Annotated in this window: 116 protein-coding genes and 2 tRNA genes (1 of these 118 only partly in view); 73 read left to right on the top strand and 45 right to left on the bottom strand. The window is 47.8% G+C overall.

Annotation, left to right across the window (positions count from 1 at the left end; translation table 11 throughout):
- A protein-coding gene (locus CWE15_RS09640; protein ID WP_126757881.1) for a type III pantothenate kinase crosses the window boundary here: on the top strand, window positions 1-93 show its end. 651 nt of this gene lie to the left of the window's left edge; only the last 93 of its 744 coding nucleotides appear in the window; its start codon lies off the left edge, out of view; it ends in the stop codon at window positions 91-93.
- Between the two features lie 57 nt (window positions 94-150).
- Window positions 151-813, top strand: coding sequence for a tetratricopeptide repeat protein (locus tag CWE15_RS09635; protein WP_126757880.1), 663 nt, complete (start codon window positions 151-153; stop codon window positions 811-813).
- Here CWE15_RS09635 and nspC read toward each other — a convergent pair.
- The 5 genes from nspC to CWE15_RS09610 all read right to left on the bottom strand — a co-directional run bounded on the left by nspC (window position 810) and on the right by CWE15_RS09610 (window position 7,358).
- The gene (gene nspC, locus CWE15_RS09630; protein ID WP_126757879.1) at window positions 810-1,964 is read right to left on the bottom strand and encodes a carboxynorspermidine decarboxylase; all 1,155 of its coding nucleotides are present in this window, start codon (window positions 1,962-1,964) and stop codon (window positions 810-812) included. The two genes, CWE15_RS09635 and nspC, sit on opposite strands and share 4 nt — an antisense overlap.
- Before the next feature lie 35 nt (window positions 1,965-1,999).
- Window positions 2,000-3,202, bottom strand: a complete 1,203-nt coding sequence (locus tag CWE15_RS09625; RefSeq protein ID WP_126757878.1) for a saccharopine dehydrogenase family protein — start codon at window positions 3,200-3,202, stop codon at window positions 2,000-2,002.
- A 174-nt stretch (window positions 3,203-3,376) separates the two neighbouring features.
- Window positions 3,377-5,359, bottom strand: coding sequence for a GNAT family N-acetyltransferase (locus CWE15_RS09620; RefSeq protein ID WP_126757877.1), 1,983 nt, complete (start codon window positions 5,357-5,359; stop codon window positions 3,377-3,379).
- Window positions 5,360-5,368: 9 nt separating this feature from the next.
- Complete coding sequence (locus tag CWE15_RS09615; protein ID WP_126757876.1) at window positions 5,369-6,787, bottom strand: sodium-dependent transporter; 1,419 nt, start codon at window positions 6,785-6,787, stop codon at window positions 5,369-5,371.
- A gap of 91 nt (window positions 6,788-6,878) precedes the next feature.
- Window positions 6,879-7,358 (bottom strand): hotdog fold domain-containing protein, encoded by a 480-nt coding sequence (locus tag CWE15_RS09610; protein ID WP_126757875.1) that lies wholly within the window; start codon window positions 7,356-7,358, stop codon window positions 6,879-6,881.
- Window positions 7,359-7,488: 130 nt separating this feature from the next.
- On the opposite strand from CWE15_RS09610, the gene CWE15_RS09605 reads away from it, so the two are divergent.
- A complete protein-coding gene (locus CWE15_RS09605; protein ID WP_126757874.1) occupies window positions 7,489-7,833 on the top strand; it encodes a zinc ribbon domain-containing protein YjdM in 345 nt (114 codons plus the stop codon).
- Window positions 7,834-7,865: 32 nt separating this feature from the next.
- Here the strand turns inward: CWE15_RS09605 and CWE15_RS09600 are convergent, their stop codons facing one another.
- The 6 genes from CWE15_RS09600 to CWE15_RS09575 all read right to left on the bottom strand — a co-directional run bounded on the left by CWE15_RS09600 (window position 7,866) and on the right by CWE15_RS09575 (window position 13,838).
- Window positions 7,866-8,822, bottom strand: coding sequence for a YfgM family protein (locus CWE15_RS09600; RefSeq protein ID WP_126757873.1), 957 nt, complete (start codon window positions 8,820-8,822; stop codon window positions 7,866-7,868).
- Entirely contained in the window at window positions 8,815-9,828 is a 1,014-nt protein-coding gene (locus CWE15_RS09595) for an MlaD family protein (RefSeq protein ID WP_126757872.1), read from the bottom strand. Before CWE15_RS09595 ends, CWE15_RS09600 begins: the two co-directional genes overlap by 8 nt.
- Window positions 9,829-9,836: 8 nt before the next feature.
- Window positions 9,837-10,583 carry an ATP-binding cassette domain-containing protein gene (locus tag CWE15_RS09590; RefSeq protein ID WP_126757871.1) on the bottom strand — a complete coding sequence of 249 codons (747 nt, stop codon included), beginning with the start codon at window positions 10,581-10,583 and terminating at the stop codon, window positions 9,837-9,839.
- Window positions 10,580-11,389 (bottom strand): MlaE family ABC transporter permease, encoded by an 810-nt coding sequence (locus CWE15_RS09585; RefSeq protein ID WP_126757870.1) that lies wholly within the window; start codon window positions 11,387-11,389, stop codon window positions 10,580-10,582. Before CWE15_RS09585 ends, CWE15_RS09590 begins: the two co-directional genes overlap by 4 nt.
- 128 nt (window positions 11,390-11,517) lie before the next feature.
- Window positions 11,518-12,372, bottom strand: coding sequence for a thioredoxin (gene trxA / locus CWE15_RS09580; protein ID WP_126757869.1), 855 nt, complete (start codon window positions 12,370-12,372; stop codon window positions 11,518-11,520).
- A 68-nt stretch (window positions 12,373-12,440) separates the two neighbouring features.
- A complete protein-coding gene (locus CWE15_RS09575; protein ID WP_126757868.1) occupies window positions 12,441-13,838 on the bottom strand; it encodes an aldehyde dehydrogenase family protein in 1,398 nt (465 codons plus the stop codon).
- 138 nt (window positions 13,839-13,976) lie between these two features.
- On the opposite strand from CWE15_RS09575, the gene CWE15_RS09570 reads away from it, so the two are divergent.
- Window positions 13,977-16,013, top strand: coding sequence for an NADPH-dependent 2,4-dienoyl-CoA reductase (locus CWE15_RS09570; RefSeq protein WP_126757867.1), 2,037 nt, complete (start codon window positions 13,977-13,979; stop codon window positions 16,011-16,013).
- 22 nt (window positions 16,014-16,035) lie between these two features.
- On the opposite strand, the gene CWE15_RS09565 is transcribed toward CWE15_RS09570, so the two are convergent.
- Entirely contained in the window at window positions 16,036-16,566 is a 531-nt protein-coding gene (locus CWE15_RS09565) for a lipocalin family protein (protein WP_126757866.1), read from the bottom strand.
- Window positions 16,567-16,647: 81 nt separating this feature from the next.
- Here CWE15_RS09565 and CWE15_RS09560 point away from each other — a divergent pair, with 81 nt between their 5' ends.
- The gene (locus CWE15_RS09560; RefSeq protein ID WP_126757865.1) at window positions 16,648-17,337 is read left to right on the top strand and encodes a pseudouridine synthase; all 690 of its coding nucleotides are present in this window, start codon (window positions 16,648-16,650) and stop codon (window positions 17,335-17,337) included.
- Here CWE15_RS09560 and CWE15_RS09555 read toward each other — a convergent pair.
- Together CWE15_RS09555 and CWE15_RS09550 are read right to left on the bottom strand one after the other, a co-directional pair.
- Window positions 17,334-18,626 (bottom strand): anti-phage deoxyguanosine triphosphatase, encoded by a 1,293-nt coding sequence (locus CWE15_RS09555; protein ID WP_126757864.1) that lies wholly within the window; start codon window positions 18,624-18,626, stop codon window positions 17,334-17,336. The two genes, CWE15_RS09560 and CWE15_RS09555, sit on opposite strands and share 4 nt — an antisense overlap.
- A gap of 34 nt (window positions 18,627-18,660) precedes the next feature.
- Window positions 18,661-19,104 carry a GNAT family N-acetyltransferase gene (locus tag CWE15_RS09550; RefSeq protein ID WP_157980747.1) on the bottom strand — a complete coding sequence of 148 codons (444 nt, stop codon included), beginning with the start codon at window positions 19,102-19,104 and terminating at the stop codon, window positions 18,661-18,663.
- A 146-nt stretch (window positions 19,105-19,250) separates the two neighbouring features.
- On the opposite strand from CWE15_RS09550, the gene CWE15_RS09545 reads away from it, so the two are divergent.
- A complete protein-coding gene (locus CWE15_RS09545) occupies window positions 19,251-20,234 on the top strand; it encodes a calcium/sodium antiporter (RefSeq protein ID WP_126757862.1) in 984 nt (327 codons plus the stop codon).
- 13 nt (window positions 20,235-20,247) lie between these two features.
- Window positions 20,248-20,691: a DUF3429 domain-containing protein gene (locus CWE15_RS09540; protein WP_157980746.1), complete on the top strand. Its 444-nt coding sequence runs from the start codon at window positions 20,248-20,250 to the stop codon at window positions 20,689-20,691.
- On the opposite strand, the gene CWE15_RS09535 is transcribed toward CWE15_RS09540, so the two are convergent.
- The 7 genes from CWE15_RS09535 to CWE15_RS09505 all read right to left on the bottom strand — a co-directional run bounded on the left by CWE15_RS09535 (window position 20,692) and on the right by CWE15_RS09505 (window position 31,770).
- Window positions 20,692-22,908, bottom strand: a complete 2,217-nt coding sequence (locus tag CWE15_RS09535) for a CHASE2 domain-containing protein (protein ID WP_126757860.1) — start codon at window positions 22,906-22,908, stop codon at window positions 20,692-20,694.
- Between the two features lie 12 nt (window positions 22,909-22,920).
- Entirely contained in the window at window positions 22,921-23,667 is a 747-nt protein-coding gene (locus tag CWE15_RS09530) for a 3',5'-cyclic-nucleotide phosphodiesterase (protein ID WP_126757859.1), read from the bottom strand.
- Window positions 23,668-23,686: 19 nt separating this feature from the next.
- Window positions 23,687-25,336, bottom strand: a complete 1,650-nt coding sequence (locus CWE15_RS09525; RefSeq protein ID WP_198675008.1) for an HD-GYP domain-containing protein — start codon at window positions 25,334-25,336, stop codon at window positions 23,687-23,689.
- A gap of 101 nt (window positions 25,337-25,437) precedes the next feature.
- Window positions 25,438-26,487 carry an ABC transporter ATP-binding protein gene (locus CWE15_RS09520; protein ID WP_126757901.1) on the bottom strand — a complete coding sequence of 350 codons (1,050 nt, stop codon included), beginning with the start codon at window positions 26,485-26,487 and terminating at the stop codon, window positions 25,438-25,440.
- Window positions 26,474-28,216, bottom strand: a complete 1,743-nt coding sequence (locus CWE15_RS09515; RefSeq protein ID WP_241971883.1) for an ABC transporter permease — start codon at window positions 28,214-28,216, stop codon at window positions 26,474-26,476. The genes CWE15_RS09520 and CWE15_RS09515 overlap by 14 nt, the downstream gene beginning before the upstream one ends.
- Window positions 28,217-28,222: 6 nt before the next feature.
- On the bottom strand, window positions 28,223-29,254 hold the full coding sequence (locus CWE15_RS09510) for a Fe(3+) ABC transporter substrate-binding protein (protein ID WP_126757858.1): 1,032 nt from the start codon (window positions 29,252-29,254) through the stop codon (window positions 28,223-28,225).
- Window positions 29,255-29,319: 65 nt separating this feature from the next.
- The gene (locus CWE15_RS09505) at window positions 29,320-31,770 is read right to left on the bottom strand and encodes a heavy metal translocating P-type ATPase (RefSeq protein ID WP_126757857.1); all 2,451 of its coding nucleotides are present in this window, start codon (window positions 31,768-31,770) and stop codon (window positions 29,320-29,322) included.
- Window positions 31,771-32,157: 387 nt separating this feature from the next.
- Between CWE15_RS09505 and CWE15_RS09500 the strand changes: the two genes are divergently transcribed.
- The 6 genes from CWE15_RS09500 to CWE15_RS09480 all read left to right on the top strand — a co-directional run bounded on the left by CWE15_RS09500 (window position 32,158) and on the right by CWE15_RS09480 (window position 38,204).
- Window positions 32,158-33,804 carry a sodium:solute symporter family transporter gene (locus tag CWE15_RS09500; RefSeq protein ID WP_126757856.1) on the top strand — a complete coding sequence of 549 codons (1,647 nt, stop codon included), beginning with the start codon at window positions 32,158-32,160 and terminating at the stop codon, window positions 33,802-33,804.
- Window positions 33,804-33,935: a putative transporter small subunit gene (locus tag CWE15_RS12145; RefSeq protein ID WP_275065512.1), complete on the top strand. Its 132-nt coding sequence runs from the start codon at window positions 33,804-33,806 to the stop codon at window positions 33,933-33,935. Before CWE15_RS09500 ends, CWE15_RS12145 begins: the two co-directional genes overlap by 1 nt.
- A 151-nt stretch (window positions 33,936-34,086) precedes the next feature.
- Complete coding sequence (locus CWE15_RS09495) at window positions 34,087-35,460, top strand: NAD(P)-binding domain-containing protein (protein WP_126757855.1); 1,374 nt, start codon at window positions 34,087-34,089, stop codon at window positions 35,458-35,460.
- A gap of 107 nt (window positions 35,461-35,567) precedes the next feature.
- On the top strand, window positions 35,568-36,014 hold the full coding sequence (locus CWE15_RS09490) for a YtoQ family protein (protein ID WP_126757854.1): 447 nt from the start codon (window positions 35,568-35,570) through the stop codon (window positions 36,012-36,014).
- A gap of 11 nt (window positions 36,015-36,025) precedes the next feature.
- The gene (locus tag CWE15_RS09485) at window positions 36,026-36,613 is read left to right on the top strand and encodes a uracil-DNA glycosylase family protein (protein WP_126757853.1); all 588 of its coding nucleotides are present in this window, start codon (window positions 36,026-36,028) and stop codon (window positions 36,611-36,613) included.
- A 61-nt stretch (window positions 36,614-36,674) separates the two neighbouring features.
- Window positions 36,675-38,204, top strand: a complete 1,530-nt coding sequence (locus tag CWE15_RS09480) for a phospholipase D family protein (RefSeq protein WP_126757852.1) — start codon at window positions 36,675-36,677, stop codon at window positions 38,202-38,204.
- Between the two features lie 417 nt (window positions 38,205-38,621).
- On the opposite strand, the gene CWE15_RS09475 is transcribed toward CWE15_RS09480, so the two are convergent.
- The 5 genes from CWE15_RS09475 to mutY form a co-directional block, all read right to left on the bottom strand.
- Window positions 38,622-38,697, bottom strand: a tRNA-Phe gene (locus tag CWE15_RS09475).
- Between the two features lie 71 nt (window positions 38,698-38,768).
- A complete protein-coding gene (locus CWE15_RS09470; protein ID WP_241971882.1) occupies window positions 38,769-40,025 on the bottom strand; it encodes a glutamate-5-semialdehyde dehydrogenase in 1,257 nt (418 codons plus the stop codon).
- Window positions 40,022-41,140 (bottom strand): glutamate 5-kinase, encoded by a 1,119-nt coding sequence (gene proB, locus CWE15_RS09465; RefSeq protein ID WP_126757850.1) that lies wholly within the window; start codon window positions 41,138-41,140, stop codon window positions 40,022-40,024. Before proB ends, CWE15_RS09470 begins: the two co-directional genes overlap by 4 nt.
- Before the next feature lie 160 nt (window positions 41,141-41,300).
- Window positions 41,301-41,573 (bottom strand): oxidative damage protection protein, encoded by a 273-nt coding sequence (locus CWE15_RS09460; RefSeq protein WP_126757849.1) that lies wholly within the window; start codon window positions 41,571-41,573, stop codon window positions 41,301-41,303.
- A gap of 149 nt (window positions 41,574-41,722) precedes the next feature.
- Window positions 41,723-42,733 carry an A/G-specific adenine glycosylase gene (gene mutY, locus CWE15_RS09455; protein WP_126757848.1) on the bottom strand — a complete coding sequence of 337 codons (1,011 nt, stop codon included), beginning with the start codon at window positions 42,731-42,733 and terminating at the stop codon, window positions 41,723-41,725.
- 65 nt (window positions 42,734-42,798) lie between these two features.
- Here mutY and trmB point away from each other — a divergent pair, with 65 nt between their 5' ends.
- The gene (gene trmB / locus CWE15_RS09450) at window positions 42,799-43,509 is read left to right on the top strand and encodes a tRNA (guanosine(46)-N7)-methyltransferase TrmB (protein WP_126757847.1); all 711 of its coding nucleotides are present in this window, start codon (window positions 42,799-42,801) and stop codon (window positions 43,507-43,509) included.
- Here the strand turns inward: trmB and hemW are convergent.
- Both hemW and rdgB read right to left on the bottom strand, forming a co-directional pair.
- Window positions 43,506-44,642 carry a radical SAM family heme chaperone HemW gene (hemW, locus tag CWE15_RS09445; RefSeq protein ID WP_126757846.1) on the bottom strand — a complete coding sequence of 379 codons (1,137 nt, stop codon included), beginning with the start codon at window positions 44,640-44,642 and terminating at the stop codon, window positions 43,506-43,508. The genes trmB and hemW overlap by 4 nt on opposite strands.
- A complete protein-coding gene (gene rdgB, locus CWE15_RS09440) occupies window positions 44,642-45,259 on the bottom strand; it encodes an RdgB/HAM1 family non-canonical purine NTP pyrophosphatase (RefSeq protein WP_420807755.1) in 618 nt (205 codons plus the stop codon). The genes hemW and rdgB overlap by 1 nt, the downstream gene beginning before the upstream one ends.
- Before the next feature lie 121 nt (window positions 45,260-45,380).
- Here rdgB and CWE15_RS09435 point away from each other — a divergent pair, with 121 nt between their 5' ends.
- Window positions 45,381-47,114, top strand: a complete 1,734-nt coding sequence (locus tag CWE15_RS09435) for a potassium/proton antiporter (protein ID WP_126757845.1) — start codon at window positions 45,381-45,383, stop codon at window positions 47,112-47,114.
- Window positions 47,115-47,135: 21 nt separating this feature from the next.
- Here CWE15_RS09435 and CWE15_RS09430 read toward each other — a convergent pair whose 3' ends face one another.
- Genes CWE15_RS09430 through CWE15_RS09415 form a run of 4 tightly spaced genes read right to left on the bottom strand, consistent with a single transcriptional unit; the run spans window position 47,136 to window position 49,712 of the window.
- Entirely contained in the window at window positions 47,136-47,597 is a 462-nt protein-coding gene (locus CWE15_RS09430) for a DUF4426 domain-containing protein (RefSeq protein WP_126757844.1), read from the bottom strand.
- A 14-nt stretch (window positions 47,598-47,611) separates the two neighbouring features.
- Window positions 47,612-48,133 (bottom strand): YggT family protein, encoded by a 522-nt coding sequence (locus tag CWE15_RS09425; protein WP_126757843.1) that lies wholly within the window; start codon window positions 48,131-48,133, stop codon window positions 47,612-47,614.
- A gap of 11 nt (window positions 48,134-48,144) precedes the next feature.
- Window positions 48,145-48,978 (bottom strand): pyrroline-5-carboxylate reductase, encoded by an 834-nt coding sequence (gene proC / locus CWE15_RS09420; protein WP_126757842.1) that lies wholly within the window; start codon window positions 48,976-48,978, stop codon window positions 48,145-48,147.
- A gap of 41 nt (window positions 48,979-49,019) precedes the next feature.
- Entirely contained in the window at window positions 49,020-49,712 is a 693-nt protein-coding gene (locus CWE15_RS09415) for a YggS family pyridoxal phosphate-dependent enzyme (protein ID WP_126757841.1), read from the bottom strand.
- Window positions 49,713-49,777: 65 nt separating this feature from the next.
- Here CWE15_RS09415 and CWE15_RS09410 point away from each other — a divergent pair, with 65 nt between their 5' ends.
- On the top strand, window positions 49,778-50,806 hold the full coding sequence (locus tag CWE15_RS09410) for a type IV pilus twitching motility protein PilT (RefSeq protein WP_126757840.1): 1,029 nt from the start codon (window positions 49,778-49,780) through the stop codon (window positions 50,804-50,806).
- 70 nt (window positions 50,807-50,876) lie between these two features.
- On the top strand, window positions 50,877-51,923 hold the full coding sequence (gene tsaD / locus CWE15_RS09405) for a tRNA (adenosine(37)-N6)-threonylcarbamoyltransferase complex transferase subunit TsaD (protein WP_126757839.1): 1,047 nt from the start codon (window positions 50,877-50,879) through the stop codon (window positions 51,921-51,923).
- Here tsaD and plsY read toward each other — a convergent pair.
- Window positions 51,920-52,504 carry a glycerol-3-phosphate 1-O-acyltransferase PlsY gene (gene plsY / locus CWE15_RS09400; RefSeq protein ID WP_126757838.1) on the bottom strand — a complete coding sequence of 195 codons (585 nt, stop codon included), beginning with the start codon at window positions 52,502-52,504 and terminating at the stop codon, window positions 51,920-51,922. The two genes, tsaD and plsY, sit on opposite strands and share 4 nt — an antisense overlap.
- 82 nt (window positions 52,505-52,586) lie before the next feature.
- On the opposite strand from plsY, the gene folB reads away from it, so the two are divergent.
- Together folB and folK are read left to right on the top strand one after the other, a co-directional pair.
- Window positions 52,587-52,940: a dihydroneopterin aldolase gene (gene folB / locus CWE15_RS09395; protein WP_126757837.1), complete on the top strand. Its 354-nt coding sequence runs from the start codon at window positions 52,587-52,589 to the stop codon at window positions 52,938-52,940.
- A gap of 1 nt (window position 52,941) precedes the next feature.
- On the top strand, window positions 52,942-53,469 hold the full coding sequence (gene folK, locus CWE15_RS09390; RefSeq protein WP_157980745.1) for a 2-amino-4-hydroxy-6-hydroxymethyldihydropteridine diphosphokinase: 528 nt from the start codon (window positions 52,942-52,944) through the stop codon (window positions 53,467-53,469).
- Between the two features lie 20 nt (window positions 53,470-53,489).
- Here the strand turns inward: folK and CWE15_RS12140 are convergent, their stop codons facing one another.
- Entirely contained in the window at window positions 53,490-54,614 is a 1,125-nt protein-coding gene (locus CWE15_RS12140; protein ID WP_126757835.1) for a tRNA nucleotidyltransferase/poly(A) polymerase-related protein, read from the bottom strand.
- 146 nt (window positions 54,615-54,760) lie between these two features.
- On the opposite strand from CWE15_RS12140, the gene CWE15_RS09380 reads away from it, so the two are divergent.
- Window positions 54,761-56,857 carry an AAA family ATPase gene (locus CWE15_RS09380; RefSeq protein ID WP_126757834.1) on the top strand — a complete coding sequence of 699 codons (2,097 nt, stop codon included), beginning with the start codon at window positions 54,761-54,763 and terminating at the stop codon, window positions 56,855-56,857.
- 108 nt (window positions 56,858-56,965) lie between these two features.
- Complete coding sequence (locus tag CWE15_RS09375) at window positions 56,966-58,747, top strand: acyl-CoA dehydrogenase C-terminal domain-containing protein (protein WP_126757833.1); 1,782 nt, start codon at window positions 56,966-56,968, stop codon at window positions 58,745-58,747.
- A gap of 61 nt (window positions 58,748-58,808) precedes the next feature.
- Here CWE15_RS09375 and rlmD read toward each other — a convergent pair whose 3' ends face one another.
- Both rlmD and putA read right to left on the bottom strand, forming a co-directional pair.
- On the bottom strand, window positions 58,809-60,197 hold the full coding sequence (gene rlmD / locus CWE15_RS09370) for a 23S rRNA (uracil(1939)-C(5))-methyltransferase RlmD (RefSeq protein WP_157980744.1): 1,389 nt from the start codon (window positions 60,195-60,197) through the stop codon (window positions 58,809-58,811).
- 129 nt (window positions 60,198-60,326) lie between these two features.
- On the bottom strand, window positions 60,327-63,494 hold the full coding sequence (gene putA / locus CWE15_RS09365) for a bifunctional proline dehydrogenase/L-glutamate gamma-semialdehyde dehydrogenase PutA (protein ID WP_126757831.1): 3,168 nt from the start codon (window positions 63,492-63,494) through the stop codon (window positions 60,327-60,329).
- Between the two features lie 210 nt (window positions 63,495-63,704).
- On the opposite strand from putA, the gene CWE15_RS09360 reads away from it, so the two are divergent.
- Both CWE15_RS09360 and glnE read left to right on the top strand, forming a co-directional pair.
- Window positions 63,705-64,355 (top strand): CYTH domain-containing protein, encoded by a 651-nt coding sequence (locus CWE15_RS09360; RefSeq protein WP_126757830.1) that lies wholly within the window; start codon window positions 63,705-63,707, stop codon window positions 64,353-64,355.
- Window positions 64,324-67,209, top strand: coding sequence for a bifunctional [glutamate--ammonia ligase]-adenylyl-L-tyrosine phosphorylase/[glutamate--ammonia-ligase] adenylyltransferase (gene glnE / locus CWE15_RS09355; protein ID WP_157980743.1), 2,886 nt, complete (start codon window positions 64,324-64,326; stop codon window positions 67,207-67,209). The genes CWE15_RS09360 and glnE overlap by 32 nt, the downstream gene beginning before the upstream one ends.
- Here the strand turns inward: glnE and CWE15_RS09350 are convergent.
- The 3 genes from CWE15_RS09350 to tolC form a co-directional block, all read right to left on the bottom strand.
- Window positions 67,183-67,830 (bottom strand): TcpQ domain-containing protein, encoded by a 648-nt coding sequence (locus tag CWE15_RS09350; RefSeq protein ID WP_126757828.1) that lies wholly within the window; start codon window positions 67,828-67,830, stop codon window positions 67,183-67,185. The two genes, glnE and CWE15_RS09350, sit on opposite strands and share 27 nt — an antisense overlap.
- Window positions 67,827-68,795 (bottom strand): LpxL/LpxP family Kdo(2)-lipid IV(A) lauroyl/palmitoleoyl acyltransferase, encoded by a 969-nt coding sequence (lpxL, locus tag CWE15_RS09345; protein ID WP_126757827.1) that lies wholly within the window; start codon window positions 68,793-68,795, stop codon window positions 67,827-67,829. Before lpxL ends, CWE15_RS09350 begins: the two co-directional genes overlap by 4 nt.
- 127 nt (window positions 68,796-68,922) lie before the next feature.
- On the bottom strand, window positions 68,923-70,275 hold the full coding sequence (gene tolC / locus CWE15_RS09340; RefSeq protein ID WP_126757826.1) for an outer membrane channel protein TolC: 1,353 nt from the start codon (window positions 70,273-70,275) through the stop codon (window positions 68,923-68,925).
- 184 nt (window positions 70,276-70,459) lie between these two features.
- On the opposite strand from tolC, the gene CWE15_RS09335 reads away from it, so the two are divergent.
- The 6 genes from CWE15_RS09335 (at window position 70,460) to rraB (ending at window position 77,150) form a co-directional block, all read left to right on the top strand.
- On the top strand, window positions 70,460-71,125 hold the full coding sequence (locus tag CWE15_RS09335) for an NUDIX domain-containing protein (protein WP_126757825.1): 666 nt from the start codon (window positions 70,460-70,462) through the stop codon (window positions 71,123-71,125).
- Window positions 71,122-71,583, top strand: coding sequence for a DUF1249 domain-containing protein (locus tag CWE15_RS09330; RefSeq protein ID WP_157980742.1), 462 nt, complete (start codon window positions 71,122-71,124; stop codon window positions 71,581-71,583). Before CWE15_RS09335 ends, CWE15_RS09330 begins: the two co-directional genes overlap by 4 nt.
- A gap of 96 nt (window positions 71,584-71,679) precedes the next feature.
- Window positions 71,680-73,566, top strand: coding sequence for a DNA topoisomerase IV subunit B (gene parE / locus CWE15_RS09325; protein WP_126757823.1), 1,887 nt, complete (start codon window positions 71,680-71,682; stop codon window positions 73,564-73,566).
- A 37-nt stretch (window positions 73,567-73,603) separates the two neighbouring features.
- Complete coding sequence (parC, locus tag CWE15_RS09320) at window positions 73,604-75,874, top strand: DNA topoisomerase IV subunit A (protein ID WP_126757822.1); 2,271 nt, start codon at window positions 73,604-73,606, stop codon at window positions 75,872-75,874.
- A gap of 161 nt (window positions 75,875-76,035) precedes the next feature.
- Window positions 76,036-76,770, top strand: a complete 735-nt coding sequence (locus CWE15_RS09315; protein WP_126757821.1) for a 1-acylglycerol-3-phosphate O-acyltransferase — start codon at window positions 76,036-76,038, stop codon at window positions 76,768-76,770.
- Window positions 76,767-77,150: a ribonuclease E inhibitor RraB gene (gene rraB / locus CWE15_RS09310; protein WP_126757820.1), complete on the top strand. Its 384-nt coding sequence runs from the start codon at window positions 76,767-76,769 to the stop codon at window positions 77,148-77,150. Before CWE15_RS09315 ends, rraB begins: the two co-directional genes overlap by 4 nt.
- A gap of 20 nt (window positions 77,151-77,170) precedes the next feature.
- On the opposite strand, the gene CWE15_RS09305 is transcribed toward rraB, so the two are convergent.
- From CWE15_RS09305 to pepA, 3 genes are read right to left on the bottom strand one after another with little or no spacing between them, the layout of a single operon-like run.
- Complete coding sequence (locus CWE15_RS09305) at window positions 77,171-80,029, bottom strand: valine--tRNA ligase (RefSeq protein WP_126757819.1); 2,859 nt, start codon at window positions 80,027-80,029, stop codon at window positions 77,171-77,173.
- Entirely contained in the window at window positions 80,022-80,480 is a 459-nt protein-coding gene (locus tag CWE15_RS09300; protein WP_126757818.1) for a DNA polymerase III subunit chi, read from the bottom strand. Before CWE15_RS09300 ends, CWE15_RS09305 begins: the two co-directional genes overlap by 8 nt.
- A 3-nt stretch (window positions 80,481-80,483) precedes the next feature.
- Entirely contained in the window at window positions 80,484-81,986 is a 1,503-nt protein-coding gene (gene pepA, locus CWE15_RS09295; RefSeq protein ID WP_126757817.1) for a leucyl aminopeptidase, read from the bottom strand.
- Between the two features lie 221 nt (window positions 81,987-82,207).
- Here pepA and lptF point away from each other — a divergent pair, with 221 nt between their 5' ends.
- Both lptF and lptG read left to right on the top strand, forming a co-directional pair.
- Window positions 82,208-83,332 carry an LPS export ABC transporter permease LptF gene (gene lptF, locus CWE15_RS09290; protein WP_126757816.1) on the top strand — a complete coding sequence of 375 codons (1,125 nt, stop codon included), beginning with the start codon at window positions 82,208-82,210 and terminating at the stop codon, window positions 83,330-83,332.
- Entirely contained in the window at window positions 83,332-84,396 is a 1,065-nt protein-coding gene (lptG, locus tag CWE15_RS09285) for an LPS export ABC transporter permease LptG (RefSeq protein ID WP_198675010.1), read from the top strand. The genes lptF and lptG overlap by 1 nt, the downstream gene beginning before the upstream one ends.
- On the opposite strand, the gene CWE15_RS09280 is transcribed toward lptG, so the two are convergent.
- Window positions 84,397-84,897 (bottom strand): RDD family protein, encoded by a 501-nt coding sequence (locus CWE15_RS09280; RefSeq protein ID WP_126757814.1) that lies wholly within the window; start codon window positions 84,895-84,897, stop codon window positions 84,397-84,399.
- A 116-nt stretch (window positions 84,898-85,013) separates the two neighbouring features.
- Between CWE15_RS09280 and CWE15_RS09275 the strand changes: the two genes are divergently transcribed.
- The 9 genes from CWE15_RS09275 (at window position 85,014) to alr (ending at window position 92,547) form a co-directional block, all read left to right on the top strand.
- A tRNA-Leu gene (locus tag CWE15_RS09275) sits at window positions 85,014-85,100 on the top strand.
- Window positions 85,101-85,278: 178 nt separating this feature from the next.
- On the top strand, window positions 85,279-87,627 hold the full coding sequence (gene rnr / locus CWE15_RS09270; protein WP_126757813.1) for a ribonuclease R: 2,349 nt from the start codon (window positions 85,279-85,281) through the stop codon (window positions 87,625-87,627).
- Window positions 87,624-88,367, top strand: a complete 744-nt coding sequence (gene rlmB, locus CWE15_RS09265; protein ID WP_126757812.1) for a 23S rRNA (guanosine(2251)-2'-O)-methyltransferase RlmB — start codon at window positions 87,624-87,626, stop codon at window positions 88,365-88,367. The genes rnr and rlmB overlap by 4 nt, the downstream gene beginning before the upstream one ends.
- A 141-nt stretch (window positions 88,368-88,508) precedes the next feature.
- The gene (rpsF, locus tag CWE15_RS09260; RefSeq protein WP_126757811.1) at window positions 88,509-88,910 is read left to right on the top strand and encodes a 30S ribosomal protein S6; all 402 of its coding nucleotides are present in this window, start codon (window positions 88,509-88,511) and stop codon (window positions 88,908-88,910) included.
- Between the two features lie 5 nt (window positions 88,911-88,915).
- A complete protein-coding gene (gene priB, locus CWE15_RS09255) occupies window positions 88,916-89,236 on the top strand; it encodes a primosomal replication protein N (RefSeq protein ID WP_420807754.1) in 321 nt (106 codons plus the stop codon).
- 12 nt (window positions 89,237-89,248) lie between these two features.
- Window positions 89,249-89,476, top strand: a complete 228-nt coding sequence (rpsR, locus tag CWE15_RS09250) for a 30S ribosomal protein S18 (RefSeq protein ID WP_126757809.1) — start codon at window positions 89,249-89,251, stop codon at window positions 89,474-89,476.
- Window positions 89,477-89,491: 15 nt separating this feature from the next.
- Window positions 89,492-89,944 (top strand): 50S ribosomal protein L9, encoded by a 453-nt coding sequence (gene rplI, locus CWE15_RS09245; RefSeq protein WP_126757808.1) that lies wholly within the window; start codon window positions 89,492-89,494, stop codon window positions 89,942-89,944.
- A gap of 105 nt (window positions 89,945-90,049) precedes the next feature.
- A complete protein-coding gene (gene dnaB, locus CWE15_RS09240; RefSeq protein WP_126757807.1) occupies window positions 90,050-91,441 on the top strand; it encodes a replicative DNA helicase in 1,392 nt (463 codons plus the stop codon).
- A gap of 2 nt (window positions 91,442-91,443) precedes the next feature.
- A complete protein-coding gene (alr, locus tag CWE15_RS09235) occupies window positions 91,444-92,547 on the top strand; it encodes an alanine racemase (RefSeq protein ID WP_126757806.1) in 1,104 nt (367 codons plus the stop codon).
- A 4-nt stretch (window positions 92,548-92,551) separates the two neighbouring features.
- Here alr and CWE15_RS09230 read toward each other — a convergent pair whose 3' ends face one another.
- Both CWE15_RS09230 and zur read right to left on the bottom strand, forming a co-directional pair.
- Entirely contained in the window at window positions 92,552-93,019 is a 468-nt protein-coding gene (locus CWE15_RS09230) for a chemotaxis protein CheX (protein ID WP_126757805.1), read from the bottom strand.
- 28 nt (window positions 93,020-93,047) lie between these two features.
- Window positions 93,048-93,500, bottom strand: a complete 453-nt coding sequence (gene zur / locus CWE15_RS09225) for a zinc uptake transcriptional repressor Zur (RefSeq protein WP_126757804.1) — start codon at window positions 93,498-93,500, stop codon at window positions 93,048-93,050.
- A gap of 170 nt (window positions 93,501-93,670) precedes the next feature.
- Here zur and dusA point away from each other — a divergent pair, with 170 nt between their 5' ends.
- The 33 genes from dusA (at window position 93,671) to CWE15_RS09060 (ending at window position 112,469) form a co-directional block, all read left to right on the top strand.
- Window positions 93,671-94,729 carry a tRNA dihydrouridine(20/20a) synthase DusA gene (dusA, locus tag CWE15_RS09220; RefSeq protein WP_126757898.1) on the top strand — a complete coding sequence of 353 codons (1,059 nt, stop codon included), beginning with the start codon at window positions 93,671-93,673 and terminating at the stop codon, window positions 94,727-94,729.
- 41 nt (window positions 94,730-94,770) lie between these two features.
- The gene (locus CWE15_RS09215) at window positions 94,771-95,973 is read left to right on the top strand and encodes a dipeptidase (protein WP_126757803.1); all 1,203 of its coding nucleotides are present in this window, start codon (window positions 94,771-94,773) and stop codon (window positions 95,971-95,973) included.
- 100 nt (window positions 95,974-96,073) lie between these two features.
- The gene (locus tag CWE15_RS09210) at window positions 96,074-96,691 is read left to right on the top strand and encodes a DUF6445 family protein (RefSeq protein ID WP_126757802.1); all 618 of its coding nucleotides are present in this window, start codon (window positions 96,074-96,076) and stop codon (window positions 96,689-96,691) included.
- A gap of 226 nt (window positions 96,692-96,917) precedes the next feature.
- On the top strand, window positions 96,918-97,229 hold the full coding sequence (gene rpsJ / locus CWE15_RS09205) for a 30S ribosomal protein S10 (RefSeq protein WP_126757801.1): 312 nt from the start codon (window positions 96,918-96,920) through the stop codon (window positions 97,227-97,229).
- A 34-nt stretch (window positions 97,230-97,263) separates the two neighbouring features.
- Window positions 97,264-97,902, top strand: coding sequence for a 50S ribosomal protein L3 (gene rplC, locus CWE15_RS09200; RefSeq protein WP_126757800.1), 639 nt, complete (start codon window positions 97,264-97,266; stop codon window positions 97,900-97,902).
- A gap of 18 nt (window positions 97,903-97,920) precedes the next feature.
- Complete coding sequence (rplD, locus tag CWE15_RS09195) at window positions 97,921-98,526, top strand: 50S ribosomal protein L4 (RefSeq protein ID WP_126757799.1); 606 nt, start codon at window positions 97,921-97,923, stop codon at window positions 98,524-98,526.
- Window positions 98,523-98,825 (top strand): 50S ribosomal protein L23, encoded by a 303-nt coding sequence (gene rplW / locus CWE15_RS09190; RefSeq protein WP_126757798.1) that lies wholly within the window; start codon window positions 98,523-98,525, stop codon window positions 98,823-98,825. The genes rplD and rplW overlap by 4 nt, the downstream gene beginning before the upstream one ends.
- 17 nt (window positions 98,826-98,842) lie before the next feature.
- Window positions 98,843-99,667, top strand: coding sequence for a 50S ribosomal protein L2 (gene rplB, locus CWE15_RS09185; protein WP_126757797.1), 825 nt, complete (start codon window positions 98,843-98,845; stop codon window positions 99,665-99,667).
- A gap of 16 nt (window positions 99,668-99,683) precedes the next feature.
- Window positions 99,684-99,962 carry a 30S ribosomal protein S19 gene (gene rpsS, locus CWE15_RS09180; protein WP_126757796.1) on the top strand — a complete coding sequence of 93 codons (279 nt, stop codon included), beginning with the start codon at window positions 99,684-99,686 and terminating at the stop codon, window positions 99,960-99,962.
- Window positions 99,963-99,974: 12 nt separating this feature from the next.
- A complete protein-coding gene (rplV, locus tag CWE15_RS09175; RefSeq protein WP_126757795.1) occupies window positions 99,975-100,307 on the top strand; it encodes a 50S ribosomal protein L22 in 333 nt (110 codons plus the stop codon).
- A 10-nt stretch (window positions 100,308-100,317) separates the two neighbouring features.
- Window positions 100,318-101,010 carry a 30S ribosomal protein S3 gene (rpsC, locus tag CWE15_RS09170; protein ID WP_126757794.1) on the top strand — a complete coding sequence of 231 codons (693 nt, stop codon included), beginning with the start codon at window positions 100,318-100,320 and terminating at the stop codon, window positions 101,008-101,010.
- A gap of 11 nt (window positions 101,011-101,021) precedes the next feature.
- Complete coding sequence (gene rplP / locus CWE15_RS09165) at window positions 101,022-101,435, top strand: 50S ribosomal protein L16 (protein ID WP_126757793.1); 414 nt, start codon at window positions 101,022-101,024, stop codon at window positions 101,433-101,435.
- The gene (gene rpmC / locus CWE15_RS09160) at window positions 101,435-101,626 is read left to right on the top strand and encodes a 50S ribosomal protein L29 (RefSeq protein ID WP_126757792.1); all 192 of its coding nucleotides are present in this window, start codon (window positions 101,435-101,437) and stop codon (window positions 101,624-101,626) included. Before rplP ends, rpmC begins: the two co-directional genes overlap by 1 nt.
- Window positions 101,626-101,889: a 30S ribosomal protein S17 gene (gene rpsQ / locus CWE15_RS09155; protein WP_126757791.1), complete on the top strand. Its 264-nt coding sequence runs from the start codon at window positions 101,626-101,628 to the stop codon at window positions 101,887-101,889. The genes rpmC and rpsQ overlap by 1 nt, the downstream gene beginning before the upstream one ends.
- Before the next feature lie 102 nt (window positions 101,890-101,991).
- Window positions 101,992-103,134 (top strand): carbohydrate porin, encoded by a 1,143-nt coding sequence (locus tag CWE15_RS09150; RefSeq protein ID WP_198675005.1) that lies wholly within the window; start codon window positions 101,992-101,994, stop codon window positions 103,132-103,134.
- A gap of 221 nt (window positions 103,135-103,355) precedes the next feature.
- Entirely contained in the window at window positions 103,356-103,724 is a 369-nt protein-coding gene (rplN, locus tag CWE15_RS09145) for a 50S ribosomal protein L14 (protein WP_126757790.1), read from the top strand.
- Between the two features lie 10 nt (window positions 103,725-103,734).
- On the top strand, window positions 103,735-104,049 hold the full coding sequence (rplX, locus tag CWE15_RS09140) for a 50S ribosomal protein L24 (RefSeq protein ID WP_126757789.1): 315 nt from the start codon (window positions 103,735-103,737) through the stop codon (window positions 104,047-104,049).
- A gap of 21 nt (window positions 104,050-104,070) precedes the next feature.
- Window positions 104,071-104,610 (top strand): 50S ribosomal protein L5, encoded by a 540-nt coding sequence (gene rplE / locus CWE15_RS09135; protein ID WP_126757788.1) that lies wholly within the window; start codon window positions 104,071-104,073, stop codon window positions 104,608-104,610.
- 10 nt (window positions 104,611-104,620) lie between these two features.
- The gene (gene rpsN / locus CWE15_RS09130) at window positions 104,621-104,926 is read left to right on the top strand and encodes a 30S ribosomal protein S14 (RefSeq protein ID WP_126757787.1); all 306 of its coding nucleotides are present in this window, start codon (window positions 104,621-104,623) and stop codon (window positions 104,924-104,926) included.
- A gap of 26 nt (window positions 104,927-104,952) precedes the next feature.
- Entirely contained in the window at window positions 104,953-105,345 is a 393-nt protein-coding gene (gene rpsH, locus CWE15_RS09125) for a 30S ribosomal protein S8 (RefSeq protein ID WP_126757786.1), read from the top strand.
- 12 nt (window positions 105,346-105,357) lie between these two features.
- On the top strand, window positions 105,358-105,891 hold the full coding sequence (gene rplF / locus CWE15_RS09120; protein WP_126757785.1) for a 50S ribosomal protein L6: 534 nt from the start codon (window positions 105,358-105,360) through the stop codon (window positions 105,889-105,891).
- A gap of 9 nt (window positions 105,892-105,900) precedes the next feature.
- Window positions 105,901-106,254, top strand: coding sequence for a 50S ribosomal protein L18 (gene rplR, locus CWE15_RS09115; RefSeq protein WP_126757784.1), 354 nt, complete (start codon window positions 105,901-105,903; stop codon window positions 106,252-106,254).
- Window positions 106,255-106,263: 9 nt separating this feature from the next.
- Entirely contained in the window at window positions 106,264-106,764 is a 501-nt protein-coding gene (gene rpsE / locus CWE15_RS09110) for a 30S ribosomal protein S5 (protein ID WP_126757783.1), read from the top strand.
- Window positions 106,765-106,771: 7 nt separating this feature from the next.
- Window positions 106,772-106,954: a 50S ribosomal protein L30 gene (rpmD, locus tag CWE15_RS09105; protein WP_126757782.1), complete on the top strand. Its 183-nt coding sequence runs from the start codon at window positions 106,772-106,774 to the stop codon at window positions 106,952-106,954.
- A gap of 3 nt (window positions 106,955-106,957) precedes the next feature.
- Window positions 106,958-107,392 carry a 50S ribosomal protein L15 gene (rplO, locus tag CWE15_RS09100; protein ID WP_126757781.1) on the top strand — a complete coding sequence of 145 codons (435 nt, stop codon included), beginning with the start codon at window positions 106,958-106,960 and terminating at the stop codon, window positions 107,390-107,392.
- A 7-nt stretch (window positions 107,393-107,399) separates the two neighbouring features.
- Window positions 107,400-108,728 carry a preprotein translocase subunit SecY gene (secY, locus tag CWE15_RS09095; protein ID WP_126757780.1) on the top strand — a complete coding sequence of 443 codons (1,329 nt, stop codon included), beginning with the start codon at window positions 107,400-107,402 and terminating at the stop codon, window positions 108,726-108,728.
- A 24-nt stretch (window positions 108,729-108,752) separates the two neighbouring features.
- Window positions 108,753-108,866: a 50S ribosomal protein L36 gene (rpmJ, locus tag CWE15_RS09090; RefSeq protein ID WP_126757779.1), complete on the top strand. Its 114-nt coding sequence runs from the start codon at window positions 108,753-108,755 to the stop codon at window positions 108,864-108,866.
- Window positions 108,867-108,986: 120 nt separating this feature from the next.
- Window positions 108,987-109,343, top strand: coding sequence for a 30S ribosomal protein S13 (gene rpsM, locus CWE15_RS09085; protein ID WP_126757778.1), 357 nt, complete (start codon window positions 108,987-108,989; stop codon window positions 109,341-109,343).
- Between the two features lie 12 nt (window positions 109,344-109,355).
- Window positions 109,356-109,745, top strand: a complete 390-nt coding sequence (gene rpsK / locus CWE15_RS09080) for a 30S ribosomal protein S11 (RefSeq protein WP_126757777.1) — start codon at window positions 109,356-109,358, stop codon at window positions 109,743-109,745.
- Window positions 109,746-109,775: 30 nt separating this feature from the next.
- Window positions 109,776-110,396 (top strand): 30S ribosomal protein S4, encoded by a 621-nt coding sequence (gene rpsD, locus CWE15_RS09075; protein ID WP_126757776.1) that lies wholly within the window; start codon window positions 109,776-109,778, stop codon window positions 110,394-110,396.
- A gap of 25 nt (window positions 110,397-110,421) precedes the next feature.
- Window positions 110,422-111,411, top strand: a complete 990-nt coding sequence (locus CWE15_RS09070) for a DNA-directed RNA polymerase subunit alpha (RefSeq protein WP_126757775.1) — start codon at window positions 110,422-110,424, stop codon at window positions 111,409-111,411.
- A 50-nt stretch (window positions 111,412-111,461) separates the two neighbouring features.
- On the top strand, window positions 111,462-111,860 hold the full coding sequence (gene rplQ / locus CWE15_RS09065) for a 50S ribosomal protein L17 (RefSeq protein WP_126757774.1): 399 nt from the start codon (window positions 111,462-111,464) through the stop codon (window positions 111,858-111,860).
- Window positions 111,861-111,983: 123 nt separating this feature from the next.
- Complete coding sequence (locus CWE15_RS09060) at window positions 111,984-112,469, top strand: YajQ family cyclic di-GMP-binding protein (RefSeq protein WP_126757773.1); 486 nt, start codon at window positions 111,984-111,986, stop codon at window positions 112,467-112,469.
- Window positions 112,470-112,815 lie beyond the last annotated feature (346 nt).

Raw genomic sequence — 112,815 nt, 5'->3', positions numbered from 1 at the left:
CGCTACTTAAACCTTGAACGCATAGGAGCACATCAGCACAGGCCGTTACTGGTGCTGGAAGGTTTATATACCTGGTGGCGCGAACAGCTTTAGTTTTTCTCTCACTGGCCGATACGGTATTTAGCTTTTAACCACCGATATGAGGTGACTATGTCTTTGTATTCTCGCTGTGCTGCTGCCTTGAAGGCCATTGCGACCGCTTCAGTGGTGCTATTCCTTTTTTCAGGTGCAGCCATAGCGCGGCAATTTGAAGTGCCAGAAGCCGTTCAGTTGTATACCGACGACAAACTGGTAGAAATGATTCGTTTGAATACGCACTTAAAGCAAGTGCGGGACGTAGACAATTGCCAGTTATACCAAGATATTAAAGCGCAAGCGGAAGTGGAGCGCCGGCCAGCGTACCAGTTTCTTTATGGAGACATGTTGGCCTATGCCGTGTGCTACGAGCGTAATGTGGAGCTCGGTGTGACCTACATGCAAGAAGCTGCTGCCCAAGGCCTGCCTGAAGCTCTAGAGCAGCTTGGGCGCTACTATCATGTGGGCCAGTTGGTGCAGGTGGACATGCGCCGCGCCATTCTTTATTTGCGGGAGGCTGCCAGCTTAGGTAACTTGCCGGCACAAAAGCGCTTTGCTCGAATTTTACTTGAGGGGCACGGTAGTGCGCTTGATATGGAAGCTGCTTACCATTACTTGCACAACACAGTAACAGCCAATACCACCGAGCATAGACAAATACGAAGTTTGTTGAATGCGCTTGCAGAAAAGCTGCCGCCACGAATTGTTGCCCGTGCGCAGCAGCCTCTGAATGCTTAACTTAGGCGTGACTTAAAGTCTTGATAGTTGAAGGTGCGAACCAAGTCAAAACTGTTGTCTTCACGAAGAATACCTATGGATGGGTGCTCTACACCATTAAAGAACGAAGTTTTTACCATGGTGTAATGCATCATGTCTTCGAACAGTAAGCGGTCCCCAATCTGAATTTCTTGATGAAAGGTGTATTCAGGCAATACATCACCTGCAAGACATGAATTCCCACCGATGCGGTAAGCGTAGGGCTTTTCTCCCGCTGTGCCGCCTTGCTCACCTTTAAAGGTTAACGCCGGTCGGTAGGGCATTTCTAAAACATCGGGCATATGGGCTGTCGCGGAAATATCCACAATCAGAATATTGCCTTCATTGTTCACAATGTCCACCACCTCGCAGACAAGTGGACCTGTTTGCCAAGCAACAGCAGAGCCAGGCTCCAATATCACCTCAAGGTCATAGGTTTCTCTTAAACGCTTTAACTGCGCAATGAGATGGTCTACATCGTAACCTGCGCGCGTCATTAAATGACCACCGCCGAGATTAATCCACTTGAGCTGGTGAAGGTATTGCCCGAATTTGTCCTCTACAGCTTGTAAGGTGCGCTCTAGTGAAAAGGAGTCACACTCACATAGGTTGTGTACATGGAAGCCTTCGATGTCGCTTAAATCAGCCCCCTGAAGGTCGACAGCACGTATTCCAAGGCGAGAGCCTGGGGCAGAAGGGTCGTACAGCTCTGTGTCGGCTTCTTGTTGCTCCGGGTTAATTCGAATGCCCATGGAAACGCCCGCCGCTTTTGCTTGTTCTTTAAAGCGTTCAAACTGCGAAAGGCTGTTAAAGGAGATGTGTTGACACAGCTCCAATAAACGCGGCATTTCGCTTGCTTTATAGGCCGGAGAGTAAGCATGCACTTCACCGCCAAAGGTATCTGCAGCTAGCTCAGCTTCCCAAATTGAACTGGCCGTACAGCCAGCAAGATACTGCTTTACCAGAGGGAAGCTGCTCCACATGGAGAAGCCTTTAAGAGCCAGAATAATTTCGGCACCGCTTTGCTCTTGCACATGTTTCATTAGCTCAAGATTACGACGTAATTTCGCTTCGTCCAGTACATAACAAGGCGAAGGTATATCCGCGGAAAGAAACGGACTATTCTGACTCATATACAACTCCTTAAAGGCCTATTATTACAAGGCGACTACTTGCTAAAAGGTGACTCGATGTTGTCGAGCACATGCCAAGGTAACCCGTATTGGTTTAAGCGTTCCATCATTGGGTCTGGATCAAATTGCTCCATGTTCCATACGCCTGGTTTCATCCAGGTGCCATTTAACATCAGCATGGCGCCGATCATTGCTGGCACACCTGTCGTATAAGAAACGGCTTGCGCACCCACTTCGGCATTACATGCGGCATGGTCGCAGTTGTTATAAATAAAGATGGTCTTTTCTTCGCCATCTTTAATACCGGTAATATAAGTACCGATACAGGTTTTTCCTTCATAACCTTCCGCTAGGGAACCAGGGTTCGGTAAGACGGCCTTGAGGAATTCTAATGGCGCGATTTTTTGACCATTGAAGTCAATCGGCTCAATAGAAGTCATGCCAATACCTTCTAGTACTTTCAAGTGGTTTAAGTAGGCGTCACCAAATGTCATCCAGAAACGAGCGCGCTTCAGGGTTGGGAAGTGTTTCACTAAAGACTCAAGCTCTTCATGGAATAACAAGTATGACGCACGTACGCCAACCCCAGGGTAGTCGAGATCTTTGCGAATACTAATCGGGTCGGTTTCGTGCCACTGTCCGTCTTCCCAATACTTACCGCGCTGGGTGATTTCGCGAATGTTAATTTCAGGGTTAAAGTTAGTGGCAAATGCTTGGCCATGGTCACCACCATTACAGTCGACAATATCGAGATATAAAATTTCGTCGAAGTAATGTTTTGCGGCATAGGCGGTAAACACGTTGGTAACGCCTGGGTCAAAGCCAGAGCCTAGTAAAGCCATTAAGCCTGCTTCTTTAAAGCGGTCGTGGTAGGCCCACTGCCAGCTGTACTCAAACTTTGCTTCTTCTTTTGGCTCGTAATTCGCTGTGTCTAAGTAATGAACGCCCGTTTCAAGACATGCGTCCATAATGGTTAGGTCTTGGTACGGTAAAGCAACGTTTATAACGAGGCTTGGTTTTACTTGGTTAATAAGCTCCACAAGCTCTGGAACATTATCTGCGTCAACAGCGTAAGCACCGACTACGCGGTCTTTACCTACTTCCTCCTGCAACGCAATGCACTTAGACACCGTGCGTGAGGCTAAATGAATTTCGCTAAAATGCTCTGGTAGCATTGCACATTTTTTTACGACGACGGAGCTTACACCGCCTGCGCCAATGATAAGAACTCGTGACATAATGTTGACCCTTCTTTATATGGGGAACTACTTAAATACCAACGTGTTGGCACTCCAGATTTGATGCGCGATTTTGCCTAGCGTTTGCGGTAAAAGCAATACAAAACGGCGCCTTTTCGATGAAAAAATACGGCTTGGTTTACACTAGCAAAATAGCTCTCAATGAATGTAAAACTATACCTGTTGGTGCAAGCTTGTACAAATAGTGCGCAGGGTGCTGAGTGCTTCTTTTTTTCCCTTCAACTGTATGGTGTTAGCCAGCACTGAAAGGTCTCCTCCACTCTCGACGGCGCTTTGCAGTACGTGAAGGTGGGGCGACGAAGTCACCTTATTCCAGTTAAAGGTTAAAGCGGCGGTCAGCCACGGAAGGTAGTCTAAAAAGTTGAGTTCGCCTTGTGCAAAGGCGCTTCCTAATTCCTGCCAGCGCCTTTGACGGGCTTTATCGGGCATAGGAGTCTGGTGTATTGCCGCGAGTAACTGCTTACTTACATGTGCAGGTAAGGTTTTTGAGTGCTGACGAAAGGCTAGCTCGCAATGCAAGTACTGACGAAGGCGCAGCAGTTCAGTACGGCTATAAGCTGTCAAAGGGTGAACAAATATCGCGGACGGTAAGCGGCTAGCAGGATCGGGCTTATGTCCTACGCGCACGGGAAACCAGTTGTTTTTATCCCAGAATGAAAGAAGCTCTGGGCTGATACCAAAACTGGTACCGAGGGCATCGAACCCGTGCTTTTGAGCCCATTTAGTAATAGCCGCGAGAGCTGCCGAGCCATAGCCAAAACCTTGGTACTTAGAGGCCACCGCAATACGTACGACCCGCAAGTGGCGCAAGGCGGCTAGGGCAGGCGACTTACCGTAATAGGCGTACGCCTGGGGTAGCAACTGCCCCGGTAAACGCCGCTTGCCACGGGCAACTGAAGAAGCAAGAGACTTTTCTATGGGACCTTCCGCACTTAACCAAGTAACCCCTAGCACCTGTTTTGTGTCGGTTGTTACTTGCCATTGCACCAATAAGCGTTGGCTGGGGTCGTCCAGTAGTCGCTGAATATCATTCGGACTGGTTTGGTAATGGGCTTCTACCAATAAGCGGAAAATAGCGAAGCGCTCTGCGTGTGAGTATTTGTGGCAGTGAGAAAATACATACTCAACAGTCCCTGTGGCTTCTGTTGCATGTGATTCTGGGGGCCGAATACTGGTATGTACTTGGTCGTTTGGATAAAGGCCAAATGCTAAGTTATTTGCACGCTCCAGAGCATCGCCCTGTTGCCACCGCATGGGTTGCTCTAAGTAAATTGTATAGAGTGAGGGGAAGTGCTCCTTGAGAACATGTACAAAGCGAATAATAAAGCCACGGCCAGCGTACTCGTACCCTTCGGTGGTTGTGGCAAGCACTAAACACCCAGGAAAAGTAAGCGCCGCGTTTTGCCCAGGCATAGGCAAGGTTGCCGCCTCGTCGATGAGTAGCAAGTCCTGTTTATTAAAGCCGTGTGTTGCAAGTTGGTCAGGCGGAAGAAAAATTGCGTCTGGTGCCTTGGCAAGCAGTGGTGCTGCTTGCAGCTTGGAAGGTGCGCATATAAACCGTCGTGTGAAGGGGTAGGGCATGCCTAACCAATGGGCAAGGGTTGCAGTTTTCCCGCGGCCACGAGGAGCATACAGCACAAGGGCTTGGCGACCTTCAAGCTGCTGTAACTGCTTAAGAGCCTGCCGCTGCATGTGATTTGCAATAAAGGGCCGAGGCGCCTGAGCAGCCGTTTGTTGTATTGGCCAGCCTTGAAGCCATTGAACGAGCTCCTTACTGGAGCGGCAATGGAAAGTCTGTTCTGAAGGAAAGGAGCCTTGCCAATGTTGCAGTGAAGGTATGTCGGCTGTTTCTTGATCGAGGGCGATAAGAAGCAAACCTGCACCTTGCAGCGTTCCTGTCAGCCCAACCAGTGCATTAGCATTCCATGAGGTGTCAAGCCGGTAATAAAGAAGCGTATGCTCCGTGCCGAGCAGAGTACGAAAGTTAGCGACCTGATGAACAAACACCGCCTGCAGCTTTTGCAACTGCTGTTCAACTAGCTCTAAGCTGGCTTTGTTTTCCGGAAACCAAAACACGACAGCCCGGTGTTGCCGGGCTGCTTGCTGTGAGTAATATGTGCTGAGAGCAGCTGTCATTGAAGTTTATTAGAACAAAGCCGCGCCGAAGTAAATATCGAGCACAGTGTTGATAAATACAACAGCTAGAACAACAGGAATAAAAGAGCGTAATGAGAAGTTAATATAGCGCTGTAACAGGCTTCCCATGTACTGATTGCTACCGTCCTTCAAGCTTTGGTTAAAGTTGTCTTGGCGCCAATACCACACTACAAAAAGACAAATTAGCAAACCATTAAATGGCAGCACGGTTTGGTAGAAAACGTCTTCAATGAGGTCGAAGAAGGACTTACTTTTGCCACCGTAAGTGAGAAGGTTGGTGAAGTGGTCGACCATACCGAACGAAGCAGTCGCAACCAGCGTTAAGACCCCCATGGTTAATGCGAGAGTGCCTAAGGCTTTCTTACGGCTTATGTTGTACTTACGTACAAGAGTAGCTGTGGGTACCTCAATGATGGAAACTAATGAGGTGATAGCCGCAAAGAACACGAGTAGGAAAAATAAGGAAGCAACAGCGCTGGCGCCTATATAGCCAATACTGACTTCAAGAGCCATAAATATTTTCGGTAAGAAGGTGAAAATCATGGCCACAGAGGAGTCGCTTAAGTCGCTAGGGTTTGTGCTGGGGTCAAAGTGGAAAATGGCAGGTAATACCATTAAGCCAGCGGTAAAGGCAACTAACGAGTCGGCGATAGCAACGAGCTTAGCCGAGCCAATAAGGTCGTCATGCTTACGCAAATAGCTACCATAAGTAATAAGAATACCCATACCCAAAGACAAAGAGAAAAAGGCCTGTGAAAGAGCGCCGCTTATTACTGTGCCGTTAATTGCCGAAAAGTCTGGAATTAAATAAAACTTCACGCCGGCAAAAGCGTTGTCGAGACTAAGCACAAACACCACCATGAGCAGCAGCATAATGAAAAGGGCAGGCATCATGATGCGAGCGGCAAACTCAATACCGTTTTTAACGCCCATTACCAGAATGGCATACACTAAGGCGGCAACGGCAATTAAGTAAACAAAGACTAACTTGCTATTAATAAAGGTACCAAAATAGGCGGGGTCGGCAATGGTACTAAGCCCACCCGTTAAAGAAAGCACTAAGTAGCCAAGTATCCAGACAGTGACTACCATATAAAACACACCAATCATGAAGGGGGTGAGCACGGCTAACCAACCAGCAAATCGCCATTTGCTAGCTGCGCCAGCAATACCAACATAAGCGCCTTGAGGGTCGGACTGAGTGCGACGGCCAAGCCCCATTTCCGCCAGCATAATAGGGATGCATAGGAAGACGACAAACAAAGCATAAATAATGAGAAACGCACCACCACCGTTTTTTGTTGCGGCAACAGGAAAGCCCACCATGTTACCAATACCAACGGCAGATCCAGCAGCAGCTAAGATAAAACCTATGCGGGAGCTAAAGTGTTCACGATTCTCGCTCATAATGACCCTATTATTCTTGTTTTTAAAGGAATGTTAACCATGCTTTATAGCAGGTTTGCTAGCGAGGGCGCAAACCCGACCAGCTGCTTTATTACCTCTTTTGCGGCTTTTCTGACACATAAACGGTAATTTCAGCGCATATAACAATGGTACCGTCGCTTCGAGCTGCTTCAACTTGAATGGGTACATCGCCAAGCTGCCAAGCCTCAGGGGCTATGGAAGCCGTTACTTTTATATCCGAGTCTGCTTTCGCTGTGTAAGACACTTTCATTTCCTTTGGAATCCAGCGCAAGTGCGGAGGAATAGAAGCTTCTGCCACAGCTCCCATAGCCATCTCCAATCCATTGCACAAGGCAATGGCATGAACTGTCCCTATATGGTTTTGTACGGCTTTACGTTTTTTGAAAACCAGCTCGCAGCGACCAGGCTCTAGATGTGTAATAAGCGGTTTTATGGTTTTAAAGTAGGGTGCTTTGCGGGCAAAAAAAGCAGAGAACAGCCGAGCACCGAAGGGTAAAGCACGCATTTTGTGATAGATGCGGAGTAAATAGTTTTTGTTGTCTGTCGTCATAGGTCGTCCCTGTGATGTTTGTGTGAGTTCACTATTCAAAGAAGGATACTGGTATAATGGGCTAAATCCTAGCTACTGCTTAGCTACGTGTGCGGCATAAGCTGCGTTACTGACAATGAAGGAAATGAAAATGAGTGGATTACCTGCTTGCCCAGCGTGTGGCTCTGAATACACCTATGAAGATGGCTTAATGATGGTGTGCCCTGAGTGTGCGCACGAGTGGAACCCGGAAGCTGCTGCAGAAGCAGAAACGGAAGAGGTAAAGGTTTTTAAAGACGCCCATGGGCAAGTATTAAACGACGGTGACACAGTGACCGTGATTAAAGACTTGAAAGTGAAAGGCTCGTCAACAGTCGTAAAAGTGGGCACCAAAGCGAAAGACATTCGCTTAATTGATGGTGACCATGATATTGACTGTAAAGTAGACGGCATAGGTCCCATGAAACTCAAGTCGGAGTTTGTTAAAAAAGCATAGCCTTTCAAACAGCCCTCGCATAGAGGGCTTTTTTATATCTTGTCCAGGGCATCTAGAAAGTTCGGATTGCGAATTTGCGAGGGTTCTATCCTCAATTGCCAAGCCAGCTGGCGCGCTTGCTCAGCCCAGTCTTGCTTGCCTTGTAAGTCGCTAACACTGGCTAAATGCAATAATAACTGACGAGCTCCATGGTCATCTTTTAGCCACGCCCTAACATGCAAAGCACGTAAACCAACTTGTTTGGCTTCATCATAACGCGCTTGTGTAGCATAAAGTTCAGACAGTTGCGTTAACGTACTGGCAATGCCAGGCCGAAAAGTGAGCCGGCGGTATATGTTATGGGCTGCATTTAGCTCGTGCTCTGCAAGGTGTGGGGAGTGTGCAACATGGTACAAGGCATTTAAGCGCAGCACCCGCGCTTGGTACAGCGGGTTACTTGTGGGCATGCTTTGTACTTGCTCAAGCCAAAGCGTGTTGTTAGCGTCTTGCTGAAAAGCGATATCGGCTCGTAAAATAAGTGCGTTTAGGTATAGCGGGCTGGTGTTATCATACAGTGTGAGAAACTCTTCCACATACTCTAATGCGTGTGGGGCATTGTCTTCTTCAAATTGAATACGTGCGAGTAATAACTTGGCTCGCCAGTACAAGTTTAGTTCTTCCTTGGCTTTGGCCAAGTCTGCAGCATCATGAGCAACGCGATATGCCCGCTCTCTTGCACCTACCAAGTAAGCAGTTTCCGCAAAGTTTAACAAAGTAAGCGCAAGTGCGGCTTGGTTGTCGATACTGCGGTAATGGGCACTCGCTTGTTCAAACAAATACATGGCTTCGCTATATCGGCCTTGTTGGTGTGCTTGAACTCCTTGTTCTAGCAGCATATTGCTTTGCTCACTTGCATAGGGCGGGGGCGGTGTTTTACTGCAGCCGACGGCTGTTGCAGTGTAAGCTAACGAGAGTACAAAGACTCCGGCGAGTTTCCAATGTCTATTCATGAGGCACTAGCTCCACTTGTTGTTCACTGTCTTTCTTGCCACCTGAAAATAGCCAGCTCTGTGACATTTGGTTGAGTAGCCTATTGGCTTGCTCCGTTAACAGATTGACTCGAATCATCAGGTCGGGTAATTGTTGCGTTTCAGGCTGAATGGCAGCTAAGGCTTGATTGACTTGCTCAAGCATGGTGACCGTTTGGTTAAATAACTCGCCCAACTGTGGTGCCGCGTTGCTTAGCTCATTCACTGTAGGGGCCATGCCTGTGAGTAGCGGTGCAAGCTCACTGAGACGACGATCGACAGAATTGAGCACGTTGCCAGTTGTACCTAATAGGTCTGCCAGCTGAGTAGCAAACTCAGGGTTATTTAGTAGTTGCCCAAGGCTGCCTTCACCAGCGTTTATCTTTTGAGCCATTAGGCTAACCTCACCTGTTAAGTTGCTCAGGTGATGGACTGTTTTTGCCACATCATTTGGCTCGATAGCTGCAACAATGTCTGAAACATGGGCTATGGTTTGCTCTAAATTAGAAAGCACAGGCCGCACTTGAGCCATTAAATCGTCCATGGACATGGGGGTATCGACCACAAGAACTGCACCATCTTCAATTTCCGGGTAGGACATAGTTCCCGTGGAAAATTCAATGCTACTTCGGCCCAGTAGTGATAAGCGCAATTTAGGCGTAGAGTCGGTACGTACCATATGGGTATAGCTTTCATAAATACGTACACGAATACTAATGCTATTTTCAGGGGTGACTTTTACCTGATCGACACGCCCAATTTGAATACCAGAGCTTAATACGGGTGTGTCTAATGTTATGTCTTCTGCATTTTGCACATGTAGTTCGATATGTTTGTAGTTTTCAAATAAATGTAAATTTGAAGCGTTTAGGGTAAAAAGCCCAACCAACAAGGCTAACGCAACGATAACAAAGACTCCAACCAACTTCTCTTGAGCAGAATAGCTCATGCGGTGTATGTAATGAGGCTTTTTTGTGGGGTGTGTCATAGCAATGCTTACTCCGAAAGCTGAGCCAAAAAGTCACGCACTTCTACGCGCTCACTTTCTATAAGGCTGGTCCATGATTGGAAATAGGTTACCTTGTTCGGCCCTATAAAATATATTTTGGTGGCATATTGACGCACAAAGTGTAGTGAGTCGGTTGATACTATGAGCACTTTATTACGAGACCAATGTCGCAGAAATGTATTCAACACTGAGTATTCGTAGGGCGCCAAGCTATGCCAAGGGTTGTTCAGTACCAGCACCTTCGGCTTTAGCATCAGTGCTCTCGCAAGGGCTAGTTGCAGACGTTCCAAGGGCTCTAGGTAGGCAGGTAATAAGTCACTGTCACCTTGATAACCAAGTTCAGCGAATAGTTCGGTCGCTTTTAATAGGGCTTGATCACGGTCATAAATACCATGGTATAAAGCGGGAAATATCACATTGTTCATGCCACTTAAAACCGAAAGCAACGGCGCTTCTTTCGAAATATAAGCAATTTCTTGCCGCAACAAGCTCCATTGCTTAGGCGAGATAGACTCAATGGGTTCTTGATTAATAAAGAGGTCCCCTTCCGCAATTGGATGGAGTCCTGCCAGAGCCCGCAAGTAAGTGTCTAATATGTTCTCTTTTGAACCGATAAAGCAAATGATATCGCCAGGCGAGGTATTCAGTTGCAAAGGTGACTTAAGACCCTGAGTAAGCGTAGGTGAAAAGTTTACCGCAGTTATGCTGCTTTGTTCTGTCGATGCTGTTTTCATAATATTGGCGGCTGCATAAAAAGTACAAATATGGCGTTAAGCACAAACACAATACCTATGCTGTTCACAATAGCCCGCTGCGTTTGCTGTGGCAGTTCAGTGCGTGAGCGTTCTACCTGCAAAGCGTGATAACAAGCAGTTGCGCCAATAATGATGCCAAATAATAGATTCTTCACGAGGAAGATAACCAAGTTATATGGATGCAAAGAAGCGGCAATTTCTGGCAAGTAGTTAAAATACCCAGGATCGTGACTAAAGGCTAAAAAGAAAACACCCGTAACAATGGCAAAAAACGCAAAATAAATAGCTAACATAGCTTGGGCTAAACCAGCGCCAAGCACCCGAGGGGTAATAAGGAAGTGGTTTAAGTTAATGCCTAACATTTCAACCCCTTCAAGCTCTCGATTTAGTTTCATGTTGCCAAGGTCAACGGTAATAGCAGATCCGCTGCGACCAATTAACAGAATAGCTGTTAGTAGAGTACTCAGCTCGAACACCACCACGCGCACCAAAATATCGATAACTTCAGTGCGGTCGCCAATTAACTGAATGGTTAAAATGATTTGGCTGGTAACAGCTAGGCCCGATGCAAACGCAAGTAAAGAAATGGCGGGTAAAGCGTCAATACCGGAGAAAATAAGCTGTCCCACCAAGGTTCGGTAAGAGCCTTGGTTTAACCGAAACACACCTTGTTGATGAGGGTTCAGCGCTCGAAGCGTAAACAGCAATACGGCAAAACCATAGCTAAAAGGACGTATGGCTTGGCGGCCAATAAACCCAGGGAAACGCAATATACGCTGCATCATTTATAGGGCCAATATAGTAGGGGGTTGTTTTATTTATGTTACAAACTTAGCAGGGTGTGGGAGGAATTACAATTGGACAAAAAAAGCCGGCGGGGAGCCGGCAAAAAAAACGAGGGAATAATTGCGTACTAATACATCATGCTGTACAGCTTATTACGGTACTGTGAAGCCAGCGGATCACCCGCGGGTAAATTATTTAAAATATCCAGTGTTTGCTTGCGAGCGTCACCATAAGCCATGTCTTTTTTCAGTATAGCAAACATCAATTCAAGGGCTTCTTGGTGACGTTTCACTATATGATATTGCACGGCTAGCTTTTGTTTTAGCGCAAGGTTGTCGGGGTCGGCCTCTAGCTCGGCTTCAAGAGCGCGTATTTCCGGGCTGTCAGCTGCGCTTTCTGCTAACTCGATGGCCGCTACAATTTGTTGATAATGCGGGCTTGCCTGCTCTGCAATGGTGAGCGTACTCAAAAGCTCCTTTGCTTGCTCTGTGTGACCAATGCGTGCTGCGGCATCTGCATATAGCATGCGCGCATCCGTATTATCAGGAAGTAACTCAAAGGCTTGCTTTGCCAGTGTGTAAGCGCTTTCAAAGTCTTCATTGGCAAGCGCTTGCTGGGCCTCACTCATTTCTTTATCGCCAGGCTGTGGTAAATGCTTGCTAAGTAAATCGCGAATGGCTTGCTCTGACTGGGCACCCGCTACGCCGTCTACCGGCTGACCGTCTTTAAACACCATTAATGTGGGCAAACTACGAATTTGGAACTGAGCTGCAAGCTCCTGCTCTGCCTCGCAGTCGACTTTGGCTAAGATCAGTGTGTCGGTATAGTCAGCAGCAATGCGCTCTAAAATGGGCATCATCTGCTTACATGGTTCGCACCAGTCGGCCCAGAAGTCGATTAAAATGGTTTTGGTTTTAGACTGTTCAATAAGAACATCACGAACATTTGCTGCTGTTAATTCGACTATGTTGGTGGCTTGCACGATAACCTCTTACGATTGTTTATTGTCTTAACTGAACAGATGGGGCCAAAATTCACGGTTTCAAGGTGTTAGCCTAAGAGCATTTTCAGCAGTTTTGTTTTCAATGAGGTAAACGGTGGGTACCGCACATCTAACTCAAAAGAGAACGAGCGGGTGACCACAGGTTTGAGATGACTAAAGGTGTCGAACCCCCATTTACCATGGTAACGCCCCATACCGCTGCCGCCTACGCCGCCAAAAGGAATTTTAGGGTTCAGCATAAACGAAATGGTGTCGTTGATGCATAAGGTGCCACATTGAATAAAGTGTTCTGCTTGGCGCAGTTCTGTTTTGTCCTGACTAAATACATAGCAAGCCAAAGGCCGTGCCTTGCTACGAATAAAAGCATAGGCTGCAGGAACGTCTGGCACCCCAATAACGGGCAAAATAGGGCCAAATATTTCCTCTTGCATTAACGGGCTTTCCGGCGAGCAGTTATCCACAATGGTGGGCGCAAAGTAATTGGTTTCTAGGTCGTATTCGCCACCATATAAGGACGCACCTGCGAGCGCCTCAGGCTCAATAAGCTTAGCCAAACGCTCCACGTGACGCTTGGCAACAATGCGGCCATAGTCGTTACTTTCGTCTGGCGTGCTACCATAAAAAGTGTGAATGGCTTCTTTTAATGCGGCCACCAACTCCTCATGAACATCTTCTTCGACCAACACGTAGTCGGGCGCAATACAAGTTTGCCCAGCGTTAATAAACTTACCCCATACAATGCGCTGCGCCGTTACTTTAATATTCGTGTGCTTGCTCACCACCACGGGGCTTTTACCACCGAGCTCTAGTGTGACGGGCGTTAGGTGTTCCGCAGCTGCGCGCATAACAATTTTCCCTACTTGTCCGCCACCCGTATAGAAAACGTGATGGAAGGGAAGTGTTAGCAGTTCATTGGCTACGCTGGCGTCACCTTCTAGCACTTGCACGCAGCTGGAGTCTAAGTACTCGGGCACTCGTTTTGCTAACACAGCCGCAGTAGCAGGGGACACTTCAGAGGGTTTTAACATAACGCAGTTGCCGGCTGTTAGCGCAGCAATAACGGGCGCTAATGAGAGTTGTAACGGGTAATTCCAAGCACCCATAACCAGCACCACACCTAACGGCTCAGGCACTAGGCGTGAGCGGGCAGGCTGTATAGCTAAAGGACTGGACACGCGCTTCGGTTTGGTCCATTTAAAAAGATGCTTTAACTGGTAGCGAATGTCGCTGAGTAAAAAACCAATTTCTGTTACCCAGGCTTCCGTAGCAGGCTTGCCTAAATCCTCTGCAAGGGCTTGAATAAATTCCGCTTTATGGGTGCGTAGCATAACCGCTAATTGCTCAAGTTGGCGCCGACGCCAATGTAAGTCGTAGGTTTTATGACTTAAAAAGGTGTCGTGCAAACGTTCAAAGTGCGTATGGATAGGTGCTGCTGAAGTGTTCATAATGTCCTCACAATTACGTGTTTGTTTAATCTATACGAGAAAGAGAAGGAGGGCTAGTGAAGTCGTCTTGCGCTTGTTATAGCGACACTATAAAGTGGGGTTAACAGGTTAGACCAGAACACTATGGGACGTACATGAATGACAGCACAATATAATAAAATGTTAGAGCCACTTGACCTTGGCTTTACCACAATAAAAAACCGCGTGTTAATGGGCTCCATGCATACGGGACTTGAAGAAGCGAAAGGTGGCTTTGAAAAACTTGCCGCATTTTATGCAGATCGTGCTCGCGGCGGCGTAGGCCTTATCGTGACAGGAGGCATTAGCCCGAATGTGCGGGGCCGGCTTGCTCCCTTTGCTAGCCAGCTAAGCAACCGCCTACAAGTTGCGAAACATAGGAAAGTTACAGAAGCAGTGCACGCTGCAGGTAGCAAGATTTGTATGCAAATTTTGCATGCTGGTCGGTATGGGTACCATCCCTTTAGTGTGGCACCGAGTGCTATTCAAGCGCCCATTACTCCTTTTAAACCGAAAGCCATGAGTGTTCGACAAATAAAAAACACCATCCGTCATTATGCGCGGGCCGCAAAGCTTGCTAAAGCTGCAGGCTACGACGGGGTCGAGATTATGGGCTCGGAAGGCTACTTAATTAACCAGTTTATTTGCAGCCGTACCAATAAACGGACGGACGAATGGGGTGGCAGTTACGAGAACCGAATTCGTTTCCCTAAAGAAATCATGAAAGCCGTGCGGGCAGCCGTCGGCGATGACTTCATTATCATTTACCGCTTATCTATGCTGGACTTAGTGGACGAGGGCAGTACCCTCGACGAAGTTATTACTCTGGGTAAGGACATTGAAGCCTTAGGTGCCAATATTATTAATACGGGGATTGGTTGGCATGAGGCGCGGGTTCCCACCATTGTGACCTCGGTACCGCGTGGTGCTTTCCGGTGGATTACCGCACGACTAAAAAAAGAGCTGACGGTGCCTATTGTGGCCACGAACCGTATTAACACGCCGGAGGTTGCAGAAGAAATTCTACAGAACGATGAAGCAGATATGGTGTCCATGGCGCGACCCTTCCTAGCCGATCCAGACTTTGTAGTGAAGGCTGCAGCAGGAAAGGCCGACCGAATTAATACTTGTATTGCCTGTAACCAAGCCTGCTTAGACCATGTTTTTAAGAATAAGCGTGCTACCTGCTTAGTAAACCCATTAGCGGCGTACGAAACTGAAATTGTGATGCACCCCGTTCAGCAACAGAAAAAAGTGGCTATTGTGGGAGCTGGGCCTGCTGGCCTTTCGGCTGCATGTTTTGCTGCCGAGCGAGGCCATGAAGTGCATTTGTTTGACAAGGGAAGTGACATTGGTGGGCAATTTAATTACGCCAAGCAAATACCTGGAAAAGAAGAGTTTCACGAAACCATACGCTATTACCGCAATCGTCTAACCGACGCAGGGGTGCACGTTCACTTAAACAGTGAGCAAAGCGTCGAGTCGCTAAAAGCAGGGGGCTACGATGACGTAGTGATTGCAACAGGGGTTGAGCCTCGTGAGCTTGACATAGAAGGGGCCGACTTGCCTCATGTATATGGTTATTTAGATGTGCTAAGAGACCATAAGCCAGTGGGTAAACGCGTGGCTGTTATTGGAGCTGGTGGTATTGGCTTTGATGTGTCGGAATACCTAACCACAGTGGACTCCCCAACCCTAGATGTGCAGCGTTGGCATAAAATATGGGGTATTGACCAGACCTATGCAGAGCGAGGCGCATTAGCAGCAATGCCGGCGGATCATGCCAAACTTGACCCGAACCCTCGACAGGTTACCTTGATGCAGCGTAAAGAAACAAAAGTGGGTGCTGGGCTGGGCAAAACCTCTGGCTGGGTGCATAGAAACACCTTGCGCGCCAAGGGCGTCAAAATGCTCGCAGGGGTGACTTATGAAAGGATTGTACCGGAGGGTATTCAAGTAAGTGTTGACGGTAAGTCACAGCTTATTGAAGCAGACACCATTGTGGTTTGCGCAGGTCAGTTACCGCTACGAAGCTTGGAAGCGCCGTTAAAAGCAGCGGGCATTCGAGTGCACCGGATAGGGGGCGCGGATGTAGCAGCGGAACTGGACGCAAAGCGTGCTATTCGCCAAGGTGCTGAATTAGCAGCGGCGCTGTAAGCTTCTGAGCCTGAGTGTGCAGCTAATGCTGCACACGAATAAGGTTGTCAATATTATAACCCCAGTCATAGGCTTTCGCAGTGACTTCGTCAATGAGCCCTTGGCTGGGGTTTGGAGTACGGCTCAGTAACCAGAAGTAGTCACGGGAGTCGCTGACAATCACTGCGTACTCATATTGGCTGCCTAGCTCGGCAATGTAGTAGCCACCTGTAAAAGGCCAGAAAAAGCTCACTTTAAAACCGGCATTCAAACCTGCTACAGGCTTTGCTAAACCAATGGCGGTTTGCCACCGGCCCTTCTTACTATGAAAGCCTCTATTTGTGACCTCAATGGTGCCGTCATTATTTAGACGATACTCCGCGGTAACCTGAGTGAGATTTTTTTCGAACGAATGCGGTAAGCGTAATACTTCATACCAAGTGCCTGCATAACGCTCTGCTTGAAAGTTTTGAATAGGGTTTACAACCGGCGTTACTTTTTTATTGTGTACAGCAAAAAAATAAACGCAGGCAGCAACTCCTGCAAGACCTACCAGCCATTTAATACTCAGCATATATTCTACCCTTACCCGCCATTTTATAGGATTGTGCGTTACAATACGCACCATATACACTTTTAGATGACGGGGAAACCCATGCGACTCGATAGATACATTTCTGAAGCGACGGGAATAAGCCGAAAAGAAGCCACCAAAGCACTGCACCGTGAAGAAGTTACTGTGGACGGAGTGGTGCACAAAAAAGGGGCCTTCCAAGTGCCAGAGGGGGCAAAAGTGGTGTTAAACCATATTCCTTTAAAGGTTTTGGGGCCCACGTATTTAATGATGCACAAACCCCTGGACTGTGTGTGTGCCAATGACGACCCAGTGCATATGACAGTGTTTTCATACCTAGATGTGGCAAACCCAGCCAAGTTGCACACGGTTGGTCGGTTAGACTTAGACACTTCAGGGCTTTTACTGATCACCAACGATGGGCAGTGGTCGCACCGTATAACGTCTCCTAAACGGGAATGCAGCAAAGTGTACCGAGCTTGGCTTGCAGACCCGCTTACACCGGCCGATGTAGAGGCTTTTGCTGCGGGCTTACAGTTACGCGGAGAGGCCAAATTAACGGCCCCTGCGACATTAGAAATAGTGTCGGAGCGTGAAGCTTTAGTGACAGTACACGAGGGACGATATCATCAAGTGCGACGTATGTTTGCTGCTGTAGGTAATAAAGTAGAACAGTTGCACCGGGAGCAAGTGGGCGAACTTGTGCTCGACCCTGAACTCGGCCCAGGCGAAACACGGGAGCTTACGCCTGAGGAAATTGCGCTGTTCTAGCCGATACCGAATAAGCGTTGATACATATGGCCGGCGTAGTCGTCGGTCATACCCGCAATGTAGTCACAGAGTGCGCGGTCTGCACCTTCCTGCCCGCCTTCTTCAAACGCTTTTTCCCAGCGCTGGCGTGAATTGCTTGGCAGCAAACGAGCAGGCTCTGCATGAAAAGCACTAAATAGATTAAGCAACATATTCTGGCTGCGGTACCTTAGCTGCTGTATCTCCGGAGTGTTAATAACATGTTTAAACACCACAGACTTCAAAGCTGAAAGCAGCTTCGCTTCGTCGCTGGGCAACTCCACGTTGTAGCGAATAAGAGGTTCTTCCACCGACGGCAAAGACTCCACCACCTGTACAGCCGTGACAAATATATTGACCATAGCGCCTATGGCGTTTTTACGCTCATGGTGTTCGCTTGAAAACAGCAATAATTGCAGCTTTTTCATAAGCTGTTTCAGGCTAGGAGATAGCTGCTCTAATTGCTCGTCCATAGAGGCATGCCAGTCAGCTTTAGTTAGTGTACCTGTCACCACAGCGTCTTCTAAGTCGTGCACACCATACGCAATGTCATCGGCTAGCTCCATCATGGAGGCGTCGAAGGACTTGTGTAGCGAGCGCTGAAAGGGCGACGTGGGAAAGGTTTCGACTGCTTGGAAATAAGCGCGGTCAGACTCTGACAAGGGAGCGAGAACCCAGTCGAGAATGTCAGCGTCTGCATGGTATAAGGCTTTGGCTGGTTTCCAAGGAGCCAAGCTAGGTGGGCGCTCTACCTGCTTTGGCACTGTAAGTTGCGGCATAAGCACTGGGTATTTTAATAAGCCAAGCAGGGTACGCCGGGTTAAATCCATACCATGTTCCGCATGATAGCTTTCGAGCTTTCCGACAATTCGGAACGTTTGACCATTTCCTTCAAAGCCACCGCTAGCGAGCATTTTATAGTTTAATGCGGTTTCCCCACCATGACCAAAGGGAGGGTGGCCAATGTCGTGTGCTAGGCATAAGGCTTCCATAAGGTTACCGTCGGGTAGTAGCTGTTTTGCTTTTTCACAACCTTGTTGCTGAAGTTGGTTAATAAGCGACGCCCCAATTTGCGCTGCTTCCAGGCTATGGGTTAAGCGCGTTCGGTAAAAGTCGTTTTCCCCTACGTTCATAATTTGAGTTTTCGATTGCAGGCGACGAAAAGCAGCTGAGTGTAATATCCGAGCACGATCCCGTTGCCATGGGTTTCTAGAGTCACCTGGGCGAGAGGGGGCGTCGTTTGAACGTCGTTGCTGCCAACAATCTGTCATGAAATTGCTCCTTGAAGCCAAAACATCAAAAAAGTTATAAAGCTTGTGCCATTAAGTAGCGGTGCTCATTTTTACCAAGCGCGTGTTCAATAAAGTCTAACCTTACAAAGCTTAAACTTTCGTACAGTTGAATGCCCGCTTTATTTTCAGGGGCTACGGTTAGTAAACAGCGCGTATAGCCAAGTTCTTTCAAGTGAGACTGACCAAACACAGTTAATGCACGGCCAACCCCTTGGCCGCGTGCGTTGGTGCTAATAAGTAATGACATAAGCCAGCAACTGCCTGCTTGGTCCGCTGGCGCATATAATGCGTAACCAAGGATGTCCCCTTGCTTGTCTTCGGCCACAATACAAAGGGTTGGCCACTGCATAATAGCCTGTGCAATAAACGTTGCAGGATAGCCTTCGTAGCTGTAGGTCTCATATTCTAAAGCGGTAATGGCTGAAATGTCAGAGCGGAGGGCTGGGCGTATTTTCATGGGCATAACCTAAGTTGTAAGTATCACTCGCGAAGTGGGGCTGTTCACTTTAAAATGGTGAACAAATATTGCCAGAATTCCGCTTTTCGAGCCAGTGCCGAGCCGGCTGTAGCGGGAAATAACTAAATTAAAATCAAGGAGAGTTCATGTTGGTTCCTATTATTGCGCTTATCGTCGGTCTGGCGGTTTTGGTGTGGAGTGCCGATAAGTTTATTGAAGGCGCAGCAAACACGTCAAAAGTGCTTGGCGTGCCTCCTTTAGTCATTGGTATGTTGGTCATCGGCTTTGGCACCTCTGCCCCAGAAATTGTGGTGTCAGTTTTTGCCGCAGCCCAAGGGAACCCAGGTTTAGCCTTAGGAAATGCATTTGGCTCGAACATTGCCAATATTGGCTTGGTCTTAGGTTTAAGTGCGCTATTACTCCCCATGACAGTGAGCTCAGGGGTATTGCGACGCGAATTACCCATATTGCTAGGGGTCACTTTGCTTGCGGGCTACCAGTTAATTGACGGTGAGGTAAGCCGAGTTGACGCCCTCGTGTTACTGGCTGTTTTTGTAGTTGTGCTGCTGTGGACGTTGCGCCAAAACGGTGGCAGCGACGACCCCTTGGCAGCAGAGCTAGAGGAAAGCATGGGAAGTGAACAAGCACCTTTGAAGCACTCTGTTACTTGGTTAGTAGTGGGACTCATACTGCTGGTAGCTAGCTCCCGGCTGTTGGTGTGGGGGGCCGTTGAAATTGCCGTCGCCTTGGGGGTGGACGACCTTATTATCGGCCTGACCATAGTGGCCTTAGGGACATCTCTTCCGGAGTTGGCTGCCGCTATTGTAGCTATTCGTAAGAAAGAGCACGACTTAGCCCTTGGTAACTTGATTGGCTCCAACTTATTTAATACGTTGGCTGTGGTCGGTTTTGCCGGTTTGGTTGCTCCTATTTCTGTGGCAGAGGAAGTGCTATATAGAGACTGGGCACTTGTTTTAGGCTTAACGCTACTGCTCACCTTATTTGCCTGGCGGCCTAAGTCCTGGTTGCCGGCGCGTCCCGCACGCATCAACCGGTTAGAAGGCAGTGCTTTTTTGCTAATTTACTGTGCCTATGTAAGCTGGTTAGTGATTGGTGTTGTACTGAACTAGGAGAAAGAAGGTGGTGACAAAAAGTATTGAACTAAGAGCAAACAGGCTCGCCTGGGCGGGTCTTATTCCCTTTATAGGGACTGCTATTTTAGGTGCGTTTAACCTTTGGGTCGATGTGCTTTTACAGGTGTTTCTAATTTACAGTGCGGTTATTTTATCTTTTTTAGGGGGGATACACTGGGGCTTAGCCATGGCGGGCCAGCTTGAGCGACCAGAGCTCAGAATGTTGCTGTGTATGGCACCGGCATTGGTGGCATGGCTTGCGGTGGCAGCACTACCTGAGATTATTGCTTTACCTGTGTTGGCAGGCAGTTATTTGCTGTGGTTAAACTATGACTTGAGCCAAGTGACGGCCCCTTGGTACGAGCGTATGCGCCGGCCCATTACTTTTGTGGCTGCAGGAAGCCACTTTATTTGGTTTACCGTGCTTATGACAGCCATACGAACCGCTAGCTAATTATTTTTCTTTATGAGTAAACACGCCGTCCCAGTTGTCTGGGGGTGGGGTGCTTAGGTAATTCTCGCAGCGTATAAGATACAACTGGGCGACTTGGTCATCGGGGTATAGGCCCAAGTGCTGCTGGAATGCTTGTAGTGCCTCTGCAAAGTTTGCTTGCTCATAGATGGACAGGGCATTTTCAAAACTTGCCACCATGGCCTGAACTTGCTCGTTTAGTTGCTCTTTTTTGCCAAGCAACTGAAAAATCTCTACAGGAGCAAAACGCCCTTTGACTCGTACTTTGTCTACTTTACGAAGCAAAAACAGGCCTGTTGGCGCTATCTTTTGCTGGGTTATCTCGCTTATTAAAATATCTACCCCGTAGTTCTTTGTAAGGCTTTCTAGGCGAGCGCCTAAGTTCACATTATCACCAAGCACTGTATAGGCCATTCTGAACGAAGACCCCATGTTGCCCACGTTCATTAAGCCCGTATGAATGCCAACCCCCATAGCTAATGCTTGCTTCCCTTCTTGCACAAACTCGCGGTTTATTTCTGTCAATGCTTCTTGCATAGCGAGGGCTCCTTCCACTGCATGCAGGGCGTGCTTTTCATCGGACAAGGGGGCGCCCCAAAAAGCCATAACGGCGTCGCCCATATATTTGTCTATGGTGCCTTGGTGTGCGTGAATGGCCTGAGTTACAGGGGTTAACAGCCGGTTCATAACCTGGGTTAACTCAGCGGGCGGAATTTTCTCACTAAAGGTGGTAAAGCCACGTATATCGGAAAACAGTACGGTGAGTTCTTTTTCTTGCCCTGCCATATCTTGTGCTTCTGGAGAAGCGACAATGTCTTTTACTAATTCCGGGGGGATATACATACCAAATTGATCCGCCACTTGCTTTTTAGCATGGCTTTCACGCCAAAAGTTTAAGGTTAAATGCCAAACCGTCATGAGGGCGGTGAGCAAAATAACAGAGGCAATAGGAAGAACCAGGCCCTGGTGCCAAGCGTACATATTCCCGGTCACTATGGTGCCTAACAGAAACAGACTTAAGCCAATAAGTTGGACTGCTCGCAGCCGAGGATAAAGCCAGGTCATGAGCAGCCCCAGAACAAATAAAGTGAGCACGGTAATGGCTAAGCTGTAGCCAGGCTCGGAACGAAAGCTCATTTGCAACATGCCAGCCAAAACATTGGCATGAATTTCGACTCCTGGGAACACGGCACCTACCGAAGTTGAACGCAGATCCATCAAGCCGGGGGCAGATGTGCCAAGTAAAACGATTTTGCCTTCTAAAGACTCAGGTTGAACGCGACCTTCAAGCACATGAGCGGCCGAAATGTAGGGAAAGTGCTCACGCTTGCCAGCCCAAGGTACAAGTACAGCGGTATGGGGGTCGGTAGGAAAGTAAAAGCCGCCCACATCGATGCCTTCTAAATGCAGCATGCCAGCAGCAGGTACAGCGTCAAGGGTTACGGGTGGCTGCCCAAGCAGAGTATAGAACATAGCTAATGGCAAGCTGGGGTAGAGCTGTTCATGCCAGCGTTGCACCAGCGGTACACGTCGGAACACACCGTCGCTGTCCACCATGGGGTTATCAAAAAAGCCACCCACACTGGGCGCGGGCTGTACCGTAAAGGCATTGCTGGTATAGCGCCTAGGCTGATAAATGGGGAGCTGCTGCCAGTCAGTCTCTGAATTGGTCACCGTTAATGGGCGAGGGAGTACGCCACTTGACGGGGTGACTTGACTTGCTTGACCTGTATCAAAATAAAAAGAAGGCACGACCGGGTAAGCGGCAATAACTTGGCGTAGCAGGTCGTCGCCACTTGGGAACGGAGGGCTTTCGGGCAGCCCAGGGTAAGCTTGATATAACTCTTGCCACTGCTGCTCCAGTAGGTTTGTTTCTGGCTCGGCAAAAATAACGTCAAGACCGGCAAACTGTATGTTGTAGTCTTCAAAAAGAGTAAATAAAAGTTGAGCGACTTGCGCACGGGGCCAAGGCCATTGACCTATGGCTTGCAAGCTCTCTTCGTCGATATCAACAATCACGATGCTTGGGTCTTTGGCATCGGAAAGGGTGGCTAGTACTCGCTCATCGTATGTAAGCCATTCCAAGCGTTGTAAAACTTGAGAGGGCCATATGCCGACTTGTTCGCCTAAAACAACAAATAAGATGAGCAGGCTTATGCAGGCTTGGGGAAATGAAGAAGTAAACTTTAAACGCGGCACCCGGGTGTCCTTTTATTTGAGAATATGCCAGTGTTTGTACACAGAGGAGGTCGCAAACAAAGTGCGTAACTCCTCTTCGTAGCTTGGCTTGAGATGGCTAATCCATACTTCTTTAGGTGGTACATTAAGCGCGTTTAAGGTCTGCTGCACAGTGGCTGGGGTTAAATGACACGACGCTTCTGCCAGCTCTGCATACCTATCTGGGAATGAACACTCCACCATAAAAATATCGATAGGCTCTAACGTGTTTAAGTGTGCTACAAATTCCTCTGTGTACTTGGTGTCAGCGCTAAACACAAAATGGATGTTGTTATGCGTGACGCTCAAGGCTGCTGTTGGCACTGTATGGGCAGCCGAAAAAGGCAGGAACTGATAGTCGTCAATGGTGAATGCCTGGTGAGGGTGTATTTCTTGAAACGCTAAAATAGGGTTTTCAGGAGAGGGCAGCTGGGTAAAGTCGGGCCAAACTTGCCAATTAAAAATGCACTCTTTTAGCACCTGTATGGTTTCAGGAAAAGCATGAACCACAATGGGCCCAGAAAAGTAGTCAAACAGATTGGCTAAAAAAGTAGGCAAAGAGCAAATGTGGTCCATGTGTGCATGGGTTAACACAATATGTTTTATGGCTCGCATTTCTGTAAGGCTTAAGGTGTTTAAGCCAGAGCCCGCGTCAATTAATATATGCTCTCCTAACTGTATGCAGGTGCTGCCAGTTAAACCGCCAATACCTCCACTACACCCTAGCACACGTATGGTCATACTCTATTGCTCCTCAAAGTTATGCGTGACGCAAAGAAAGTCCTGGCAGTTGTGAAAGGTCAACTTGGTCTATTTGTTCGGGTTGTAAGTGCTTTTCTGCATACTGCAAATAAACCTTTTTCTCGACAAAGAGATTAAACAAGTCTGGATCCAGGTGTTTGTTTTCCACCATACGACCCATAATTGTGAGTGTTTGTGAAAGCGACATTGGTTGCTTATAGCTTCGTTCGGGGGCAGTTAACGCTTCAAAAACATCGGCAATGCCCATAATACGTGCAGGAACAGACATTTCCTCTCGGCGTAAGCCTTTCGGGTAGCCGGTGCCATCCATGCGCTCATGATGACCTCCAGCATACTCAGGCACATTCTTTAAATGCTTTGGAAAGGGTAACTTTTCCAGCATTTGAATGGTGTGCACCATATGGTCATTCATAATTTGACGTTCCGCGTCGGTCAGCGTTCCGCGTCGAACCGATAAGTTCTCTAACTCGTCTTCCGTAATAAGGGGCTGCTCGTCCCCTTCAAGGGTAATGTAGCTGTAACGACTGAGAGTGTTGAGCCGTTCAATGTCCTCGTCAGCTAAGAATTCACCCCCCTTATTCGTGGCCCGCAAGAAGGTAAGCACCTGCTGCCAGAACGCTTCTTTCTGTTGAAGCGTCTCCACTTCTGTTGACTGCACAGCACCAGGCTTAAGCGCTGCTAGTTCTGCCTCTAGTCGAGCAATACGCTCTTGCCGAAGTAACACCTCAATACGTGCCTCAATTAACGCAATGCGGTCTGAAATGGTTTCCAGCTTTGTCGATTTCTCGACAATATGTGGCGGGGTGACAATTTTACCGCAGTCGTGCAGCCAAGCCGCTATTTCCAGCGCGTACATGTCACTTTTCGACATTTTAAATTTTTCAATGCCCGGGTACTGCGACCCGCTAGCCGCTTGCGCGAGCATTAACGTGGCGTCGGGCACGCGGCGGCAATGGGCCCCGGTTTGGGGGGACTTGGCATCAATGGCTGTAGCTATAACGTGGGTGAAGCTTTCAAAAAGCTTATGCAAGTCGTCTATGAGCTGGCGGTTTGATAAGGCGACAGCTGCTTGCGAGGCTAAAGAAGACAGGAGCTCCATGTCTTCATCATTAAATGGAATTGTGTTGCCAGCCTTGTCTTTTTTATTCAGCAGTTGGATGGCCGCTATTATTTCGTTGTCGTGGTTATTAAGGGGAATAACTAACATAGACTGTGAGCGGTAGCCTGTTTGTTTATCAAACTCGCGGGTACCTTGGAAGTCAAAGCCTTCTTCCTGATAGGCGTCGGTGATACTAACGGCCTTATTATGTAGTACAGAAAACGCAGCGACCATACGCTCGTTCGGCTGCTCATCAAGATATAAAGGAATTTCAGAAAAGGTTTTGCCAACGGGCTTGCCTGTTCCGCCGTAGTGAATATTTAGGGTGTCGTTTTGAACTAACGCAAAGCGTAAATGCTTACTAGCTAATGGTCCTGCGCCTTCAACAATATATAGGGTGCCTGCGTCGGCATTGGTCAGCTCGCGAGCGCCTGAAAGTATATCTTCTAACAAAACATTGGCATCTTGCTCAGACGATAATGCAATACCAATCGCATTTAAACGTTGAACTCGCTGAACCATCTCGTAATGGGCAGACTGCAATGGCATAGACCACTCCTTTCTTGAAAGCCAGGTTAAGGTTAGCACAGCTAATAAGTAAGGTTAGCTATTTGTTATCAAGAAATACAGAGGGGCCTTTGGCTCAGTCGTTAAGTTTTGCAAAAACCAGCTGGGAACAGCACCAAGTGGTCTATATTCAGGCGGAGCCCAACTTCTGCCCCTATACTGTACTGATGATGTGAAGGAGACATACAGTACACTTGGGTTCCGTCGGATAAAGCCACTGTGTATAAATAGTGAGCACCACGAAAACCTTTACCAATAATGGTGGCCCGGCGTTCACTGCTGTCATCTAGAATAATATCATCCGGACGCACCAGTACGTCTACTTCTTCCCCGGCTGCATTTGCAGGTACTTCGTCGCCATGCAATAAGCCAAGGGGGCATTGTACTTTTTGGTCGGTTGTAATGGAACCACGTAAAAGCACACCATGACCAATGAAGTTCGCGACTAACTGGTGTGTGGGTTCGTGATATAGCTCGTAGGGTCTGTCCCATTGAAGCATACGGCCGTGGTACATAACACCGGCTTTATCGGCCATAGCAAAGGCTTCTTGCTGGTCGTGGGTCACCAGTAAAGCGGTTATACCTTCGCTTTTTAGAAGAGCCCGCACCTCGGTGGCCAGAGACTCTCTTAAGTCTGCGTCTAGGCTGGAGAAAGGTTCGTCGAGAAGCAGTATTCGGGGGCGGGGTGCAAGGGCGCGAGCTAATGCAATACGCTGCTGTTGTCCGCCCGAAAGCTGGTGCGGATAACGTGGGCCATAACCTGCCAAACCCACGTGACTAAGCAACTGCTGAACTCGCTCTGCTTGCTCTGCACTGGACGCTTTGCGAATACCAAAAGAAATGTTTTCCGCCACGGTCAAATGAGGAAACAGGGCGAAGTCTTGGAATACCATGCCAACATTGCGCTTTTCTGGCGGAATTTGCTGTGCTAAAGAGCTTACTAAACGTTCGCCAATTTCAATACTACCGCGACGAATAGGTTCAAAGCCTGCAATGGCGCGTAGTAACGTGGTTTTACCGCAGCCACTTGGGCCAAGTAGGCAGCCAATCTCGCCTTCTTCAAGGGTAAAGCTTACGTCGTCAACGATCGCATTTTTGCCAAATCCAACTTCGACCTGATCAAGTTTTAACAGGCTCATAGATCTCCTCAGCTTTCGGTGTTGGTGCTACCTGGTTGTTTTTGTCATGCCGTGCTTGCATGGCGCGACTTAAGAATATTACGGGAATTAAACCGGCCAGCACAATCATTAGAGCGGCAGGACCAGCTTCAGCTAGTCGTTCATCACCTGCTAGTTCAAAAGCCCGTACAGCCAGTGTGTTGAAGTTAAATGGCCGTAAAATCAGGGTGGCCGGCAGCTCTTTTAATACATCCACAAACACCAGAATAGTGGCAGTCAGTAGGCTTGTTTTTAACAATGGAAAATGAATGCGAGCAAGTATTTCTTGTGCATTTAAACCAAGTATTTTTCCAGACTCGTCCATGGCCGTACTGATTTGTGACAAGCCGCTGTCGATGGTTTGTATCGAAACAGACAAGAAGCGCACTAAGTAGGCAAACAATAAAGCGACTATTGTGCCTGAAAGTAATAAGCCGGGATTGATGCCGAACAAGAGTTCGGATACCTGAATGATTTTATTGTCTAGCCAGGCAAAAGGAACAATGACCCCCACAGCAATCACTACGCCCGGTATGGCGTAGCCAAGTGAAGCAAAGTTAATGCTGGCGCGAGTCAGTGGCGTGTGAATGCGGCGCTTGCCGTAACACAGCCACAAAGCAACCAAAACAGTAATCACTGAGGCACTAATAGCAAGCACTAAACTGTTACGAATAAGGGCGATAAAGTCTGGCTCTAACCACACATGGAGCCGTTCAAAGGACCAAGTAAGCAATTGCAAAGCAGGCAGAATAAAGCCCAACAACACAGGAATAAAACAGGCAATAAAGGCCAGCACTGCGCGAATACCCGTTAGCTTAAAAGGGCGTACACAGTGTTTACTACGGCCTGCAGAGTGATATTGAGATTGGCGCCGGGAAATACGTTCAACCACCATAAGTACTACCACAGCACTTAACAAGATACTCGCAAGCTGCAGCGCACCAATTTGATCGTTCATGCCGTACCAGGTTCTGAAAATACCTGTGGTAAACGTTGTAATACCAAAATATTGCACTGTGCCGTAGTCAGCAAGGGTTTCCATGAGTGCCAGGGTGAGCCCTGTGGCAATAGCAGGGCGGGCCATTGGCAGAGCAACACGCCAGAAACTTTGCGTTGGTGTTATACCTAAAGTGCGTGCTGCTTCAAGGGCCGCTCGCGACTGCTCAATAAAAGCAGCCCGTGTAATAAGATAAACATAAGGGAACAGCACGAAGCTCAAAACCAGGATGGCTCCAGGGAGCGAGCGAATGTCAGGGAAGAAGTACTCGCCAAACTTCCAGCCAGTAAGATCACGCAGCAGACTTTGCACAGGCCCTTCAAAACTGAGCATACCGCTGTAGGTATACGCTGTAATGTAAGCAGGCATAGCAAGAGGCAGCAACAAGGCCCAGCGGAGCCAAGAAACACCTTTGAAGTCGCAGACAGTGGTTAGCCAAGCCGCACTGACGCCTATCATGGTGACGAGAATACCGACGCCCACCATAAGCACAAAGGTGTGCCAAATATATTCACCAATGACGAAGTTCCAAAGGTGAGCAAGGGTTTCGCGCTGTTCTGCGCCAACAAAGCCAATAAAAAAAGCAGCGACCACCACAATTAAGGGTAAGCAAACCAAGGTTGCAACCAGGGGGAGGCTATACGTACGGAGCATGCTAAAAGCATGCTCCGGTGTGAGTTTCTTTGAAAGCTTTGTGGCTGTAGACATAGGAGTTTAGCGCCAGCCAGCCCGGTTCATTACGCGAACCGCGTTAGCGTTGTTTTCGCCTAGGGCACTGATAGGTAGAGGGTCTGCCTTGAACTCACCCCACGCCTCAAGGATATCGCTGAGGTCAGTACCAGGCCGAACAGGGAATTCCTGATTGGCTTCTGCGTACCATTCTTGCGACGCTTCACTGGCTAAAAACTCCATAAGTTGAATGGCTTTCTCTGGGTTTTTAGCGTAACGCAGCAGGCCAATACCGCTCACGTTTACATGGGTGCCTTCTTCCTCTTGAGAGGCCCAGAAAATAGACACCTTGTCGGTGGTTTCTTTATTGGTTTCGTCGTCGCTGGCAATCATACCGCCGTAATAGTAGCTGTTGGCAATGGCGATATCACATAGACCGGAAGCAACAGCATGAAGCTGGTCGCGGTCACCGCCTACAGGTTTACGAGCAAAGTTAGCAACAAAGCCGCGCGCCCACTCTTCCGTTACTTCTTCGCCGTGATGGGCAATCATAGAAGCTACCAGAGACTGGTTATACAGGTTGTCTGAGCTACGTACGCAAATGCGGCCACGCCACTTCTCGTCGGCTAAGTCTAAGTAGTTGCTTAGCTCGCTTGGGTCAACGCGTTCATTTGAATAGAAGATGGTACGAGCCCGCATACTCAAGGCAAACCATTCGTTATCTCGGTCGCGGCGATTCGCAGGAATAGCACTATTGAGTGTGGCGGACTGGACGGGCTGAAAAAGCTCAGCAACCTTGGCTCTGTGCAAGGCGCCAGCGTCAACGGTTAAAAACAAGTCGGCGTTGGTGTTTCGGCCTTCGTTCGCGAGACGTGTTAGTAAGCCGTCGCCACTGCCTGTTAATAAGTTTACCTTGATGCCTGTTTCAGCTGTAAATTCATCTAACAAAGGCTTAATTAAACTTTCGTTGCGAGAGCTGTACACGTTTACACTTTCTGTTTCATGCTTAGGCGCAAGTAAAAAGACAATGCTGGCGAGCACGACAACAATAAGAGTTATTTTGACTATTGGTTTCATAAACTTTCTCTCTTTTTTGAACGTGCCGCCATTCTAAATCAGTAATATCTAAATGACAATCATTATCATTTGAGTTTTATGTGCCGTAGTCGCAATGCGTTGGTAATAACAAATACGCTGGACAAGGCCATAGCCGCAGCGGCTAACATAGGTGACAGCAACACCCCAAAACTTGGGTATAACACACCGGCTGCAACAGGAATTAATAACGCATTATATGCGAATGCCCAGAACAAGTTTTGTTTTATATTAAGGATTGTTGCTTTACTAATGGTATTTGCATGTACCACACCCTGAAGGTCTGCCCGCATCAGCACCACGTCGGCAGCTTCTATCGCTACATCTGTGCCTGAGCCAATGGCTATGCCAATGTCGGCTTCTGCAAGCGCAGGCGCATCGTTTATGCCGTCACCGACAAAGGCAACAGCACCAAAGCTTTCCTTAAGTTCTTTTAGTGCCTCTACTTTGCCTTCAGGCATAACCTCTGCAACCACGTGATCAATGTCGAGCTTGGCAGCAATGGCGTCGGCAGTGCGCTGGTTGTCACCAGTAATCATGGCTACTTTTAAACCTTGTGCGTGTAATGCTTGAATAGCTGAGGCTGTGGTTTCTCGTAGAGTATCGGCAACGGCCACAAGTGCGGCTAACTCATTGTTTACCGCAACATACAAAGGGGACTTGCCTTCTTTACCTAGCGCCTTGGCCTGCTCCGATAAGCTGGAAATGTCTATATTTTGTTGGTCTAACAAACGCTTCGAGCCAATAAGCACAGAGCGACCTGCTACTTCTGCTTTTACACCTAAGCCAGTAAGAGACTCAAAATTTTCAACAGCAGGTAAAGATAAGTTTTTCTCTTTTGCCGCTTGTACTAAAGCGTCTGCAATGGGGTGCTCGGAGCGCTCCTCAATAGCCGCGACAATGGCAAGTAGTTCGTCTGTAGCAAAGGCGTCGGTGGTGTCAAAGTCTGTGAGCTTCGGCTTCCCTTCGGTTAGCGTGCCGGTTTTGTCAAGAGCTACAACAGCTACGCTGCGTAGGGTTTGTAAGGACTCACCTTTGCGAAATAATACTCCCGTTTCCGCAGCACGACCGGTACCCACCATAATAGAAACCGGCGTGGCCAGTCCCATAGCACAAGGGCACGCTATAATTAACACAGCCACCGTGTTGATAAGGGCAAAGCTTAAAGCGGGAGACTCGCCAAAAATCAACCAAATAACAAACGTCAGGGCCGCGAGAAAAATGACGACGGGCACAAACACGGCTGTGACTTTGTCAACCAATGCTTGCACCGGTAAGCGGGCACTTTGTGCTTGCTCCACCATGCGAATAATTTGCGCAAGGACAGTGTCCTTACCCACTTTGGTGACCCGATAGGTAAAGGCGCCATTTTTATTCACAGTACCGCCTACTAGGGTGTCGTCCACCTGCTTTAACACAGGCTCGGGCTCGCCCGTTAGCATGGACTCGTCCACATAGCTTTGCCCTGAAAGGACTATACCGTCTACGGCGATACGCTCACCTGGGCGAACGTCTAGTTCCATGCCTTCGGTAAGCTCGTCCACGTTCATTTCTTTTAGTTCGCCGTCAATGCGTACCCTTGCGGTCGTGCCCTGCAGGCTAAGTAAGTGCTTAATTGCATCGCCGGTACGGCCTTTTGCTCGGGCTTCAAGCACTCGCCCAAGTAATATTAAAGTGACAATAACTGCAGCGGCTTCAAAATAAACGTGTTGTGACCCCTCTGGTAATAGCGTAGGGAAGAAGGTTGCTATGCTGGAAAACATCCAAGCAGAAATGGTTCCCATGGCTACTAAACTATTCATGTCAGGCGAGCCGCGGAAGAGGGCAGGAATACCCGTTTGGTAAAAACGACGGCCTGGGAAAACCAAGACTAAAGTGGTGAGAACAAATTGAATATGCCAATTTAAGGATTGCCCAAGTGTGTTTGCAACCCAGTTATTTATGGCGGGTACAAAATGGCTGCCCATTTCTAACACGAAAACGGGTAAGGTCATGACCATCGCAAACCAAAAAGCGGACTGTAGGCTTTTCATGGACTTAGCTTGTTCTGCTTCAGCATCCGCACGGTTTTCGCTGCGCAACTCAGCCTTATAGCCAGCAGACTGAATGGCGTCTATCAATTCTTTGTTACTGACGGTGTGAGCAAGAATGTCTACAGACGCTGTTTCAGCAGCTAAATTGACGCGGGCGTGAATGACGCCCGGTAGTTTGGCTAATGCGCCTTCCACTTTCGACACGCAAGAAGCGCAGTGCATACCTAGCAACTGAAGTTCTATTTCTTCAGTTTGGGCAGGGTATCCCGCTTGTTTTAGTTGTTCGGCAACGCCAGCAGAAGCTTCCCCACCTGTGGCGGTAACAGTGGCTTTAGCGTTGGCTAAATTAACCGAAGCCTCGGTAACGCCTTCGGCCTTTTCTATTGCTTGGGTTGCCCGGCGGACACAGCCTGCACATGTAAGTCCTGTCACTGGAAACTCTAATTGGTACTTCTGAGGTTGCATAGACACTCCTATCACTTTGCCGAATTTTGAATAAGTATAACGTGATGGCCCAAGAATTAGCGAATGTGACTGTTTTTGGCTATTTCTCTGAATAATGTTAAGGTAAAGCTCTTCTATAGGGGGCAGCTGTTAGCTGCTCCCTATCATTTTTGAATCTGGCCTCGCCAGACAATGTCACATCCTGAGTAGTAATCCTGCTCTGTTGTCCTGATTACGCTTAGGTTTTTTAGCGCTTATTTATAAACAAATGTTAAGTAGGCAATGCACTAAACGCCCTGTTTATAAATGAGAACTGTCAATCGTGCCGCATGCTTTTCGCGACTATAAAGCACTTTGAATGCCCTATTATTCGAGTGCCTACTCGCAAGCGGTTTGTTAGGAGTAAGCATGTTTCAATTTTCTACAACCAGTGCAATGATAATTTTATTTGCGTTCTATGGCTTAACTTTTTTACTGACCTTGCGTATAGGTCGTCGCCAAGAAAACGCTGATAGTTATATGGTGTCGAGTGGTTCTGTTGGTTTTAGTATGTCGGCTGCCAGTATGACAGCCACCTGGATTTGGGCTGCCTCTTTCTACGCTGCAGCTAGCTCAGGATATAAGTATGGTTTATCAGGGGCTATTCACTACGGGCTATGGGGAGCCTTAATGATTTTGTTCATTTACCCCTTTGGTCGCCGTTTCCGCAAGCTAGCACCTGATGCACATACCCTTGCTGAAATCATGCATGCCCGTCACGGGAGCGCCAGCCAGCTTATGCTTGCTGGGTCTAACGTGGTGGGAAGCGTTATTAGCTTGATGGTGAACTTCACAGCAGCAGGGGCTTTGGTTGATATTCTTTCCCCACTCAGCTTCGTCCAAGGTGTGTTAATAGCGGGGGTTGGCGTGTTGTCGTATACCTTCTGGTCAGGGTTCCGCTCGTCAGTCTTTACCGACTTTGGCCAGCTCATTGCTATGGTAGTCGCTGCAGTTATTATTATACCCATTATTTTCTTTAAGCTTGGAGGGCCTGAGCTTTTTGAAGTTGGGATGGTGAATTTAACCCCAGAACAAGCAAGCTTTTATTCCCCTACAGCTATACTGGAGCAGGGTGCTCCCTTCTTCGTAGCTGTTCTAGCCTATGCCATAGGTAACCAAACCATTGCCCAGCGCTTATTTGCTGTGCGAGAAGACTTAATTAAACCCAGCTTCATTACCGCAACCATTGGTTATGGCTCCATTGTTATAGGCCTTGGTATGCTAGGGCTGTTGGCTTTGCTGGCAGGGGTAGAGCCTATTAACGGCGACTTGAATAACCTGATTCCACAAATGGCGGCAACCTACTTGTCACCCATTATGGTGGTCTTGCTGTTTGTGATGATTATTGGTTCTTTGTCCTCAACGGCAGACTCTGACTTATCGGCTTTATCTTCTATTGTCATGACAGATATCTACGGTAAGCAGATTAGTAAAAATAAGCCGAATCCAACCACTATGGTGTGGGTTGGACGTATGACCATGGTTACAGCGACCACACTGGGCGTTATTTTCGCAAGCTTGAAGCTCGATATTTTATCGATGCTTATTTTTGTAGGAGCCTTGTGGGGTGCCATTGTGTTCCCGGTTATTGCCAGCTTGTACTGGAGCAGGGTAACGAACTTGGCCTTTACCAGCTCCGTAATCATCGCCTTCTTGCTGTTTGTCGTAGCACGCTTTGAGCTATTAGCAATGACAGGCGTGGTGGCCGTGTTCTTTGAAATTCTGGCTACCATTGGTGCCGCTGTGGTTATTGGACTTATGTCCTTTGGCTTCTTTGGGCGTCGTGCCGGGTTAGTGATAGGCGCGCTATTTGGTATTTTCTTGTCATTCTACAGCATTGGATTTTTACGCGACTACATCGTGTTGCTGGCTTCCCTCACTGCTTATGGTGCAAGTGCTTTTGTGTGTACCTTGCTTACCATTACCAGCAAGAAGCCACCTTTTGAGTTTAAAACCATTGATGAGCGTGTAGTGGAATTCCATGCTGAACAGCCACAAACGATGGAGAATTTATAATGTCTACTTTCTGGCTTACAGCCTATGTATTGATATGGCCACTGATCGCGAGCGGTGTTTTTCTCACCTTGTGTGTGGCACTCATTATTGACATGCGAGCAGCAAAAAAGAGCGGTAAATCATTGGTATAAGAGTGTTCTTATACAGGGTGCAAAAGGGGAGCCTAGGCTCCCCTTTTTTATGTTCAGTAATCGAGTGAAGGCAAGCGCCCAATTATAAGTAATTGAAAATATTTATAAATTGTGTATAATGTGCTCCGTTTTTGTCACAGAGGAGTATGTTTTGTTAAATAAAAAAATAGCCATTCTAGGCGCTGGTCCTAGTGGCTTAGCACAAATTAGAGCATTTGAAGCAGCACGTTTAGCTGGTAAAAAAAACCTACCTGAAATTATATGTTACGAAAAACAAGCAGACCTTGGTGGCATGTGGAATTACACATGGCGCACCGGACTCGATAAAAACGGCGAGCCCGTCCATGGCAGTATGTACCGCTACTTGTGGTCAAATGGGCCCAAAGAGTGTTTAGAGTTCGCTGACTACACCTTTGATGAGCACTTTGGTCGTGCTATCCCTTCTTACCCCCCACGTGCAGTTTTAAAAGACTACATTATGGGGCGTATCGATGAAGAAGCCGTTTCAAAATATATCCGGTTCGAATGCCCAGTACGTTGGGTTGAATATGACAAAGAGTCAGAGCTGTTTACAGTAACAGTGATGAACCACAAAACAGGTCAACAAGAAACGGACACCTTTGACTATGTTGTGGTTGCAACAGGTCATTTCTCAACCCCGAATATGCCTTACTTTAAAGGGCTTGAAAACTTCCCGGGCAGAGTATTGCACGCCCATGACTTCCGCGATGCACTCGAATTTAAAGACAAAGATGTGTTAATGATAGGCTCTAGCTACTCAGCTGAAGACATAGCTTCTCAGTGCTACAAGTACGGTGCTAAGTCGATTACTATCAGCTATAGAAGCCAGCCCATCGGCTATGAATGGCCAGAGGGAATCGAAGAGAGACCATTAGTAACACATTTTGAAGGGAATACGGCTCACTTCAGTGATGGCACCAGCAAAGCCTATGACGGCGTGATGATGTGTACCGGGTATTTATTCCACTTCCCATTCTTGCCAGACGACTTGCGCTTGCAGACACACAACTGCTTATATCCAGAACACTTATACAAAGGTATTGTGTTCCAGCAGAACCCGAAGTTAATTTACTTAGGTATGCATGATCAGTACTTCACCTTTAACAAGCTAGATCTGCAAGCATGGTATGCCCGAGATATCATGTTGGGTGATATTGAGTTACCAAATGCCGAGGAGCGTCTTGCCGATATGAAAGTCTGGCAGGACAGGCATCAAGCGCTTGATGGCTCGGACGATCAAAATATTGAGTTTCAGGGCGACTATATGCTCGACCTACTTGCTGCAACCGACTACCCAGAGTTTCCTATTAAGAAACAAGGTGAGCTATTTAAGCAATGGTTGCGCGATAAAGACGAAGACATCATGGGCTTTCGGGAGCGGACCTATGCCTCGACCATCACTAATACCATGGCCACAGAACTACCTAAGCCTTGGTTAGAAATTAAAGACGACTCCCTAGAAAGCTTTATGTCCCTTGACTTTGTTGAAGTGACAGTCGACTAAATAAAGCCACAACAGATGAATGAAAAGCCTAGCAAAATTGCTGGGCTTTTTTATGCTAGTCTTTCAATAGGGAGCTTTAGCTAAACGTACTTTTTATGGAGAAAAAAATGCAGTTAGCAGTATATTTATCAGGTGAAATTCATACACAATGGCGCGACGAAATTATCGCAGGCTGTGCTCAGCATGGCTTAGACATTGTGTTTTACTCAGCAGTGACAGACCACGACGCAAGCGATGCCGCCGGTGATATGCTTGGCGAAGAAGAGAAGTCCTTCTGGCGTGATCATAAGTCGGCAAAAGTGAATGCCATTCGCACCAAAACCTTGATTGAGCGAAGCGACATAGCAATTGTACGCTTTGGCAACAAGTACAAACAATGGAACGCTGCATTTGATGCTGGTTACTGTGCAGCCTTAGGAAAGCCTTACATTACGTTACACGACGAAGACATTATTCACCCACTAAAAGAGGTGGATGCGTCGGCGCTTGCATGGGCGACAACGACAGACCAGGTGATTGAAATTTTGAAGTATGTAGGGCAGAACACGCTATAAGGTGACACGGTATGACTGACTTTGAGGCGCTGCTCGGCAAAGCAAGGCAATGCACTCTGTGTGAGACTCAGCTGCCACTTGGCCCGCGGCCTGTGCTGCAGTTGCACCCTCAGGCGCGCATTCTTATTGCTGGCCAAGCACCAGGCCTCAAAGTGCACCAAACTGGCATTCCGTTTGATGACGCAAGCGGCGAACGTTTACGCCGGTGGCTAGGGGTGAGTGTTTCTGAGTTTTATGATGCAAAGAAAATAGCCATTATGCCCATGGGTTTTTGTTACCCAGGTAAGGGCAAGTCTGGTGACTTACCTCCGCGCCCTGAATGCGCCCCGAAATGGCGTGCGCCCTTGCTTCAAGGGCTCAAGAATATTCAATTGACCCTCGTGATAGGCCAATACGCCTTGGCTTACCATTTGCCTAATGAAAACCAAAAGGTAACGGACGCGGTAGCAAACTGGCGCGCACACTGGCCGGCGGTGGTTCCCTTACCCCACCCGAGCCCGCGCAATAATATTTGGCTAAAACGCAACCCTTGGTTTACAGAGCAGGTTATTCCTGCTCTTCAGCAGCGGGTTCGCCAAGCTCTAACGGAGAAAAGCTGACCTTAGCGAAGCCGGCTGCTAGTATCACTTATACACTTAATAAGCCCAAAGGCCTTCCTTTATGACGCGATACCTACTTATTTTCCTTGCAACACTATTAACGGGTTGCAGTATTGGCTTACCTGAAAATAATGCAGTGCAGATGGAAGCTTTACCGCCGGCACAAACAGGGGTTTTAGCAGAGGGTGCGCATCGGCAAACGCAACAGCACCCTGGGTTATCCGGTGTAACGCCGTTAAGTCGCGGTGCTGATGCCTTTGCGGCGCGTATGCTATTAGCAGATTTAGCGACTACCTCGATTGATGCTCAATACTATATTTGGCGCTCTGATCTAACCGGTAATTTATTGCTTGAACGGTTACAAGCCGCGGCGAACCGTGGAGTACGGGTGCGCTTATTGCTCGATGACCATGGAACAGGGGGCTTAGACAAGCAGCTGGTTGAACTGCAACGTCATCCGAATGTTAGCATCCGCTTATGGAACCCATTTGTGCTAAGGAAGTTTAAGCCACTTTCTTTTACTTACGACTTTTTCCGGTTAAACCGGCGCATGCATAATAAAAGTTTCACCGTAGATGGTGTGGTCAGCGTATTAGGTGGTCGCAACATAGGTGACGAATATTTCGACACAGGGCCAACCGCATTATTTGTTGATCTAGATATGTTTGTAGCTGGTGCCATAGTGCCACATATATCGTCGGACTTTGACTTGTATTGGAACAGCCCCTCTGCATTTTCCGCCGAGCAAATTATTAATATGGAGCAGAATGCTTCAGGGGTTATTCGCAATGCCGTTGACCACTATGCTCATGAAGACACTGAGCAGCTAGAGGAATATCGGCAACTTATTGCAGACTCGGGTTTTATTCAGCGCTTTAGTGAGGGCAACCTCAATTTAGAGTGGACTCAGGTTACGCTCGTGAGTGATACCCCGGCTAAAGGGCAGGGCCGCGTGCCAGAAAAAGACTTATTAGCAGGTCATCTCGTTGAATCAGTAGGCACAATAGAAAGTCAGTTTGATGGAGTATCGGCATATTTTGTGCCTGGCAAAGACGGTGTAGAAGCCTTTAGCACGCTTGAGCAGCGGGGCGTGCAAGTGCGTTTATTAACAAACTCACTTGAAGCCACAGATGTTATTCCGGTGCATGCGGGCTATGCTAAACGAAGAAAAGACTTGCTAGAAAATGGCGCCGAGCTGTATGAGCTGCGCCGTCAGTCAGAGCCGGACTCTGTAAGTAGTAAACTGGGTCCATTTGGCTCATCAGGGGCTAGCTTACACGCGAAGGCATTTGCTGTGGATGGTCAAAAAATCTTTGTTGGCTCCTTTAACTTTGATCCGCGCTCAGCACGTTTAAACACCGAAATGGGTTTACTCATTGAAAGTGAGTCTCTTGCACAAAGTATGCACACTGCTTTTGATACCGGGCTGCATGGAACGGCTTGGAAAGTTGAAATGCGTGACGGTAAACTGGTTTGGCTGCAACCGGAAAACGCCAGCGCAGAGCCTATTACAGAAGAGCCAGGGCGCACCTTTTGGCGCAGTATCAGCTTAACCTTCATAGGCTGGCTGCCGGTTGAGTGGTTGTTATAGTTTTGTCGAACCAATCGGTGGTTCTCATCCAGCCCACTGAATTCCAAATATAAAAAAACCGCCACAAGGGCGGGGGGGGCAGTAGATGTTTAAGAGGGGAGTTCGGGTGGCGGAATGCTCGCCCCATCCCTGGGGCTCGGCCTTTGGCCCGCACTGCGTGCGTCCAAAAATGTTCCAGACATTTTTGTCGAACCAATCGGTGGTTCTCATCCAGCCCACTGAATTCCAAATATAAAAAAACCGCCACAAGGGCGGTTTTTTTATATTTGGTGCCCAGAGGCGGACAAAATCGCCGGGAGCGATTTTGAACATCGCGAAGCGATGGCCCGTAGGGTGAGCCACATGGATGTGGCGAATAATCTGGAGCCGATGGCACAGAAAAAGAAAACCCGCCATAAGGCGGGTTTATCATAAATATGGTGCCCAGAGGCGGAATCGAACCACCGACACGGGGATTTTCAATCCCCTGCTCTACCGACTGAGCTATCTGGGCGTAGCTGTTAATTCGCTAACAACGCGGCGTATTAAACGGTTTTTTACGCCTGCTGTCAAGCTCAAAAACAACTATTCTCGTATTTGACCATTTCCAGTCACTACAAACTTCTCTGTTGTGAGAGATTCTAAGCCCATTGGCCCATAAGCGTGTAGTTTTGAGGTGGAAATGCCAATTTCTGCACCTAAGCCTAACTGTCCACCATCGGAGAAACGTGAGGACGTGTTCCACATGGTCACTGCAGAGTCTATGTCTGCGATAAAGCGACGTGCTGTTGCTTCATTCTCTGTGCAGATGACGTCTGTATGACCACTTGAGAACTGGTGTAAATGCTCAACCGCATGCTCGTAGTCTTTGACAGTGCGCACGGCTAACTCAAGGGCGAGGTATTCTTGACCGAAGTCTTGGTCTGCAATTGCAATAGCACCGTCGAAATAACCCATAGACTGTTCACAAGCGTGTATTTTAACTTGCTTTTCAGCTAGGGATTTTGCTGCCATTGGCAAGAACTTCTCAGCAACCTCTGAATGCACCAGTAAGCCTTCTAATGCGTTACATACACCCGTACGTTGGGTTTTACCGTTCAACAGCAGGGCGAGTGCTTTATCGAGGTCTGCGTCCTTGTCTACATAAAGGTGACAAACTCCTTTGTAATGTTGAATCACAGGAATTTTACTGTTGTCACTGACATAGTGAATTAAACCTTCGCCGCCACGCGGTATGACAAGATCGATGTGGTCTTTTTGCACCAAGAGTTCAGCCATCAGGTTACGGTCTGGCGTTGGCACAACGGTGAGAACGTCTTTGTTAATGCCACAGGCTTCTAATGCGCCGTGCATGGCTTCGGCGATAACTTTACTGGTGCCTATTGCTTCTTTTCCACAGCGGAGAATAGCTGCGTTGCCAGATTTAAAGCACAGAGCGCCTGCGTCGGCAGTCACATTTGGGCGTGCTTCGTAAATCATGCAAATAACACCAAGTGGAATGCGAGTTTTATCAATACGCATGCCGTTTGGGCGTTCTTCTAGCAGGTAGCTTTGGCCCACTGGGTCGGGAAGCGCGATAATTTCTTCAATGGCTTTCGCCATGTCTTCAATACGGCTTTCATCTAGGGTTAGACGGTCCATCATGGCGTCGTCTAAGCCTTGTTCACGTCCAGAGGCAAGATCTTTTGCGTTGGCTTCTAAAATACTAGTTGTGTTGCCACGAATGGCGTCGGCCATTTTTTGTAGTGCGGCGTTTTTATCTGCAGTAGAAAGGGTGGCAATCGTGCGCGCAGCTGTTGCTGCACGCTTTGCAATATCTGTTGCTAATTCTTGGTTATTCATGCTTTGCTCCATAACATTAGGTCGTCGCGATGAATCACTTCGCTGAGTGGGCTGTAGCCAAATAATTCAGCAATATCAGTGTCTGACTGTCCTTTCAGGTGTAATAACTCGTGTGAGCTATAACGGCATATTCCTTTTGCCACAGTTTCAGTATTACCCGCGTTACGAACGAGTACCGCGTCGCCACGGTCAAAGTTTCCTTGGACGTCGACGATCCCTGTAGTTAGCAGTGATTCACCGCCATGACGTAAAGCTTCTACAGTTTTAGAGTTCACTAAGAGCTCGCCTTGAGCGATAAGCGTATGGCGTAGCCAATGCTTTTTATTACTTAGCGGATTTTCACGTGCATGGAATAAGGTGCCTGGGTTTTCATTGCGAAGAAGAATTTCGAACATAGAGCCCTTACGGCCATTCAAAATATAGGTGTCGATACCATGAGCGGTTGCTTTCTCAGCGGCTTCCACTTTGGTTCGCATGCCACCAGTTCCTACGGCGCTCGCAGAGCCGCCAGCAAGAGCGTAAATGCTTTGGTCTATGGTTTCCACTTCAGGAATTAAGGTCGCGTCGCTGTGTTTGTTCGGATCTTTGTCGTAAAGACCGTCAATATCAGAACAGATGAAAAGTGCGTCCGCGTCGACCACTGTAGCAACCATAGCGGCAAGGTTGTCGTTGTCGCCTACTTTTAAATCGTCTGTTGCTAGTGCGTCGTTTTCGTTGGCAATAGGCATAATGCCTTGCTCAATGAGCGTGTTAACGCTGTTTCGAATGCTAATGTAGCGCTCACGATCACGTAGGTCGTCGTGGGTCATAAGGACCTGTGCGCAGGGGAAGTCGAAAAAGCGAGACCAACTTTCCATGACATGGCTTTGTCCTACGGCGGCCATGGCTTTTTTTAGCACGACTGGAATGGGTTTATTTTCGTCAAACTTGAAATGATGGCGTCCGGCAGCGACCGAACCCGATGAGACCAGGACAACTTCTTGTCCACGTTCACGGCACTCATTGATAAAGCGTGCAATTGCGAGTAAATATTTCGAACTACAGCCTTTACCATCTGGCGCTATCAAAGCACTGCCCACTTTAATGACAGCCCTTCGCCAGGTAGGTATTTTCATGAAAAACTCCCTGTTGATGAATAAAGAGCCTATCATGCTAACACAGCTAATTATTGCTCTCCACGGAACGCCAGAGCGGAGAGCATGGAATTAGTTGTGTGACCAAGTTGAAGTGAATGAATATGCAATGTGATATTGCAAATACTACAAGTACAAGCTGTTATTTCTCTGGCGGTACATATCCTTCTATATCAACCTGTTTACCTTCGAATAAAAAACCAACCATTTCTTTTTCTAGAAAGGCTCTCGCTTCCGGATCCATTAGGTTTAAATGCTTCTCATTAATCAGCATAGTTTGTTTGTGTTGCCAAGCTGACCAGGCCTCTTGGCTAATATTCTCAAAAATTCGCTGGCCTAATTCACCGGGGTAAAGTTGAAAGGCTAAGCCAGGGGCTTCTTTTTTTAAGAAATGACAATAAACGGTACGGCTCATACAATGTCCTTACTGTGAATGTTATGCAGATGGGTTTGCATAAAAGTTAGATGTTGGTACGAAAATCAAGAGCTATGAGTGCATAAATATGCTGCCAAAAAGCTACATTGTTGCTTTGAATGTTTGGTATATACGCGGCTTATGGGGGCTTAGTCTTGTTCCCAAAGCTTAGGTAATACTTTTTTTATTGGTGATGGTAATCCATAGTCTGCCACATCTGCCTGCTCTACCCAACATTGTGGGTTGTGAGGGGCTTCTTCCGCAACTTGCTCGCTTTGTGAAAGGGACCAAATAGACGCCCGCATTTTAAAGTGGCTGAAAGTATGCTCGAATTCCGCTGCTAGTTGAGCTGAAGCAGGTGCTTCCGATAGCTCAGGTAAACACCAAAGAGCGGCCCAAATGCCAGGTTGTGGGCGCTTCTCTAACTGAATGCTGTGACCACTGCGCTGAAGTAAAAAGTGACTTTTTCGTACGGGTACCTTTTTCTTTGCTTTCGGGGTCGGTAGTTCTTTTTGCATATTGTGTTTGTAGGCAAAACACTGGCTGCGAAAAGGGCAGCGTGCACAGTCCGGGTTTGCCGGTGTACATAAGGTGGCACCAATATCTAATAAGCCTTGGGCGAAGTGGCGGTTATTGTGGCTTGGAGTTAAGTCTGCCGCTTTATTCCATAACTGCTTGTTTACAGCGCTTCGTGTCGTGTCGCCTTCAATACCGAACAAGCGGCAAAAAAAGCGTTTGACGTTGCCGTCGACAATGGGCCCATAATCATTAAACGCAAAGGAGCGAATGGCCCCTGCGGTGTATGGACCGACACCCGGAATAGAAAGTAGCTCGTCTAAATTGTTCGGGAATTTACCATTAAACTCTTGCACTAGGTATTGAGCTGCTTTACGCAAGTTGCGGGCGCGGGAGTAATAACCAAGCCCTTGCCAGAGGGCCATTACTTCGTCTTCACTCGCCTGTGCTAAGGTTTCGAGCGTTGGGAAGGTGTCCATCCAACGTTGAAAGTAGGGGATAACCGTGGTTACTTGAGTTTGCTGTAGCATGATCTCGCTAACCAACACACGATAAGGCGTTGCGGGTTGTTGCCAAGGTAAATCGTGGCGGCCATGCTGCTTTTGCCAGCTTAAAACGGTTGTGGCGAAATCTTTTGTTTGCATCGTGCTTGTGTTTTCACTCAGGGGTTGGATAATTAGCGGCCCACAGTGTAACAGGTTAACGAAATATGTCCGAACAAGAACAGTCAGGTTCCAAATACATGCGCCGTATTCGTAGTTTTGTAAAACGAGAAGGCCGCTTAACAAAAGGTCAGGCGTCGGCATTAGAGCGACTCATGCCGACTTGGGGCATTACCGCACCAGAACCAGGTAGTCTGCTCAACATGGCAGAGCTGTTTGGCCGTGAGGCTCCTGTTACTTTAGAAATTGGCTTTGGCATGGGCCATTCGTTAGTTGCCATGGCAAAAGCGGCGCCCGAACGCAACTTTATAGGCATTGAAGTGCACCGCCCAGGCGTAGGCGCTTTGTTAATGGAAGCGGAAGAGCAGGGCGTAACCAACTTACGGGCCATTGAATTTGACGCCGTAGAAGTTTTTGAACACTGGCTGCCCGACGGCTGCTTAGACAGAGTGCAAATTTTCTTCCCGGATCCGTGGCACAAGGCACGTCACCACAAGCGCCGCCTTATTCAGCCAGCATTTGTGCAAATGTTGAAAAAGAAAATGCTACTCGGTGGCATTTTACATTTGGCGACAGACTGGGAAAACTATGCTGAGCACATGCTTGAAGTAATGAACGCAGCGGAAGGGTTTACGAACCTCTCAGAAGATAACACGTACATTCCACGGCCCGATGAGCGCCCGCTGACAAAGTTTGAAAAGCGCGGACACCGTTTAGGCCATGGCGTGTGGGACTTGCAGTTTAAAGTAACGGGTTAATCGTCCATTAGGTCGGTGAGTATTTTATTTAAATACAACCGGCCTTGGGCTGTGGTTCGCCAATTGTGTTCGTCACTTTCAATGAGGCCCGCTGTTATGGCAGGTGCAAGCTTGGCTTCAGCCTGTTCCACAGGTAGCCCGGTTCGGGCGTGAAACTCAGCTTTGGGAATATCTTCCAAAAGGCGCAAGCGGTTCATAAAATACTCAAACAGGGCATCGTCCGGTGTTACCTGCCAAGTTTGCTTGATAAAAGGGCGGGTTAAATCCATATAGCCCCGTGGGTGCTTCACTTTTTCAGTACGCACAATATGGTTATTCTGGGTGACCTTGCCATGAGCGCCGCAGCCTATGCCAAGATAGTCCCCGAAGCGCCAATAGTTCAAGTTATGCTGGCCTCTATGCCCCGGCTTACCGTAGCCACTTACTTCGTACTGTTCGTAGCCTGCAGCCACAAGTTTTTGGTGACCTTGTTCAAAAATGTCCCAGAGACTGTCGTCGTCAGGAAGAACCGGGGGCTTACTGGCAAATAAGGTATTTGGCTCTATCGTTAGCTGGTACCAAGAAATATGGGGTGCCCCAAGCGCAATAACGCCGTCTAAATCCTGTAATGCCTGTTCACGAGTCTGGTTAGGCAAGCCATGCATAATGTCTAGGTTAAAGCTGTTTAAGGGCAACTGGGCAGCATGACGAGCTGCTTGCCGAGCTTGGTCTGGGTCGTGGATGCGGCCCAGGGTTTTAAGATGTTCGCTGTACAAGCTTTGAATGCCGATAGACAAGCGGTTCACGCCGGCCAGAGCAAAGCCACTAAAACGCTCTGTTTCAAAGGTGCCAGGGTTTGCCTCTAAAGTAATTTCAATATCAGCCTGGAAAGGGATGATGCGCTCAATGCCTTGCAATAAGCGTGCAATACCTTCTGCGGAAAACAAACTAGGCGTGCCGCCACCTATAAAAATAGAGGTAAGGGTGCGTCCTTGTGCATAATGGGCATCTGCACGCAGGTCGTCGAGCAAGCAGTTGATATAGGCCGCTTCTGGAATAACATCTGGTTGCTTGTGCGAGTTAAAGTCACAGTAAGGGCACTTTTGCACACACCAAGGAATATGCACATATAAACTTAACAGGGGCAATTGCATTATGCGGTAGCCTGTAATTGCAGAAGAAGTTTCCGTAATGCTTGTCCTCTATGGCTTAAGTCGAACTTTACTTCAGGTGTAAGTTCAGCGGCCGTACATCCGTGGCTAGGTACATAAAAAACAGGGTCGTAGCCAAAGCCTGCGTCGCCAGCTACTTGCGTTGCAATACGGCCCTGCCAGCGGCCATGAGCGATAATAGGCGTAGGGTCGTTAGCATGGTTCATATAAACTAGTACACAGTGGAAAGCAGCGCTGCGCTCTTGCTCTGGAACTTGTTGCAGAGCGTGTAAAAGCTTTTCTATATTCGTGCTGTCAGAGGCTTGCTCGCCCGCGTAACGCGCAGAATATATACCGGGTGCGCCCTGTAATGCGTCGACAGCAAGACCAGAGTCGTCGGCCAAGGCCGGAAGACCTGTTGCCTCGCAGGCATGGCGAGCTTTAATAATTGCGTTTTCTACAAAAGTAAGCCCAGTTTCGTCAGCTTCAGATACTTGGAACTGACTTTGCGGTAACACTTCGACCTGGAGCGGAGCTAATACACCCTGTAACTCAGCGACTTTACCTTTGTTGCCTGTGGCAAGTACTAGCTTACTTGGGCGACTGGTCATTTGCTGCATAAAAAATACGTCCGAAGAAGGTGAAATTTACCTGCCATTATAGCGCAAACAGCCCTGTGTTATGATAGCTTTATCAAATAATTGTGGGCTGTTCTCATGTTTAAGGAGCCAATTAGTATTCATGGATGCTGTTAATCTCACCATACTTGTGGCTGGTGTTTTGCTGTTTTTTAGCATTATCGCCACGCAACTCTCTGTTCGTTCAGGCGCGCCTATTTTATTGGTGTTTTTACTGTTAGGCATGCTAGCCGGTGAAGATGGCATTCTTGGTATTCAATTTAATAACCCTGATATTGCTTTATTAATTGGGTCCGTTGCATTAATTGTTATTTTGTTTGATGGTGGCTTGCGCACGCAACCAGAGCGCTTTCGGGTGGCCCTCGGTCCTGCTGCAGTGTTGGCTTCTTTGGGCGTTATTATTACCTGTATTATCACAGGTATTGGCGCAGCCTACCTATTTGGTTTGAGCTGGGTTGAAGGCTTATTGCTTGGGGCAATTCTGGGCTCCACCGATGCCGCAGCAGTGTTTTCTATTTTCCAGTCACAGGGGCTGCGAATTAAAGAGCGAGTGTCGGCTACGCTGGAAATTGAGTCGGGTAGTAACGACCCCATGGCCGTAATGCTGACCATTACCTTGGTCAGTATATTAGCGTCACCAGAGCTAGGATTTAGCTGGATGGCAGTGCTTAGCCTGGTACAACAAGCAGTTGTGGGAGCTACTTTAGGGTATTTAGGCGGCCGCGCCTTTGTTAAAGTCAGCCGCATGGTGCATATTCACGCCTCTTTCTTTCCGCTTCTCGCGGTGGGTGGCAGTGTCCTGACCTACGGGCTGACTTCCCAGTTAGGCGGCAGCGGCTTTTTGGCGGTGTACCTGATGGGCTATATTGTGGGAAATGCGCCCAAATTACCGCAAGTTCATAACATTTTAAGAGTGCACGACGGTTTAGCCTGGCTGAGTCAAATTGTGATGTTCTTAATGCTAGGCTTGCTTATGACGCCAAGTAACTTGCTGGATATTGCTGTTCCAGCGCTGTTATTGGCAGCTGTGCTAATTCTTGTTGCTCGCCCAGTGGCGGTTCTTATTAGCTTGTCGCCTTTTCACTTCCCGTGGCGGGACCGTATTTTTATTGCCTGGGTAGGGCTTCGCGGTGCTGTGCCCATTGTGTTGGCGCTTTTCCCCTGGATAGCCGGGCTTGAAAACCAGGCGCTCTACTTTGAAATAGCCTTCTTTATTGTGTTGGTTTCTCTTATTGTACAGGGCTGGTCTATTTTACCTTTTGCCCGCAAGTTAGGGTTGGAAGTTCCACCTGAGGCAGAACCCAACTCACGTACACCGCTTGAAAGTGTCACGACTAAAAACGCAATACTGGAAATTGCCACTTTTGAAATTGAAGACGACACACCAGCCTGCGACTTGTATTGGAATGACATTAGTATTCACGAGCCCGTGGAGTTTATGGGGCTCATTCGCAAAGGAGAGTGGTTACGCACTATAGCAAATCCGAAGCTACAAGCAGGGGACACAGTATTAGTGCTAACTCGCAGCGAAGACATTCCACGGATCAGTGATGTGCTGGCCTCACATGGCACAGGAAAACGCTTAACCAAGAAAACGTTCTTTGGTGACTTTGTGCTCAATGCCGACAGCACTGTTGCAGACTTAAGCCAGTTCTATGTATTACCTGAAACGAACGTGAAACCAGACGAAACGATTGCAGGTCTGTTTTCGCACCAGTTCCGTCGCCGGGTTGTGGTGGGAGACCATATTGTGATTGGCTCTTTAATGTTAACAGCGCGGGATGTGGCGGAAGATGGCACGATTAGGAAGGTAGGTGTAAAAGCTGCAGTGGTGTAACCGCAGCTTTCGTGCCTTTCTTTAGTTCCGATAAAAGGTTTGAGTGAAACGTAACTCTTCACTGTTATCACCATGGCGAATGGTAATAAAAAAGCGGTATCTGTCGTCGTTTCCGTGTTGAATACTGCTTAAATAATACAAAGCATCGCCTTCCGTGATTCTGCGGAAATTCAACTCTTTGCGCTGACCAAGACTATTTAAAGCATAGCCGGACATGGCCACGCGCTGTGACTGCTTGCTTTCTTGGTCAAGCACCGAAATACTGATGACGGCTTGAGCCCGACTACGAACTAAGTTGTAGGCTTGAGCCACTTCTGGTTGCAAAAATGAACTCGGAAATGCGCTGTAGTGTACTTCCCATGAACCGAGCCGCTCAAACTGTCCGCCTTGCACCTGTGCTGTTTGCTGCGCACTAACTGTGGCGGCAAAAAGCATAAGGGTCATGAACAAGCCGCGAGCTATAAGCTGTGTATAAGCGCCCATTGTTGTCTCCTTCCTTAAATAACCTGCATTAGAAACTGAATAAAGATAATTAAAATTAATACAGAAAGGTCTAAGCCACCTAACGGCGGAATGAAGTTTCGTATGGGGCGTAACAAGGGCTCGGTTAATTCGTATAGCACATATTCCAACGGGTTTTGGCCTTGGCTAAACCAACTGAGAATGGCGCGAATAATAAGAATCCAAAACACTAGCTGTAAAATCTCGAGAGCAAGATCCCGCACACTCACAATAGCTAATGCAACCAAAGGCGCATGCTGCCCCGCCATGCTCGCCAAGATAAATATTTTCAATGCGGTTAAAGCGAGCGCCAACACCACCACGGCTAAGTCTAAACGACCCACACTAGGCAGCACTTTTTTTAATGGAAGCACCACAGGGTCGGTTATTTTCCGTATGGCTAAAGCCAGTGGTGAAAAGTAGTTTGCTTGTACCAGCTGCATCCAGCCGCGTACAACCACGGCCATAATAAACAGTGAAAACAAAGTGGAAACGAGAAACGCAAATCCATTATTCATATGAGGGCACCTTAAAAAAGTTTGGCCATTTCTTGGTTGCGTGCAACGGCTGCACGCACTGCTTGGTCAGAAATTTCATTGAGCTTGTGCTCTTGGTAGGCTTCAATGCCTTTGGCGGTGGAACCGCCCTTGCTGGTTACCTGCTTGCGTAATTCTTCAAGGCTCAACTCGCTTTCGGTGGCCATTTTAGCCGCGCCCAAAGCGGTTTGTTGTACCATAGCTCGCGCTGTTGTGGCGTCAAAACCAAGGGCTTCAGCTGCTTTTTGTAACCCATCCATAAATTCAAAGAAATACGCAGGGCCACTTCCGGCGACAGCACCGAGCACGTCGATGCTCGACTCTTCTTCAAGCCAAATAGTGAGGCCAACATAGTCGAACACTTGGGTGATATAGCTGCGATCTGCTTCAGTGACACTGGTGTCCGCACACAGCCCAGACACGCCTTCCCCGACGAGCGACGGTGTGTTTGGCATAATACGAATAACACGTGTTTCATTGCCTAAATATGCGTGATATTTAGCAATAGGAACCCCAGCAGCAACTGTGGTGACAAGCTTCTTCGTAATGTCTGGCGAGTGCGCTTTCAGGTCTGCGCATACCTCTTGCATAATTTGTGGCTTTACAGACAAAACAATAACGTCGCAGGCGGCAACAAGCTCATGGTTGTCTTGGGTTACCTGAATTCCAAAGTCCGAGTGAAGTGCGTCGAGCTTCGGTCGGCTGCGGTTGCTTGCCCATACCTTATCGGCAGGGTAGCCACCTCGGATCATGCCACCAATGATGCTTCTTGGCATGTTACCTGCGCCGATAAAACCTATGGTGCGTACGTCTGCTTGTTTACTCATACTCAGTGGTACCTTTTTTCTTAAATGTATTTAGCTGTGGCTTAGCTGCGCGGACCGAAAATGTCCGTGCCGACCCGTACCATGGTTGAACCATGGGCAATCGCTGCTTCCAGGTCATTACTCATACCAAGTGATAGTGTATCAACCCTGTCGATTTGTTGCTGCAATTCTTCAAATGCAGTTTGGCATAACTGTAATGTATGTGCTTGTTCAGCCGCGCTTGGGTTGGCTTTTGGAATTAGCATAAGGCCACGTAGCTGTAGCTTTGGCAAGGCTTGTACCGCTTTGGCAAACTCAGGCAACTCAGCTAAAGAAATACCTGCCTTATTCGGCTCTTCGTCTATATTTAATTGTATCAATACCTGCAGCGGCGGAAGGTGCGCTGGACGTTGGTTGTTCAGGCGAGTCGCTATGCGCAGCCTGTGGAGGCTTTGTACCCAGTGAAAGTGCTCGGCCACCTCTCGGGTTTTATTGGACTGTAGCTGGCCAATAAAGTGCCATTCGATATCGCTTAAATGTTGCAGGGCTTGCACTTTGTCGACGCCTTCTTGCACATAGTTTTCGCCAAAGCTTCGCTGCCCAGCGGCATAGGCGGCCTCTATGTCTGCAGTGGGCTTGGTTTTGGCCACTGCAACAAGTTGGACGCTGTTGGCTGGCCGGTTCGCTTTTTTTTCAGCCTGTTGCACGCGAATGCGAACTTTTTCTAGTTGGTCTGCTATGGTTGCTTGTAACATAGATTTCCGTTATGCCGATGTGTATTAAAAACGACTCTCAAATCTTTATTGAGCTTGGAGATAAAATGGAACTTCAACAATTACTCGAATTAAGTGTTCAAAAAGGGGCATCTGATCTTCACATATCTTCTGGCACTCCGCCAGTATTGCGTATTGACGGCGATATTCAGAAGATTAGCACAGAGAATTTGGAGTCGCGACAGGTGCTGGCTATGGTGCACAGCATCATGAGCGCTGAGCAACAAAGCGACTTTCAAGAAAAGCTTGAGTCAGACTTTTCTTTCAGTTTGGAAGGCGTGGCCCGATTCCGTGTAAACGTGTTTATGCAGCGCCATGGGCCTGCGGCTGTATTTCGTACCATCCCTAGCAAAGTCTTGTCACTTGAAGACTTAAACGCGCCAGAGGTGCTGAGGAAAGTGTCAGACTACCCACGGGGATTAGTATTAGTGACAGGACCGACGGGGTCGGGTAAGTCGACCACTCTGGCGGCAATGGTCGATTATATTAACCGAACCTATAGCAACCATATTCTTACCATTGAAGACCCTATTGAATTTGTGCATGAAAGTAAGCAAAGCCTGATTAACCAGCGCGAAGTACACCGAGACACCCACAGCTTTAACGCAGCCTTACGTGCTGCACTACGGGAAGACCCAGACGTTATTTTGGTTGGGGAAATGCGTGACTTGGAAACCATTCGGTTGGCGCTCACTGCTGCAGAAACTGGGCATTTAGTATTTGGCACCTTGCATACAACCTCTGCCCCTAAAACCATTGACCGAATTGTGGATGTATTCCCAGGTGAAGAAAAAGCCATGGTGCGTTCGATGTTGTCGGAGTCGTTGCGGGCTGTTATTTCACAGTTATTAATTAAAAAACAAGGGGGTGGGCGAGTGGCCGCTCACGAGATTATGCTCTCAACTCCGGCCATTAAAAACTTGATACGGGAAGACAAAATAGCTCAAATGTACTCCAGCATTCAAACAGGTGCAGCCTTAGGTATGCAAACAATGGATCAAGCGTTGAATAAGCTACTCGATGCGGGAGTTGTCTCACCTCAGTCGGTCCGTTCAAAACTAGATCAAGTTGGGTGAGTCGGGCGTAAAAATCGTTTACACTATGCCCTTTCTAACGAATACACGAGCAACGAAAGGGCGTAGTAACATGCGAGTTTTAGGTATTGAAACATCTTGTGATGAAACAGGTGTGGCCGTTTATGACACAGAGCAAGGCTTGCTCTCGCATGCTTTATATAGCCAGGTAAAGCTGCACGCTGACTATGGCGGTGTAGTACCTGAGTTAGCTTCCCGCGACCATGTGCGCAAACTCCTTCCTTTAATTCAACAAGCGTTAACCGACGCCAACACCAAGCCGAGTGAGCTCGATGGTATAGCATATACAGCAGGCCCAGGATTAGTGGGGGCTTTATTGGTGGGGGCGAGTGTCGGCCGTAGCTTAGCTTTTGGTTGGGACCTCCCGGCAATAGGTGTGCACCATATGGAAGGCCACTTGCTGGCGCCTATGCTGGAAGAAACACGCCCAGAAATGCCTTTTTTAGCTTTGCTTGTTTCAGGCGGGCACACCCAGTTAGTGCAAGTAAATGCGGTAGGCAGTTATAAACTGCTTGGAGAATCAGTAGACGACGCTGCTGGCGAGGCCTTTGACAAAACCGCTAAGTTACTTGACCTAGAGTACCCGGGTGGCCCACGTCTTGCTGCAATGGCCGAGGCAGGCCGGGCAGACCGTTATAAGTTTCCGCGCCCGATGACCGACAAACCAGGCTTAAACTTTTCTTTTAGTGGCTTAAAAACTGCTGCGGCAAATGCTATTGCAGAAGAAAAAGCACAGTGCGACAGCCCCGAAGGGCTAAGCGACCAAGTAAAAGCAGATATAGCGCGCGCGTTTCAGGACGCTGTGGTGGATACCTTGGTTATTAAGTGTCGCCGCGCCTTAAAAGAAACAGGCTTAAAACGTTTAGTGGTTGCTGGCGGTGTTAGTGCGAATACCCGTTTGCGAGAAGCCTTAGCCGACACGATGCACAAGCAGGGTGGTCAGGTGTATTATCCTCGCGCTGAGTTTTGTACGGATAACGGTGCCATGATTGCTTTTGCAGGTGCGTATCGCTTAGCTGCTGGGGAACAAACAGACAGCCAAGCGGCTGTTCGCCCTCGCTGGCCAATGACAGAGCTAGCAGAGCCAGGAAAAGGTTAGCGGAAACCTGTTTCCGTACCGCGCCAAAGACGTTGAATGTTGGAGCGGTGTCGCCAAATAATTAAAGCCGCTAACATACATGCAGGAACTGTGTATTGTGGTTTAACTAAATAGGCATATAAGGGCGAAAGGCCAACGGTAATAAGGGCTGCCAGAGAACTAACACGGGTTACTAGGAAAACAAAAACCCAAGTTAGAATAAGCATGAGAGTCATAGGTAAGGCTACAGGGAACATAGCCCCTAATGCGGTGGCTACACCTTTGCCGCCTCGAAAGCGAAAGAAAAGTGGATAAATATGGCCTAAACAAGCAGCTATGGCCACAAAGCCCAAGGTGATAGGAGGCAGGCCCAGAAAGTATGCAAGCCATACGGGCAGCATACCTTTAAGAACGTCAAACAACAGCGTTAAAGCAGCGGGCAGTGCGCCCCCTAAGCGGTATACATTCGTGGCACCCGGGTTGCCTGAGCCACGTAGTCGGGGGTCGTCGAGCGCAAATACACGGCATATAAGTACAGCGCTACTTATAGAGCCGAATAAATAAGCACTAAGAATAATGAGTAAGGCGAGTGCCGATGTCATAGGGTCCATTCTTCATTTATTTTTAGTAAGCATAAAGGCAAATTAAGCAGAATGCCATCCGATCAGTTGGCGAGGGGATATCTTGGACACAGTTTCTGTAAAAGGGCTAAAAGTAGACGCAACCATAGGCATATTTGATTGGGAGCAGGAAATATTTCAGCCTTTATATATCGATTTAGAGATGCGCTGGGACAATGCTAAAGCTGCCGAATCGGGCGATATTCACGATGCCTTAGATTATGCGGCGGTCAGTTCTTTTGTTGTGGAGCTAATAGAGTCGCGCCCTTGGGGGCTGATTGAAGAAGTTGCGGAACAAATAGCCGCAGGTCTATTCAGCCAGTTTCAGGTGCCTGGTGCCAGAGTGACCGTGAATAAACCCACGGCCGTTCCAGCCGCAAACAGTGTGGGTGTGTCCATTGTGCGCGGAGAGTTTTAAGGTGGCGCGTCAAGAAGTACAACAGGTGTGGTTTGGGCTGGGCTCTAACCTTCAGCGTGAGCGCCATATTAAAGCTGCGGTAGCGGCGCTTGAACAAGCCTTTACCACTGTCCGCTTGTCCCATGTTTATGAAAGTGAAGCGGCTGGCTTTGCAGGGCCGCCCTTTTATAACTTGGTTGCTTGGGTTGAAACCCAGCGAACATTGGCTGAAGTGCAGGTTTGGTGCAAGCAAACAGAGCAGGCTTTAGGTCGAGCCCATGACAATGAGCGCTTTAGCTCTAAAACTATGGATATAGATATATTGCTCTATAACGATCAAGTTTGTGAAGCCACTGAGTCTACCCCAAAGCTACCGCGTGGTGAGATTCTGACGAGCCCTTATGTGCTCGCACCCATGGCGGACTTGGTGCCCTATATGCAGCACCCTGAAACGGGCAAGAGCTATCGCGAGCATTGGCTTGCTATGCAGCAGGCTGGCGGCGATGAGGGCATGCTTGGTGTGGTCGAGTCACTTTGGTTAAAAGCTTAAACGATGTTGTCGGGAGAGGGTTAAATTGAACCCCCAGCCCATGCATCCTCTAGTTGTTGTTTGCGCTGTGTGCGCAATGCTTGGCCAATAGCTTTTCCGCTGAGCCCTTGTTTAACAAAGGCTTGGGGGTTGATGGTCCGCAAGTTGGCCACTGGGCTAAATAACTGCTGGACGCGGTGGCGCGCGCTTTCTGAGCTTGCAACGGCCAGGCATAAGGTGTGTAGCTGTTCAAATCGCTCAGCCCGTCGCCAAGCGTCGCACTGCTGGTAAAAGTCTAAAGCGTCGGTGCTGGTAATGTGACTGTTTGCTAGTAGATCAAAACTAAGGCCCGCTAAACGCGCTATATCTAGGTAGGCATTTGGTGCTTTAAAACTACCAGCAACGGCCGTAAGCACCTGAGGTGTTTGACTAGGAGGGTGAGCAAGGTCTGCTATCCAAGCTGCAAAGCGCAATAAAGGGTGCTTAGTCTGTTGCGCCACCTGCGTTAGCAATGGAAACTGGCCTTGCTTTGGCAGTGGAAACGTAAGGAGTTGGTGCAGCGCACCGCATTGATGTAGTACTTGGAAATACACGCTAGGAGCGTCTGTGTTGAGGGCTTTTTCGGTCTCTTGCCACACTCGCTCAGGCACGAGGTGTTGAATTTCGCCAGCTGCTACTAATTCCCGCATGAGGGTGTAGGTTTCTGGTGCGATGTGAAAGCCAAGCGGTTGTAACTTGGCGGCAAACCGAGCCGCACGTAACACACGCAGTGGGTCTTCGCTGAAAGCTGGACTGACATGGCGCAGCACGCGCTGTTCAATATCTTCAAGTCCACCCCAGGGGTCAATGAGCTCACCTGAGCTGCTTTTAGCAATGGCGTTAATGGTGAGATCGCGCCGTAGCAAGTCGTCCTCTAGGCTAACATCGGGCTGCGCATAGCATTCAAAGCCCGTATAGCCTGCCGCTACTTTCCGCTCGGTACGTGCTAAGGCGTATTCTTCTTGTGTCTCGGGATGTAAGAAAACAGGAAAGTCTTTACCAACCGGGGTAAAGCCTTGCGCAATGAGCTCTTCAGCTGCAGCGCCCACCACAACATAGTCGTGCTCATCGAATTCTAAGCCTAATAGTTCGTCGCGAACAGCGCCGCCAACTAAGTAAATTTCCATAACACCCTAAAATACCTTGTCTGTAGTGCACATCATAAAGGATGTTTGAGGTAAAGTAACAAAAAAGCAATCCGTTGCATGGCCAGAGGCATACTGCTAGGGTTAATTTCGCTCAACACCTGTCGTTAACATGGAAATAAGCTCTTATGTATCAAGCGTTTTTTGGGTTCACACAACAGCCATTTTCGATAGCTCCTGACCCGCGGTTTTTATTTCTAGGGCCGCGGCACCAAGAAGCCCTTGCCCACTTGCACCATGGCCTTATGGGGAGTGGTGGCTTCTTGCTGTTAACCGGAGAGGTAGGAACGGGTAAAACAACTCTTTCAAGAGCGATTTTAGGTCAGCTTGAAGACCAATTAAATGTGGTGTTTATTTTAAACCCGCGCTTGTCTGAGCAAGAGCTACTGGCTTCAATAGCCCAAGGCTTTGGTATTGAAGGTGTCGATGAGGCGGACTCGTTAAAGTCACTAACAGACGCTATTGCCACATTTCTTACGACTTCAGCTCAAGCAGGCAAGCACCCGGTGGTTCTGATTGATGAAGCCCAACACTTATATCCGGCAGCTCTTGAGCAATTGCGCCTATTAACCAACCTAGAAAGCGATGCAAAAAAACTACTTTCGGTGGTGTTAATTGGCCAACCTGAGTTACGAGAGTTGCTGCAGCGCCAAGAATTACGGCAAGTGGCACAACGCATTGTGGCGCGATACCAATTGCTGCCCTTCACCCAAACAGAAACCAATGCATACATAGACCACCGACTGACAGTAGCGCAGGGCGCTCCGAGTATTTTTTCTGAGCAAGCCCGAAAATATATTTGGCAATGGACCCAAGGGACGCCACGCTTAATCAACTTATTATGTGACAGAGCGCTGCAGCTTGCTGCAATGAGCGGGCGTAAGCAGATTGACAAGCGCATTATGCAGGAAGCTGCAGATATATTACCTCTGGCGAAAGCAAAGGAAACATCACCTAAAGGAAAGCGAAGCTGGCCATGGGCCATGGCAGCTGCTGTTGGTGTGGTAGCTTTTGCAATGTGGCAGTTTGTGCCGATACAGCCGACAACACAGAGCGAGCCTACGCCTACTGAAGAAGTGCAAACAAGCAGCCGCCATATTTATGGCCAGCCGCTACAAGACTCCCTATCTAAATTGGCGGCGCTTTGGCAATTAGGAAGTATGAGCCTAGGACAGCAGCCATGTGAGCGCTTAGCGCGTTACAACCTGGTGTGTGTACACGGGCATGCCAACTTGGCTAATGTTTCAACGTTGAATGTGCCGGCTTTAGCATTCCTGCACGACGGGGGCTCGGTTGTATTACGCGGACAGCAAAATAACCAATGGTTATTGCAGGACGCTGAAGGTGAAATAAGAGTAGCAGAGTCAGAGCTTGCAAACGCGTTAAGCGGCGAGTATTTGCTGTTTGTTAGCCCACCTCCTTTTGTTAATGAAGCCCATACGGAAGCCTGGCGTACTTGGGTTAGCGCACGCTTAAAACAGCGTGTGCCCTTGTCGCTGCAACAAAGCGATATTGAGCAACAGCGTACTTGGTTAATGGACACAGCACAGGGGTTAAGTGATGACGATGGGTGGCTTTTCGCTTTACTAGCAAGCTCAGGCGACTACCAAGGGCCGCAACTGCGTTCGGTTGCTGTGGAAGACTACCCAAGCGAGCGCCCACTTGTGGAGGAGTCGCAAATAGCCGAGCAAGTTCGTTACGGCACCCGCCCGCTAACGCTTACAGACATACACGTGCCAACATTTACCATGCACTGGCCAACAGAACCACAAGAGGAGCATGTGAGCCAAGCACCAGAAAGCGCAGCTCAAGAAGAGCCCATAGCAGAGGCTGAGGTGGGCAGCAAAAAACCAGACAGCAATGCAACAGCCGACACCCTAGAAGCGATTTTTGAGCAGGCAGTACGAGCCACACCAGAGCGGCCAGCGGAAACACGGTGGAGCTTTGACCTTGATGAACCAACACAGCAAATGCCTGCGCAGCAACAAGGTGTTCCCTTGCTGTCAGAGCTCACTGCAGAGCAGCGGCAGCAGTTACCCAAATTAAGTTACGACCAACATGTATACCAGTCTAGGCCGGAAGCACGGTGGATAGGGTTAGGGCAGCAGCGATTGGCAGAAGGCGAACAGCTGCAAGGGTTAAGGGTCATATCCATTCAGCCGAATTATAGTATTTTGAGCTGGGGTGACCTGCTATTTCGCGTTGAAGCACTGGAAAATATGTAAGCCTAATTGTCCAAGAAAAGAGCTTGCGTAGAGGTCGTACCTTTGCGATGATGTGGCCATTATCAAACGCCCGTTTAAAAACGTGGCACCTTGAGCAGGAGAAAAATAATGGCTGATTATAAAGTTGACTTGCAGGACATGAACTTCTTGCTAGACGACGTTTTTGCTGTAGCGAAGGACTGGGAAACCATGCCAAAGCTAAGCGAGGTAGTAGATGCTGACACAGCAAAAGCTATTCTTGATGAGGCAGCAAAGCTCACAGAAAACCTGATTGCCCCGAATTTACGTGCTGCAGACGAGGAAGGAATACACTTCTCCGACGGCGAAGTGACAACTCCGAAAGGCTATAAAGAGCAGTTTGCAGAACTAGCTGCTGGCGGCTGGGTCGGGGTTACGGCTTCCGAAGAGTTCGGTGGTATGGGCCTGCCAAAGGTTCTGTCGGCACAGTATGAAGAAATGATGTGCGCGGCGGATGTGGCTTTTTCTCTTTACTCCGGTTTAACAGCTGGCGCTATTATTGCTTTAGATTCTCATGCCAGCCCTGAATTAAAAGAACGCTACCTACCCAATATGGTGGCGGGAAAATGGACAGGAAGTATGTGCTTGACGGAACCTCATGCGGGCACAGACTTAGGTATTATTCGTACCAAAGCCGAGCCTGAGCAAGATGGTAGCTACCAGCTGACTGGAACCAAAATTTTCATTACCGGCGGCGAGCATGACTTAACAGAAAATATTGTTCACTTAGTTTTGGCCAAATTGCCAGACGCTCCAGCTGGCACCCGTGGTATTTCACTTTTTGTTGTTCCTAAATTCTTAGTAAATGAAGACGGCAGCTTAGGTGAAAGAAACGCTGTTGTTGCAGGCTCGGTCGAGCACAAAATGGGTATTCATGGCTCCGCTACTTGTGTCATGAACTTTGATGGCGCAAAAGGTTGGCTGGTTGGCGAACCAAATCGTGGTTTAGCAGCCATGTTCACCATGATGAACTACGAGCGCTTAGGCGTAGGTATTCAAGGGCTAGGTGCTGCTGCTCGCTCCTACTGCACAGCTTTAGACTATGCACTTGAGCGTCGCCAAGGACGTGGTGCGAAAGCAACACGTGACACAGCAGCAGAAGCAGACCCACTTCTAGTGCATGGTGATATTCGCCGCATGCTGTTGACCATGAAGTCTTTTATTGAAGGTGGACGTGCTTTCTCTACCTTCGTAGGTAAGCAGCTTGACCGTTCTAAGTACGCTGCAAGTGAAGAGGGCAGAACCAAAGCTCAGGCTTTAGTTGACCTGTTAACGCCAGTCGCAAAAGCTTTCTTAACAGATACGGGCTTTGAAGCGACTGTGCTGGGCCAGCAAGTACTTGGTGGCCATGGCTATGTGCGTGAGTGGGGCCAGGAACAGCTGGTACGCGACTGCCGCATTGCTCAAATATACGAAGGCACCAATGGTATTCAAGCCCTCGACTTACTAGGCCGTAAAGTCGCAGGTAGTAAAGGCGAGCTACTGAAGCCACTACTGACAGAAATTTCCACCTTCTTAGCTGGCGACGCAGGCGAGTGGAGTAACGAGTATGGTGAACTGGCTATTTTAGTGCAGGAAGTCGAGCGTATAACCGGCGAGGTACTAACCCAGGTTATGCAGGGTGACGAAAACATTATTAATAGTGTTGCCGTTGAGTACCTGCACCTGATTGGCTACGTGACTTATGGCTGGTTATGGTTGAAAATGGCTCGTGCCGCTGAAAGCTCAGACTATGCTGAAAGCTTTGTGCAAGCGAAGCAGAAAACAGCAAAGTTTTATTTTGCACGTATTTTGCCACGTGTTTATGGTCTTATGCCGTCTATTGAAGCGGGTGCCAAAGAGCTCTTCGCTTTCGAACAAGACGAGTTTTAAAGCACCTGTCGCGATAAATAAAAAAGGAGCCAAAGGGCTCCTTTTTTTGTGGGTGTACCAGTTACAGTGTGTCTGCTTGCTTGATAAACAGAGCCATGGACTCAGCATGTGCTGTTTGTGGGAACATATCCAGCATGCTCACTTTTACCAACTGGTAACCTTGCTCCATAATGACGGCAGCGTCACGGGCAAAAGTTGCTGCGTTGCAAGAGATATACAAAATACGCTCCGGCTGTACATAGGAAAGGTCGGCTACCACGTCGGCAGCGCCTGCGCGCGGCGGGTCGAGTAGCATCACATCGACGGGTTGCTTACCAAAGGCATACTCGGTAAAAGGCTTGCTTAAGTCGGCACGAATAAACTTTAAGTTATGACACTTGGCCAATTCTGCGTTAATACTCCCCCGTGTTACTTGCTGCTCAGCTACTTCAACGGCGACAACCTTGGCGCTCCGCTTGGCTAAGGGCACACTGAAGTTGCCAAAACCGGCGAACAGCTCTAATACGGTCTCGGTGCCTTTTAGCTCTAGCCATGCCAGGGCTTGGGCCACCATCTGCTCGTTCACGTGGGCGTTCACTTGGATAAACTCACCCGGCCCATAGTGCAGCCGTTCATTGTCGACCCGATAGCCAAGCTCTAGTGGTGTTTCACAGGTCGCGGCAACCACTTCGAAACCATGGTTATACTGTGCAACTACATCGCAGCTATGGGTGCGAGCAAAGGCTTGCCAGAGAGCTGATTCGTCTTCATTAAATGACTCGAGCATGCGCACGATAACACTGGCATGGGCGTTGTCTTGTTGTTCGTTTAATAGCAGCTCCACATGGCCTAGCGAGCGATTGCCGTGCATGGCTTTAAGCGTTTCTTGGAGCGCTGGCAATAAGGCATTTAATGTAGGGTGTAAAGTCTTACAGTCCTCAACAGCAATGACATCGTCGCTGCCACGGGCGCGAAAGCCTAGGCGCACAGCTTCGCCTGGCGGTGGAATGCTGAGTCGAGCGCGGCGACGGTAGTGAAAAGCGTTATCAGGTGCGGCCACTGAAGGCTCGAGCTTGACGGCCTGCAAACCGGCGAGATGCTTCAAGTGATCTGTTAGTAGCTCTTCTTTATAGTTCAACTGCGCTTCATAGGGCATATGCTGTAATTGGCAGCCTCCACAGCGATCGGCATATCGGCAGGCAGGCGGAATGCGTTGTGGACTCGCTTGAAGAATTTCAACCGCAGTGGCCTCATCGAAGCGCTTGTGTTGTTTGTCGACTCGCAAGCGAACTTGTTCGCCTGGTAAGGCGTTGCTGACAAACACAGTTTTACCTGATTTACGAATAGCGACACCTCGGCCGTCGTGGTTCAGGCGCAAAATATCCCAGCCCAAGGGCTCTTTCTCTACCGAGTTAGGTTGAACTGTTTTTTTCTTTTTCTGTGGGCGGAAACCCTTGCGACGATCAAACAACGAGCTAATGACAACACCTTTATATGTTGGAAATGAACACAGAAGAATAATACCACAGAATGAACAGAGGCAATAAAAAAGCCGTGCTTGATGCCAAGCACGGCTTTGGGCTCTTGTGAGCTTGTTGGTTTAGTCACCCAAGGACAACAAGGTGGCGTTACCACCCACAGCCGTAATGTTGTCGGTAAGTACCTTTTCAGTGACAAAAGAGTAGAGGTAGTGTGGACCGCCTGCTTTTGGTCCTGTACCTGATAGACCTTGTCCACCGAATGGTTGAACACCTACAACAGCACCTACTTGGTTACGGTTGATGTAAACGTTACCCACATTCACGCGGCTGGCAACTTCATTGTAGAAGCTTTCGTTGCGGCTATGAATACCAAAGGTTAAGCCAAAGCCAGTGTTGTTTATGTCGTCGATGACTTGGTCGAGGTTCTCACGTTTGAAGCGAATAATGTGGAGAATTGGACCAAAGTTCTCACGCACTAAATGGCTGATGCTGTCTATCTTTATTGCTGTCGGTGCGACGAAGGTGCCACCTGCTGTATATTCAGGCATGGAGGCTTCACCAATTAAGGTGCCCACATGCTGAATGTCCGCTAAGTGTTGTTCTAAGTTGGTTTTGGCGACACCGTCTATCACTGGGCCAACGTCTGTTTCTAGGTTCATTGGGTCGCCAACAGTGAGTTCCTGCATAGCGCCTTTGATTAAGTCGATAATACGGTCGGCCACGTCGTCTTGCACGTACAGTACGCGTAGAGCAGAGCAGCGCTGGCCTGCACTCTTGAACGCACTGTCAACAATGTCAGTAACCGCTTGCTCAGGCAATGCAGTGGAGTCTACCATCATGGCGTTTTGTCCGCCGGTTTCTGCAACCAGTGGCACGATAGCGCCGGTACGTGCAGCTAGGGCGCGGTTAATGGCTTGTGCTGTGGTGGTTGAACCGGTAAAGCAAACGCCACCAATGTGTTCTTGGCTAACAAGGCTAGCACCCACTTCAGCCCCCTTGCCTGGTACAAACTGCAGTACCCCACCTGGAATGCCGGACTCTAAGGCAAGCTGAACCGCACGGAAAGCAACTAGGCCCGTTTGCTCAGCAGGCTTGGCAATGACACAGTTACCTGTGGCTAAAGCAGCTGTCACTTGGCCTAAGAAAATAGCCAGTGGGAAGTTCCATGGGCTAATGCAAACAAAGGTACCACGACCTTGTACAGACCACTTGTTGGTTTCGCCGGTTGGTCCTGGCATGTCTTGGCCTTGGCCCATAAGTTTACGGGCTTCAATGGCGTAATAGCGACAAAAGTCCACAGCCTCACGTACTTCGTCTATACCGTCTTGTAACGTTTTTCCAGCTTCTAAAGTACAAAGAGCAACGAGTTCAACAATGTTTTCTTCAAGCTTATCGGCTAGTGTTTCTAAAGCCTGTGCACGTACGTTGACGTCGGTGCGAGACCATTCAGGGAAAGCCTTATTCGCAATAGCGAGCGCTTCTTCCGCAAGGGCAGCGTCGGCCCAGCCGATGGTTCCAACTTGGTGGTTGGTATGCTGCGGTGAGGTAACAGCAACACGCTGTACTGACTCGACGAGTTGACCATTGATAATTGGGCCACCTTGCCATTGGTTATTCTGGTAACTACGAACGTTGGCAATGAACTCATCGCCTTGAGAATGAATATTCATATTTAACCCCATGGAATTCTTGCGGGTACCGAAAATATCAACCGGTAGTGGAATTTTGTCGTTTGCTAATGTTGGCTTGCTTTTAAGCTGTGCTACTGGGTGCTTGGCTAGTTCAGACACCTGTACTTTCGGGTCTAGCAGCTTGTGCACAAAAGAACTGTTCGCTCCGTTTTCAAGAAGGCGTCTCACTAAGTAGGGAAGCAAGTCTTTATGAGCCCCAACAGGTGCATAAATACGTACGCTACGGCCTTTGTCTTCAAGTAATACTTGGTCGTAAAGGTCTTTCCCCATGCCATGTAAACGCTGGAACTCGTAGGCTCGGCCTGTCTGATCCATTTGTTGTATGGCACAAATGGTTTGTGCGTTATGGGTGGCAAACTGTGGAAAAATGTTCCCTTTGGTGTGTTCACTTAGCATGTAGCGGGCGCACGCCACAAAGGAAACGTCCGTGCTGGCTTTACGCGTAAACACAGGGTAACCGGATAAGCCCATTTGCTGTGCGTGTTTTATTTCTGTGTCCCAATAGGCGCCTTTTACTAAGCGAATAGGAATTTCATCACCACATTCGCGAGCAAGAGCGTTGACCCAACATAGGGTAGGTAGTGCACGCTTCGAGTAAGCCTGTACCACTAAACCAAAACGAGGCCAGTCTTTACAAACACCGCTGCGATATACTTTTTCAAACAGCTCTAGGGAAAGCTCGAGTCGGTCCATTTCTTCAGCGTCAATAGTGACACCTACATCGGCTTTTTTCGCCAGAGCAATCAGCTCGGTCAGGGTAGCAGCTAACTCGGTGAGTATGCGTTCACGGTTGTCCACTTCATAGCGTGGGTGTAATGCAGAAAGCTTGATGGAAATTGTTGGCCGAGCGACTTCAGGATTATTGAAGTTCTCAGCGGCAACTCGGTTAATAGAGTCTACATAGGCTTGGCGGTAACGCTCGGCATCGGCTGAGGTTAAGGCCGCTTCTCCCAGCATGTCATAGGAGTGGGTGTAGCCTTCATCGCGCTTAGCACGGCTGTTTTTTAAAGCTTCTTCGATGGTACGGCCCAGTACAAACTGAGCACCCATCAAACGCATGGCTTGGTATGTTGCTTTACGGACAACGGGTAAACCAAGGCGTCGAATCAAACGACGAAAGTAGGAAATAGGCTCTTGATCGGTGCGACCGCCTGGATTGATCACGTTATTTGCGAAGTTCAGGCCGAACGTGCCTGTATTTACTAACAGGGACTCGCTTTTACCTTTAAATTCTTTCCATTCGCCCAAACCTAATCTGTCGCGGATCAGAGCGTCAGCGGTGGCACTGTCTGGAATACGAAGTAAAGCTTCGGCCAAGCACATAAGTACCACGCCTTCTTGCGTATTTAAACTGTACTGCTGTAAGAAAGCGTCAACACCGTCGCCCGACTTCGCTTTGTCGCGAACGCGTGTTATTAACCCTTCTGTTTTTTGGGTCAGCGCCTGCATGGCTTGTTCGTTGTCTGTATGCAGCTGCAACAGCTCTTCAAGGTAAGCGTTTTCGTCAACACTGTAGTTGTCGGTAATAGCTTGCCATAGCTCGCTTAACGGAGCGGTACTATACCGCTGGCTTAATACCTGACTTGCTTTAAACATAGCTTCTCCAATAACCAAACACCGGTTACATACACCAGAAGTAACCACCAAGTAGCTCACTTTTCTTCTGAAGAATAGAAGGAAAGCGTAAAGCGATAAAGTAAAGTCGTGCCTTTAATTGAAACAATCTGAAATTATTGCAGTTGACCAGAATAGGCTCTGCAATCCACAATACCCCTAAGGGTTCACCAACTAAGTATAAGTGACTTTATGGTTAAGTTAGAACAACGATCAGTAGAAGTAGAGCTGAAGTATCAGGTCTGCCAAGATCGCAGCAATACTATCGAAAAACTTATTCGCTGGCTAGACACCAATGCTACGAGTGGTGAAGAAGTTGAGTTAAAAAACATCTACTTTGATACACCAGAGCGATTATTGAATAAGCATAAAATGGGTCTTCGCATTCGCCGTGCCGGCGACTGGGGTGAGCAAACTATAAAGTTAGCAGGTAAGCAGCAAGGAGCCGTAAGTGAACGGCCTGAATACAATGTGGAAACAAAGGCTTTACGCCCTGATTTACACCTGTTTCCTACCCATATTTGGCCTGAGCACTGGCGCTTAAAAGAATTAAATAATGCCTTGGAGCCACAGTTTGAGGTGACCTTTACCCGCCGTACTTGGTTGTACCATGGTGAAGGTTATAGCGCCGAAATTGCATTGGATTTGGGGCTGATAATAGCAGCAGGGAAACAAGAAGCAGTACAAGAGCTTGAATTAGAATTAAAAGCAGGCTCAGCAGAGCCTTTACTTGAACTTGGTGCTGAGCTGGCTGCGCTTTTTCAGTTAGAGCCAGGGCTTAAAAGCAAAGCACAACGAGGATATGAGTTGTATGCAGAACGCTTTCCCAGTCAGGGCTCTTAAGCCTCACCATACGGATATAAAGCAGTTAGACACTGAGCTACAAGCGGAAGCGGCTCAACGGTGGCAGGACATTACTGATCGCCATTCACTTGCTGTTTCACCCCAACAAAAAGCGACAATTATGTGGTTGTTAGCGGTCAGCCCTTTTATTGGCCGGGTGCTATTAGCCTATGGACAAGACACCCTAGTGCATTTGCTGCAGCCTCAGGGCTTTAGCCAGTCCCATGTGCATAAGCAAGTGTTAGCTGCAGAAACAGAAGCACAAGCAATGCATCAAATTCGTCGACTTCGGCGTTTGGAGATGGCCCGTATAGCTAGCCTAGACCTCACCGGCGAGTTGGCATTGCACGATAGCCTACAAGCAAATACCCATATAGCAGACTACTTGATTACCGCCGCTTGCTTGTGGTCTCAGCGACAGCTAACAGAAAGGCATGGGCAAGCTCTGTCAAGTTCAGGTAAGGAACAACGGCTGTGGGTTATTGCCATGGGCAAGCTAGGAGGGGCTGAACTTAATTTCTCTTCAGATATCGACCTTATCTTTTGCTTTGAACAGCAAGGAGAAACCCAGGGCGGGCGGCGCCCACTCGACCACCAAGTGTATTTTACGAAAATAGCGCAGCAAACCGTGCGCTTATTAGAGCAGGTAACGGTTGACGGCAGAGCCTTCCGCGTGGACTTAAGGCTACGTCCGTTTGGTCAGTCCGGTGCCGTAGTCACTAGTTTGGCCGCATTAGAAGACTATTATCAAGAGCAAGGGCGTAACTGGGAGCGCTACGCCATGGTAAAAAGTCGCGTTATCTCATATCCGGACAGCAAGGGCGAAGAGCATGCTTGCTTCGCTCAGCTCATTCGACCTTTCGTGTATCGGCGTTATCTTGATTACAGCGCCATTGATGCTTTACGTAAAATGAAACTGCTGATTAACCAAGAAGCACGCCGACTAGGCAAGCAGCTTAATGTCAAATTAGGCGTGGGCGGCATTCGAGAAATAGAGTTTGTTGCGCAAGTATTTCAGCTTATTCGAGGTGGCCGTGAACCTGAGTTTCAAACGCGCTCTTTGGTTGAAGCGTTACAGGTAGCTCAGCAGTTTAAGGTGTTGGAAGAGCAGGTTGTCAGCGAATTATTGGATTGCTATGCCTGGTTGCGAAAACTGGAACATGCCATTCAACAAATAAACGATGAACAAACCCAAAGCTTACCTAGCAATTTGGAGGATCAAGCGAGGTTAGTGGCTATTTGTGGGGCACAAAGCTGGACTGGATTGTTAGACGACTTTGCTCAAGTAACAGGAAAAGCTCACCAGGCCTTTCTAGACGTTATTGGTGGCGAAGCTGAAATGATGAATGCAGAAGACAGTGAATTCGCGTTGTTATGGCAAGACTTAATTGATCCAGAAATAGCGATTCGTGTACTTGAAGAAGCGGGGGCTGAAGAGCCTGAAAAAATATGGCAGCGCATTCGTGATTTTCGTGAGCAGGCCAGGCGACGTTCGTCTGGTCCCAGAGGCAGGGAGCTACTGGGCATTTTGGTTCCCCAGCTGATTGAGGCTCTCGTTACCCGTGAGCAAACCGATGAAGTTTTGCAAAGGGTGTTTACTGTGCTGGAACAAGTTGTGTCCCGCACCACTTACTTAGAGCTTTTAGCAGGGAACCAGGGAGCTCGCGAGCAGCTGGTATTTCTCTGTGCGGCTAGTCCATGGGTGGCTAGTTTAATTGCGCGGTTACCCTTGCTCCTTGATGAGCTGATTGATCCCGAACAATTGTACGATTTGCCGGACCCTACTACCTATAAACAAGAAGTGGCGGAGCAGCTGAACCGACTGGCTTATGACGACCCTGAAGTGCAAATGGATGCGCTAAGGCAAGTAAAACAAGTGTTTCAGCTGCGAGTTGCTGCCGCGGACTTAAGTGACGGTGTACCTTTAACCCGAGTGAGTGACCATTTAACCTACTTAGCTGAAGCAATGACCGAGCAGGTGGTATTAATGGCTTGGCGTCAACTTGCCGAGCGCCATGGCGTACCAGCGGGGAAAGATGAGTCAGACATGGGCTTCGCCGTTATTGCCTATGGGAAGTTAGGCGGTTACGAGCTCGGCTATGGTTCCGACCTAGACTTGGTGTTCCTGAGTGAAGATGGCACGTCCGGAATGACAGATGGCGTGAAGCCTATAGATGCGCAGCAGTTTTATTTACGCTTGGCCCAACGCATTTTGCATTTATTCACGACCCGAAGTTTGCAAGGGGTTCTGTATGAAGTTGATATGCGGCTACGACCATCGGGGCAGTCGGGTTTAATGGTGGTACGTGAGTCTACCTACGCACAATACTTGAACGAAGAAGCTTGGATATGGGAGCTACAAGCGTTAGTACGTGCTCGGCTTATTTTTGGTACTGAGCAAATGGCAACACGCTTTCAGGACACACGAAATGCAGTACTGCGAAAAAGCCGGGAAACTCGCAAGTTACAACATGAAGTAGTCGCCATGCGCAAGAAAATGCGGGAGCAGTTTAGTGCAAAGCATCAGGGTGCTTTTGATATAAAAAATGATGCGGGCGGCATGATCGATATTGAGTTTATGACTCAATATTTGGTGTTAAGCCAAAGCTTTCACCACCCGAGTTTGACAGACTTTCCTGATAATATACGAGTACTTACCAAGGCCGCCGCAGCTGGATTACTTGCTGAAGAACAAGTGTCTGGTTTAATTACCGCATACACCAAATTCCGCGAAGAAGCTCATAGGCTTTCACTCGCAGAACAAGGTTCTGTCAGCCCTAAAAGTTTTACACCGGAGCGGAAGTTAGTGCAAAAACTATGGCTGCAACTACTGGGTGAGAAACTCAGTAGCTAACGTACAGTACCGACGGGTGTTCGCTGCTTGGTCGTCGCTGGTTATCAACAGCACACGTAACTGTGGACATATATACGCATGTGGGTCGTACATAAAGTGGCTGTCGAGGGACAAAGCAATTCGCTCGGCTGTGGTTAGTAGGTCGGCTCTGACTTGAAAAGCTGCGCGTACGACAAAGTCTTTTTCCAACCACCAAAGCAATTGCAGGTCATTTTCTTGTGCCATACGAGCTAGGTTTTGTTTGACGGTGCTTTCCTCCATAAACCAATGGCTTTGTATAGGGGCTGACCAGCTCAACGGTAATGGTCGTTCTGTATTTAAGGCTATTTCGTCGAGGCGTTGTAAAAGGCTTTGGCTACCGAGTTCAACAGTCAACACCGCTTTGCCACCTCCTTTGCTAGACCATTCAGAACGCTTTATGCCATAAAAGAAACGTGAAATTTCGCCTTGCAAATTGTCGTATTCGGTCGCTTGGCCTTGGTTTGACAAGTTGGTTAAACGATTGTCGCCTGAGATATTCATATCGGCAAAAAATTTATAGGCTAAGTAAACGGCACCAACAGCCAGCACGACACATAGCAGCAGTATAATCCCAAACTTTCCTTGGCTTGGCTGGCTCATGACTGGCCTCCATTCTTTTTTAAACGCTTTTCATAATAGCTGGGCATATCCGGCGTTGGCCGCGTTTTAAAACGGCGGTGCATCCACATATACGACTCTTTATAAGCATTAACTTCTTTTTCAAGTTCTCTGTTAATGCGCCTTGCATCTTCTGTATCGTCACCGCTTGGGATTGGCTGTAGTGGTTTTTTAAACTCTAAAACATAGCCTTTGTCGCCTGGCAAGCGGTGAAAAGTGCACAGTAAAGTGACCGCATTGGGATGGTTAGCAAAAATACTGGTGCCGGTTGTTGTGGCCGCATCGGGTACTGCAAATAATGGCACGAATACAGCACGACGCGGACCGTAGTCTTGGTCCGGTAAGTATCCTGCAAGCTCCCCTTGAGCAAGTGCGTCAAGCATGCCGCGAACATCTTTTTTGGGCAGCAAGTATTTGTTACTACGGCTGCGTCCTTTCGTTTGCAAGTACTCCATGAGCGGGTTGTTATGTGGGCGGTAGAGTCCTACAGCAGGGTAAGTTAAGCCAGCACAGCGAGCATGTAATTCGAGGGACAAGAAGTGAAATAGAATAGCAAACACGCCCTGACCTTTAGCCATGGTTTCTTGCAGTAGCTCTTGCCCTTTCACCTTAAATTTACGCTTTACCCGCCAGTCGGGCCACCACCAGGCCATGCCTGTTTCAAAGAGGGCGATGCCCGAATTTTTAAACACTTCGCGGGTAATACGTGTGCGTTCTTCTTGGGGCATGTCGGGGTAGGCCAGCTCTAAATTGCGCATGCAAATGGTGGCACGTTTTTTCATTAACTTTAGGAATAGCAGACCGAGGCCACGGCCCATCATCAGTTGCAGTCGGTAGGGCAGCCAGGAAATAAGGTATAGGACGCCTATCATAAGCCAGGTGGGCCAGAAGCGAGGTAATAAAAAGCGCCCTTCAAAGCGTGGCGGTTGAATGCTGTGAGTTGTCAAACTAAATACACCTAAGTTTAATAAGAGTAACTGGGTCGAGCGTAACGGATTGTACCAATAAACGGGGAAAGAAGAATAAAGCCGGCTATGGTAGCCGGCTTTTATGCATACCTAAAACAAGGTTGCTTTAGTCTGCAGGAGCTGGCTCTAACCCTTGATTAATGGCAAGTAGGTCGCTTTCAGAAATAACCCCTGAGGCCTGATATAAGGCAAGGGTGCTATTAATGTATGCATAGCGAGCTTCTGACAAATTACGGCGTGCATTAAACAGATTGCGGGTGCTGTTTAGTACGTCCACAATGGTTCGAGTGCCGACTTCAAAGCCTGCTTGCGTTGCGTTTAATGCGCTTTCAGCAGAAAGCACCGCCTGCTCCAACGCATTAATAGTGGAGATATTAGACACAACGTCAAAGTAAGCTGTACGAACGGTACGCTCTACTGCTCGGCGGCTTTCTTCCAGTGTTTGGCTAGCCACGACATAGTTGTCGCGAGCTTGCTGTGTACTCGCGATGGTTTTACCGCCTGAAAATAGTGGAATGTTGGCTTGCAAGCCAATGGAACGTGAGTTCAAACCATTAAGGGATGGGCGGCCACTGGTATTTTGGTCGCGGTCTGAATAGCTTGCAGTTAAGCGAACGGTTGGGTAGTGACCAGCACGGGCTAAGTCGATGCGTTGGTCGGCCACTTCAACGGCACTGCGGTTGATGAGCAAACTTAAGTTGCGTTCGTGTGCTTTTTGAATCCAGCTTTGCACACCTTCTGGATCAGGGCGGCTTGGCGAGAACGTGTCCGTGTTTAAAATATCGATGCGCTCAATATGACGCCCAGTTATTTCACGCAGCCCTTCTAAGGCAATTTCAACCGCATTGTTGGCTTGAATTTCACGAGCTACTGCGTTGTCGTATTGCGCTTGTGCTTCATGCACATCAGTGATGGCTGTTAAGCCAACAGAGAAGCGCTGGCGAGTTTGTTCAAGCTGGCGCTCGATGGCGCGTTTTTCAGCCTTGGCGAATTCTAAACTGTCGGCTGCACTTAATACGCCAAAGTAGGTTTTTGTTACACGCAACATAAGCTGTTGGCGGGCCAGTAAGTAAGCTACTTCCGACTGGTATGCTTGCTTTTCGGCAATATCTGTCGCTTGCCATGTAGGTAAACTGAAAACCGTTTGGCTCAGACTTAGTTCTTTGTTAAAGGTGCGGCTTGAGCCTGTGGTGATATCGTAACTGCCCGCGTTATTGAGTGTGGCGTTGTCTTGACGCGTGTCAGAGTAACCAAGTGCAAAGTTGATCTGGGGCCACCAGTCTGCGCGGGAAATATCCACACCCGTCTTTGCCGCATTGCGTTCTGCAGCTGAGCGAAGAAGTTGTGGGTCGTTTTCCAAAGCTAGCATGTAAATGTCAGCTAAGTTAGTTGCGCTTGCAGGAGCAGAGAGTCCAGTTATACCTAGAGCCAGCACAGCTGACAGGAATTTCATTTTCATGAGTTACAATTTCCTTTGGATGTTAAACACATGTACTAATCATTATTGTCCATTGTAATGGTGAAAGAGACAAACTATTAGTACAGAAAAAGGCAAATAACCCAAAAATTATAGCAAGCCATTTGTTATTTGCCCCTGATAATCGGTACTATGCCAGGTTCTCAAGTTAACTGACAGGTACAGTATGAGCAGTGCAAAGTATCAAAGTACGTATGGTCAGCAGGCAGTAGAAGTGAAAGAGACGGCTCTTTCCTACCGTGGTTTCTTTACAGTTCATCAGGCAAAGCTCAAGCATAAATTATTTCGCGGTGGTTGGTCTGACTGGATCTCTCGGGAAGTTGTCGACCGCGGCCATGCGGTGGTTGTGTTACCCTATGACCCCGTTCGAGACAGCATTGTTATGCTTGAACAGTTTCGGGTGGGTGCCGTTGATGCTTTAGGGGCGGCCAAGCGTCACCCAAGCCAACCGGAAGCTTCGCCTTGGCTGCTGGAGTTGGTGGCAGGCATGGTCGACGGTGACGAAAGCGGTGAAGAAGTAGCAGCACGTGAAATGCAAGAGGAAGCCGGTTTAACGGCTGAGCGCTTAGAGTTTGCATTAAGTTATATGTCGTCGCCAGGTGGCTTAACGGAGCGCATCACTATTTATGTGGCACAAGTGGATGCGACGTCTGCAAGCGCTTACGGTGGGCTTGCAAGCGAGCATGAAGATATTCGCGTGTTTGAAATACAGCGGACCCAGGCTCTTGAGCTGCTAGACAAAGGTTACCTAGACAATGCCGCTACTGTTATTGCCCTGCAATGGTTAGCACTACACCGAGAGCAGTTACTACAAAAGTGGAACCAAGAGTGATAAAGCGCAAGTATGTAACCAATCTAAAAGAGCTGCATAGCTTAGCGGAACGAAATTATGCTGGCGTGAACAGGTTGTTGCTTACAACTGAGGCGGACTCCTGGCGAATTCAAGTGGGCGACACTCTCGACTTCGAATTAACCTATGGGCTACGCGCTCCTTATACGACCGATGTTGTAGTGAAACAAGTGTCCCATTCGTGCGACACGCATAGTCGCTACCATAGGCTAGACTTTGTGGTACGCCTTTACCATGATGTGCGTATGGCGGAGATTACCAGCTACCAAGGTGCAAAGCGGTTGACTGCTATAGAGCCGAAGCGACCGGCGGAGCGTGGCAGCGTGCCCGACGAGAAAAAGCAGTTGGGGCGTTTGCTTGCTGAGTGGGTCGCTTTATGTATTCAGCAAGGGCGGCAGGTGTTGTCTTGGCAACATGGAAATGAATTGCCGCAATTATAATATCAACCCTTGTTTTTTTTAACGTCAAAGCACAGGATAGAAAACGTTAGCCAATTGTGGCGAGCATTTAGTTAACAACGGAAACCAGTAGGTAAGATGGCAGAATATACAGCGGACTCCATTGAAGTTCTTAGTGGCTTAGAGCCAGTACAGCGCCGACCTGGCATGTATACGGACACAACACGGCCAAATCACCTTGGCCAAGAAGCGATAGACAATAGCGTCGACGAAGCGTTGGCAGGGCATGCCAATACCATTGAAGTAGTTCTGCACGCGGATCAGTCCCTAGAGGTGATTGACAACGGGCGTGGTATGCCTGTTGATATTCACCCTGAAGAAGGTATTCCTGGTGTAGAGCTTATTATGACGAAGCTGCATGCCGGAGGAAAGTTTTCAAATAAAAATTACCAGTTCTCAGGCGGTCTCCATGGGGTGGGTATATCCGTGGTGAATGCCTTGTCGTCCCGAGTCGAAATATCGGTTCGTCGGGGCGGCAAAATGCATGAAATTGCTTTTGAAAACGGCGAGAAAGTGTCGGATTTACAAGTAACAGGCACGGTGGGGCAGCGTAACACAGGAACGCGTGTTCACTTCTGGCCAGATGCTAAGTACTTTGACTCCGCGAAGTTTTCTGTTTCAAGGCTGCGGTATCAGCTTCGCGCAAAAGCGGTGTTATGCCCAGGTCTAACGATTGTCTTTAAAGACAAAGTAAACGACACCGAAGACACCTGGTTATACACAGGTGGTTTACGTGACTATTTAAAAGAAGCTTTACAGGGCTGGCAGCAGCTTCCAGATGAGCCTTTTACCGGGCAACTGCATACGGACAGTGAAGGAGCTGACTGGGCGGTCACTTGGTTACCTGAAGGTGGCGAAGGTGTGTCGGAGAGTTATGTAAACCTGATTCCGACAGCACAGGGTGGAACCCATGTGAATGGTTTGCGTCAGGGGCTCTTAGAAGCGCTGCGCGAATTTTGTGAATTTCGGAACTTATTACCAAGGGGCGTACGTTTAACGCCTGAAGATATTTGGGAACGGTGCGCTTTCATTCTTTCTGTGAAAATGGCTGACCCTCAGTTTTCAGGGCAAACCAAAGAGCGCTTGTCGTCACGCCAGTCGGCAGGCTTTGTGTCGAACGCGGTAAAAGACGCCTTCAGTTTATGGCTGAATGTGCATACAGATCAGGCTGAACAAATAGCTGAGCTGTGTATTGCTTCTGCGCAGAAACGGCTACGAGCAGCCAAGCGGGTGGTGCGTAAACGTGTAACCCAAGGCCCAGCATTACCGGGGAAATTAGCAGACTGTTCAAGCCAAGACCCTTCTCGTGGAGAGCTTTTTCTAGTGGAAGGAGACTCAGCCGGCGGGTCGGCAAAACAAGCGCGCGATAGAGAGTTCCAAGCCATTATGCCGCTGCGTGGGAAAATACTGAACACCTGGGAAGTGGACTCGGACCAAATTTTAGCTTCGCAAGAAATTCATGATATTACAGTGGCGCTTGGTGTGGACCCAGGGGCAACGGACTTGTCGAGTCTGCGTTATGGCAAAGTGTGTATTTTAGCGGATGCGGACTCGGACGGGCTGCATATTGCGACGCTTTTATGTGCTTTACTTGTGAAGCACTTTAGGCCACTGGTGGAAGCAGGGCATGTGTTTGTTGCTATGCCACCTTTATACCGCATCGATGTGGGTAAAGAGGTGTTTTATGCACTCGACGAAAGTGAAAAAGACAGTATTTTAGACCGCATTGAAAAAGAAAAGCGGCGGGGCAAAATCAGTGTGCAGCGCTTTAAAGGTTTGGGTGAAATGAACCCGCTGCAATTGCGTGAAACCACCATGGACCCGAACACGCGCCGGTTGGTTTGCTTAACTGTGGAAGACTTAGAGCAAACAGATGCTTTGATGGACATGTTGTTAGCCAAAAAGCGTTCTTCAGACCGTAAAGAGTGGCTGGAGAGTAAGGGCAACCTGGTCGACTTAGCTTAATACACGACAATAAGAATTTACTTAAACGGAAAGGTACATGAGCGCATCTTTAGAAGGGTATGAATACCTACCGCTACACAAATTTACCGAAGACGCCTACTTAAATTATTCCATGTACGTCATCATGGACAGGGCGCTGCCAAATATTGGCGACGGTTTAAAGCCGGTTCAACGCCGTATTATTTATGCCATGTCGGAGTTGAATCTATCAGCGACCTCGAAGCATAAGAAGTCAGCCCGTACCGTGGGTGATGTTTTGGGTAAATACCACCCTCACGGTGACTCTGCCTGTTATGAGGCAATGGTGTTGATGGCCCAGCCTTTCTCTTACCGCTACCCATTAGTAGACGGGCAAGGAAACTGGGGGGCACCAGACGACCCTAAGTCGTTTGCTGCCATGCGATATACAGAAGCTAGGCTGTCGCGCTTTAGTGAAGTTTTATTAAGCGAGCTAGGGCAAGGCACAGTGGACTGGATTCCAAACTTTGATGGCACCATGGATGAGCCACAAATACTGCCTGCTCGTTTGCCGCATATTCTGCTAAATGGCGTGACGGGCATTGCCGTTGGTATGGCAACGGACATACCGCCGCATAATGTGCGAGAAGTGGCCAATGCGTGTGCTTTATTATTAGAGAAGCCAAGTTCAGAGCTAGACCAAGTGATGGAACATGTGCAAGGCCCTGATTTCCCGACAGATGCGGAAATTATTACGCCAAAAGCCGATATACGTAAGATATACGACACGGGCCGTGGATCGATTAAAATGCGCGCTCGCTATGTGGTAGAAGAAGGCGAGATTGTTGTAAACGCTTTACCTCACCAGGCTTCGGGGGCTCGCATACTTGAGCAAATTGCGGCGCAAATGCAGGCTAAAAAGCTCCCTATGGTGGCGGACTTGCGGGATGAGTCAGACCATGAGAACCCGACACGTCTGGTTATAGTGCCGCGGTCAAACCGTGTGGACCTAGACCAGCTGATGGCCCATTTGTTTGCGACCACAGACTTAGAGAAAAATTACCGAGTAAATATGAATATGCTCGGGTTAGACGGGCGTCCGCAAGTGAAGCCGTTAGTGACGGTACTCAAGGAGTGGAATACGTTCCGTATACAAACAGTGACCCGTCGCTTGCAGCACAGGCTAGACCGAGTAGAAAGAAGACTGCATATTCTGCAAGGGTTACTCGTTGCCTTTTTAAATATCGACGAAGTTATTGAAATAATTCGTCAAGAAGACAAGCCAAAGCCTGTATTAATGGAGCGCTTTGGCATTAGTGATACCCAGGCAGAAGCCATTTTAGAGCTGAAGTTACGTCACTTAGCTAAGTTAGAAGAAACCAAGCTTCGTGCAGAAGAAGATGAGTTAAGTAAAGAGCGCGATCGCTTAACGTTATTGCTTAGCTCGGAACGTCGTTTACGCACTTTGGTACGCAAAGAGCTGTTAGCTGATGCGGAAGCATATGGAGACGATCGCCGTTCGCCATTAGTTGAGCGTACAGAAGCCCGTGCATTGTCAGAGCGCGACTTGACTCCTTCTGAACCAGTTACGGTTGTGTTGTCGAAAAAAGGCTGGGTACGCTGTGCTAAAGGCCACGACGTAGAGGGAGGCAATTTGTCCTACCGCTCGGGCGACAGCTTCCTCACCCAGGTGACGGGGAGAAGCAACAACTTGGTGGCCTTCTTTGATAGTGCGGGTCGGACCTATAGTGCCGAAGCACATACCCTGCCTTCAGCCCGCTCGCAAGGTGAGCCTCTAACAGGGCGCTTTTCGATTGTAGCGGGTGAGAATGTAGAGCATGCGGTGATGGGCAAAGACGATAGCCAATGGCTGGTTGCTTCTGACGCAGGCTATGGGTTTGTAACGCGTTTTAGTGACATGCTAAGTCGTACCAAAACAGGGAAGGCCATGCTGACTTTGCCTCCTTCGGCAAAAGTGATGAAGCCGCAGCCAATTACTGATGTTGAAAACGACAACCTAGCTGTTGTTTCTAACGAAGGGCGCCTGCTGGTCTTCTCCGTGAGTGAGCTGCCACAACTTGCTCGAGGTAAGGGGAATAAGCTCATTAGTATACCCAGTACGCGTGCAAAACTACGTGAAGAATACGTAGTCGCTGTAGCTGTGCTGCCACAAGACGCCACCTTGTGTGTTATTGCTGGTAAACGCAAGCTGTCCCTGAAGCCGAGTGACTTGGAGCATTACCGAGGCGAGCGAGGTCGTCGTGGTAACAAGCTGCCTCGTGGCTTACAGCGTGTTGACGATCTTGTGGTTGAAGCCAGTGTCGTAGAAAAAGAGCCAACTGCAGAGTAGGCGCAACACACGTAAGGCAGGTCGTATATCTGAAGGCCTGCCTTTTTCCTTCCTGAACTGAGGCCGCCTCTGGCCACCACGTGTTTTAGTTTGCGAATGGCAGGAGCATTTTTGCTTCAGTGCGAGTATAATTCCTTTTTTGTTGGAATGAATAGGTTGATATGTTAGCTGTCATACGTTTGTTTTTGCTTGGCCTGTTTGTAGTGCTTGTGGGCGTTTTGGGCTGCCTTTTTTGCTTACTTAGGCCGTTTCACCGGGACAATACACACATTTTTGCAAACCTTTTTGGCCATATGCATAAAGTAATTGGTGTGGAAATGGACATTCGAGTGCCTGACACGGTCCGCGATAAGGGACCCTTTGTGTACGTGGCAAACCACCAAAACTCTTGGGATATGTTTACCATGAGTGGTGCCTTGCCTGCCGGAACTGTGAGTGTGGGGAAAAAAAGCTTAAAGTGGATACCTTTCTTCGGCCAACTTTACTGGCTGGCTGGAAATATATTGATAGACAGAAACAACCGAAGTAAAGCCCACGGCACGATAGGCCGCACAATTGAAGCGATTACTAAAAACAAGTTGTCTATTTGGCTGTTTCCAGAAGGCACCCGTAGTTATGGTCGGGGTTTGCTAAAGTTCAAAACTGGAGCTTTTCATTCAGCGGTTGGTGCGGGTGTGCCGCTTGTCCCTGTATGTATGTCGACCACCCATGGGCAAATTAAGTTAAACCGTTGGAACAATGGCAAAGTGATTATAGAAATGCTTGAGCCTATTGAAACGACTGGAATGAATAAAGAAGATATTCGTGCTTTGATGGCGACAACCCACGAGGCCATGTCCGCCACGATTGAGCGGCTTGATAAAGACGTGGAAGAAAATTGGGAAGCAAAGAAATGAGTAGCAATAATTTAGATGAATTACTACAAATGAACCAAGACACAATTTCCGCCTTGCTTGATGATGGGGTTGATGCTGAGTCTGAGTTTGAAATTGAGCACCATATAGTAAGCACAAACTTCGATAAGCTTGAAAAGGCGGCTGTAGAGCTGGTAAAAGCAGGCTATCACGTTGAAGATGCAGAAGAGTTTGAAGCTGAAGACGGGCAACTGTGCTTTTATTTTGCAGCGGTTACTCGCTCGCCGATTGATGAAGAAATACTTACAGCGCAGACTCAGCAAGTTTTTGATATAGCGGAAGCTGCGGGCGTTGAATACGATGGCTGGGGTACTTACTTCGGCGATGAAGAAAGTGAGGAAGAAGCACCTCTTCCTCACTAGTCTGAACTAAAATATTGCGGCTAGTCGATAGCCGCAATCTTCTCTTTCTGCTGTAGCAGCTGCGCTAAGGTAGCTTCACCTTCCGCTAACCGCATTTTCTCTTGCTCTATAACGTGTGCAGGCGCACGGCTGACAAAGTTTTCATTGGCAAGCTTATTGTTCACCTTCGCTAAGTCAGACTGCACCTTCTCAATGCTTTTATCGAGGCGCGCTAGTTCAGCTTCTTTGTCGATAAGGCCGGCCATAGGAATATGGAACTCAACACGCCCCACAAGTGCAGTGGCACTTGCTGGCGCTTCATCGGCACTTGCAATAAACCCGATACTGCTAATTTTAGCAAGGGCTTTCAGAAAGCTTTCATTTTCCGAAATACGGCGGCTGACCGTGTCGTCTGCGCCACTAATAAGGACTTCCAAACTCTGGCTTGGGCTTAAATTCATTTCTGCGCGTAACGTCCGCACAGCAACAATCACCTTTTTAATCCATTCCATGTCTGCGGAAGCTTGTGCGTACTGAGAGGGCTGAGCCTGTGGGTAAGGTTGCAACATAATGCTGCAATTTTCACTCACTTCAACGCCCGCTAATGGTGCAATACGTTGCCAAATTTCTTCGGTTAGGTAAGGCATAATGGGGTGCAGTAAGCGTAACAGCTGCTCGAGCACCGATAGCAGTGTATGGCGGGTGCCACGAAGCTGCGCTTCAGTACCTGAGTTGAAGACAGGTTTGGTTAGCTCCAAGTACCAGTCACAGAACTGGTGCCAGGTAAAGTCGTAGGCAATATTTGCTGCTTGGTCAAACCGATAGGTGTCGAGCGCATGACGAAGCTGGGTGACGGTTTCGTTTAACCGTTCAATAATCCACTGGTCGGCCAGGGAAAGCTCCATGTCGCCTTGTCCTAACTCTGCGCCTTGCGCTTCTGTATTCATCAATACAAAACGGCTAGCATTCCAAAGCTTGTTACAGAAGTTCCGGTACCCTTCTAAGCGCTTCATATCCCAGTTAATGTCGCGTCCGGTAGAGGCAAGAGCCGCTAAGGTAAAGCGAAGAGCGTCGGTACCATGGGCTGAAATGCCTTCGGGGAACTCTTTCTTAGTACGGTTAGCAATGCGCTGAGCAAGCTTGTCTTGCATCATGTTTTCGGTGCGCTTACTTACAAGCTCGTCCAAGGTAATGCCATCGATCATGTCGAGGGGGTCGATAACGTTGCCCTTTGACTTGGACATTTTGTCGCCTTGGTCGTCACGAATAAGGCCCGTTACATACACAGTTTTAAAAGGTACTTGCGGCTTTCCATTCTCATCTTTTAGGAAGTGCATGGTCATCATAATCATGCGCGCAACCCAGAAGAAAATAATGTCAAAACCAGTGACCAAGACATCCGTTGGGTGGAAGGTCTTTAAGTCTTCTGTGTTGTCTGGCCAACCCAAGGTTGAGAAGGTCCAAAGAGCGGAAGAGAACCAGGTATCAAGTACGTCATTGTCTTGCTCTAACACAAGGTCTGCTGCAAGGCCGTGCTGCTCACGTACTTCTGCTTCGCTACGTCCTACGTAAACATTCCCTTCACTGTCGTACCAAGCAGGGATTCTATGCCCCCACCAAAGTTGACGTGAAATACACCAGTCTTGAATGTCGCGCATCCAGCTGTAGTACATGTTTTCGTACTGTTTCGGAACAAACTCAATGTCGCCGTTTTCTACAGCTTTGGTGGCCGTTTCGGCTAACGGGGCAACTCGTACATACCATTGGTCTGTTAAGAAGGGTTCAATAACCACGCCAGAACGGTCACCATAGGGGACCTTATTATCATGCTCTTCCACGCTTTCAAGTAACCCAGCAGCGTCAAAGGCTTCAACAATGGCTTTCCGTGCAGCAAAGCGTTCAAGTCCTTGGAAACGTTCAGGAATGCTATAACCATCGTTTGCGATGGCATTGCCTTGGCTGTCAAACACTTCAGGGGAGCTTAGAATAAAAGCTTCATCTGTGAGGATGTTAACCATAGGCATACTGTGCTTTTTGCCGACTTCGTAGTCGTTAAAGTCATGAGCTGGCGTGATTTTTACACAGCCTGAACCGAACTCTTGATCTACATAGTCGTCTGCAACAATAGGAATACGACGGTTGACAAGAGGTAAGTCGATGTAGGCTCCGTGTAAGTCCAGGTAGCGTTCGTCTTTTGGGTGCACCGCTACGCAGGCGTCGCCCAACATGGTTTCTGGACGGGTGGTAGCCACAATCAGGTAGTTCTTACCATCGCGTGTGGTGGCGCCGTCTGCCAGTGGGTAGCGAAGGTTCCAGATTTTCCCTTTGCTTTCTTTGTTCTCCACTTCTAAGTCGGAAATAGCGGTTTTTAACTTCGGGTCCCAGTTTACTAGGCGCTTACCACGATAAATAAGCCCTTCTTCATGTAAACGTACAAACACTTCTTGGACAGCCTTCGACAGACCTTCGTCCATGGTGAAGCGTTCTCTATCCCAGTCAACGGAGTCGCCAAGACGGCGCATTTGTTGCGTAATGGTACCGCCTGACTCGTTTTTCCAGTCCCAAACTTTGTCAATAAAGCCTTCCCGGCCAAGTTCGTGGCGGGTAGGGCCGTTTTCGGCGGCAAGCTTACGCTCGACCACCATTTGCGTTGCAATTCCAGCGTGGTCCGTACCTACTTGCCAAAGCGTATTGTAGCCGTCCATGCGCTTATAACGGGTAAGCGTGTCCATGAGCGTGTGCTGGAACGCATGGCCCATATGCAAACTGCCAGTCACATTGGGCGGCGGAATCATGATGCAATAAGAGTCGCCCTGGCCGCTGGGTTTGAAGTAACCCGCTTTCTCCCAGGAGTCATAAATGCGTTGTTCAATAGCGTCGGGGGTATAGGTTTTATCCATGATGTCCTTCAACATTTATTCGGGCCACAAGGTTTTGCATTTGCAGACCTTGTTGACGGTAAAGCTTGTAATGTTCGCGAGCACGTTGGCGCTGTTCTGCTGCAACGGGAACGAGCTCAATAAGAGTTCTAAATTTCACCTCGGCAGGTATAGCTGCCTGGGTTAGGTTGACCACTGTAGGGTAGTGGCCAAGTGGCGCAGTAAGGGGCAGCCAAGCAATCAGCACAGGCGTGCCTTTTTCTGGGCCTTCTCCCACTAAGTTATGCGGGATAAAGGCGTCGGTTGGCATGGCCCACAATAGCTCGTCGTATTGCTCTGCCTGCTCTTGGTTTGCGCACAGCAGTAGAACGCGTTGACGCTGTTGCGTAAGCTCATAAACGAGGGAGCAGACAAAGCTGTCTGCTCCTTTATCGGTTACTTCGTCAAGCGTGTAAAACCGTGCAACCGCCATGGTTTAGCTCACTTGTTCGTTGGCACGGCCAAGCAAGAACTGCGTGAGCATTGGCACTGGGCGCCCAGTTGAACCTTTTTTCTCGCCACCGCGCCATGCAGTACCTGCGATATCTAAATGCGCCCACTGGTACTTTTTCGCAAAGCGCGATAAGAAACACCCAGCGGTAATGGTTCCCGCAGAACGGCCACCAATGTTTTGCATGTCAGCAAACGGGCTGTCGAGCATGGGTTGGTATTCATCCCATAAAGGTAAGCGCCAAGCACGGTCGCCGCTTTGTTCCGAGGCGTTTAAGAGTTCGTGTGCCAGCGGATTGTGGTTACTCATTAAGCCTGTTGCATGGCTACCTAAAGCAACAACACAAGCGCCCGTAAGTGTGGCTACATCAATCACCACTTCTGGGTTATAGCGCTCTACGTAGGTCAGGGCGTCGCACAAAACCAAACGGCCTTCGGCGTCGGTATTAAGTACTTCGATGGTTTGCCCCGACATAGAACGAATAATGTCGCCAGGGCGGTAGGCGTTACCGTCGGGCATGTTTTCACAACCGGCCAGAACACCAATGACATTAATGGGTAGCTGCAATTGCGCTAAAGCATGCATAGCGCCAAGTACACCGGCAGCACCGCCCATGTCATATTTCATTTCGTCCATGCTTTCTGAAGGCTTAATAGAAATACCACCAGCGTCGAAGGTGAGCCCCTTACCAACGAGTACAATGGGTGCTGTGTCTTCGTCTGTGCCTTGGTATTTCATAATGCTCATAACGGCTGGGTTATGAGAGCCGCGGCTGACCGCTAGGTAAGCGTTCATACCAAGCTCTTCCATTTGCGCTTCGTCAATACGCTCTACGGTTAGTTGCTCGTATTGTTCAGCAAGGGCTTCGGCTTGCTCAGCTAAGTAAGTAGGTGTGCAAATGTTGGGTGGCATATTGGCCACGTCACGACAAACGTTCATGCCGTGGGCTACAGCTACACCGTGCGCTACTGCCTTTTCACCTGAAGCAAGCTCTCGGCGTGTTGGCACGTTGAAGGTGAGCTTGCGCAATGGACGTCGGTGCTCTTCCTTATGCGACTTCAAGGAGTCGAAGGTGTAGAGCTGCTCTTGCGCAGCTTCAATAGCTGAGCGCACTTTCCAGTAGGTGTCTCGTCCTTTCACATGCAGTTCACTTAAGAAGCAAACGGCCTCCATAGCTCCTGTGTTGTTCAGGGTGGTAATGGTGCGCGCTATGATTTTGCGGTATTGACGTTCATCTAGTTCACGCTCTTTACCACAACCGACAAGCAGTACTCGCTCACCTAAAATATTTGGCACATTATGCAGTAACAGCGTTTGGTCGGCTTTGCCTTCTAAGTCGCCGCGGCGAAGAATATTACTTAAATACCCGTCGCTAATTTTATCCAGTTGCTCGGCAACAGGTGAGAGGCGGCGTGGTTCGAAAACACCTACAACAATACAGGCTGAACGTTGCTTTTCAGGGCTTCCACTTTTTACGCTGAATTCCATACATACTCCACTTTCTGGTTTAATGCCTATATTCACGCAAGGCTATTCATGGCATTATTAGACCCGTTCGGGTCGGCGTGTTTATAGCTCTTATCATATACCAAAGAGGTGAGAAACGCTGAGGTTTCTGTTGTCCCGGACGATGAAAGATATAAAAAAGTAGAGTTTACTTAAAAGTCACAGGTTTTTCAGTAAAAACCTAACTTAAGGGTTGCATTCGGGTGCTCATATTTCGTTACGTTATTCGAGAAACGTTTAAAGCCCAGCTAGCTGTTTTTGTAGTGCTCATGACTATCTTTTTGAGCCAGCAGTTTATTCAAGTGTTAGCTGAAGCTTCGGACGGCAAAATACCAACAGATTTGGTGTTTTTGGTGATAGGTCTGCAGCTGCCAGGTTTGGCGTCACTGATTCTGCCGATCAGTTTATTCCTAGGGATTTTGCTGGCCCATGGTCGACTTTATAGTGACAACGAAATGTCGGTCTTACACGCCTGTGGGGTGAGTGAATGGTATATCACTCGCACCACTTTAGTGTTTGCGCTTGCGGTGTCAGTACTTACGGCACTTCTTACTTTGTGGTGGGGCCCTGCGGCACTTTCTCAAGAGCACCAAATAGCGGAAAAAGCACGCAGTGAAACAGGTGTTAGTGTTATCCAAACAGGGCGCTTTCAGCAGGTAGCCAGTCAGCGAGCTGTGGTGTTTGTGGAAAACCAAACAGACGGGCAAGAACTAGAAAATATTTTTGTCGCACAAATGCCGTCTAAACAGCTTTCACCACAAGCGGTTATGGGTGATGAAGAGCGTGCTAGTGTGGTGATGGCGCGTAAAGGCAATATAGTAAGCTTGGAGTCGGGTGCTCAGCTGCTTTCCTTACAAGATGGCCGCAGATATACGCAGCACTTAACAGCCTTAGACCAGCAAGTGATGAGCTTTGATACGTACCAAATGCAAATTCGGGAGCAAGCCCCAGACGAAACGCTGAAGCGACAAGAAGCCATTTCAACCTTTGAACTTTTACAAACAGACTCTGCTGAGGCACGTGCTGAGTTGCAGTGGCGTATTGCTATTCCCCTGGCTATGCCGCTGCTCGCACTTATTGCGGTTCCTTTAAGCCGTGTGAACCCTCGACAGGGGAAATTCGGCCGTATGGCACCGGCAATACTCATTTACTTGGGGTACTTTATGTTGCTTATGGCGGCTAAACGCGCTTTAGCAGCAGAACGAATTCCTGAAATTGCGGGGCTTTGGTGGATTCATTTAAGCCTTTTCCTTATAGGCGTGTCTTTATTACTCAAAGATAGAACCATAGGCCAGAAAGTACGTCGATTAGTAAGGAATAAAACGTGATAAGTATTATAGATCGCTATATTGGCAAAGTTGTAATAGGTACATCGCTGGTTAGTTTGTCTGTGCTGACAGGGCTGTCTGGGCTCATTCGGTTTGTCGAACAAATACGCAGTATAGGTCGAGGAACCTACTCCTTACTAGATGTTATTGCGTTTGTCCTTATGAGTGTGCCAAGAGACGTTGAAGTCTTCTTTCCTATGGCTGCCTTGCTTGGTGGCCTGATTGGTATGGGGATGTTAGCGAGTAACAGCGAGCTTGTGGTCATGATGGCAGCGGGGCGCTCGAAACTAAACCTGATGGGCTCTGTCATGAAAGCCAGCCTTGTGATGGCCGCCTTTGTCCTTATTCTTGGGGAGTGGGTAGCCCCCCAATTAGAAAGTAAGGCACGCCAAATGCGAGCTCATGCAGTATCGGGTGGGTCTTTGTTAAGTTCTCCTGACGGTATTTGGGCTAAAGACGGTGATAGCTTTATCCATATTGGAGAATTAGAAAGTACAGGGGTTTTAAACGATGTGTCTATTTATGAGTTTAACGAACGGAAACTAGAGCGTGTACTGCATGGTGAGCAAGCCGTGTATGCCAACAATTCGTGGGTACTAGCAGATGTGCGGTCGAGCACTATGGGGGAAGAAGCGATTCATAATGAGCACTATTCGACCTGGCAATGGGAAACAGGCTTAAACCCAGAGAAGCTGGGTATTGTCATAGTACGCCCAGAGTCCTTGTCTATTTCTGGTTTAAATAGCTATGTGAATTACTTGCAGAGTAACCAACAGAATGCCAGCCGCTACGAGCTTGCCTTTTGGCGTAAAGTGCTAGGGCCTTTCACAGTCGCCGTGATGTTATTGGTTGCTTTGTCGTTTATATTTGGTCCCTTGCGTTCCGTTACCATGGGAGCACGCGTGCTTTTAGGTGTTATTACGGGATTTGCCTTTCACCTTTCAAGTGAAGTGTTTGGCCCTATTTCTCAGGTGTATGCAGTGCCGCCTTTGCTTGGGGCAGCACTGCCAGGCGTTATCTTTGCTGCAATCGCTATTTACATATTGCAGCGGGAAAAAGCTTAGTTATTTTTTAACAGCAGGCTGACGCCAATTTTTAAACTGGTTTGCTTCTTGGCTTAATCGGACCACCTCACATTTGGCTAGTATGTCTTGTAAGGCGAGCTTTTCTTTATTGAACAAGACCCAAAAGTTGCCAAGGCCAGCGAATGAAAAGAAAAAGCGCAGTACTGCTTGGCGGAAGCTAATAGCTTGGTTGTCGGTGTTTTGCACCCGCAAACGCCAAGCTTTCATACCGAGGGTTTGACCACCCTTACTCCAAAACAAGCTATAAAAGCCGACCAGTACCATGACTAAGTAGGCACGGTATACCCAACTCACCATCAGCCGAGAGGCATGGTCTTGCTCTGCCGCTAAAGGCCACCAGCCAATAGCGTGGAGCAAAGCGCTTACTCCCAAAGCCAATGCGGCTGCAAACATCATGACACCAGCTACCACCAGCAGGTCATAAATAATAGCGGCTAAACGTAAAAACAGACCGACACGTGGGAAGGAAGCATTGCTCATAAATTAGTACTCTTTTGTGGGCATTAAAAAAAACATACTAAATTCTCGCTTGTTTGCTTGATAAAGGCCAGTTCTTCCGTATAATTCGCTCGTCTTTGTTTGACACGCTTCTCAATGCCTGGGTGGCGAAATTGGTAGACGCAGTGGATTCAAAATCCACCGTTGGCGACAACGTGCCGGTTCGAGTCCGGCCCTAGGCACCAAACACTCTTCATCTCGTTCTTCTCTTACTTGTTCAATTTGTTCATTTTCCTGAAAGCGACCGTATGAAAGGTACCTAAAATACTTTGACCTTATTTTAGCCAGCTTGCGTGTCTACTGTTATAGTAACCTCATGAATATAAAAGAAGAGAATATTGGCACATTTTGAGTGGCCTGATTATGAAAGATACGAATGAAAAACCTACTCCACAATATGATGTGGAGATCCCTTCGCGTGAAGAGCTACTAAAAGCGGTACACGCCGATATTAAGCCGACTTCCTACGCTAGCTTGATTGAACAATTTAAACTTACAGATGAACGTCAACACGTGGGCCTCAAGCGCAGACTACGTGCGATGGAGCGTGACGGTCAGCTGGTGTATACCCGCTCCAACTCCTATGGTTTGCCTGAGCGAATGGACTTAAAGCGCGGCAAGGTTATAGGCCACCGCGATGGTTTTGGCTTCGTCAAACTCGACGAAGGGGGCAAAGACTTATATTTGCCTTACCACCAAATGCAATTGACCATGCACGGCGACACTGTATTAGTGAAAGCGGGTTCTGCCGATCATAAAGGACGAGTGGAAGCACGTATTGTGCGCATTATTGAACAAGGGAAAACGGAAGTTGTTGGACGTTATTTTGTGGACCAAGGTGTTGCACTTGTGGTGCCTGATGACTCACGTGTGAGCCAAGACCTCATTATTCCGGCCGAAAATAGCAATGGCGCTCGGCATGGGCAGATGGTCGTGGCAGAAATACTCAAGCGTCCTACCCGCCGCAGTAACCCAATGGGGAAAGTGGTTGAAGTGCTGGGCGAGCATATGGCGCCAGGAATGGAAATAGAAGTGGCCATTCGCGAACATGGCTTACCCCATGAATGGTCAGCGGAAGTGTTACGTGAATTAGAAGCCATTCCTGAGCAAGTAACAGAGCAGGACAAGCAAGATCGCGTTGATTTGCGCCAATTACCTCTTATAACCATTGACGGTGAAGACGCCCGCGACTTTGATGACGCGGTTTATTGTGAACGTGATAACAAGGGCTTTCGTCTTTGGGTGGCGATAGCTGATGTAAGCCACTATGTGCGTGTTGGCACCCAGCTAGATACAGAAGCCACAGAGCGCGGGAACTCGGTGTATTTCCCGAATAATGTAATTCCTATGCTACCGGAAAAGCTGTCAAACGGTTTATGTTCATTGAACCCGAATGAAGACCGGTTATGCATGGTGGCCGAGTTAGTGATAAGCACTCGAGGCAAGCTAACCAGTTATAAATTCTACCCTGCTGTTATGCGGTCTCATGCGCGTATGACCTATACCAAGGTAGCTGCCATTCTAGAAGGGGACAAAGAATTACGCACCCAATACGGGGGGATTGTCCCGCATATAGAGAACTTACATGCGCTTTATGGTGCCTTACGGAAGGCTCGAGATCAGCGTGGTGCGATTGACTTTGAAACCCTAGAGACACGCTTTATATTTAATGCGCAACGAAAAATTGAACGTATTGAACCGGTTCATCGCAATGAAGCACACATGTTGATAGAAGAGTGCATGATTGTGGCCAACGTTGCTGCAGCTCGGTTTATTGAAAAGCATGACGCGCTGGCGCTCTTTCGGGTACACGAGCAGCCAGACGAAGACCGTCTTGAAAGCTTCCGTTTATTGCTTGGAGAGCTGGGCATTGTTATGGCTGCTACGGATGAGCCCACCCCTGCGGACTTTCGTGAAGTGCTTGAGCATATTGCCGACCGGCCTGACAAAGAATTGATCCAAATGATGCTGCTGCGCTCGTTACAGCAAGCTGTTTATAGCGCCGAAAACGAAGGTCACTTTGGGCTGGCGCTGGAAGCCTATGCGCATTTTACTTCGCCTATTCGTCGCTACCCAGACTTGATTTTGCATCGAGTGATAAAAAGCGTGCTACAAAAGCAAAAGCCTAAATATGGAGGCTTAGAGGGTGGTAAACCTTATACCGAGCAACAACTTGCGTATTTTGGGCCTCATTGTTCTTCGACTGAGCGACGTGCTGATGATGCGACTCGGCAGGTGGATGACTGGCTGAAAAGTGAATTTATGCAAGACCACGTGGGCAGTGAGTTTCCTGGGATCATTGTGTCGGTAACAAACTTTGGTATGTTTATCCGGCTCGATGAAATGATGATTGACGGTCTGGCACATATTTCGAACTTACCCAGTGAATATTACCACTTTGATGCGGCTCGCCACATGCTTATAGGTGAGCAGTCACGGCAGGTCTACCGGATTGGCGATAAAGTGGTTGTGCGTGTCATGGGAGTGGACCTGGATGAAAGCAAAATAGACTTTGAGCTACTTTCCATTGAGTCGAGCGGGGCAACTTTTCCAGAGCGAATTAAAATACCAAAAGGCAATAAAGGCGCAGGTCGCCATGCTAAAAATAGCAGCAAAGCGGGTCGCCGTAAGAAAAATAGCAAGGGCGCATCCAAAGCAGGTGCGGGTAAACGCAAATCGCAAGGCAAACGTAGGAAAGCGAAAAAACGATGAGCAAAAAAGAAGAAGTATTTGGCATTCATTCGGTACAGTCGATTCTAGCCCATGCCCCTGAGCGAGTGGTTGAGTTATTTGTACAACAAACCAAGAATGAAAAAGAGGTCAGCACAATTTTAAAACTGGCCAAGAAAGCCGGGGTAAAAGCGCAACAGTGTCAACGGAAAGTACTCGACAAACGCTGTGGTGAAGGAAACCATCAAGGGGTTATGGCGGTTGTAATGGCGCAGCCGCAGCTAAATGAGCATGACTTAAAAAGCTTAATCGATAACGCAAAAACAACACCTTTGCTATTGGTACTTGACCAAGTAACAGACCCACACAATTTAGGTGCTTGCTTGCGTACTGCGGACGCTGCGGGTGTGACTGCCGTGGTGGTACCAAAAGACAAGTCGTCGAAGTTAACCAGCGTGGTAAGGAAAGTAGCGAGTGGTGCTGCTGAAGTTGTGCCCTTTGTCGTGGTTACAAATTTAGCGCGTACCCTTCGCGACTTGCAAGAGCAAGGAATTTGGCTTGTAGGTACAGCAGGGGAAGCCACAAGCACCTTATACGAAACGAAGTTGACAGGCCCTACGGCCTTAGTCATGGGTGCAGAAGATACAGGCATGCGACGCTTGACGCGGGAAACCTGCGATGAACTTATTTCAATTCCTCTAGCAGGCTCGGTCAGTAGCTTAAACGTTTCGGTAGCCGCTGGAGTATGTTTATTTGAGGTGGTGAGACAACGCACTGCGTAGGTGCAGTGAAATGTCTTGTAATTGCGTAGCGTATTGCGTAAAATTCGCTCGCTTGAATCAGCCCAATTATTTGTCAAGTTCCTTGCCTTCATGTCAGCCGGGCTGAGCTGAACTCAGGCTTTAATCCATAAGGAGCAATAAATGCGTCATTATGAAATCGTATTCATGGTCCACCCAGACCAGAGCGAGCAAGTTCCAGGAATGGTAGAGCGTTACAGCGACGCCATTAAACAAGGTGGTGGTTCAATTCACCGTCTAGAAGACTGGGGCCGCCGCCAACTAGCTTACCCAATTAACAAACTGCACAAAGCACACTATGTTCTAATGAACGTTGAAGCTCCAGCAGACGTAATTGAAGAGTTAGAAACTAACTTCCGCTACAACGACGCGGTTCTTCGTAACCTGATTATGCGTAAGGACGAAGCTGTAGATGAGCCTTCACCTTTTGCTAAGCCAAAAGAAGATCATCGTGAAGCTCGTCGCGACGCGAAAGCTGAAACTGAGACCGAAAAAACTGAAGCTGAAACTACTTCTGAAGAGTAATTTTAGTGAATGAAAGCGCATTGGGAGTCAATCAGTTTACTCTCGCAGGAAGGCTTATAAAGCCACCCCGTGTTAGTAAGAGTCCCGCAGGTGTACCGCATTTGCATGCAACGATTGAACATCGTTCAATGCAAACTGAAGCCGGGTTAAACCGACAGTGCTATGCACGAATTCAGATGGTTGCAAGCGGAGAATGGACCCAAGCGTGGTCAAAAATTTTAACTGTGGATAGTGCAATAAAGGTCACTGGTTTTATTCAACGTCATGAAGATCATAACGGAATGGGTAAATTAGTCCTGCACGCACAGAGAATAGAACAGGTTTAACAGGAGAACATCATGGCTCGTTTTTTCCGTCGTCGTAAGTTCTGCCGCTTTAAGGTAGAAGGCGTTAAAGAAATTGATTACAAAGACATTGCTACGCTTAAGAACTATGTTACCGAAAGCGGTAAAATTGTTCCTAGCCGGATCACCGGTACGTCAGCTAAGTATCAGCGTCAACTAGCTCGCGCTATTAAGCGTGCTCGTTACCTGAGCTTGCTACCGTACACCGATGGCCATAAGTAATAGGAGTAGCAATAAATGAACATTATTTTATTAGACAAAGTAACGAATCTTGGTGGCCTAGGCGACAAAGTAGTAGTGAAGTCTGGTTATGCTCGTAACTTCCTTTTCCCTACAGGTAAGGCAGTTCCAGCAACAAAAGCAAACGTTGAAATGTTTGAACAGCGTCGCGCCGAGCTAGAAGCTCAGCTAGCGGCAGACCTAAAAGCAGCAGAAGAGCGTGCAGAGAAAGTAAACGCACTTGAAGCTGTTGTGATCAGCTCTAAAGCTGGTGAGGAAGGTAAGCTGTTTGGTTCAATTGGTACGCGTGATATTGCTGCTGCAGTATCTGCTGCTGGCGTTGAAGTTCAGAAAAGTGAAATTCTAATGCCTCACGGAACTATCCGTGAAGTGGGCGAGTTTGACATTGAATTGCAATTGCACGCTGACGTTTTAGCAACCATTAAGTTGGTGGTTGAAGCAAGCGCATAAGCCTCGCTTTTGTTAGAGATATGAAAAGCAGCACGTGAGTGCTGCTTTTTTTTTTGCGCCTGTGTATTATTGATTGTCTGGTTTTTCCTAAGGAATGTTGTGTTCATGGCAGAAAGAAAAAAGTTTCAAGATGATAAAGTTGAGGTACTGAAAACAGCACCACACTCAGTTGAAGCTGAGCAGTCGGTACTCGGTGGCTTGATTTTGAACAACCAAGCTTGGGACAGTGTTTCTGAACACGTCATAAAAGAAGACTTTTATTTACGCGCCCATGGCATAATTTTTGAAGCCATGCAGACTCTCTTAGAGAACGGCCAACCGATTGACATTATTACTTTATCTGAGCACCTTGAGTTAACAAATCAGTTGGAAGCTGTTGGTGGGTTTGCGTATTTATTAGAAATCCAGAAAAACACGCCAAGTGCTGCGAACATACTTGCTTACGCCGACATTGTGCGTGAACGGGCTGTAGTACGTGAAGTAATAGCGGTTGCCAATGAAATTGTAGAAAGTGGCTACGACACACAAGGGCGTAGTAGCTTACAGCTGCTCGATGAAGCTGAAACCAAGGTTTTTGCAATTGCTGAAAAACGGGCCAAAAAAGATGAAGGCCCAGAAAACCTGAGTGAAATACTTTCGAAAACTCTAGAGCGCATTGAGTTTTTGAGTCAGCAAAAAGACAACAGTGGCGTGACGGGGGTAGCTACTGGCTTCTATCTGCTGGACAAAATGACCACAGGTCTTCAAGAGTCCGACCTTATTATTGTGGCAGGGCGTCCGTCCATGGGTAAAACCACCTTTGCGATGAACTTAGCTGAACAGGCAGCGCTTAATGAGGACTACCCAGTGCTCGTATTTAGCCTAGAAATGCCTGCTGAGCAGCTCATGATGAGGATGTTGGCGTCCCTTAGTCGTGTTGACCAAACCAATATACGAACAGGTAACCTAGACGATGACGACTGGGCGCGGTTAAGCTCAACCATGACCATGCTGAAAGACAAAGGGAAACTGTATATTGATGACGGCTCAAACTTAACTCCGACAGAAGTTCGTTCTCGTGCTCGCCGCGTATACAAAGAAAATGGTGGCATTAGTATGATTATGGTGGACTACTTACAGTTGATGACCGTGCCAGGGATGCATGAAAACAGAACCCTTGAAATTGCAGAAATTTCGCGCTCATTAAAGGCTCTGGCGAAAGAGTTAAAGTGTCCTGTGGTTGCCCTTTCACAGCTTAACCGTTCCCTTGAGCAACGCTCAGATAAACGCCCAGTTAACTCCGACTTACGTGAGTCGGGCTCGATTGAGCAAGACGCCGACGTGATTATGTTTATTTACCGTGATGAGGTATATCATCCGGACTCGGAAGACAAAGGGTTAGCGGAAATTATAATTGGTAAGCAACGAAATGGCCCTATTGGCCGAATCAAAGTGAAATTCCATGGTCAGCTTTCGCGTTTCGATAACTACGCTGATGCAGAAATAGGAGAGTTTTAAGTATGCGAGCAGCTTGGGCGGCTATTGACCTGGAAGCACTAAGCAATAACGTTGCATTAATAAAAGCGGAAGCTGCCGGCCGAAAAGTACTGGCTGTTTTAAAAGCGAATGCCTATGGGCATGGACTGACACGTATTGCACAAGAGTTAGAGCAAGCTGATGCACTTGGTGTGGCTCGCTTAGAAGAGGCGTTTGAGTTACGCTCAGCTGGTATTAGTCGGCCCATCGTGCTGCTAGAAGGCTTCTTTGCAGACGACCAACTGCCCATGCTAGCGGCCAGTAATATACAGCCGGTGATTCATCATGAATGGCAGGGGAAGGCGGTTTTGGCCGCAACAGACTTGCCGGCCCCGCTGCATGTATGGCTGAAAGTTGATACGGGCATGCACCGCCTTGGGTTAGAGCCGAGCAAAGCACAAGCCTGGTACCAGGCGCTGACAGACTCCGCAAATGTAGCGGCGAGCCCTATTTTAATGAGCCACTTTGCCTGTGCTGACGAGCCTGAGCACCCACAAAACACTTACCAGATAGAACAGTTTAAGCAGCTGGTTGATGAAATAAAGCCCACGGCAACGTCTATGGCCAACTCGGGTGCGTTATTCGCGCGCCTGGGGCAAGAACATGACTGGGTAAGGCCTGGACTAGCAATGTATGGAATTAGCCCCTTCCTCACTCACGCGCCAACTCTGAGTCCACGTATACATAAACTAAAGCCTGTTATGACACTGTGTGCGGATGTTATTTCAACACGGGATGTAAAAGCAGGTGAAAGTGTAGGTTATGGGTCTGCTTGGACGAGCCAGCGTGATACTCGTATAGGCATTGTCTCTATTGGTTATGGCGATGGCTACCCGAGGTTAGCGCCAGAAGGTACACCTGTATGGATTGCTGGTAAGCGCTACCCACTGGTAGCACGCGTGGCAATGGATATGGTGACGGTTGACTTGGGTCCGGATAGTAAGATGGAGCCAGGTGAAACAGCACAGCTTTGGGGAGCAGACTTACCGGTGGAAGAAATTGCAGCTCACGTGGGTACAGTGCCTTATGAACTGCTTTGTAATGTGGCTCGGCGCGTCAACCTATGTTACGAAGGCAGCGACAAATAGCTGCCTAGAGTTTGTCGAAACAAATTTCCAAGTAGGCTTTACCCGCAGCATGGCTAAAGGGCATAACAATGCGAGGGCCTTCAGCTCTGTGTTTAATAGTATGGTTAATGCCGGATACGACAATAGGCGAAGCCATATTAAAGTCGAAGCCTTTTTCCTCAAGAATCTTTTTTGCACCACCCGTGACCATGTTGGTTATTTCACCAACCATATCAATAATATCGTTATTAATATGGGGCGGTTTTTCGCCAAGCATTTTATGCATTATCTCAATGGCTAAGCTTTCTTCAAAAGAAATAGAGAAAGAGCCTTTGGTTTGTGGTGCTATCATACCAATGAGCCCAGACACGTCGCCACGAGCGCGGTCGTCTTTCTTTAATGCAGCTTTGCCAGGCTTTAAGTCTATTTGCGCCATCATGGACAAAACATTTTGTAGCGACGTCAAAAATGGGTTTACGAATTCAACATTCATTGTTTGTTATCCATTTATTATGATTCTTCTATTCTGAATGTTGCTTGCAGGAACTGCAAACACCATGGGCCTCAACTGTTTGGTGGTGTAGCTTGAAATTATGTTTTTTAGCTTGTTCAAGCATAGCCTTGTCAACACCTTTACAGTGTACTTCCTGCACACCATGACACTCCACACAGATCAGCATGTGGGCCGTATGTTGGTGGTCAAAGTGTGTACATAATACGTACGTATTGGTTGACGTTATTTTATGCACAAACCCTTGCTCTTGTAAGAAATCGAGCGCTCTATAAATAGTAGGCGGTTTGGCATTTGGCACCGTGGGCTTGAGCAGCTCTAATAAATCGTAAGCACCAATAGCTTCTTCGCGGCCAGAAAGAATACGAAAAACTTCACTGCGTGTGGGGGTCATACGAACCCCACGACGTTCACAAACGGCCTTAGCCTCAGCGAGTAAATGTTCAATGTTGTAAGTAGTCATAGTTTGAGTATATCACGCAATTTATTCTACGTAATCCCATACAAAACATTGATCTTAAAGGCCATGAAGTGAAACCAAAAGGGACACAGCGTTTTCATTGAAATTGCTGTATAATTCGGCGGAATTGAGAATACAAGTTGAGAAGCCCAGTGTCAGTGAGTCAGTCTATTATGCCCCAAACAACCAAGCCTACGTCCTTTTCGAGTCATCGACATGCCTTTTCCGTGGCCCCTATGCTGGACTGGACCGACAGGCATTGTCGTTACTTTCATCGCCAACTTTCCGACTCTGTACTGCTATACACAGAAATGGTCACGACGGGGGCCATCATTTATGGAAAATACGACCTGTTGGAGTATAACCGCGAAGAGCATCCAGTAGCGCTGCAATTAGGCGGTAGTGACATCAAAGACTTAGCTCATTGTGCCCGCTTAGCTGCAGAACGTGGTTACGATGAAATTAACTTGAATGTTGGTTGCCCTTCAGACCGAGTTCAAAATGGCCGTTTTGGAGCCTGCTTGATGGCAGAGCCGCAGCTCGTTGCTGATTGTATTAAAGCAATGCAAGATGCAGTACCAGATGTGCCGGTGACGGTGAAAACGCGCTTAGGTATTGATGAGCATGATAGCTATGAGTTTTTATGTGCTTTACTTGACCGCCTAACGGACGTGTCATGCCCTCGTGTTATCTTGCATGCGCGCAAAGCGTGGTTACAAGGGCTGAGTCCGAAAGAAAACCGGGATATTCCAGAGCTAAATTATGACCGGGTATACCAAGCTAAGCGTGACTACCCTCATTTTGATCTCCATATAAACGGTGGTGTACAAACGCTGGAGGAAGCAAAGCGACACTTAGCTCATGTGGATGGTGTAATGATAGGCCGAGCTGCCTACCAAAACCCCTGGATGCTCCAAGAAATAGATAGTGTTATTGGCGGTAGAGCCAAAGTGCAGGAGCGCTTTGAAGTGGTGGAGCGCATGATTCCCTATATTGAAGGCTACTTGGCTAAAGGGGGGCGTTTTTGGCATGTTGTGAGGCATATGCTGGGGTTATACCAAGGTTTGCCTGGCGCCCGGCAATGGCGCCGCTTGTTAAGTGAACAAGGCCCACGAGCAAATTCAATTCAACCATTATTAGACGGCCAAGCGTTACTTCTGGAGCAGGCACAAAGAACAGCAGAACATGTTGCGTCTTTTAGCGAAAGACTCGAAGGCGAGGTGAAAGTTTGATAAGTTGTTAACTTCATGTTTTGGATTGGTTTGGAGCCCCTATGAAGTTGAAGTATGTTACGGCCTTTATTGCCGCTACTCTATTAACAACCCCACTTGTTGCCAATGAATTTCACGTAAGTGAAAAAGCCCGTGAAATAGCTCATAGCAACATGATTATCGACACGCATATAGACGCACCTTGGCGCCTGAAAAATAACTGGGAAGACTTAACAGGCGCAGCGAAGCAAGGCGACTTTGATTATGAACGGGCAAAAGAAGGTGGCTTAACGGCCCCTTTTATGGCCATTTATATCCCGGTTTCCTATGAGAATAATGGGGCGTTTAACTTAGCAAACCATTTAATCGACTATGTAGAAGCTATGGTGTATCGGGCCCCAGATAAGTATGCCATCCCACATTCGACACAAGAACTTGAAGAGCAGTTTAAAGAAGGGCTTATTTCTTTACCTATGGGAATAGAGAATGGTGCTCCCATTGAAGGCAAGCTAGAAAACGTTCAACATTTTTATGACCGTGGTGTGCGCTATATCACCCTTGCTCACTCGGAAGACAACCATATATCTGACTCGTCTTACGATACCAAAAATAGCTGGGGTGGCTTGAGCCCCTTTGGTAAGTCACTCATTGCTGAAATGAACCGCGTGGGTGTGATGGTTGATATATCACATGTCACAGACGCTGCTTTTTATGATGCACTAAAAGTGTCGAAGACACCCCTGATTGCCACGCACTCTTCAGCGCGTCACTTTACACCTGGTTGGCAACGTAACATGAGTGATGAAATGATAGTTGCCTTAGCCGAGAACGGCGGCGTTATTCAAATAACCTTTGGATCTTCTTTTATTAGTCAAGAAGCAAACCAATATAGAAATAAAATTAATACGTTAACTGCTGAAATTAACGAGCGTTTAGGTGAAGGTACTGCTGCCGCTGAAGCCGCTATAGAGGTTATGAAACAGGAAAACCCGTACCCATTCGCCCATGTGAATCATGTACTAGACCACATAGACCATGTAGTGAAACTGACCAGTGTTGACAACGTTGGTTTAGGGTCAGACTTCGATGGGGTAGGGGATTCGTTACCTGAAGGCCTAAAGGATGCGAGTATGTTTCCAAACCTAATACAGGGCTTGCTTGATCGCGGGTATACAGAGTCAGATATTGAAAAGATTTTGTACAAAAACACCCTACGCGTGTGGAAAGCAACGGAAGCGTATGCAGCACAGAGCCACTCTTACTAATACACGCTAGTGTGCACTCTAAACAATGTAGCACTTCGCTTAGCTGTGATGTTAAGTGCAGCTAAGCGAGCAAACATAATAAAAACAAATAGGTGTCATAATGCCCACATCGATGATTATTGTTGATGACTTTTTTGGTAACGCAAAAGGACTGCGTGAAGCAGCGTTGAAGTTAACCTACCCCAAACAGGAAGGGCCTTATCCTGGCAGGAACTCTGTAGAGCGTCTAAACTTAGAGGGGCTTACAGAAGAGATTTCACGTCTAGTTGGTGAACCTTTGGTACCCATGGACAAAGATCAAGCTCATGGAAAGTGCCGAATCTCTTTGGCAAGTGATGTAGGCTCCGCCAAAGTTCACGTGGATGCTTCCCATTGGTCTGGTATTTTATATTTAAGCGAGCCCGAAGACTGTCGCGGCGGTACAGAGTTTTTCCGTCATATTGAAACCGACACAGAACGAGCTCCATACAATGATCAGGAAGCTATGCAGCGTTTCGGGGCTTTTTCTGCGAAGCAATGGACCTCGGATATTCTAGACAGAGACTCGGTGGACGACAGTAAGTGGGAAATGACCATGCGAGTTCCAATGCGCTTTAATCGGTTGGTGTTATTACGGCCTTGGTTATGGCATACGGCGGGCGACTCCTTTGGCGACAAAATAGAGAATGGACGACTTATATATTTAATGTTCTTCGCTTCCGCACAAGCAGCACGTTAAGCATGATAAAAGCTTGACACAAGAACGGATAGCCGTATAATCAGCCCACGCCTTTTATAAGGTGTAAATTTCGGGCCGAGGCGAGTGTTGTTTAGGTCTGTTACAGCAACCCCGATTTGGGGTTGAACGTTGGTTTGAAAAAGCTCCCACTTCTCATAGCTATATGAGTAAAGTGGTGTGTTTTTTTATGCTCTTTTTTAAATGCTCTTTTGGATGAGGCTTTGATATGTCAAGTCAAAGAATTCGGATTCGCCTGAAAGCCTTCGATCACCGCTTAATCGACTTGTCGACAGCGGAAATCGTAGAAACAGCGAAACGCACGGGTGCCCAGGTACGTGGACCTATCCCATTACCTACTCGTAAAGAAAAATTCACTGTGTTGACTTCACCACACGTGAATAAAGACGCGCGTGACCAGTACGAAATTCGTACCCACAAGCGCCTTATCGATATCATTGAGCCTACTGACAAAACAGTGGACGCTCTGATGCGTTTAGACTTAGCTGCTGGTGTTGATGTACAAATCAGCCTTGGTTAAGTAAGCAATAGGATTCTGGATAAGAGGTTTTAACATGGCTATTGGTCTAGTCGGTCGAAAAGTAGGAATGACTCGCATCTTTCAAGAAGATGGCGAATCAGTTCCTGTGACTGTGATCGAAGTGCTATCAAACCGTGTCACCCAGATAAAAACTCTGGAGACAGACGGTTACCGTGCACTTCAGGTGACCACTGGCAGCAAAAAAGCGAATCGAGTCACAAAACCAGCAGCTGGACACTTTGCGAAAGCAGGTGTTGAAGCTGGCCGCGGTTTATGGGAATTCCGCCTAAACGGGGAAGAAGGTAGTGACATCGAAGTAGGCTCTGAGCTGACAGTCGAACTATTTAATGAAACAAAATTAGTAGACGTAACCGGCACCTCAAAAGGTAAAGGTTTTCAAGGTGGTATTAAGCGTTGGAACTTCGCTGGCCAAGATCAAACACACGGTAACTCAGTATCTCACCGTGCACTTGGTTCAACGGGTCAAAACCAGTCACCAGGTAAAGTCTTCAAAGGGAAGAAAATGCCTGGTCAAATGGGTAACGTGCGCGTAACTGTGCAATCCCTTGAAGTTGTTCGCGTTGACGCTGAGCGTAACTTACTACTGGTTAAAGGTGCTGTCCCAGGAGCTTCTGGCGGCGACATCATTGTTAAACCAGCGGTTAAAGCGTAACGTCTGAGGAGATTAGTGATGGAATTAGCATTAAAAGACGCTCAAGGCGCTCTTGAAGTTTCCGAAGCTACCTTTGGACGTGAGTACAATGAAGCTTTGGTGCATCAGGTTGTAGTAGCCTATGCGTCAGGCGCACGTCAAGGTAGCCGTGCACAAAAAACGCGTTCTGAAGTATCTGGCGGTGGTGCAAAACCATGGCGCCAAAAAGGTACTGGTCGCGCACGTGCCGGAACTATTCGTAGTCCAATCTGGCGTTCAGGTGGTGTAACTTTTGCAGCCAAACCACAGGATCACAGCCAGAAAGTAAACAAAAAAATGTATCGCGGTGCACTAAAAAGCATCCTGTCTGAGTTAGTTCGTCAAGAACGCTTACTAGTTGTTGAAAACTTTGCCGTTGATGCGCCAAAGACAAAAGAGCTAGTGGCTAAACTGAAAGAGCTAGACCTTCAGGACGTTCTTATCGTGACCAAAGAAGTTGACGAGAACTTGTTCTTAGCTTCACGCAACCTACATAAAGTAGACGTTCGTGATGTTCAGGGTATTGATCCTGTCAGCCTTATCGCATTCGAAAAGGTTCTGTTCACCGCCGACGCAGTGAAACAGCTTGAGGAGGCATTGGCATGATTCGCGAAGAACGTTTATTAAAAGTGCTCTTAGCACCACACGTTTCAGAGAAAGCAACTCTGACAGCGGAAAATGACAACACAGTTGTTTTCAAGGTAGCAACAGATGCAACGAAAGCAGAAATCAAAGCTGCTGTAGAAAAACTGTTCGAAGTCGAAGTAAAAGGCGTACGTACTCTTAACGTAAAAGGTAAAACTAAGCGTTTTGGTATGCGTTCAGGCAAGCGTAGCGATTGGAAAAAAGCTTACGTAACCCTGGGTGAAGGTGCGGACATCGATTTCGTTGGCGGCGCTGAGTAAACAGGAGGATATTGAAAATGGCTGTTGTAAAACAGAAGCCTACATCCCCGGGTCGTCGTCACGTCATTAAAGTCGTTGGCCAAGACCTATACAAGGGTAAGCCTTATGCTCCATTACTGGAGAAGAACAGTAAGAATGGTGGTCGTAACCACCATGGTCGTATTACTGTTCGTCACATCGGTGGTGGTCACAAGCATCACTATCGTTTGATCGACTTTAAGCGCAACAAAGACGGTATTCCGGCAAAAGTTGAGCGTATTGAATACGATCCGAATCGTTCTGCCAACATTGCATTGGTTTTATATGCAGATGGTGAGCGTCGTTACATTCTTGCTCCTAAGGGCTTGAAAGTAGGTGACCCGGTGATGTCTGGTATAGACTCTCCGATCAAACCTGGTAACGCCATGCCTATGCGTAACATTCCAGTCGGTAGTGTAATTCACGCGGTTGAGTTAAAGCCTGGTAAAGGTGCACAACTTGCACGTTCAGCAGGTGCATACGCACAGCTGATTGCCCGTGAAGGCATTTATGTAACAGTTCGCTTACGCTCTGGTGAAGTACGTAAAGTACTAGCTGATAGTCGTGCAACCATTGGTGAAGTAGGCAACGGTGAACACATGCTCAAGCAATTGGGTAAAGCTGGTGCGTCGCGCTGGCGTGGTGTTCGTCCTACAGTTCGTGGTGCTGCCATGAACCCAGTAGACCACCCACACGGTGGTGGTGAAGGCCGTACTTCTGGTGGACGTCATCCAGTTACACCATGGGGTGTTCCTACGAAGGGTTATAAGACTCGTAAGAACAAGCGTACTGACAAGTACATCGTGCGTCGTCGCACTAAATAAGGCAAGGGGTTAAAGAATGCCACGTTCTCTTAAAAAAGGTCCATTTATTGACCTTCACCTATTGAAAAAGGTGGAGAAAGCGATGGAAAGCGGGGACAAGAAGCCAATTAAAACTTGGTCTCGTCGTTCAATGATCATTCCAGATATGATTGGTTTGACCATCGCTGTTCATAACGGTCGTCAGCATGTGCCAGTTTTCGTTTCTGACGAAATGATTGGTCACAAGCTTGGTGAATTTGCTCCGACTCGTACTTATCGCGGCCACGTCGCTGATAAGAAAGCGAAGAAACGGTAAGAGGTGAATACAATGGAAGCTATTGCTAAACATAAGTTTGCCAGCCTTTCTCCGCAGAAGGGGCGTCTGGTTGCGGACCAAATTCGCGGCCAAAACGTTGCGCAAGCTTTAGAAACTTTGGCGTACAGCCCAAAGAAAGCTGCGGTATTGATCAAGAAAGTTCTTGAATCAGCTATTGCCAATGCAGAGCACAACGAAGGTGCCGACATTGATGAGCTAAAAGTATCAGCCATCATGGTCGACGAAGGTCCTACGATGAAGCGCATCAAGCCTCGTGCTAAAGGTCGCGCGGATCGTATCTTAAAGCGTACCAGCCACATTACTGTGGTTGTGTCAGATAGCTAGGAGATAAGTTATGGGTCAGAAAGTACATCCTAATGGTATCCGCCTAGGTATCACTAAGCCATACAATGCTACATGGTATGCAGATTCAAAGGACTTTGCGGATAATCTAGAAAGTGATCACCAAGTTCGTGAATTCTTGAACAAAGAGCTGAAAAGCGCTTCTGTTTCTCGAATTGTTATCGAGCGTCCAGCCAAGAGTGTACGTGTGACTATCCACACGGCGCGTCCAGGTGTGGTGATTGGTAAGAAAGGTGAAGACGTTGAGAAATTGCGCCAAGCAATTTCTAAGCTTACAGGCGTACCTGCTCAGATCAACATTTCTGAAGTTCGTAAGCCAGAGCTTGACGCAAAATTGGTGGGTGAGAACATTGCTAGCCAGTTAGAACGCCGCGTTATGTTCCGTCGTGCTATGAAGCGCGCAGTTCAAAATGCCATGCGTTTAGGTGCCAAAGGTATCAAGGTTGAAGTAAGTGGTCGTTTAGGTGGTGCAGAAATCGCACGTACTGAATGGTATCGTGAAGGTCGCGTTCCATTGCATACGTTGCGTGCTGACATCGACTACGCTACCGCTGAAGCTGAAACCACTTACGGTATCATTGGTGTGAAAGTTTGGGTTTTCCGTGGTGAAATCTTGGGTGCTATGCCAGTTCAAGAAGAGCAACAACAACCTAAACCAGCTAAGCGCGGCAAAGGTCGTAAGTAAGGAGAAGCGAAATGTTACAACCTAAGCGTATGAAATTCCGCAAGGTGCACAAAAGCCGCAACCGCGGTATGGCGCAAGCCGGTAACAAAGTTAGCTTCGGTACTTATGCTCTTAAAGCAACTGAACGTGGTCGTATGACTGCGCGTCAGATCGAAGCTGCACGACGTGCCATGACTCGTCACGTTAAGCGTCAAGGTAAAATCTGGATTCGCGTATTCCCAGACAAGCCAATTAGCCAGAAGCCTCTTGAAGTGCGTATGGGTAAAGGTAAGGGAAGCGTAGAATACTGGGTATGTCAGATTCAGCCAGGCCGTGTTTTATATGAAATGGATGGTGTTTCTGAAGAGCTGGCACGTGAAGCGTTCCGCCTAGCGGCACGTAAGCTGCCATTCAAAACTACCTTTGTTACTCGGACGGTGATGTAATGAAAGCAAGTGAATTGAAAGCTAAAAGCGTTGATGAGCTGAATCAAGAGCTGCTAAGCCTGTTACGTGAGCAATTCAACCTGCGCATGCAAACAGCTACCGGCCAGCTTAACCAGACTCATTTGTTAAAACAGGTGCGTAGAAATATTGCACGTGTTAAGACAGTGCTTAACGAGAAGGCAGGTGCATAATGACTGAAGCCAAAACAATCCGTACACTGCAAGGCCGTGTGGTTAGCAGTAAAATGGATAAGTCTATCGTGGTAGCAATTGAGCGTCGGGTAAAGCACCCACTTTATGGTAAGTACATGAACCGTACTACCAAAGTTCACGCTCATGACGAGGAAAATACCTGCCGTGAAGGTGATTTAGTAACGATTCGGGAAACACGCCCGGTGTCTAAAACTAAATCATGGGCATTGGTAGACGTAGTAGAGCGTTCAAAAGAAATTTAGTTTCTTTTGGACTGTAAAAAAGCGACCTTAGGGTCGCTTTTTTTATTATTGAAGGTATGAATGCTAATATAAACTCACTGTATAGAAATAAAAGGACTTCCTATGAGAGCCAGCGTATTATTGCTGTTGTTCACAACTTCACTATTTTCATACTTTATTTCGCCAAAAGCTTTCGCTGAAGAAGATGGCATAACCGTTGGCGGAGCTGTTCGTTTTCAATATGTCCTTGCAGACTATGACACGGGGCAGAAAAATCGAGGTGGCGATTTAGACTTCGATATTTTTCGACTTGATCTTGATGGGCGCAAAGGAGATGTTATTTTATCGGCGCAATATCGCTGGTTTAATTACATGCAGGCTCTAAGACATGCTTATATGGGGTACGACTTTACCGATGAATGGCAAGGGCAAATTGGTATTGTTATACAGCCGTTTGGCACCATGCCGTATAACTCTCACAGTTATTTCTTTAGTTCGAACTTTTATTTAGGGTTAGAAGATAACAATGGCGCGGGTATTAAGTTTACCAAACGTTCTTCTGATTGGGACTTGGATATTGCCTACATCCTTAATGATGAGCTTGGTGGTGCGACAGGTGCAGCACGCAGTAAGGCAGACAGATACAATTACGACGTAACAGGTATTCGGCTGCCAGGTGAGGGCATTTATGATGAGCCTACTCAAGCAGTTGGAGAGAATAACACCTTCATGTTGCGTGCAGCACACAAATGGAATTTAGGTGCAGAGCGGCAGTTCGAGTTAGGGGCGTCTGTTCACTATGGGGGTTTCCATGACGGCGTGGCGTCGGTTGGTACACGTCAAAACTTTGCTGTTCATATGGTGTATGACCATGGACCTTGGCAGTTCCAAGGCCAGTACGCGACATACGACTACAATATGGATATTGAAAATAATGGCGTTGTTGTCGGGGCTTATGCGTACTTTGACACCATTCCGGAGTCGGCCGACATTTACACGGCAAATGTGGCCTATAGTAAAGACGTGTCTTTAGGGCCGATAACAAACCTAAACTTTTACAATAATTACAGCCTGATAACTAACAAGTCTGGTTTACAAGACGACACCATGATGAATGTAACGGGCGTTGCTGTTTCGGCAGGCGGCATGTTTACTTATATTGACTATGTGATTGGCCAAAACCAACCCTTTATTAATGGGTCCATTGGGCAAGATGGTGGTTCCACTGAACATAGGTTTAATATAAACTTCGGGTTCTATTTCTAGATACATGATTGATATGGCTCATTAAGCCGTGTTCACTTATTCGGGCCTAGGCTTTAGGCCCGAATTCAATTTTCTTCGTAATTTGACTATCTTCCTCGCGTTTTTCTTGTTACAATTCTGCGCCCTTTTAGTATGGGGTCTTCTTCCATTTGTTTGGTCGAAGGATGTAGCTTGGATTCAATAGAATCTAGTTTATTTTAAAACTGAAGCGGAGCACTGAGATGATCCAAATGCAAACTATGCTGGATGTGGCCGATAACTCCGGCGCGCGCAGCGTAAAGTGTATTAAGGTTCTAGGTGGTTCGCACCGCCGTTACGCGAACATTGGCGATATCATCAAAGTTACCGTGCGTGAAGCAATTCCACGCGGTAAGGTGAAAAAAGGTGATGTTCTAAATGCGGTGGTCGTTCGCACCCGGAAAGGCGTCCGTCGTCAAGACGGCTCTGTTATCCGTTTTGACCGCAACGCGGCTGTACTGTTAAACAATAACACTCAGCCTATTGGCACCCGTATCTTTGGTCCAGTGACTCGTGAATTGCGCGGTGAGCAATTCATGAAGATTATTTCACTGGCGCCGGAAGTACTATAAGGAGTCCACTATGGCGGCAAAAATAAAACGTGATGACGAAGTAATTGTGCTGGCAGGCAAGGACAAAGGAAAGCGCGGTAAAGTGCTTTCAGTTCTTACTGGCGAAAATCGCGTCGTGGTTGAAGGTATCAACGTAATTAAGAAACATCAGAAAGGTAACCCGGCTAATAACGAGCCAGGTGGCATTATTGAAAAAGAAGCCCCTATCGATGTATCTAACGTTGCAATCTTTAATCCGGCAACCAGCAAAGCAGATCGAGTTGGTTTTAAAATTGAAGACGGCAAAAAAGTCCGTATCTTCAAATCAACCAACGAAATCATTTAATTAAGTTTGGAGTATAATACGATGGCGAAACTGCATGGTGTTTACAAAGATACTGTAGTTCCTGAGCTGATGAAACAGTTCGGCTACACCAGTGTCATGCAAGTCCCTCGGATTGAAAAGATCACCCTGAATATGGGTGTTGGTGCTGCTCTTACAGACAAGAAAGTGTTAGACAACGCAGTTGCAGACCTAGAAGCTATTTCAGGTCAGCACGTTGTTCGCACTGTTGCTCGTAAGTCGGTTGCAGGTTTCAAAATCCGTGAAGGCTTCCCAATTGGTTGTAAAGTGACTTTACGTGGTGAGCGTATGTGGGACTTCCTACAGCGTCTTATCTCGATCGCAATTCCTCGAATTCGTGACTTCCGTGGTCTGAATCCGAAGTCTTTCGATGGTCGCGGAAACTACAGCATGGGTGTTCGTGAACAAATTATTTTCCCAGAAATCGATTATGACAAGGTTGACCGGGTACGTGGTTTGGACATTACGATCACTACAAGTGCACAGAGCGATGATGAAGCACGTGCATTGCTGTCTGCCTTTAACTTCCCGTTTAGAAAATAGGTGTAGAGTTATGGCAAAAGTTTCAATGAAAATGCGAGAGCTAAAGCGTGAAAAGCTTGTAGCTAAGTACGCTGAAAAGCGTCGTGCACTGAAGGCGATTATCGCAGACCCTAAGTCTAGCGACGAAGAGCGTTGGGAAGCAGTTCTAGATTTACAAAAACTCCCACGTGATTCTAGTGCAAGCCGTCAGCGTAACCGCTGTCGCGTCACTGGACGTCCTCATGGTTACCTACGTAAGTTTGGAATGAGCCGTATTAAGGTTCGTGAAAAAGCTATGCGTGGTGAAATTCCTGGCTTGAAAAAAGCTAGCTGGTAAGCGACGAATCACGGGAGAAAGCAAATATGAGCATGCAAGATCCAATTGCGGATATGTTCACTCGAATTCGCAACGCTCAAGCGGCGAAGAAAGTGACAGTGAAAATGCCTGCATCTAAGCAGAAAGAAGCAATCGCTAAAGTTCTGCAAGAAGAAGGTTACATCACAGGTTACGAAATCGAGTCAGGCATAAAGCCAGTACTAGAAATCACCCTGAAGTACTTCGAAAACAAAGCTGTTATCGAGTCAATTCAGCGTGTGAGCCGTCCTGGTCTGCGTATATATAAGAAGCGTAACGAACTACCTACAGTAATGGGTGGTCTCGGTATTGCAGTTATTTCAACATCAAAAGGCCTAATGACTGACCGCGCCGCACGTAGTGCTGGCCTTGGCGGCGAGATCATCGGCTACGTAGCTTAATGGAGGTAGGATATGTCACGTATTGCTAAGGCACCTGTTGCTATTCCTGCCGGCGTTGAAGTTACGTTGAATGGTCAAGAAGTAACAGTTAAAAGTGGACAGAACCAACTTTCTATCGTTGTTAACGATGCTGTTGAAGTTGTTCAAGAAGAGCAAGAAGTTCGCACACTTCCTCGTGAAGGCGTGAAGAACGCAGTAGCCCAAGCGGGTACCGCTCGTTCACTAATCGACAACATGGTTCAAGGTGTTTCTAAAGGTTTTGAGCGTAAACTAACACTTGTAGGTGTTGGTTACCGTGCTCAAGCTCAAGGTAACAAACTGAACTTAAACCTAGGCTTCTCACACCCTGTGGTATTCGATATTCCAGCTGGAATTACTATCGAAACACCAACTCAAACAGAAGTAGTGGTGAAAGGCGCCGATAAACATTTGGTTGGCCAAGTTGCAGCTAACATTCGAGCTTACCGTAAGCCAGAGCCTTATAAAGGTAAAGGTGTACGCTATAGCGACGAGAATGTTCGCCGTAAAGAAGCCAAGAAAAAGTAGGGTAATACGATGGACAAAAAAGCAGCTCGCTTACGTCGTGCTACTCGCGCACGTAAAAAAATACAAGAGTTGGGTGGAAACCGTTTGGTTATCTACCGTAGCCCGCGTCATATCTATGCACAGGTTATCGCGGCCGACGGTGCTAACGTTCTAGCTTCTGCATCAACTGTTGAAACCGCTATCCGCTCTGAGCTTAAAAGCGCGGGTAACAAAGAAGCCGCTAAAGTGGTCGGGAAAGTAATTGCCGAGCGCGCGAAAGAGAAAGGTGTTGAAGCCGTTTCTTTTGACCGTAGCGGATACAAGTACCACGGTCGTGTTGCTGCACTGGCAGATGCTGCCCGTGAAGCAGGACTTCAGTTCTAGGAGACGAACATGGCAAATAACGAAGCTCAAACCGGTGAATTGGTGGAAAAGCTCATCACGGTCAACCGCGTCTCTAAAGTGGTTAAAGGTGGTCGCATCTTTAGCTTCACTGCACTGACTGTGGTCGGCGATGGCCAAGGCAAAGTCGGATTCGGCTATGGCAAGGCTCGTGAGGTTCCAGCAGCAATTCAGAAAGCGATGGAAAAAGCACGTCGCAATATGGTAACTGTACAGCTGAATAACGGTACTCTGCAGCACCCTGTTAAAGGGCGCCACTCAGGGTCTAAAGTATTCATGCAGCCAGCATTTGAAGGTACTGGTATTATCGCCGGTGGTGCAATGCGTGCTGTACTAGAAGTTGCAGGCGTTCACAACGTTCTGTCAAAGGCGTATGGTTCAACTAACCCAATCAACGTTGTTCGCGCAACAATCAAGGCACTGGAAGCAATGAGCTCTCCAGAGCAGATTGCTGCTAAACGCGGACTTTCAGTTGAAGCAATTACGGGGTAACTGAACGATGGCTAAAAAGACAATTAAAGTTACTCAAGTTCGTAGTGCAATCGGCCGCTTACCTAAGCACCGTGCAACACTAGTAGGACTTGGATTGCGCCGCATTAATCATACTGTAGAACTAGAAGATACTCCTTCAGTACGTGGTATGATTAACCGTGTTAACTACATGATCAAGGTGGAGGGTTAAGCTATGTTTTTGAACTCTTTATCACCTGCACCAGGTTCCAAAACTACCAAGAAGCGCGTAGGTCGTGGTATTGGTTCAGGTATTGGTAAAACTGGTGGTCGCGGTCACAAAGGACTTAAGTCACGCTCAGGCGGATCAGTAGCTCCAGGTTTTGAAGGTGGTCAGACGCCTATGCAGCGTCGTCTACCTAAGTTTGGTTTTACTTCACGTGTTTCTGCAGTTACTGCAGAAGTTACTTTGAATGAAATCAGCAAAGTATCTGGCGACACTGTGACCCTAAGCGCGTTGAAAGAAGCTGGCCTTATCACTAAAAACATTCGTTTTGTGAAAGTGATGAAGTCAGGTGAAATCAACCGTGCTGTCACCGTGCAAGGCATTAAAGTCACTAAAGGCGCGCGCGAAGCAATCGAAGCCGCCGGCGGAAAAATCGAAGGATAATTGACCCATGGCTAAACCAGGATTGGAAAAGTCTAGTGCGAAAGGCGGACTGTCAGAGCTCAAATCACGTTTGTTGTTTGTGCTTGGTGCAATCATTGTGTTTCGTGCTGCTTCTTTCGTGCCGATTCCTGGAATAGATGCCGCGGTCTTGGCCGACGTAATAGCACAACAACAAGGCACCATTGTGGCCATGTTTAACATGTTCAGTGGTGGTGCTTTGGAGCGTGCTTCTATTCTTGCTCTTGGTATTATGCCGTTTATTACATCTTCAATTATTATGCAGCTGTTAACTGTGGTACACCCAAAGTTAGCAGAGCTTAAGAAAGAAGGTGAGGCGGGCCAACGTAAGATCAGCCAGTACACGCGGTGGGGTACCCTAGTTTTGGCGACTGCGCAGTCCATCGGGATTGCCACAGGACTGCCAAATCTAGTCCCAGGGCTTGTTATAAACCCCGGGTTTGCCTTCTATTTCACAGCAATTGTAAGTTTGGTTACCGGTACCATGTTTTTAATGTGGTTAGGTGAGCAGATTACTGAGCGTGGAATTGGTAATGGTATCTCAATTATCATCTTCGCCGGAATCGTGGCAGGATTACCTTCGGCCGTTGGTCAGACAGCAGAGCAAGCACGACAGGGTGACCTACACTTGTTGCTGTTACTTCTGATTGGCGTAGTCGTTTTTGCAGTGACGTATTTAGTTGTATTTGTAGAGCGCGGTCAAAGAAGAATTGTGGTAAACTACGCAAAACGCCAACAAGGGCGTAAAGTATTTGCGGCACAAACTTCGCACTTGCCATTAAAAGTGAATATGGCAGGTGTAATTCCGCCAATTTTTGCTTCAAGCATTATTCTTTTCCCTGGTACAATAGCCACATGGTTTGGTTCAGGTGAAGGTGCTGTTGCAAACGTATTACAGGAAGTTGCGTTGACATTGTCACCGGGACAGCCTTTATACGTTATGCTCTACGCTGCGGCGATTATTTTCTTCTGTTTCTTCTATACTGCGTTGGTGTTTAACCCTCGTGATACAGCAGACAACTTGAAGAAGTCTGGTGCTTTCATACCAGGTATTCGTCCAGGTGAACAAACGTCACGATACATCGATAAAGTAATGACACGTCTTACATTAGCAGGCGCTTTGTACATTACCTTTATCTGTTTGGTACCTGAGTTTATGATGATCGCTTGGAATGTGCAGTTCTACTTCGGTGGTACTTCACTTCTAATTATTGTAGTGGTCACCATGGATTTCATGGCACAAGTACAAACTCATATGATGTCTCATCAATATGAGTCGGTGCTGAAAAAAGCAAATCTTAAAGGCTATGGCCGATAAGAAAGCACATTACGGAGAATAGCAATGAAAGTTCGTGCTTCCGTTAAGACAATCTGCCGGAATTGCAAGGTCGTTAAACGTCACGGCGTAGTTCGTGTCATTTGCACAGACCCAAAGCATAAACAACGGCAGGGTTAACAAAGTAAGTGCACAGTCCGGTGTAAGCATCGGGCTGTGTTTTATTTGCAATTAGGTAACCGGTTGAGTATCCTAACGGGCTTTTCAACCTGGCGCCCATAAACCATAGGAGATATGTTAGTGGCCCGTATAGCTGGCATTAACGTCCCTGACAATAAGCATGCAGTGATTGCACTGACATCAATTTACGGTGTAGGCCGTACCCTTTCTTCAGAAATTCTGAATACTGTTGGTATCGCTGAAACTACTAAAATTGGTAGCTTGTCAGAGGCTGAATTAGACAAAATCCGTGACGAAGTAGCAAAATACTCTGTAGAGGGTGACCTTCGTCGTGAAATTTCAATGAACATTAAACGTTTGATGGACCTCGGTTGCTACCGCGGTTTGCGTCATCGTCGCAGCTTACCTCTACGTGGACAGCGCACTAAAACAAATGCGCGCACTCGTAAAGGTCCGCGTAAACCGATTAAGAAGTAAGGAGAATCAGCAATGGCTAAAACACCTGCTCGCAGTCGGAAGCGCGTTAAAAAGCAAGTAACCGACGGTATGGCGCACATCCATGCGTCTTTCAACAACACCATCATCACTATTACAGACAGACAGGGTAACGCTCTGTCGTGGGCTACATCTGGAGGCTCAGGCTTCCGTGGTTCACGTAAGTCTACGCCGTTCGCAGCTCAGGTAGCAGCAGAACGTGCAGGTGAAGTGGCGAAGGAACACGGGTTGAAAAATCTTGAAGTGTTCGTAAAAGGTCCAGGTCCAGGTCGCGAGTCTTCGATTCGTGCACTAAATGCGATCGGCTACAAAATTACGAACATCACTGATGTGACACCGATTCCTCACAACGGTTGTCGTCCGCCCAAGAAACGTCGCGTTTAATTGGCGTGATACGATAGTTGGAGAAAGAACATGGCTAGATATTTGGGTCCAAAACTCAAACTAAGTCGTCGCGAAGGAACAGACTTGTTCCTTAAAAGCGGCGTGCGTGCAATAGATTCCAAATGTAAATTGGAAACTGCACCAGGACAGCACGGTGCCCGTCGTGGCCGCCTGTCTGATTACGGCGTTCAGTTACGTGAAAAGCAGAAAGTACGTCGTATGTTCGGTGTGCTGGAAAAGCAATTCCGTAACTACTATAAAGAAGCTGCTCGTTTAAAAGGTAACACAGGTGAGAACCTTCTTGTCCTTTTAGAAAGTCGTCTCGATAACGTAGTATACCGTATGGGCTTTGCCTCTACGCGTGCTGAAGCACGTCAGTTGGTAAGTCACAAAGGTATTGTAGTTAACGGTCGCGTAGTAAATATTCCTTCTTACCAGGTAAAGCCGGAAGACGTAGTGAGCGTTCGCGAAAAAGCGAAAAAGCAAGCACGTATTGCAGCTGCTCTTGAGCTGTCTGAACAGCGTGAGAAGCCAATCTGGGTCGAAGTGGATACGAAAGAAATGTCAGGCACTTTCAAACGTATTCCAGAACGCACTGACCTGTCTGCAGATATTAACGAACAGTTGATCGTAGAGCTTTACTCTAAGTAAGGCCTCAGCATAAAGAGGGGACATAATGCAGGGTTCTGTAACCGAATTTCTAAAACCACGTCTCGTTGAAATCGAGCAAATCAGCACCAACCGCGCTAAGGTAACGTTGGAGCCGCTTGAACGTGGCTTTGGTCATACGCTGGGTAATGCGCTTCGCCGTATATTTTTATCTTCAATGCCGGGTTGTGCCGTAACTGAAGTTGAAATAGACGGTGTACAGCATGAGTACAGCACGAAAGAGGGTGTCCAGGAAGACATCATTGAAATCCTGCTCAACCTTAAAGGTCTCGCTGTAATTCTACATGGCAAAGATGAAGCCGTGTTAACTTTAAGTAAATCAGGCGCGGGCGTTGTAACTGCAGGTGATATTACAACTGACGGTGATGTTGAGATTGTTAATCCTGATCACGTTATTTGTACGTTGACCGGTGACACTGAACTGAAAATGCAACTTAAAGTTGAACGAGGTCGCGGTTACGTCCCTGCAAGCGTACGCAAGCAGAATGACGATGAAGGTCGTTCGATTGGTCACCTTCTGGTAGACGCTTCTTTCAGCCCAGTAGAGCGTGTTGCTTATACTGTTGATTCAGCTCGTGTTGAACAACGTACAGACCTAGACAAGTTGGTTATCGATATGGAAACCAATGGTACTCTAGATCCTGAAGAAGCAATTCGTCGCGCAGCAACAATTCTAGCTGAACAGTTAGATGCCTTTGTTGAGTTACGCGATAAGAGCGAACCTGAAGAGAAAGAAGAAAAGCCAGAGTTTGATCCGATTCTGTTGCGTCCGGTCGATGATCTGGAGCTGACTGTTCGTTCTGCAAACTGTCTAAAAGCAGAAGCGATTCAGTATATTGGTGATCTAGTACAACGTACCGAAGTTGAGTTATTGAAAACTCCTAACTTAGGTAAGAAGTCACTAACAGAAATCAAAGATGTGCTTGCATCACGTGGACTTTCACTAGGTATGCGCCTAGAGAACTGGCCGCCAGCAAGCTTGTTAGAAAACGACTAACTTTCCCACTAGATCGCTGGGTAAAAAGTTTACAAAAAAGGGTATTTAGTATGCGCCATCGTAAAAGTGGTCGTCAACTTAACCGCAACAGCAGCCATCGCAAAGCGATGTTCAGCAATATGGCAAGCTCGTTGGTTCGTCACGAAGTGATCAAAACCACATTGCCAAAAGCGAAAGAGCTGCGTCGTGTAATCGAGCCTCTGATCACATTGGCTAAAGAAGATAGCGTAGCAAACCGCCGTTTAGCGTTTGCTCGTACACGCGACAAAGCAACAGTTGGTAAATTGTTCAACGAGTTAGGTCCACGTTATACAGAACGTCCGGGTGGTTACACTCGCATTCTGAAATGTGGTTTCCGTACTGGTGACAACGCTCCAATGGCTTATGTTGAGCTAGTTGACCGTCCGGTAAACGACGAAGTTGCTGAAGAAGTAGTTACTGAAGAGTAATTTCTACTTAAAAGCAAAGAAATGACGGAGTCTTAATGGCTCCGTTTTTTTTTGCTCATAAATAAGTTATCTCATGTACTATATATAGTATTTTCCATTCCTTATTAGTTAGTAGGTCTTTTTATGCCAAGTTTTGATGTAGTTTCTGAAATCGATAAAGTAGAACTTCGCCACGCAGTTGAGAATGCGAATCGTGAGTTATCCACCCGCTTTGACTTCCGTAACGTTGAAGCCTCGATTGAATTGAATGATCTTACGGTCACTTTGAAATCTGAGTCAGACTTTCAGGTCAACCAGCTATTAGAAATTTTTCGTAATAGCGCATCGAAGCGAAACATTAGCCTAGCAGGTATTGATGTAGAAGACGCACCTGTTCATAGTGGCAAGACGTTCTCATTAAACTTAACTTTTAAACAGGGGATTGATCAGCCAACTGCTAAGCAGATTGTTAAAACCGTTAAAGATGCCAAACTTAAAGTGCAAGCTTCTATTCAGGGTGACAAGGTTCGCATTAACGGAAAGAAGCGTGATGATTTGCAACAAACGATAGCGCTACTGAAAGAATCAAACATTGAATTACCGCTTCAATTCGAAAACTTTAGGGATTAAGCCCCAAATTTGTACGTTTTGAAGGCGATCGGTTCGTTTTTTGTTCGATCAAAACTTATTTTGAAAATAGTGGTTGATCTAATGAAAATGATCTCTATAATTCGCATCCGTTGTCAGGCACAAACCGGCAACAGCCAAGAAAAGGAGCGCTAAGAAAAATAAATTTAGCCCTTGACTTTACTGGCCGGAAGCGTAGAATACGCTTCCCTGCTTCGGAACGAAGCAACGCTCTTTAACAATTTATCAAGCCAAGTAATCTGTGTGGGCACTTGCAGACAAAAGCATCAACATAAAGACCAACTTCGGTTGGCAATTGTTGAACTTTTGAATGGAAGAGCCTTACAAA

This window comes from Aliidiomarina taiwanensis (genome assembly GCF_003987015.1).
Taxonomy (GTDB): Bacteria; Pseudomonadota; Gammaproteobacteria; order Enterobacterales; family Alteromonadaceae; genus Aliidiomarina; species Aliidiomarina taiwanensis.
The sequence above is the reverse complement of the archived record's forward strand: the minus strand, read 5'-3'. Positions and strand labels throughout refer to the sequence as shown.

What these genes read in the sequence shown, in the direction of transcription:
- parE (WP_126757823.1), top strand. Translation starts at nt 71,680, where the DNA reads ATGGCAGAATATACAGCGGACTCCATTGAAGTTCTTAGTGGCTTAGAG.
- CWE15_RS09565 (WP_126757866.1), bottom strand. Translation starts at nt 16,566, where the DNA reads ATGCTGAGTATTAAATGGCTGGTAGGTCTTGCAGGAGTTGCTGCCTGC.
- CWE15_RS09460 (WP_126757849.1), bottom strand. Translation starts at nt 41,573, where the DNA reads ATGAGCCGTACCGTTTATTGTCATTTCTTAAAAAAAGAAGCCCCTGGC.
- CWE15_RS09600 (WP_126757873.1), bottom strand. Translation starts at nt 8,822, where the DNA reads ATGAATAGACATTGGAAACTCGCCGGAGTCTTTGTACTCTCGTTAGCT.
- CWE15_RS09620 (WP_126757877.1), bottom strand. Translation starts at nt 5,359, where the DNA reads ATGACAGCTGCTCTCAGCACATATTACTCACAGCAAGCAGCCCGGCAA.
- CWE15_RS09230 (WP_126757805.1), bottom strand. Translation starts at nt 93,019, where the DNA reads ATGAATGTTGAATTCGTAAACCCATTTTTGACGTCGCTACAAAATGTT.
- hemW (WP_126757846.1), bottom strand. Translation starts at nt 44,642, where the DNA reads ATGCAATTGCCCCTGTTAAGTTTATATGTGCATATTCCTTGGTGTGTG.
- CWE15_RS09490 (WP_126757854.1), top strand. Translation starts at nt 35,568, where the DNA reads ATGCAGTTAGCAGTATATTTATCAGGTGAAATTCATACACAATGGCGC.
- mutY (WP_126757848.1), bottom strand. Translation starts at nt 42,733, where the DNA reads ATGCAAACAAAAGATTTCGCCACAACCGTTTTAAGCTGGCAAAAGCAG.
- CWE15_RS09615 (WP_126757876.1), bottom strand. Translation starts at nt 6,787, where the DNA reads ATGAGCGAGAATCGTGAACACTTTAGCTCCCGCATAGGTTTTATCTTA.
- rraB (WP_126757820.1), top strand. Translation starts at nt 76,767, where the DNA reads ATGAGTAGCAATAATTTAGATGAATTACTACAAATGAACCAAGACACA.
- CWE15_RS09280 (WP_126757814.1), bottom strand. Translation starts at nt 84,897, where the DNA reads ATGAGCAATGCTTCCTTCCCACGTGTCGGTCTGTTTTTACGTTTAGCC.
- rpsK (WP_126757777.1), top strand. Translation starts at nt 109,356, where the DNA reads ATGGCTAAAACACCTGCTCGCAGTCGGAAGCGCGTTAAAAAGCAAGTA.
- proB (WP_126757850.1), bottom strand. Translation starts at nt 41,140, where the DNA reads ATGAAAATACCTACCTGGCGAAGGGCTGTCATTAAAGTGGGCAGTGCT.
- rnr (WP_126757813.1), top strand. Translation starts at nt 85,279, where the DNA reads ATGAAAGATACGAATGAAAAACCTACTCCACAATATGATGTGGAGATC.
- rpsD (WP_126757776.1), top strand. Translation starts at nt 109,776, where the DNA reads ATGGCTAGATATTTGGGTCCAAAACTCAAACTAAGTCGTCGCGAAGGA.
- proC (WP_126757842.1), bottom strand. Translation starts at nt 48,978, where the DNA reads ATGAGTAAACAAGCAGACGTACGCACCATAGGTTTTATCGGCGCAGGT.
- rlmB (WP_126757812.1), top strand. Translation starts at nt 87,624, where the DNA reads ATGAGCAAAAAAGAAGAAGTATTTGGCATTCATTCGGTACAGTCGATT.
- rplV (WP_126757795.1), top strand. Translation starts at nt 99,975, where the DNA reads ATGGAAGCTATTGCTAAACATAAGTTTGCCAGCCTTTCTCCGCAGAAG.
- plsY (WP_126757838.1), bottom strand. Translation starts at nt 52,504, where the DNA reads ATGACATCGGCACTCGCCTTACTCATTATTCTTAGTGCTTATTTATTC.
- CWE15_RS09560 (WP_126757865.1), top strand. Translation starts at nt 16,648, where the DNA reads ATGCGACTCGATAGATACATTTCTGAAGCGACGGGAATAAGCCGAAAA.
- rpsF (WP_126757811.1), top strand. Translation starts at nt 88,509, where the DNA reads ATGCGTCATTATGAAATCGTATTCATGGTCCACCCAGACCAGAGCGAG.
- dusA (WP_126757898.1), top strand. Translation starts at nt 93,671, where the DNA reads ATGCCCCAAACAACCAAGCCTACGTCCTTTTCGAGTCATCGACATGCC.
- CWE15_RS09300 (WP_126757818.1), bottom strand. Translation starts at nt 80,480, where the DNA reads ATGGCGGTTGCACGGTTTTACACGCTTGACGAAGTAACCGATAAAGGA.
- CWE15_RS09575 (WP_126757868.1), bottom strand. Translation starts at nt 13,838, where the DNA reads ATGAACACTTCAGCAGCACCTATCCATACGCACTTTGAACGTTTGCAC.
- secY (WP_126757780.1), top strand. Translation starts at nt 107,400, where the DNA reads ATGGCTAAACCAGGATTGGAAAAGTCTAGTGCGAAAGGCGGACTGTCA.
- rplF (WP_126757785.1), top strand. Translation starts at nt 105,358, where the DNA reads ATGTCACGTATTGCTAAGGCACCTGTTGCTATTCCTGCCGGCGTTGAA.
- rplN (WP_126757790.1), top strand. Translation starts at nt 103,356, where the DNA reads ATGATCCAAATGCAAACTATGCTGGATGTGGCCGATAACTCCGGCGCG.
- CWE15_RS09375 (WP_126757833.1), top strand. Translation starts at nt 56,966, where the DNA reads ATGGCTGATTATAAAGTTGACTTGCAGGACATGAACTTCTTGCTAGAC.
- rpmD (WP_126757782.1), top strand. Translation starts at nt 106,772, where the DNA reads ATGGCTAAAAAGACAATTAAAGTTACTCAAGTTCGTAGTGCAATCGGC.
- rplQ (WP_126757774.1), top strand. Translation starts at nt 111,462, where the DNA reads ATGCGCCATCGTAAAAGTGGTCGTCAACTTAACCGCAACAGCAGCCAT.
- CWE15_RS09470 (WP_241971882.1), bottom strand. Translation starts at nt 40,025, where the DNA reads ATGAATAACCAAGAATTAGCAACAGATATTGCAAAGCGTGCAGCAACA.
- CWE15_RS09480 (WP_126757852.1), top strand. Translation starts at nt 36,675, where the DNA reads ATGACGCGATACCTACTTATTTTCCTTGCAACACTATTAACGGGTTGC.
- CWE15_RS09335 (WP_126757825.1), top strand. Translation starts at nt 70,460, where the DNA reads ATGAGCAGTGCAAAGTATCAAAGTACGTATGGTCAGCAGGCAGTAGAA.
- CWE15_RS09305 (WP_126757819.1), bottom strand. Translation starts at nt 80,029, where the DNA reads ATGGATAAAACCTATACCCCCGACGCTATTGAACAACGCATTTATGAC.
- rplE (WP_126757788.1), top strand. Translation starts at nt 104,071, where the DNA reads ATGGCGAAACTGCATGGTGTTTACAAAGATACTGTAGTTCCTGAGCTG.
- CWE15_RS09550 (WP_157980747.1), bottom strand. Translation starts at nt 19,104, where the DNA reads ATGAAAATACGCCCAGCCCTCCGCTCTGACATTTCAGCCATTACCGCT.
- CWE15_RS09430 (WP_126757844.1), bottom strand. Translation starts at nt 47,597, where the DNA reads ATGGGCGCTTATACACAGCTTATAGCTCGCGGCTTGTTCATGACCCTT.
- tsaD (WP_126757839.1), top strand. Translation starts at nt 50,877, where the DNA reads ATGCGAGTTTTAGGTATTGAAACATCTTGTGATGAAACAGGTGTGGCC.
- rdgB (WP_420807755.1), bottom strand. Translation starts at nt 45,259, where the DNA reads ATGCAGCAAATGACCAGTCGCCCAAGTAAGCTAGTACTTGCCACAGGC.
- rpmC (WP_126757792.1), top strand. Translation starts at nt 101,435, where the DNA reads ATGAAAGCAAGTGAATTGAAAGCTAAAAGCGTTGATGAGCTGAATCAA.
- rplR (WP_126757784.1), top strand. Translation starts at nt 105,901, where the DNA reads ATGGACAAAAAAGCAGCTCGCTTACGTCGTGCTACTCGCGCACGTAAA.
- zur (WP_126757804.1), bottom strand. Translation starts at nt 93,500, where the DNA reads ATGACTACTTACAACATTGAACATTTACTCGCTGAGGCTAAGGCCGTT.
- alr (WP_126757806.1), top strand. Translation starts at nt 91,444, where the DNA reads ATGCGAGCAGCTTGGGCGGCTATTGACCTGGAAGCACTAAGCAATAAC.
- trmB (WP_126757847.1), top strand. Translation starts at nt 42,799, where the DNA reads ATGTCCGAACAAGAACAGTCAGGTTCCAAATACATGCGCCGTATTCGT.
- dnaB (WP_126757807.1), top strand. Translation starts at nt 90,050, where the DNA reads ATGGCAGAAAGAAAAAAGTTTCAAGATGATAAAGTTGAGGTACTGAAA.
- CWE15_RS09515 (WP_241971883.1), bottom strand. Translation starts at nt 28,216, where the DNA reads ATGTCTACAGCCACAAAGCTTTCAAAGAAACTCACACCGGAGCATGCT.
- CWE15_RS09525 (WP_198675008.1), bottom strand. Translation starts at nt 25,336, where the DNA reads ATGCCATTGCAGTCTGCCCATTACGAGATGGTTCAGCGAGTTCAACGT.
- CWE15_RS09150 (WP_198675005.1), top strand. Translation starts at nt 101,992, where the DNA reads ATGAGAGCCAGCGTATTATTGCTGTTGTTCACAACTTCACTATTTTCA.
- rplD (WP_126757799.1), top strand. Translation starts at nt 97,921, where the DNA reads ATGGAATTAGCATTAAAAGACGCTCAAGGCGCTCTTGAAGTTTCCGAA.
- nspC (WP_126757879.1), bottom strand. Translation starts at nt 1,964, where the DNA reads ATGAGTCAGAATAGTCCGTTTCTTTCCGCGGATATACCTTCGCCTTGT.
- rpsH (WP_126757786.1), top strand. Translation starts at nt 104,953, where the DNA reads ATGAGCATGCAAGATCCAATTGCGGATATGTTCACTCGAATTCGCAAC.
- CWE15_RS09500 (WP_126757856.1), top strand. Translation starts at nt 32,158, where the DNA reads ATGTTTCAATTTTCTACAACCAGTGCAATGATAATTTTATTTGCGTTC.
- CWE15_RS09595 (WP_126757872.1), bottom strand. Translation starts at nt 9,828, where the DNA reads ATGACACACCCCACAAAAAAGCCTCATTACATACACCGCATGAGCTAT.
- CWE15_RS09380 (WP_126757834.1), top strand. Translation starts at nt 54,761, where the DNA reads ATGTATCAAGCGTTTTTTGGGTTCACACAACAGCCATTTTCGATAGCT.
- CWE15_RS09635 (WP_126757880.1), top strand. Translation starts at nt 151, where the DNA reads ATGTCTTTGTATTCTCGCTGTGCTGCTGCCTTGAAGGCCATTGCGACC.
- rpsS (WP_126757796.1), top strand. Translation starts at nt 99,684, where the DNA reads ATGCCACGTTCTCTTAAAAAAGGTCCATTTATTGACCTTCACCTATTG.
- rpsN (WP_126757787.1), top strand. Translation starts at nt 104,621, where the DNA reads ATGGCAAAAGTTTCAATGAAAATGCGAGAGCTAAAGCGTGAAAAGCTT.
- rpsR (WP_126757809.1), top strand. Translation starts at nt 89,249, where the DNA reads ATGGCTCGTTTTTTCCGTCGTCGTAAGTTCTGCCGCTTTAAGGTAGAA.
- glnE (WP_157980743.1), top strand. Translation starts at nt 64,324, where the DNA reads ATGCAGAACGCTTTCCCAGTCAGGGCTCTTAAGCCTCACCATACGGAT.
- CWE15_RS09415 (WP_126757841.1), bottom strand. Translation starts at nt 49,712, where the DNA reads ATGTTACAAGCAACCATAGCAGACCAACTAGAAAAAGTTCGCATTCGC.
- CWE15_RS09315 (WP_126757821.1), top strand. Translation starts at nt 76,036, where the DNA reads ATGTTAGCTGTCATACGTTTGTTTTTGCTTGGCCTGTTTGTAGTGCTT.
- rpsE (WP_126757783.1), top strand. Translation starts at nt 106,264, where the DNA reads ATGGCAAATAACGAAGCTCAAACCGGTGAATTGGTGGAAAAGCTCATC.
- rplI (WP_126757808.1), top strand. Translation starts at nt 89,492, where the DNA reads ATGAACATTATTTTATTAGACAAAGTAACGAATCTTGGTGGCCTAGGC.
- CWE15_RS09485 (WP_126757853.1), top strand. Translation starts at nt 36,026, where the DNA reads ATGACTGACTTTGAGGCGCTGCTCGGCAAAGCAAGGCAATGCACTCTG.
- rpsC (WP_126757794.1), top strand. Translation starts at nt 100,318, where the DNA reads ATGGGTCAGAAAGTACATCCTAATGGTATCCGCCTAGGTATCACTAAG.
- CWE15_RS09215 (WP_126757803.1), top strand. Translation starts at nt 94,771, where the DNA reads ATGAAGTTGAAGTATGTTACGGCCTTTATTGCCGCTACTCTATTAACA.
- CWE15_RS09510 (WP_126757858.1), bottom strand. Translation starts at nt 29,254, where the DNA reads ATGAAACCAATAGTCAAAATAACTCTTATTGTTGTCGTGCTCGCCAGC.
- CWE15_RS09570 (WP_126757867.1), top strand. Translation starts at nt 13,977, where the DNA reads ATGACAGCACAATATAATAAAATGTTAGAGCCACTTGACCTTGGCTTT.
- rplX (WP_126757789.1), top strand. Translation starts at nt 103,735, where the DNA reads ATGGCGGCAAAAATAAAACGTGATGACGAAGTAATTGTGCTGGCAGGC.
- rplB (WP_126757797.1), top strand. Translation starts at nt 98,843, where the DNA reads ATGGCTGTTGTAAAACAGAAGCCTACATCCCCGGGTCGTCGTCACGTC.
- putA (WP_126757831.1), bottom strand. Translation starts at nt 63,494, where the DNA reads ATGTTTAAAGCAAGTCAGGTATTAAGCCAGCGGTATAGTACCGCTCCG.
- CWE15_RS09060 (WP_126757773.1), top strand. Translation starts at nt 111,984, where the DNA reads ATGCCAAGTTTTGATGTAGTTTCTGAAATCGATAAAGTAGAACTTCGC.
- CWE15_RS09505 (WP_126757857.1), bottom strand. Translation starts at nt 31,770, where the DNA reads ATGCAACCTCAGAAGTACCAATTAGAGTTTCCAGTGACAGGACTTACA.
- CWE15_RS09435 (WP_126757845.1), top strand. Translation starts at nt 45,381, where the DNA reads ATGGATGCTGTTAATCTCACCATACTTGTGGCTGGTGTTTTGCTGTTT.
- tolC (WP_126757826.1), bottom strand. Translation starts at nt 70,275, where the DNA reads ATGAAAATGAAATTCCTGTCAGCTGTGCTGGCTCTAGGTATAACTGGA.
- parC (WP_126757822.1), top strand. Translation starts at nt 73,604, where the DNA reads ATGAGCGCATCTTTAGAAGGGTATGAATACCTACCGCTACACAAATTT.
- CWE15_RS12140 (WP_126757835.1), bottom strand. Translation starts at nt 54,614, where the DNA reads ATGGAAATTTACTTAGTTGGCGGCGCTGTTCGCGACGAACTATTAGGC.
- CWE15_RS09545 (WP_126757862.1), top strand. Translation starts at nt 19,251, where the DNA reads ATGTTGGTTCCTATTATTGCGCTTATCGTCGGTCTGGCGGTTTTGGTG.
- CWE15_RS09410 (WP_126757840.1), top strand. Translation starts at nt 49,778, where the DNA reads ATGGAACTTCAACAATTACTCGAATTAAGTGTTCAAAAAGGGGCATCT.
- pepA (WP_126757817.1), bottom strand. Translation starts at nt 81,986, where the DNA reads ATGGAATTCAGCGTAAAAAGTGGAAGCCCTGAAAAGCAACGTTCAGCC.
- CWE15_RS09625 (WP_126757878.1), bottom strand. Translation starts at nt 3,202, where the DNA reads ATGTCACGAGTTCTTATCATTGGCGCAGGCGGTGTAAGCTCCGTCGTC.
- CWE15_RS09210 (WP_126757802.1), top strand. Translation starts at nt 96,074, where the DNA reads ATGCCCACATCGATGATTATTGTTGATGACTTTTTTGGTAACGCAAAA.
- rpsJ (WP_126757801.1), top strand. Translation starts at nt 96,918, where the DNA reads ATGTCAAGTCAAAGAATTCGGATTCGCCTGAAAGCCTTCGATCACCGC.
- CWE15_RS09530 (WP_126757859.1), bottom strand. Translation starts at nt 23,667, where the DNA reads ATGACCATACGTGTGCTAGGGTGTAGTGGAGGTATTGGCGGTTTAACT.
- CWE15_RS09590 (WP_126757871.1), bottom strand. Translation starts at nt 10,583, where the DNA reads ATGAAAACAGCATCGACAGAACAAAGCAGCATAACTGCGGTAAACTTT.
- rpsQ (WP_126757791.1), top strand. Translation starts at nt 101,626, where the DNA reads ATGACTGAAGCCAAAACAATCCGTACACTGCAAGGCCGTGTGGTTAGC.
- CWE15_RS09585 (WP_126757870.1), bottom strand. Translation starts at nt 11,389, where the DNA reads ATGATGCAGCGTATATTGCGTTTCCCTGGGTTTATTGGCCGCCAAGCC.
- rpmJ (WP_126757779.1), top strand. Translation starts at nt 108,753, where the DNA reads ATGAAAGTTCGTGCTTCCGTTAAGACAATCTGCCGGAATTGCAAGGTC.
- CWE15_RS09610 (WP_126757875.1), bottom strand. Translation starts at nt 7,358, where the DNA reads ATGACGACAGACAACAAAAACTATTTACTCCGCATCTATCACAAAATG.
- CWE15_RS12145 (WP_275065512.1), top strand. Translation starts at nt 33,804, where the DNA reads ATGTCTACTTTCTGGCTTACAGCCTATGTATTGATATGGCCACTGATC.
- CWE15_RS09360 (WP_126757830.1), top strand. Translation starts at nt 63,705, where the DNA reads ATGGTTAAGTTAGAACAACGATCAGTAGAAGTAGAGCTGAAGTATCAG.
- CWE15_RS09070 (WP_126757775.1), top strand. Translation starts at nt 110,422, where the DNA reads ATGCAGGGTTCTGTAACCGAATTTCTAAAACCACGTCTCGTTGAAATC.
- CWE15_RS09350 (WP_126757828.1), bottom strand. Translation starts at nt 67,830, where the DNA reads ATGAGCCAGCCAAGCCAAGGAAAGTTTGGGATTATACTGCTGCTATGT.
- CWE15_RS09605 (WP_126757874.1), top strand. Translation starts at nt 7,489, where the DNA reads ATGAGTGGATTACCTGCTTGCCCAGCGTGTGGCTCTGAATACACCTAT.
- CWE15_RS09425 (WP_126757843.1), bottom strand. Translation starts at nt 48,133, where the DNA reads ATGAATAATGGATTTGCGTTTCTCGTTTCCACTTTGTTTTCACTGTTT.
- rplW (WP_126757798.1), top strand. Translation starts at nt 98,523, where the DNA reads ATGATTCGCGAAGAACGTTTATTAAAAGTGCTCTTAGCACCACACGTT.
- rplP (WP_126757793.1), top strand. Translation starts at nt 101,022, where the DNA reads ATGTTACAACCTAAGCGTATGAAATTCCGCAAGGTGCACAAAAGCCGC.
- CWE15_RS09555 (WP_126757864.1), bottom strand. Translation starts at nt 18,626, where the DNA reads ATGACAGATTGTTGGCAGCAACGACGTTCAAACGACGCCCCCTCTCGC.
- rplC (WP_126757800.1), top strand. Translation starts at nt 97,264, where the DNA reads ATGGCTATTGGTCTAGTCGGTCGAAAAGTAGGAATGACTCGCATCTTT.
- rplO (WP_126757781.1), top strand. Translation starts at nt 106,958, where the DNA reads ATGTTTTTGAACTCTTTATCACCTGCACCAGGTTCCAAAACTACCAAG.